This is a genomic window from Granulicella mallensis MP5ACTX8 (genome assembly GCF_000178955.2).
GTDB classification, from domain to species: domain Bacteria; phylum Acidobacteriota; class Terriglobia; order Terriglobales; family Acidobacteriaceae; genus Granulicella; species Granulicella mallensis.
Map to the genome: position 1 here is coordinate 2,293,541 of NC_016631.1, position 115,343 is coordinate 2,408,883.

Below are 115,343 nucleotides of genomic sequence, written 5' to 3' on the forward strand. Positions count from 1 at the left end.
ATGCCCGGACAATCTCCCGAGGACAAGGCACGGGCCGAGCAGGTCCGCACCCTTACTGTGCAGGCCCTCGAGACGCAGAGCCCGGAAGAGGCGGTACGCATCAACAAGCAGATCCTGACGCTCGATCCGAGTGATATGCCTGCACAGCAACGATTGGATAAAGCCCAGGCCAGACTAGATACGCAGTCGGAGATTCAGGAGCATGTTCTGCAGTTGCGTCTGGATTCCAATTCGAAGCTTGAGCAGAATGTTGAACGTCGCGATGCGCTCATGCAGCAGGTGCAGGATGCGCTCCTCCATGGCAAGACCAACGAGGCGCGTGACCGCCTCAATGATGCCGAGCGATTGGGAGCGAAGGGGCCTGAAGTCGATCATCTGAATGGGATCATTCATCAACGTATCCGCAATCGCATCCTGCTTTGGAGCTGCCTCGGCACAGCCGCCGTGCTCGCCTTGATTGCTGGTGTGATGGCTGCACGCCGCCGCCGCCAGGTTGTCGTCGGTTATTTGCTGGCGCTCGACGGCGTTGAAAAGGGACGCCGCTACCTTCTCAATCAGGAAGTGACGCACGTTGGTGGCGTAGCCATGGATACAGGCAAGAAGAACGAGGTGGTCGTGCGCGACCCGGACCGCCTCGTGTCGCGTTTTCACCTTGAAGTGCATAAGCGGAAAAACCTGTATTACGTCATCGACCTGGACAGCTCGAATGGCACGTACCTGAACGGTCGCAGGCTTCCTGCGGGGGCGGCGACCCGTCTGCGCTCCGGAGATCGGTTGGCGCTCGCCAACGCCGTATCCTTCACGCTGCAGCTCAGTAAAAGCTGAGCCCAGCAATAGAACGGGGCTGTGCGTCGAACGCGACTACGGCCTCTAGACCAACTTAGATTCGTGAGCGGTACTGGCGCGGCGTGTGACCTGTGATCCGGTGAAACACCTTCGAGAAATGCTGATGTGTACAGAAGCCGGAAGCGATAGCAATATCGAGCAGGGAATAGCGGAAATTAGTCATCAGGCTCTTCGCAAGATCGATACGCTGCTCGATCACATACTGATGCGGGGTTTTACCGGAACTTTTTCGGAAGAGCCGCGAGAAATGAGACGTGCTCAGGTCGACTTGCCGCGCCATGTCGCGCAGAATGATCTTTTTATCCAGGTTGGCCTTTACGTAATCATCCACTCGCTTCATCTGGTAAGGCGCCATTGCCGGGACATGTCCGTTTCGTTTAACCCGTCTCCGGCCAGTTATTGTGGAGACGATGCAGGCAATTGACTGTTCGATCCCATCCACAAAAAGCTGTCCATGCGGATAGCCTTGTTGGCGTTCGGCTTCAAGGGCATAAAGCAGGGGCGACAATGTCTGAATGCGATCATCTTCCGCATCCCATTCCGTGTCCTCAGCTTGCATGTCCTCGAGTATCTCGTCATCCAATTCCACGGTCAGGGTGGTGGCTACCGATCTCCAGCAAATGCTCTGTTCATACTCGCGTTTCTCGACTGTGACAGTCCCCTTGTGACGCAGCGCAGTCTTGAAGGTGTCGGAGCTGCATTTGTACTGGATCTCATGTGTGTCGAGCGCGAGACTGACCACCTGCTTCGGAATCAATACGCTCGGCCAAAGAGCCGGCTCAATCCGGTGCCGTTCTATGCGTAGCGAAGGAGACGGGGAGAGGGCACCCTCCATCTTCAAGTTGAACAGGGGCTTCCATTCACCACTGTGTACTGCCATGATCCGCATTGTTGAAGCAAGGGTGGAGTTGAGCGGAGAAGATGAAAAATGCAACTGGGCCCTCCATCGTGACAGAATCCGAATTCAAAAAAATAGAAGTAGAAACTGCCAGGTAAGTCCCCTCAAGACTAATTCCAGATTGCGGAGGTCTGTTTGAACAACAGGTAAAACCATTTTATTTCTGATGGAATTTGAATAGAGGTTGAAATTTATCTTTCGATTGCATCAATGGTTGGCACCTTGTGCGAATCAGAATTTACCAGGACGACACGATACTCAATTGCTTAGAACGGGCAAGAGTCATCGGAGGCTTTTCGTCACTACTAAAGAATGCTCTCAATATTGAAGTTGACCAGCTATTGCTTTTAGGAAAGGCCTCGCTATTGGATGTTGCCTGGAAGCAACGAGAAGCTGATACAAGACACTATCTTTGGACACGGGGACGATGGCAGACATGGAAATTTTCACCCATTTGCCTATGAGAGTATTCGTGCTAACAAATATTGGGCGAAACGGCTCGATAAAGTTCACACAGCTTCGAAGCGAGTCAGGGTCCGCGCGAATTGGCAATGGAAAGAACTCGACTGCTCCAACAGCTCCGATGCACTCCTCATGAACAATTTTTTGTCATCCGGAGGTGATGACATATGTCAGCGTTCGAGCCCTGCTCGGAATTGAAGCGAACACAGTATCGGAGTTTGGCTTTAGCCTCGCACGCCTCTAAAGGGCAATCGACACGACAACGCCGAAATCGATATGAGGGGCGGGGCACAGGTTCACGAATCGATAGCCATCGGAGCAATATCTATCCATGGCAAGCTGCCGCGCGAAGTTTTGATGGAGGCATGGGCTGGGCACAGCGACCGACATCGGCGACGCACAGAAATATACCTAGAGTCGTTACGGGGTTCACCACGCAATTACGACAAACTTCAGGGGAAGAAGCCTATGAAGGCTGGTCTGCTCTGACGGTTCCTCACCACGACCTGCGCCGGTTTGGCGTGCCGAAGCGAGAACGGTCATGCTCACCAGCGTACTTCACGGTCATCGGTTCTTACGTTTTAAGGAACAATCTCTGACGCCGGCCAGTATGACGGCCGCGCATTCTGGTTATCTTGAATTGCTAAGGCACTATTCACAGCTTTAACTGTCACGTTATAGCCGTCAATCTCAATCACTGGAGACTCCTGTTTCAGATCTTTCGTCGCGGCTTGGATAGTCACTTGCCTCGTCTCACCAGGTACGAGCGAGATGTAGTTATCCGAGTAGAAGGCCGGGAGCACTCGTTCGCCTGAAGGTCCTCGATGAAGTTGCAGGTGAGTCATCAACGCAATTGTGTTTGTATTGTTCTTCAGATCGACCTCGAGAATCGTTTTGTCACCCTCAACGTGAGAGGAACCCGAGGCATTGAGACTGACGGGTGTCATCGTCTCAAGCGCGGCAAAGTCATCCTGCGCAACGTTCTGCCAATAGAAGTTGGTGGAGACTACAGAACCGGACGAATTGGTCAGGTCCAGCTTGACGAAGTATATCGATGAAATCCTGGCCGGCACTTCGATCTGCGCGATTTTGACCGTGGTGCTGGCAGGAATGTCATTCACCGGATAGGACTTTCCGAGAGCTTTCTCCCCGTCCAGGCTGAATACCGTAGCGGTTGCTGTGAGGTTGGAGAGCTTGTTCGCGGTATTGTTTACGACCTGAATCGCGCCGTTCGATTCGTTAAGTTGTATATGGATTGGTTCGGAAGCCTTCTCGACAGCAAAGAGTGAGGCGTTTGGCTCCAGGTCGTAATGATAAAGCTGCCAGACAAAGCTCGGCTGAGCCGGGTGACTCATCCAAGTAATGACACCCGTGGTGGTTTTGAACATCTCGGCATTTCGTCCCTCGTATATTGCGCGGAAGGTCTCATAGTTGGCGAGCTGACTCTTGCGTACAAAGTCGGCCAGATTGCGAATCTTTCCATATCGCTTCGCTAATACGAGAGGATACTCATCGCCCCGTTGAGCCCCTTTGGCTAAATCGTGCTGAGCCCAGTCGTCATTGATGCTCTCCCAATCCTCTTTCGGCATCATGCCCTGAATAGACTCGATCGTTGGGATCGAGACCGAGCCTACTTCTGTCTTGAAGCTTTCGTTGAACGCGTAGAAGTATCGTGGTGAGCGCCAGAAGTAAGGCCCGTGGGATGAGACCCCGCGACCATCTGCGGAGTTCGACTGATAGAGACGGCTCGGATCGAGGATCAGCATCTTTGCCTTGATTGCCTCGTCGAGAGCCTTCGGAGGATAGCCTTCGTTGCGGGCACACCAGACAGCAATGGCCGGATGGTTGCGATAGCGCAATACCTTATCTGTGACGTTCGCCATATAGGTGGGAATATCGGTGACATTGGGCCCATCCCCCGGATTTGGCTGAAAGAACTCATCCCAAAGGAGAATGCCATATCGATCCGCCAGGTCGTAGAAGTCGGGGCTCGTACTCTGTCCAACCCAGTTGCGAATCATGTTCATGTGAGCGAGCGCGTGCATGTGGAACTGCGCATCCAGGCGTTCGCGAGGAATTCGCTTCATCGCCTCGTCGAGGCCCCAGTTTCCGCCACGGATCATGATTCGAACACCATTTACTGAGATCGTAAGGTTGTCCGAGTCAGGCACTTGATACTCGACCTTCCGAATTCCGAACTGAGTCGATACGGATTGCGAGACAACTCCTCCTACCTCGAATCGCAGATCCAGGTGATAGAGGCTCTGCGCGCCATAGCCATTCGGCCACCAGAGAGAAGGCTTCATCACGTGCAGTTCTGGAATTGAGGTGCTGTCGAGTTTGATCTGCCGACTCCTGCCGGCATCCAACGAGACCGGTTCATGGAAGGTGATATCGCCCGAAGGACCGGTAATCACACCGGTCAATATGCCCTTTACGGATTTGGAGGTCCCATTCTCAAGAGTGGTAGAGATAGCGAGGTTCGCATAGGTGTGAGCGTTGTCCAGTTCACTGGTAACAAATGGATTCTTCACGAGGACGGGGCCTGTCTCCGAAAGTGTTACGGGGAGCCAGATCCCTGTGTCGCGGTCGCGGACCGCCGCAAGCCAGTCCCATCCGATCGTCGAAAGAAAGGTTGGTCCATCGATAGCCGTTTCACCTCCGTTCTTTCCGACCCCGAGGGCTACGGTATGTTCGTGTGGAATACCCGGATGCGGTTGCGGAGTGACAAAGACAGCCACAATGGAGCTGTGGCCCGGTTGGACTAACCTGGAGACTTCGAAATCGCCCCGAAGAAAGGCACCCCGAATGGTGCCGACCTTCTGCGAATTGACCCAGACTTCGGCAGCATAATTAATCCCTGCGAAGTGGAGCCAGACTTGCCGATGCTTGTATCTCGACGGGATCGTGACTGTTGATCGATACCAGTATCCCGTCTTGTTGAGGCTCTCGGGGATGTGACGCATATTCTCGCCATAGAGGGGCTCGGGATAGACCTTGTTGTCCACCAGGGTGGTAAGCACAGTGCCCGGAACGGTGGCCTGATACCAATCGGAAGGCTTGAAGTGGGAAGATGAGATCTCCTCCGGAGTCGCCGTCACCTTTGACGCATCCTGCATTGTCCAGTCCTTGACGGCCTCTTGGGCATGCGCGAGAGGCAGAGGCAGGACGATACCAATGGCGAGAATCCAGCGGAGCGTTACGAGCATAAGTTCACTTCCTTTAGACGGTGCGAGTTAGAACGTTAATGGCGACGGCCTGATTCGTCAATCTCACCATTCGCCTGACGTAAAAGCATTCCATTCATAACAAGTTCAACGCCGCAGATCTACAACCTGTGTCCATCGAGTAGTGCATCTCTGCACGGATTGTACCGGCGCCCAGGTTTCTGCTGTTCTACTTCTCTGATTCTCCACGGGAACCGTGAACACCCAGGTCTAGAGAGCTGGGTGTTCCGTCACAACATACGATCCATTGCAAGACAGCTTATTGCCATTTGAGAAGCGTAGCGCTGTATGCCGGAACCATAACACTTGCGCGAACACTTGATTTCCGCTCGGCGAGAGTAGTTCCAGAGAGCGCGTTGAGCGAAGGCCCCGTCAATCGCATTTCAGTTTTTACCTTGTGCTGACGGAGTGGATCGGGCAAATCGACTACGATATCTTTCTGATCCTTGTTGATGAGAGCCAGGAGCGACTGCTTGCCACGCTTGCCAAAATAGGTCGCCAGGTTACTGGCCTGATCAATTTTGCAGTCGTACATGTCGAATCCGGAAATTGACTCGCAAATTGCATTCCATAGTACAAGGGACGTATTTCGGTCGAGAGATTCGGTCCAATGGCTACCGGAGTGTAAAAACCATCCCCCTCCATGAAGGTTCACCCTTGCAAAACCTGCATTGGCGCAGGTCAGCAAGTAGTCAGCCCCCCAAAGAGCTGAGACGTAGGCGTTACTCACGTCCGGCTTCCCCCTCCAAAACAGGAGTTTCCTTCTGTCATTCGGTAGGGAAGTTTTTGAGAGACTCCTATCGCTTGATGAACCTGATTAATCTGTTTCGCCAGACGAGCATTGGGGCTGAGAAGAAACAGCGCATTCATGCTGGGATCCTTTGCCGGTCCCATCGCGTAAAAGTGGCTGCTAAGAAAGGTCGCATGATTGTCAGGACTTTCTGCGAATGACCGTACCCACTCCATATTGGTCGCTACATCGGGTCCTCCAAAACGAGCATCCGGGATTGCATGCGTTCCCATCCATGCGATTCTCACGTGGAGTGCCGTCCGTGCCGCGTTGATTTGCGAGCTGACGTGGGAATAGCAAGGAGAAATCTAGACATAATCTTGGAACAATAAGGATTTTCATCCGTTGTTTCCCGCTGAAAATTGCTTTGTTTTATTGTGCTAAGTTGTTGAAAATACGTCCTTCAGCATTTTCGCAACGAGATGGTCAGCGGTTCGATCCCGCTCAGCTCCACCATTAAAATCAAGTAGTAAGCCCGAAAATCTGGGCACAATAAACCCTCATCACTACGCTGCTTTACCTCCCTCCAGCACAAGCGCCGTGCGACTTTCCTGCCAGCATCCCTCTTCCCATTACCCACAGCCTGCGCTGTAGGTGCTCAGTGTCATCTCCGATGTGGAGTGACGCATCAGTTCCATGCTTACGCGAAGGCGAGCGCTTTGCGGACGGTCATCCACCCATAGAAAGGTGAGAGATTAGAGGTAGCCCGATCCACTGTCATCGGGGCTGTTAGTTTGCGTATTTTTGTTAGGTGAGGATTTCAATTGAAGAAGATTTTGCTGTTGATGCTGTTGGCAACTACGCATGGGTTCGCGCAGAAGACGCTGTTTTACATGACTGACCATCCGGATTCGGTGCGCGACTTTATAGAGCACCAGGAGAAGATCGATATCATCGTGCCAACCTGGTATAGCGTCGAGGAGAATGGCCTGGTCTCCGGTGAGCCGGACCCTTCGGTGATGCGTGTGGTGAAGCAGCGGCACATCGAGTTGTTTCCAATCGTGGCGATGTTCAACAAGTCAGGGTCGCATGTGCTGTTGACCAGCGAGAAGGCACAGGACGCAATGATTCGTACGCTGGTCGCAGCGTGCAAGGAGAATGGATACGACGGGTTCCAGCTTGACCTCGAAAATATCGCCTGGACAGACCGGGATGCGCTCTCTGCTACGGTAAAGCGGATTGCAGACGGGATGCACAAAGAGCATCTGCAATTACAGATCGCAGTAGTACCGAATGCACCCGGCTATCCTGGGCACGGCGGCTTCAGCAAGTGGATCTTTTCTGACTGGCGTGGTGTGTTCGACCTTAAGGCGATCAGTGACTCGGTGGATCTTCTCTGCCTTATGACGTATGACCAGCACACCCGATGGACGACGCCAGGACCTGTGGGCGGGTGGATTTGGACAAATGAGAATCTCGAGTATGCCCTGAAGGTGGTACCGCGGGAGAAACTCTCCCTGGGGATCGCGCTGTATGGATACCACTGGTACGCGGGTGACCCGGAGGCAGGCGGCAAGGAGCCGAGGCCGAACGTCACCGCCGATTATATCGGCGGGAAGGATGTGAAGACTCTACAGGAAACCTACAGTGCACAGGTGCAGTGGGACGCGCAGGACCACTCAACCTACTTCTACTTCTATCGCGACCAGATGCGTGAATGGATCTTCTACACGGAAGAGCGTGGGTTCCGCGACCGGTATGATCTGGCGAAGGAGCAGCATTTACAGGGAATCTGTGCCTGGGTGCTGGGGCAGGAAGATCCTTCGATCTGGAATGTGCTGCCTGAACGAAAATAGCAGTGCTGTATCCGCGTTTGCTTCGTTCGTGCTGCACGAACATAAGAGAGGGCAGAACGCTGTAGCCCGCAACCCTGCTCTGTGTGCTCCGATTACTCTGACGAAGGCCCTGAGGAGAAGGCTTCTTCCTACACAGTTGGACTGTCTGGAGCCGCAGGGGAGGAGTATGCCGCCTCCAGCCCTTGTCGATCCCAGTGGGCGGTTGTTGCGGCGGCTTCGTACGTGCTCTGAAGGAACTGGAGCAGGACTTTGTCCGGGGACTCAGACTGTCGCATGTCCTCGTAGGGCAGGATGAATTCCCCAAGGTTCGGGTCGAAGCGAGCCGCCGCCGGTTGGACGGAGCTCTCCGCATATCCCGATGGTTGCGGGTAGGCATAACTGTAGAACAGCGGCTCCATGCCTGGCGCTCCGGGCCAGAAGCCGCAACTGCTGACTTCATGGGAGTACGCATCGCGGGTTACACGATCCGGCAGGCCGGCCATGCTGGAATGCTCCGGTGCGGTTCGCCCGGAAAAGCGCGTGCAGGCAAGGTCCAGCGCACCCCAAAATAGATGGATCGGGCTCGCCTTGCCAATGAAGCGTGCGCGAAAGATGTTGAAGACCCTGGTGGTCTGCAGCAAAATTCGCCAGAACCGCTCAACGTACTCCGGATCGTATGCCTGGTGGGTGGTGTCCTGGTCAAACGGAATAGGCTGTGCCATCTCGACCGGCATGGGCCAGATGGGCACCGGCGTCCCCAGAGCTTCGAGGCTGGCCATTACCTCTCGATAGAAGGTAGCCACGGTCATCGGCTTGAGAGCGATGACCCTGCGATCACCTTCGCTTGTCTGTAGGACAAGGATGTGGTCGATGAAGTCGAAGTCGATCTGCAGGGTGCGCGTTCCCTGCCACATGGGGGATGTGGTGAGGCCCCGAACGGTAGGGAACAGCGTTACGTTCCAGGTGTGGTTGAGAGGCGGTGTCAGGGCAAGCCGAATCTTGCCGACAATCTGAGTCCAGAGCTGTAGCGTTACGCAGGTTTCTCCCCATGCGCTCTGAGGAAGCTCGGGCCAGACTTCGCTTTGTAGTTGTGCCGCATGGCGTTCAGGCGAGAGCATGAGAGTTTCTCCGAAATAAAAAGGCCGCGTAATTCCGTGACGCATCCCGATACTCGAATCTTACGCCGGGCCTGTTGCACCGGGGCATGTGACGCATCCGGCTGGTTCGGTGCACCTTCACCCGGTGGAAGTCGTAGGTTGTTGTTTCACTGGTAGTGGCCGGCGGATCCCCAGAATCAATTGTCTGTGAAGGTGACGAAGTTTGCCTTGTCTCGCGTACCGTTTAGCACTGTTCCGCGATGCACTGCTCCAGAACATCCATTGCGATAGCCGCCTCTTCGCGGGAGATTGTCAGGGGAGGGGACAGTCGAATACTGGTTTCACCGCAACCCAAAAATAACAGCCCATGCTCGAACGCACGATCGACGATCGCATCGCGTACCGCACTATGCGGTTGTTTCGACTTCTTGTCTTTGACGATCTCGATGCCAATCATAAGGCCGCGGCCACGTATGTCGCCGACGATCTCGTATTTCGACAGCCATGTTTCCGCGCGGGCCTTTATCTCTGCACCCACAGCAGCCGCATTGGATATCGCCTCTTCCTCAAGAACATCCATCGTCGCCAAGGCCGCGGCGATGGCGACTGGGTTGCCACCGAAGGTGGAGGCGTGGCTTCCCGGTTTCCAGTCCATGATTTCGGCCCTGGTCATGCACACGCTCAAAGGCATTCCACTGGCGATGCCCTTGGCCATGCATACCATGTCCGGCTCAACACCTGTGTGCTGGACCGCCCACCACTTGCCTGTGCGACCGGCACCGGACTGGACTTCGTCCACGACCAACAGAATTCCATGGCGGTCGCAGATGTTGCGCAGTTCCTGCAGGAAGACGGTAGGCGCTACGACGTACCCCCCTTCCCCCTGGATCGGTTCGACGAAGATGGCGGCCACCTCTTCGGGCGGGAGCATTGTCTTGAAGAGTCTGTCTTCGATGTAGCGCGCACAGGCGAGTGCGTATTCGTCTTCAGACTGTCCTGTGCCCGCACCGCGATACGCATAGGGATAGGGAACATGCGTTACGCCTGGCACGAGAGGCGCGAATCTTCGCTTCTGCTGCGGCTTGGAAGCTGTTAATGAGAGTGCACCCATGGTCCTGCCGTGAAATGAACCGAGGAAGCTGATGATGTTTTGCCGGCCGGTGTGATAGCGGGCAAGCTTCAGCGCGCACTCTACGGCCTCCGCGCCAGAGTTTCCGTAGTAGAACTTGTGTGGCCCTTTCATCGGAGCTACGGCGCTCAGTCGCTGCGCCAGGGCGGGCATTCCTTCGTAGTAAAAATCAGTGCCGCTCATATGGATCAATTCGGCGGCCTGCTCCTGGATGGCTTTTACCACCTTCGGATGACAATGCCCGGTAGAAGTTACGGCAATGCCGGCTGAGAAGTCCAGGAACTCGTTGCCGTCGACGTCTTCCATGCGGGTCCCACGGCCACGCTTCGCGACCAGGGGATAGCCACGCGTATAGCTTGGGCTCATGAAGCGCTCATCTGCTTCGATAACGGCTTTGGCTTTGGGGCCGGGTAGCACGGTCTTCAGCTTTGGCCCAAAGCGCGCCATTTCTTCGTCACACACTGTCTGAAACTGATTTGTCAAACGATCTTCCAATAGGATGCTCATCCTGTCCTCACAATGCTTTACGTTGCGTTTGGGTACGCGCCAACCGTTGTCTCCCTGGAAAAAGAGGCAACACCGCCTCTCGCTGGGAGATCAGCAAGCTGAGACTCGAAGTACAAATTGGATTTGGGAGGGGGTACGAGCTAGTCGCCGAAGAGATTGGGGCGACTCATCGTGGGGAGAAGGCAGAAGAGAATGCTCTCATTGAAGCGTGTCTCGATGTGGCGGTAGCTTCTCATCTGAGATGTCTTCCTTTGTGTTCTCTTTATGCGTTTCGTGCTAGTGCTGGCAGGGCCTGCAAAAGTGAACGAATTATACCTCCCGTCCAGGTGAAGTAGCCACACTTTTATCAACCGATATCGAAGCTGACACCCTGCGCCAGAGGAAGTTCGGTTCCGTAGTTGATGGTGTTGGTGGCGCGACGCATGTACTGCTTCCACGCGTCAGAGCCGGATTCGCGGCCACCCCCTGTTTCCTTCTCTCCACCAAATGCGCCGCCGATCTCCGCGCCTGAAGTGCCGATGTTTACATTCGCGATGCCGCAATCGGAACCGGTTGCAGAGAGGAAGCGCTCTGCCTCGCGCACGTTCAGGGTAAAGATCGAGGAAGACAATCCTTGCGGAACGCTGTTGTGCACCGCGATGGCGTCTTCCAGTTCCCGATACTTGAGCACGTAGAGGATGGGAGCGAAGGTCTCGTGCCGCACGATGTCTGTCTGCGTGGCGATCTCAACCAATGCCGGCCGTACAAAGAAAGCCTGGGGAATTTCGGCGAAGGAGATGCGCTCACCGCCGGTGATCTCTGCTCCGTCGCGTCGCGCCTGCTCCAGCGCCTTCTGCATGGCGTTGAAAGCCCGCTCATCGATCAGCGGGCCGACGAGAGTGCCAGCATCGCGAGGATCTCCCACAACGACCGAGGCATAGATCTTTTTAAGTTGCGGTACGAGCGTATCGTAGACCGATTCATGCACAAGGAGGCGGCGCAGGCTCGTACAGCGTTGCCCAGCCGTTCCCATGGCGGAGAACGCGATGGCTCGAACGGTCAGATGCAGGTCGGCCGTCGGCGTGACGATGGCAGCATTGTTGCCACCGAGTTCAAGAATCGCGCGCGCAAACCGCGCGGCTAAACGTGGAGCAACGGCGCGTCCCATGGCGGTTGATCCGGTCGCCGAGACAAGAGGGACGAGCGGGGAAGTGACGAGCTGCTCGCCGACGCTGACATCTCCAAGAAGAAGTGCAGCGAGTCCCTCGGGAACACCGCCGAATTTTGCTGCTGCGCGTTGAAAGATTGCTTGTGTTGCGAGTGCGGTGAGCGGGGTTTTCTCCGAAGGCTTCCAAATCACGGCGTTGCCGCAGACCAGCGCCAGCGCGGCGTTCCAGGACCATACGGCGACAGGGAAGTTGAATGCGGAGATAACACCGATGGCGCCGAGGGGATGCCATGTCTCCATCATGCGATGCGAGGGACGCTCCGAGGGCAGCGTGAGACCTCCAACTTGTCGTGAGAGGCCTGCCGCGAAACCACAAATGTCGATCATCTCCTGCACTTCGCCTAAGCCTTCGGAGAGAATCTTTCCTGCTTCGATCGTCACCAGTCGCCCCAACTGGGGGAGGGCGGCGCGCAACTCATCCCCGAGGAGGCGAATCAGTTCGCCGCGCTTCGGCGCGGGCACGGTTCTCCATTCGAGATAGGCCTTATGTGCCTGAGCGATCGCTTCTGCGGTGGCCGAAGCCGTCGTTCTCGGCGCCTGTGCAATCTCCTCGCCCGTTATGGGCGTATGCACGATCAGATCGCCGCCCGAATAGGCTTGGGGCGGTACACCGAGTTGGGTCAGCAGTGCGCGGACTTCGTCTTTGATGGGCGTGGTTGCACTTGTCGTCATGGGAGATTGCCGCTTTCTACGTGATCGTTTCCAGAGGTGTTGGAAGTCTGTGCGAGAACTTCGGCAAGGTGCAGGGGCCTGGCACCCGTATTCTGCATCACTTGTTCGCAGCAGCTAAAGCCATCGCTCACGATTCTAGTTTCTTGAGATGCGTTTCGAACAGCGGGCAGCAGGACACGCTCTGCAAGCTTTTGCGAGATGTCGAACTTGTCTTTCTCAAAGCCGAAGGGACCAGCCATACCGCAACAACCGGAGTCCAGGAGTGTTACCTGCGAGCCGGTGGCGCGAAGGAGGGTCATTTCATCGTTCATTCCCATGGTGGCACGGTGATGGCAGTGCCCATGCACAACAATCTTGCCGGTCAAAGAAGGTGGACGATACTCCGGAGCATATTTGACCAGAAATTCGCTCAATAGAAACGTTTGCTCGCGGAGTTTGAGAGCGCGGTCGTCATGCGGCAGCAAATTGGTGAGCTCGTCGCGGAAGACCGTCGCGCAACTTGGTTCGAGAACGACGATGGGAGTACCCTTTGCCAGTTGCGGTGACAGCGCATCGAGAACCTTGAGCAGATATTTCTTTGCCGTATCCAGCATTCCGAAGTCGTAAAGAGGCCGGCCGCAACAGAGATGTTGCGACGGAAGAACGACTTTGAAGCCCGCTTCGGTCAGTACTTGATGTGCCGCTCGCATGGTGGGTGGATGGAAGTAATTATTAAAGGTATCGGCCCAGAGAAATACCTCAGTGCCAGCGCCGCTCTTTGACTGCTTCTCACGGGTGAATGGTTTGGAGAAGCGCGGGAAACTTCGCTTGTGGTGGATGTGGAGCAGGGACTGCATGGTTCTACCGATGACCGGAGCGTTGTTGATCGCGTTCACTATGCCGGGAGCGAAGCTGGCGAGGCGCGCCCAAACATCGATCCTTCCGAAGGCATAGTGCGAAAGAGGCCGCAGGCGTCCTTCATAATGATGCGAAAGGAACTCGGACTTATACGTTGCCATATCGACGCTGACCGGGCACTCGCTCTTGCAGGCCTTGCAGGAAAGGCAAAGATCCAACGACTCTTTGACCTGCTTGTTCTTCCATCCCCCTTCGAGAACTTCGCCCTGCATCAGTTCCCACAGAAGATGTGCGCGGCCTCGCGTGGAGTGCATTTCCTCGCCCGTGGCCATAAAGCTGGGACACATCGATCCAGCGTCTGTCTTTCGGCAAGCGCCGACACCGACGCAGCGAAGATTGGCTGAGGCGAAGGAGCCGTTATCTTCAAGCAGGGCGAAGTGCGTTTTGGGTTTCAGCGGTTTGTAGTCCGCGCCCAGACGGAGGTCTTCATGAGGCTCGTGTGCGTCAATGAGCTTGCCCGGATTCATCTTGTTGGTGGGATCCCAGAGGCGTTTGAAGGCGCGGAATGCTTCCATCAATTCAGGGCCGAACATCTTCGGCAGAAGAGCACCGCGTGCCTGTCCGTCGCCGTGCTCACCCGAGAGCGACCCTCCATGGGCGAGCGTGATCTCCGTCGCGCGATCCAGAAAATGGCGGAAAGACAGAATGCCGGCTTCGGTTTCGAGGTCGAAGTTGTGGCGCATGTGCACACAACCTTCGCCGAAATGACCGTACATCGGGCTGGTGTAGCGGAACTCCTGCATCAGCGCATAGATGGAACGCAGGTAGGAGCCAAGCTGCTTCGGGTCGACAGCAGAGTCGTCCCAACCCTCCCATCCTGTTCCTTTGCCCGGAACGAATACGGTGGCAGCAAGACCAGACTCGCGAATGTGCCAGATGCGTGAAGCCTCGGCCGAGGTATAAATGCGAACCGAAGGAGGCTGCGGGAGCACCGCGACAGCGGCGGCGAGTTCTTGAGCTTTCCTATTCGCTTCTGCCTGGGTTGCGCCTCCGAATTCAACGATCAGAAAGCCCTCACCGGAAGGAAGAAGCGCCAGGTCGTCCGCCGACTTCTGCTTACGGCGCATGGCATCGAGCAAGAGTCCATCCATGCCCTCGAGTCCAATGGGATGGTGTTCCAGCAGTGTGGGTACATTGTCGGCGGCAATGAAGATATCTTCGAAACCGATGCCCATCAGCGTGCGGAACTGCGGGCTATGTACCAGCTGCAGCGTCGCACCGAGGATGATGGCGCATGTTCCTTCGCTGCCCACAAGCGCGCGAGCAACGTTGAAGTTACTCTCCGGTAGTAGTTCGTCGAGGTTATAGCCAGAGACGCGGCGAGCAATCTTAGGGAAGCGAGCGCGAACCTGTTCGGCGTAACTGGTGGCGAGTTGTTTTAGCGTCGTGTAAATCTCGCCCGTGCGCCCGCCCGCAGCGATCTGCTGCTCGAGCTCCGCTGCACTGGTCGGGCCAACCGTCATACGTGTGCCGTCATAGAGCAAGAGATCGAGCGACAGAATGTTATCGACCGTTTTGCCGCCCATCAGTGCGTGTACGCCGCAGGAGTTGTTGCCGATCATGCCGCCGATCGTGCATCGGCTGTGGGTAGCGGGGTCAGGAGCGAAGGTCAGATGAAACTGTTCGGCCGCCTCGCGAACGCGGTCCAGGATGGCGCCCGGCTGAACATGGACGGTGCGTGCCACCGGGTCCACGGCAGAAATGCGGTTCATATACTTCGAGAAATCAAGCACGACGGCGAAGTTGCAGCCCTGACCTGCAAGACTTGTCCCAGCCCCGCGGGACAGTATCGGCGCATCGAAAGCTCGACATACAGCGACAGCCGCGACGACGTCTTCTTCATCAAGCGGGAGGACCAGGCCGATGGGAACCTGGCGGTAGTTCGACGCATCGGTCGCGTACAAAGCCTTCGACGCGGGGTCAAAACGTACTTCGCCGCGTACTTTTTTCCTAAGCTCCTTTTCAAGCTCGTCCGCGCCTGGAAACTGATCGCGGGCGCGGGCATGAGAGCTTGGCAAGAGAACGAGGGACGAGTTGGACATTACAAAACGTTCTCCGGGTTATAGATGAGAGATGCGGCCTAGGTCTTGGTATTAGCGGTCATCTTGAAGATGGCTTGCGCATTGGAGCTGTCAAAGCCAAGATCCAGGACTTTCTTGCCGTCGACCTCATCTGGTAAAGATAACCGAGTAATGAACTCCAGGAATGACCCTGGGACTTCTTTCTCGACAACGCTTCCATCTTCCGCAAGGAACGGTCTCGAGACCTGAGCGGCGTGGAACGCGGTCTGGCGCACTCTGCCCGATTGCGACTTCTCGACGGTAGCCTTCATGGGCTGTCCGAGCGCCTTCTGCTCCTCGGCGAGCGCATCTACATCCTCCACGCGATCTGTAACGTGGTTGAAGACATTGCCTTCTGTCGATATCCATGCGGCTTCAGCGGACTCGTTCAAAAGAACGGTGTAGTCCGCAAGAGAAATGTTGCCATGCTGCCGGCCGAAACAGGAAACCAGTACGGGAAGAAGCGCGGCCGCCTGGTCTACGCTGAGCGAATGCGACGACTCCAACTCATCGAGCAGCGCCTTGGCTTCGTGAGTCAACGGATCGACCGAGCTCGAGACGATTCGGCCGAGCGCTTCCTGAAACTCAGGTGAGAATCGCTCCGGGTGAAGTTCACTGATGAAGAACTGAGCGATTGCTTCCGGATACTCCACCTGCGCGTAGGAGCGGCCTGTCATTTTAAGACGCTCAAGCGGATAAAGCCCCTTGAGGGAGTAGCCCAAAGGCTGGAGGATTCGCGTAATGGAGGCTTGTCCTGCGGGAAGCGCTCCCATGCCTTCCATCGCGATCGTGCGCACCGCTCCGTGATCGTGCATCACGGTCCGGTTGTGAGCGAGGCAGTGCTGCACATATTTCCTGGCCGCGGGAACCCGCTCAATAAGGTCTGCAAACAGCAGCATATTCAGAGCTTGTGCAATCACGGCACGGGAGACCTTTGTGCCTGACTCTTTGCCCAGTTCTTCGTCGACGACGAGAACATTGGAAAGCTGCTTTGCTTTTTCCGGCCCGATAAGTACATCGAGCAATTCTTGCAGGGTGCTGTCAGTCTTGAGTTGCATGAGTGTTCTTCCTCTCAGGAAATCTCTGGTGTCCTCATCGGCAAGGATGTTTCATCCGGCGGTGACAAGGATACGCATTGCCGTGCTTAATAGTCATCCCCCGCTCGGGGGAAAGTAAAATGCTATAGTTTCAACACATTATGAAATTTAGGAATCAATAGCGAGGAGCTGCTGCGGTGACCCTGCTTCCATCACTCACCTGTCTTGAATCATTCGAGTGTGTCGCAAGGCATGGGAGCATCTCTCGCGCCGCCGCCGAACTGAATGTGACGCAGAGCGCGGTAAGCCGTCAAATTCTTCAATTGGAAGAGTTGCTGGATGTCGCCCTCTTTGAGCGAGTGCGGCAGCGTGTTGTGATCACGGACGCGGGGAAGATCTACCTCAAAGACGTCAATCGGATCATGATTGACCTCAAGGACTCAACCAGCAAGATCATGGCATGCGGTGGGAGTCCGAGCATTCTCAACCTCGCGGTGCTGCCAACCTTTGCCACGCAATGGCTGGTGCCGAGACTCTCTATCTTTCTGCGGAAAAATCCCGACGTCACCGTGAATTTCGCGACGCGCACGACACAGTTCGACTTCGAAACCGAGCCGTTCGATGCCGCAATTCACTATGGAATCGCGAGTTGGCCGGGTGCTGTGACGCACCATCTTATGGATGAAGACACGGTTGCTGTCTGCAGTCCGAAGTTCCAGGCGGCGAGCCGAATCAAGAAGCCGGCAGACCTGGTTGGCACAACATTGCTGCATCAATCCACACGCGCTTCCGCCTGGGCCGAGTGGTTTTCCGTGTTGGGAGTCGACAACTCTCACCCCTTACGGGGTCCTCGTTTCGAGCAGTTTTCCATGATAGCGCAGGCCGCCGCCTGTGGATTGGGCGTGGCGCTTTTACCGAAGCTCCTCATCGAAGACGAACTCGCCTCCGGGAAGCTGTCCCTGTTGTTCTCTCATTCGGTGAGGAGTGCAAATGCTTATTATGTTGCAGTGCCGGAGAGCAAAATCTCGTCACCCTTCGTAACCGCATTCACGCACTGGATCGTCCAGGAGTCAAAAAGCGCAGCACCTTCGGTAATTCGAAAATCTCATAACTCATCCAAAAAATATTGATACTGAACGTTATCGTTTCTGCGTCCTATCGCATAGGACGGATGTCTGGCTCACTTCGGTTTATGTAAGACTCCAGCCTCATCTGCAGTTCCGCTGCGCGTTCACCATCGTGACAGACGATCAGTACTGTATCGTCTCCAGCAACCGTTCCCACCACGATCTCCCACTCTTCTCGGTCTACACTCGCAGCCACCGGTTGCGCACCGCCTGTTCTCGTCAGCACGATCAACAGGTTCCCAGCTCGTCTTACGCGAATAGCGAAGTTCTGGATTACGCCTTCGATTTTTGGATGAGTGTCATCTTCTTCCTGACGGTTGGCCTTTGGAAGTTCATATCCACTTGCGCCCTTCAGCAGCTTCAATTCACGAATATCGCGGGATAAAGTTGCCTGTGCCACATGAATCCCGCGCCCGGCTAACTTCCTGCGGAGCATGTCCTGATTCATTACGCCCCGTTCGTTCAACACCTCACGAATCGCGTTTTGGCGCATGGCTTTTAACTTGCCACTATAGATCGGATTGGTCGATATGATGCTCACACCGTGCATAATACCTGTTCGAGCTGGTCGAGTCCCCAGTCAAGGTCTTCTGCAGCGATCATCAGGGGAGGCGCGATGCGCATGACGGTATCGTGCGTTTCCTTCGCCAGTACCCCTCGATCGCGCAGTCTTTCGCAGAAAGCCCGAGCCGGCGAATTGAGCTCAATCGCAAGCCACAGCCCCTTTCCGCGAACGGCCACGACATGCTCGCTGGACATCGCCCTCACCCTCGCCAACGCATGACGGCCCAGCTCGGCAGATCGTTCCGGAAGCCGCTCGTCAACGATCACCTTAAGCGCCGCCCTCGCCACCGCACAGGCCAGTGGATTTCCGCCAAAGGTGCTGCCATGGTCGCCGGGGCCGAACACGCCCAGCACGGACGGAGAAGAGAGCACTGCGGAAACAGGATAGAACCCACCAGACAGAGCCTTGCCTGCTATGACCACGTCGGGACAGACTCCCTCATGCATGTAGGCGAAGAGCTTACCCGTCCTGCCCAGACCTGACTGAATTTCATCGACGATCAACAGCACATTGTTTTCCCTGCAGATGCGTTCCACATCGCGCAGATATCCATCGGGAGGCACGATCACTCCCGCCTCTCCCTGGATCGGTTCGACAAGAAAGGCGCAGGTGTTCGGTGTGATACTTGCGCGCAACGCTTCTGCATCGCCGAACGGAACATGTCGAAATCCGGCGGGGAAAGGTCCAAAACCGTATCGATACTGAGCCTCCGTAGAGAAGCCCACAATCGAAATGGACCGGCCATGAAAGTTATTGGCGCACACCACGATCTCGCTCTGATCCGTGGGAACGCCTTTGACGGTCTCTCCCCACTTGCGCGCGGCTTTCAAAGCCGTCTCTACGGCCTCTGTTCCGGAGTTCATCAATAAGGCCATGCCGTATCCGGTCAACTCGTGCAGATCGCGCAATAGCAACGGAAGCTGATCGTTGCGAAATGCGCGCGATGTCAGCGTCACCTTCTGAGCCTGCTCTACCAGGGCGCGGAAGATCGCTGGATGGCAATGTCCCTGATTTACGGCAGAATAGGCTGACAGAAAGTCGAGGTAACGTTTGCCCTCCACATCTGTGACCCATGCTCCTTCTGCCCGTTCGATGACAACGTCCAGAGGATGATAGTTGTGCGCTCCGAACTCATCCTCCAGCGCAATCAATTCCTGCGCACGGTCCTTCTTTTTCGGAAGGGGGTGAAGCTCCGGCGTCAATTTCATCACAAGACACTTGGCCGCTCCACCGGCTTTCAGGAATTCACTCAGATCTGTTTGAATCACCTCGAAGCCTCTTGCACGAAGCTCTGCCTCCAAGTGGTTGCTTACGCGGTGCAAGACGATCGTTCGTCCGATGTTCACTGCATTGCAGGCAAATTGCAGAGCGTCCATTTCATCGACCGCAATGCGCTGGCCGGGTGAATAGAACTCGTGGATCTTCCGCAGGGATGCAGCATCGAACGCTGCCGGGTAGTAGAGCAGGGAACCATCTTCGAGTGGAGCAAAGCAAGTATCCAGGTGGTAAAAGCGGTCATCGACGAGATGCAGTCCCTCCACTTCGATATCCCATAGATCAGCTAGAACTGAATGGCTCGCTTGCGCGGTACGCCTTCCAAACCCCACCCATAGACGGGTTCCATCACTGGAAAAAAGAGCATCGCCTTCCCCTTCGAACGGCCTGTCACGGGGCAAATCGACGACACGGTACCCAGCGGCGCTAAAGAACTCACGAAAGTATTGCTCTTCGCCTTGCCGCTCCACATGAGAGAAGCTGCTGAGTGCGACTGTTCCTTCATGCGCCAGGCCGGCATTTGCCGTAAACACCATGTCCGGCCAACCTGGTACCGGATCAATCAGTACGAGAGGGGCAAGTTGCGAAAGAATGTCTTGCAACCGGTTCCATTGTTCTGTTGCGAGGACCCGGGAAGAACTCCCCATGTTTCCACTCATCCAGGGATTGATGACGTAATTCACCTCATATTGCAGCGGTCGGCACATGAGGAGTGTCGGGGTTGTAGCACGTTCACGTGTATGGATCTCTTCAGCAGGAAGCAGTTCAACGCTCATGATCATCGCTCTCCAAGGCTGATGGAGAATGGCATGTGCCTCTTTCAAAGGTCAATGAGAATGATTATTCGCTGTAACGTGAATAGATATTCACTCACGAAGAAGAACCGGTCATGCGGGAATGAAACTGCTGCCGGATGTCCTCGCTCTGCTGTGCCGGTGCCTCTTCGAGTTGCACTCTTTGCGAATGAAGATGCTCTCGCAGAGCAGAATCGGAGAGATGGACCAGGTTGATATCGACATTGAGCAAGACGCTGCTTATCGATGCGCGCAACAACAACGCACCCGCGACGACATCGCTTAACACACGGTCGTCCGACAACTTCGTGGCGGTATCGGCGACTGCCATGCAGGTGCACATCTCACGGGCTGCTTCCAGCGGAATGCGTATAGCGTCGAGCAGGGCGGTGTTCATCGCCAGGGCTCGGGCTTGCGTCTCGTCTTCTGTGATGTGGGGCATCGCGCGGGCTCTCAGGTATGTTTGAAAGGTATTCGCGTCCGCGTCCGCAAAGGCTCCCAAGCGTTTCATCGATATCCCAAGGCTGTTCTTCGCTTCCAACAGGATTTGTTGACGAGGAGAATCTGTATCCACATGCCGTAGGGAAATCGCAATGCCTTTTGAGATCAGTGCCAACCCGAAGACAGCGGACACCACCGAGACAGAGCCGCCACCCGGCGTCGGTTTCACTGACGCTATAAGATCTCGCATTTCTGCCAAGTTAAGATCCCAGAACGATGCGCCCGCGCTATTTGTCATATCTGCTTTACCAGCCACAATCGAAAGTTGAGATACTGCAGGCCGTGAACGATCATGCCCCCGTCTTTCCTGTCCTCGGTAGCGTCGAACGGCGCGAACCGGTCGACAATCGGCTCAACAGATGAGCATCTTCCTCTCGCGCTATTGGAGTGGAAAGCACGAGGCTTGTTGTTGGCATTCCGTAGGGTAAGAGTTTTTCAATCAGCGTCTCTAATTCGGAAGTCGATGCCAGGATGACTTTGAGCAGAAATGCATCCGATCCGGTCAGGTGATGACATTCCTGGACCGAATCCAGGCTGTTTAAGAACTTCAAGAACGGTCTGTACCGCTGACCATCGCAGGTCAATCGGATAAACGCCGTGATGGTCAGGCCCAAAGCCTGCAGATTGATCTTGGCCCGATACCCCTGGATAAACCCAAGGCTCTCGAGCTGTTTGACCCTCTCGTTCGCGGCCGATGGCGACAGGCCCACCATCCGGCCCAGCTCCGCGAAGGGAAGCCGGGCGTCTTTTGCCAATTCAAAAAGGATGCTCTTGTCGATTGAATCCAGGCCGTCGATTTTCATCAGGTCACTTTCTGCGATCAAGTGTATATCTTTGGCTATGAAAGTGGATTCAACGGATATTTTCTATTTATAGAGTGGATTCAACGAAAATGTCGCCCGTTTTCCGATCTCTGCTTCTTTGAGGACCGCCGAAGATTGCTTAGTATTCGTTCATGATTCAGTTGGACGGTCGGAGTTTGACAGTTGAAGACGTTGTCGCCGTGGCTTGCGGCCAGGGACGGGTTGAGATTTCACCCGCAGCCATGGCTGCCATGATCGCTTCACGCAGGTCGGTGGAGGTGGCGATGTCCGGGAACCAGCCTGTCTATGCGCTTAATACCGGGGTGGGTCTGTTGGCCAACATTCGCCTCGACGAAGACGAGTTGGAGCAGATGCAGATCAATCTCGTCCGGTCTCACTGCTGCGGGGTCGGTGAGCCGCTGCCCAGGGATGTCGTTCGCGGGATGATGCTGATTCGGGCGAACGTTCTTGCTAAAGGCTTGTCGGGCATTCGTCCCATCGTCGCCGAACGGATCTGCGATCTGCTCAACCATGACATTACTCCGGTCGTTCCATCGCGTGGAAGCGTCGGCGCGAGTGGCGATCTTGCTCCTCTTGCGCATATGGCGCTCGTGCTGATCGGCGAAGGATCCGCCGAATATCGCGGCGAGGTTCTTCCCGCGGTGGAGTGTCTGGAGCGGGCCGGTTTGGATCCGATCAAACTCCTTGCGAAAGAAGGGATATCGCTCCTCAATGGAACCCAGGCCATGTTGTCGATTGGCTGTCTCGAACTGGTCCGTTTGGAAGCTCTCTTCCACTCTGCGCAAACAGCAGCCGCATTCAGCATGGAAGCGTTGGGCGGCACTCCCGCCGCGCTGGATGCGCGGCTGCACAACGCCCGGCCGCACGCAGGCCAGAGGCTAAGCGCGCAGCATCTACTGGCTCTCCTGGAGGATAGCCCGATACGAAGGACTCAGGGAACCGGCGGAGCGCGGATACAGGATGCGTACTGTCTGCGGTGCATCCCGCAAGTGCATGGAGCCGCATGGGACACGTTCGCAGAGGCGCGCCGAGTGTTTACGATCGAGTTGAATGCCGCTACCGACAACCCCCTCGTCTTCGTGAACGAGAGAGACCTGGAACTGCCGAGCCAGATCGTATCGGGCGGGAACTTTCATGGAGCTCCGCTGGCTTTGGCACTCGACTATCTCGCCATTGCGATTTATCAACTGGCGGGGATCTCGGAACGGCGTACGGAGCGATTGCTCAATCCAACGTTGAATGAGGAACTGCCTGCGTTCCTCGCGGATCGTCCGGGGATCGAGTCGGGCCTGATGATGGCCCAGGTGACCGCCGCGGCCCTGGTGGCAGAGATGCGAGTGCTGGCCGGACCGGCCTCTGTCGGGTCGATCCCGACCAGCGGCAATCAGGAGGACTTCGTGAGCATGGGAATGACCTCAGCCCTCAAGTTGCAGCAGAGCGCGCGTCTGGCGGAGATGGTGGTTGCGATCGAGGTCCTCGCCGCGACGCGGGCATTGGACTTTCGACGGCAGAGGACGACGCCGGTCCTCGAAGCCGCGAAGGCCGCGTTTCGGGAGAGTGTTCCAGCCTGGAAGGAAGATCAGGTTCTGTCAGGGCCCATGCAGCGTGCCGCCGACTTCCTTGCGGCAGATGGGTTTCGTACCCGCAGCCATTCCCTCGTGGAGGTTCACTAATGGCTGGCGACCTGGTTCCGGGCTACGTTCCGATTAAGGCGCCGCGCGGCAACACGCGCACGGCCAAGGGCTGGATTCAGGAAGCCGCCAAGCGGATGCTGATGAACAATCTCGACTCAGAGGTTGCCGAGAAGCCCGAAGAGCTGATCGTCTATGGCGGCCGCGGCAAGGCCGCTCGTAATTGGGAGTGTTATCACAAGATCATCGAGACGCTCGACCGGCTGGAGAACAACCAGACGTTGCTGATCCAGTCGGGCAAGCCTGTTGGGGTGGTGGAGACCCATCGGCTCGCTCCGCGCGTCTTGATTGCAAACTCCAACCTTGTACCCAAATGGGCGAACTGGGAAGAGTTCGACCGGCTCGATCGAGCCGGATTGATGATGTACGGGCAGATGACTGCGGGATCGTGGATCTATATCGGGACACAGGGCATTCTGCAGGGTACCTACGAGACCTTCAAGAGCGCGGCCAAGCAACACTTCAACGACACCCTGGCCGGCACCATCACGGTCACAGCCGGCCTCGGCGGCATGGGCGGAGCCCAGCCACTGGCGGTGAAGCTGGCGGGAGGTGTGAGCCTCTGTATTGAAGTGGACGCCAGCCGCATCGAGCGGCGTTTGAAGACCCGCTATCTGGACCGCGCCACGACGTCTCTCCCCGAGGCCATCGCTCTGGCGAGTGACGCGAAGAAGAGCCGCACGGCCCTTTCGATAGGGCTTCAGGGCAACGCTGCGGAGATTTTGCCGAAGATGGTGCAGATGGGATTCACCCCTGACCTGGTTACCGACCAGACCAGTGCTCACGACCCGATGTGGGGCTACCTTCCGCCCACCCGGGCTGACGAGGACGTGAACACGCTGCGGGAACAGAACCCGAAGCTCTATAAGGAGCGGGTGAACATAGCCATCGTCAATCATGTCGGCGCGATTCTCACAATGCAGAAGAGGGGCGCCATCGCCTTTGACTATGGGAATAATCTGCGGGCCCAGGCAAAACTCGCCGGTGTGGACGACGCTTTCTCGTATCCAGGGTTCGTCCCTGCCTTCATCCGGGATTCCTTCTGCGAAGGGCGAGGTCCGTTCCGGTGGGTTGCGCTCTCGGGTGACCCCGCCGACATTGCTAAGACCGACGAAGCACTGCTCAAGCTCTTTCCTGACGATGTGCGGCTCCAGGAGTGGCTGCGATTCGCTTCCGGGCAGGTCGCCTTTCAGGGACTGCCTGCGCGCATCTGCTGGCTGGGTTACCGCGAACGCGATCGAGCCGGGCTGCTCTTCAATAAGATGGTGCGCGAGGGCACTCTCTCCGCGCCGATCGTCATTGGCAGAGATCATCTGGATGCGGGTTCCGTCGCCAGTCCTTATCGAGAGACAGAAGCCATGCTCGACGGGTCGGACGCCGTCTCTGATTGGGCGTTGCTCAACTTCGCAACCGGAATAGCCAGTGGCGCCGCGTGGATGAGCTTTCATCATGGCGGCGGTGTCGGCATGGGCTACAGCCAGCACGCCGGGCTTGTCGCTGTCGCCGACGGAAGCGACGAAGCTGAGGAGCGGTTGCGGCTCTGTCTTACGAACGATCCGGGGTTGGGCGTCATCCGTCATGCCGACGCAGGATATGAGAAGGCCCAGCGCATTGCAGGGGAACGGGGCCTCGATATGCCGAGTATGAAACCCACACCAGGGGCGAGATGAACGTCGAAACCCTCATCACCGGCATCACGCAGGTAGTCTCGGCCCAAGGGCTAGGACCCAGGCGTGGAGTTGCCATGAGCGATATCGTCTGCCTTGAGAACGCGGCGTTGGCGATCGACCAAGCGCGTTTTGTATGGGTAGGACGGGCCGAGGACTGGCATGGCCAGGCGGCTTCGGTCGTCGACTTGGGCGGTCGTGCCGTCGTGCCTGGCCTTGTCGATCCTCATACCCATGCTGTTTGGGCCGGTGACCGGCTTGCGGACTTCGCGCTGCGGACCTCCGGTTCGTCCTACGAGGAGATTCTTGCTGGCGGCGGCGGAATTCGCAGCACGATCGGCGCAACACAAAGTGCAACGCAAGAGGAACTGGTGGCTCTTGCGCTTCCACGCCTGCTCGCCCTGATGGAATCGGGAGCGACAGTCATTGAGGTCAAATCCGGCTACGGCTTCACCCCATCTGCAGAGATCAAAATGCTGGAAGCGATTCGCCAGCTGCAAGCCAAGCTTCCAGCCAGGCTTGTTCCAACGCTGCTCATCCATATTCCGCCGCCGGAGGCTCACAAGCGCCTCTCTTACCTCGACCAGATCACCAGCGAACTCATCCCAGAGGTAGCAAACACGGCCTTAGCGAGCGCTGTAGACATCTTCGTGGACCGCGAGGCGTGGCAGGCTGACGAAGCAGAAAGGGTACTCTCCTGCGCGCTCTTGAATGGCCTCGGCATCAAGATGCACGCTGAGCAATTCCACTCCGTCGGTGGTCTTGAGCTTGCGCTGGAGCTGGGGGCTCTAAGCGTCGATCATCTGGAGGTCTGCCGGCCAGATCAGTATCCGCAGCTGGCTGCGAGCAACACCATAGCAACGCTGCTGCCCGGAGTATCTCTTCATCTCGGGATTCCAAGTGCGCCCGGACGTGGTTTGATCGATGCTGGGGCGTCTGTTGCAGTCGGGACTGATCTAAACCCCGGGTCAAGTCCGCTCTTCTCGATCTCGGCAGCCCTCGCGCTTGCGGTGCGGCTGAACGGTCTCTCGGCCGAGGAGGCTTTGGTTGCAGGAACGGTCAACGCGGCGGCAGCTCTCGGGTTGGAGAATGCAGGACGAATCGAGGCTGGCCTGCCCGCGGACTTCGTTGTGCTGAAAGGACGTGATTGGCGGGAGTTGGTCTATCTTCTTGGCGCGAATCCGGTGGAGGACGTTTGGATCGCAGGATCAAAGGCGAGGACGAACGCTGCACAACGGATGGAGGGACCGAAATGACGACGCGCTACAGTCCGGCTCTTCTGTTCGACTCCGGCACGTTCAAGTCAGGCTTGAGTCTTTGCGTTGGTCCGGATGGAAAGATTGAAATCGCTACGGCCGTCGAGCGCTCCTCTTCAGCCGTCATCGAGCTGAAGAATAAGGCCGTGCTCCCCGGGTTTGTGAATGTTCACTCGCACGCCTTTCAAAGACTGATTCGTGGCAAGTCCGAATCGCGTGTGACAAGCGGCAAAGATTTCTGGTCGTGGCGCGGCACGATGTATCACGCTGCCGCCAGTCTCTCGCCGCAGGATGTCTACGACGTGGCGCGTATGGCCTTTCTGGAGATGGTCAAAGCGGGAACGACAACCGTCGGAGAGTTCCACTATCTCCACACGGCGCCAGACGGAACCCCGTACGAAGACCCGAATCTTCTGGGACGGCAGGTCATCGACGCTGCCCGCTCCGTTGGAATACGCATTGTCCTGTTGCGTTCCGCCTACCTCCGTTCCGGCTTTGAACTGTCACCCGATCCCGGCCAGACACGCTTCTTTGAGACGGCGTCCGACTTCTGCAGGAATGCTGAGGCCTTGATCGGCACATACTCCCACGATCCTCACGGCGTCCGGTTCGGCATCGCGCCGCACAGCGTTCGTGCGGTGCCCCTGGACGCTCTCCATCCAATTGTTGCCTGGGCTCGCTCGAAAGATCTGCCGGTTCATATGCACGTCGCCGAGCAGCTTGCTGAGAATGCAGCCTGCGTGCGCGAGTATGGAAGAACGCCGCTCGCGCTGTTGCACGACGAAAAATTACTCGGGCCGGATTTCACGGCCGTTCACGCGATTCATATCACGGACGAAGAGATCGCTAGGCTGGCGGAGGCTCAGGGCACCATCTGCTCCTGCCCGACGACAGAGAGGAATCTTGGCGACGGCATTCTTGCAGCGGAGAGCGCGATGCGGGCCGGCATCCGCATTGCGCTTGGCTCGGATAGCCAGGCGCAGATAGACCCTTTGGAGGATGCTCGCCAACTCGACTACCACCTGCGCCTGATGCAGCAGCAGCGGGCCATTCTCGATCAGATCGAGGGGCAGTCCCTGTCCGCCAGGCTCTTTGCTTGTGCGACTGTCAACGGGGCACGATCTCTCGGTCTCGACAGCGGGTCATTCACTCAGGATTCTTCCGCAGACTTCATCACGGTGGACCTGAACGATCTATCCATCGCAGGTCACAGCGGCGAGGACCTTCTGCAGATTCTCATGTTTGGCCTCAATCGATCGGCGATCAAGGATGTCTTCGTCAGTGGCAAACAAATCCTGAGAGATGGAAAGCACGCGCTGGAGGAGGAGATCGTCGCTCGCTACCAGGAGGTCCATCGCAGCGTTTGGAAGGACACACCGGGCTTTGGGGTGAAGAGATGACTGCAGCAGACTATCTTCTCGACCTCATCCGAATCCGGTCTGTATCGGCATCGAGCAATCGCGCCGTTGTGGACTACGCCCGGAACGTGCTGCATCAGGCAGGTTGGAGTACACGCGAACTTGCCTACGTTGACGCGAACGCTGTCGAGAAGGTCAATTTGATCGCAGCCCCGCCCCGGCAGGATGTCTCAGCTCAGTCGGTTGACCTTGCCTTCGTATGTCATACCGATACGGTCCCGTTTTCATCCTCCTGGGAGGGGGCGCTCGAGCCCTTCGCCGACGAAGAGCATATCTATGGTTGCGGGGCGTGCGATGTAAAAGGGTTCCTCGCGTGCCTGTTGCAGGCAGCCGCATTGCAGCCTCACGGCGATTGGGCGGAAGGGTTACGAATTGTCCTGACGGCAGATGAAGAGATCGGCTGCGTGGGGGCCAGGCATCTGCTTGCACAGGACACCATCAGGCCCAGGCGCCTGGTCGTCGGGGAGCCGACATCGCTGCATGCCGCCCGCGCCGGAAAGGGATATTGTCTCTCCGAGGTTGTGGTGCAGGGAATCGAAGCCCACAGCGCACACCCCGAGCAGGGAGCCTCCGCGATCTTCGCGGCTAGCCGGATGATTCGATCGATTGAAGAGCTTGCTGTGCAGTTGAGAGAGCAGACGCATGACCTCTTTCACCCCGCCTATACCACCGTGAACGTTGGCACCGTCGAAGGTGGGACAGCGAAGAACATCATCGCCGGCGAGTGCAGGTTTCTGGTCGAATGGCGGCCCGTTCCAGGACTTGACCCCGAATTCATCCCCGCAGCCTTGCAAAGCTACGCGGAGGCTCTTCAGCAAAGAGATTCCCGAATCCGATGCACGATTCACTCACTTCGTCAGCAGGCTGGCTTCGAGACGGCTGAAATATCCACGTTGGTGCAAACGCTTGTTGAGAAGACGGGACAGGCGCCGGCTTCCATCCCTTTTGGCTCTGAGGCAAGCGTGTTCGCGCCCATTGCGGAAGAGACAGTCGTCTTTGGACCGGGGGATATGCAAACGGCTCATAGTGACAGGGAGCGCGTTCCTGTGGCTGAATTGGAGAAGGCCGCCGCCGTATTGAAGAGCCTGATGTTCCCTAAGAATCGTGTCTAAAACTGGGAGCAGCCTGATCCTCCCATCATGCTATCGAACGGCAGTTCTGCGGGTATTTCGCATCACCAGCCATACGAAAGCTACCCCTCCAGGGTTCCTGCGGTATGGATACGACTTTCAGTCAAGTCCAGTTCGTACTGAAGTGCTCGCAACGCTTCTTCGCTGATCTGTCCATCGTCACGCAAACGAATAAGAGCGTTCCGCTCAACCTGAAGCACATCCATCATGGCCGCTTTCCGATCGGAGTAGTCGACATTGCCAACCGATGCCCCTTCACTTTCTGGCGGAAGGGAATCAAGTCTTTTTTGATACATAGCGATGATTTCGCTGAACATGGCCGACTGATCCTTTTTCTTGACGCGTCTGCGGCTTAGGTGCGCCACTGCCTCTCTCAGGAGCACTCGCCGAGCTTCCTGCTCTTCCTTGTGGGAAGATGGCGCACCGCACAGTCCCAGCAGCCGGATTAACGAGGGCATCGTCAACCCTTGAATCACAAGAGTGGCGAAGATCAGACAGAACGCCAAATAGATAATCATGCTCCGCTGTGGCAGCGTATAGGGCAACGAGACTGCTGCGGCCAGAGAGAGCACTCCCCGCATCCCTCCCCAACCAATGATGAAGGTAGCTCCAGGAGACGGAGGTTCAACCTTAATTTTCTGTGCCCACCGCTGCAATGCATATGAAACGTAGGTTTCTCCGAAGACCCAGAGCATTCGGATAGCGATCATGGCTAAGCTAAAACCGATGCCATATCGAAGCAGTACGGAATGACTCATTCCGTGGATCTGCCCCATGACATAGGGCAACTGAAGACCGATCAAAACAAAGACGATGCCGTTCAAGATGAAAGTTAACGCATCCCAGACTGCTGCTGCCTGCAGCCTCACGCCAGGAGACATATAGGTAACGCTTTTCCGGCTCATGTACATGCTGCATGCAATCACCGCGATGACACCGGACACCCTCATCCGTGCTCCCAATAGGTAAGTTGCATACGGAACCAGGAGGCTGATGATGATCTCAATGCCGCCGTCATCGACCCACGTCTCAAACCACGCTACGATTGCACCGACTGCCAGGCCAATGAGTACTCCTCCTCCAATCAGGAAAACTAACCGTCCCACTGTCTCGATGGGGGACGGAGTTCTTCCCGTCGCAAGAAGGAGCAGGCCAAATTGCAGGGCGACAAGGCCTGTGCCATCGTTTACAAGACTCTCCGCTTCCAGAATCTCGACGATCGATTGGGGGATGCCGAGGCGACGAGCGATCGATGTAGCCGCGATAGCGTCGGTTGCAGCCACTACCGCCCCGAGAAGCACGGCCGATCGCCAATCGAATCCCGGCAGGATTTTTCCCGCCGTCATTGCCAGCCCCAGGATTGTGAAAAAGACCAGACCCACGGCTAGCTTCGCAATACTCGAAAAATTCCTTTGGAATTCGCGCCAGGAAAGCGTCCAGGCTGCAGCGTGAAGCAGGGGCGGAAGAAAAACCAGGAACACAATGTCCGGATCTAGATCGATGCGCGGCATTCCAGGCACAAACCCAAGCAATAATCCGGCAGTGACCAACAAAATTGGATACGGGATCTTTAGCCTGCGCGCCAGGGCGGCAAACATGGCGACAAAGACCAGGAGCAGAAGAACTACGGTCTCAACAGACTGTACTCCACCGCCGGGCGTCACGAGTGCTCTCCGGGAAGCGCCACGAAGGCGCATTTTTCGAGATCGTAGGGCAGACGGGACATTCCCTATTATCTCGCGCAAGCGCAACACCGCCGCGGGCTACCCCCTCACGTTCAACGAGGTCAACGCGGCGGCCGCCAACGTTGGCGAGAGCTTCGTCGTGCAAGAGCCTTCCACCCAGGACATACAGGTATGCGCGGGTACGATGGCAACCGGCATCTCTGGCAATAGCCTTCAATAACGTCTTCGGTTCAAATTGACTCCCCACGAAAGCGAATCCACGGCCCAATTCCAGAAATAGATCACGGAGGTGGAGGAGCAAACCTCGTTCCAACTCGCGCTCCTGGGTACTAGAGGTAGCGTCAGGAAATCGAAGTTGTATGGATCTTTGAGCGTCCGGTTGAGAGCGATCTATTGCTGGAGAAGCAGCAGCCATTCTCCGGCGTCAGGCTTTTCGATTACGGTGCCTGCCTGGCCTGAGATGGTGGCAGCTTCTTTCGATGTTCCCGTCCTGGGGTTGAACCAGAGGCCGTGATAGGCGGGGTGTGGAAGAGCCTTCGCTAAGGTGAGGTTGCTTCCAGAACGTGTATCGATCAGCACCGGATCGTTCGCCGCTCCGGCAAGAACCCAGTTGTGGGTTGCATCGGACACTATGCCATCGACTGGGCTCAGCTTCATCAATGCAGTTGCCAGATGGTCATGGATGAATTGATCGATCATGGCATCTGAGGGATTGTCTTTGTAGAGGGATGTGCGGCCACGAAGAGACGACTGTGAAGCCGCGCCGCCCATGAGGATTGGCAGAGGTCCGGCACCGCTTTCCATGGGGACAAATGCTATGTTGGGATAGCGATCGCGGTACTCGCGAACCTGCTTGTAGACCAACTCCGGCGTTGTCGGCGGAGGCGTATCAGTGTAGCCTGGGAACTGCTTGCTGATGAGCTCACGGAAGGCGTGATTCTCGCCGGCCTTTGGAGCGAACAGCGTGCCGTCCGGCTCGTAGATCCAATAGCGCATGTCGACGGCTGCGATCTGCTTTGAGCGTACCGGGTCGGCGAGGATCGCGTCTGTTGTCTGTTTGCTCGTGGTCAATGCGAGGCGCACATGGCGGTGGTGCTGCTTCTCCCATTCGGCCACGGTGTCCTGAAAGAACTGCTCGAACTCCAGAGGTCCCGCATACTGATACGCCGCGCCGAAGATCACATTCGGCATGTCGCCCAGCTCGTCGAGCACGTGGAGGATGTAGTCGTGGTGCAGCTTCCGCAGCGGGGCATAGCTGACGCTGAAGAACTCGTTGCCGACGTCGAGTCTCGTCCCTCCCGGATGGTAGGGCGGCGGCTCGGGCAGGCCTGTGTCGTTGATGTTGTTCGCGGGGCGCCAGGGGAAGTCAGCCCAGTGGGGGCCGATCTCAAGTACGTTGTGATCGTTGTAGAGGTCGAAGTAGACGATGAGGCCCTGTTGGGCGGCGAGCTTCGCGAACTCGCGGTGCCGTTCGAAGTACCAGGGGTTGTAGTGGGAGACATCGAAGAGGCTTAGGCCATCCCACCCTGTGCCTTTGCCGCTGCGGGCCCACGGCATCTCGAAGAACGGTGCCCAGACGTTGCCGTCTGGCTCATGGTCGATCATGTGCGCGTCGCGACGGTGTTCATACCAGAGCCCCGGCCCCACCTGCAGGAAGATCACACCTTTGGCTTTCAAGCGTGTAGCAAACTCAGGAAGGTCTTCGGTCAGGCCTGGGCCGACCTGTCCCGGCATGAAGCGAGTGATGCTCGAGCCTGTGGTCAGGACCGCGGTGGCTGGTGAGGTATCGCCTTTCCACCAGGCTTCGCCTTGCGACTCTCCCCAGGCTACCTGGCCGTCCATCACAAAACGTCCGTTGACGATAGAGAAGGGATGTTCGGCGGGTTCCGGAGTGGAAGTCGGCCGTTCAGCTTTGAAGAGAGGCGGCGTGCTCTTGTCCTGAGGAATGGTGTCGGCGGAGGTCGTTATGCCGCGTGCTGCTAGCTCGACCTGATAGAGCGGCTGCTCGGAATGTATCGCAAAGTTTGGCGCTTCAGGCGGTCCTTTGGCTTCTACGGATTTTGCCGTCACGTTCCAAAGCACGGAGTTAGCTGCGGTCCAGCCAGCACCTTGCGCGCGGGTCTGGTCGAGGATCAGTTGAACACTGGCATCGGGGACATGCACGTTCTCGTAGAGTACGCCCGAGGCCCAACCTTCGAACGCGCCGCTGGCACCCAGCGATCCTGAGGCGTCGCAGTCGAGAAAGACATTGGGGCCTGCGGCCAGTAGGCCGGTAGCAAAGTCATTCATGCCTGCCTCGCTGTGGCAGCGCTCGACCAGCACCTGCTGTCCGTAGACCACGAAGGCCTGGCGGCGATACCCGCCGACCTCGGAGATGGGCGCTTCAAAGCGGCAGTCCGCGATGGTGATACGTCGAGCCCGTAGTCCCGTTCGCACAGCAGAGGCGACGAAGTGCCGTGCTGTAACCTGTCTTACCCAGCCATCTTCGACATGATCGAGTGCGATCGCGATCCAGGAGTGTTCTTCGTCTTTTGGAAAGTGCGTGTCATAGGCCGATTCGAGCGTGAGAGCTTCGATGCCGATGTGCTGCGGCGTCTCGTTCGTGCGCACTGCTGCGACGGTACCGCCGCCGTATCGCTTTTCGAGGGCTGTCGTGATCGGTGCGTCGATCTCGATCCTGCCGCTTGCGGCATCGACGGCTGTGACGGTTCTGTCCCAGACCAGATCATGCGATCTGGGATGCCAGTCGAGACGCGCATTGGCGAAGGTTCCAGGCAGGCCCGTCATGCCCAGCGATTTGATCCACTCGATGGTGCTTGGCCGACGCACGACGATGTGCGTTCCGACGGGAAAGGCCGCGGTGTCGGCGACTTTGAAGGAGCGGGCTCCGGTTGGAACGGTTTCGTCGGTGATCGCGACGGGATCGCCGATCTCTGAGTCAGTATGGCTACCGACTTCAATCAGTGTTCGGCGATTGTTGCCTGTAGCGAGGAGGGTCGTCTTCGATCCTCGGCCCCGGAGTACGACGCCGCTGGCGCGCAGGTGCAGTTGTCCTCCGACGAGATACTGTCCCGCTTCGAGAAGGATGGCGCCGCGAAAGCCATTGGCTTGTACCGGCATTGCGGATATGTGATCGATCGCCGATTGCAGCAGTGCTGTGTCGTCCTTGCCGCTGGGCTTTACTGCAAGCACCGCCGCGACTGAGGGAATGGGCTTGCCGGCTTCGAATCCCGCGAAGGAGAAGTCGATGGAGACAGGGTTCTTTGCCGCCTGGGCTGCAGCGATACAGCATCCACTTGCTAGAAGCGCGCCGACGAGTACTTGTCTAAGGCTCACAACCATTCCAATCTGTGAATCAAGGCGATTCACTGTTGAGGGAAGGGAACAAACTTGTCCGTGCAGGAGGCTGCGGAGCCTTGCCCGGGCTTGCCGTCAATTGTTGAGTCCGTACCGTTCGCTAGCTGGAGATTCACCGGGCCCGGGCCGAGGTGCAGGTCAGCGTGGCTGATGACGTACTGATACGGCAGAGCATCGGTCAGCAGTACATCGTCGAGGTTGGCTCCGATGCGGTAGTCCGTGGCGTAGCCGTTGAACGAGATCTTGCCGCCGCCCGACACACGAACACGGTGCAGCGTAACGTCGCGCATGCTCGGGGGTGAGTTGCCTTTCAGCGTTCCGGCGGCGGAATAGGCGGTGTCGAGCGTAATGGGATTGCGGGAGTTGCGCACGCAGACGTCGTCATACACGACGTCATGCACCAAGCCGCCGCGCGATCCGTTCGACTTGATGCGAATGCCGTTGTCGGGGCCGTCCAGCGAGAGATCGAAGACGCGAATCTGGCTGACGCCGCCATTGGTCTCGCTGCCGATCGATATCCCATGTCCCCAATAGAAGTGATTGTGGCTGACAGTCATGTTGGTCAATCCGCCGGTTCCGCCTTTGATTGCGATGTTGTCGTCGCCAGCGCGGATGTAGCTATGGGTAATGGTGATGTTCTTCGCTCCATCGCCTGGGTCGACGCCGTCGGTATTGGGAGCGTTGCGCTGTGGCGTGTCGATCTTCAAGGCCCACACGGTAAAGCCGTCGCCGTGGTTGTAGACGACATGGAAGTTGGGCGAGTTCTTCAGCGTGATCCGATAGAGCGTGAAGTTGTCGGCGGTGTCGGTGACGATCAGGCGAAAGCACTGCTGGTGGCCTGTCTTTCCAGCCTGCGCTGCGAGGCCCCACCAGGTAAGGTCCTTGCCCAGAATCTGCTCTTCGCCTCGGCCATCGATGGTTCCATCGCCCATCACGCCCGCTCCCGATACGTGCTTTGCAGAGATCAGTGGCTTGCATCCGCCACGGGTTTCGCTCAGGATTCCGCAACTACCTGGGGAGGTTTCAAAGACCGCGGCGTCACGTGATGCGAAGAGGGTTACTCCCTTATCGACGATCAGAGTTACGCCTTCGCGTAGTTCGAGAGGGCCGCTGAGGAAGGCGTTCGCTTTGTCGTGTGTGTGCAGGACGACTCCATGGCCTTTTGTGCAGGTATCGAGGGCCTTCTGGATTCTTGCGGTATCGAGTTTGTTTTCGTCTTCTGCGGCTAGTGAGTGGCCGCTTGTGTTGAGCTGCGCGTCGAGTGAGGCACAGGCTGGAGGCAGCGTTGGCTCTGTGACGGTGCGGGTATCCTGCGCGATGAGAAGGCTTGAGGATGAGAGGGCCAGCACGCTGAGAGCGAGACAGAGCCGATTTGGGAGCGTTCTGGGGAATTTAGGGGGATTTTGGCTTTTGCGGTTGCGGAGGACCTGCGACAGGCTCTTATCGACCGTGCCTGTCTGACAGGCAAGATTTGTTTGCCCGAGGCTCTTTTTCGAGTTGAAATGCGTTGCCGCAAGGAGAATATTGAATAATCTCATCGCAAGCTTTGTTACATAGACGCACCAAGGCCGTCAACTGATTGGTATGACCAATCGGCTGGGGTGCCTTACAGGGGAGGGTGAGCTGTGACGTTTGTGGTGGTGCTGGCGAAGAACGGGAGGAAGCAGGTTCGCTCCCCTTCGACTACGCTCAGGGTCGGAATGACAAAACCAGAAAGGCAAAAGCAACCGCAAAAGCAGATTCCCTACGGGAATGACAAGCCAGAAAAGCAAGAGCAAAGATAACAGCAAGAGCTAAGGCAACGACGTTTAGCTATCCTTGCGATAGAGAAGATTACGCATGGCTTGCCTGCGGGCTTCGTTGGCTTCGCTGATGGACTTGCGTTCGTCGGCATCCATGCGGCGCTTGCCGCCGGTCTCCATGGCTTCTGGGGTGCTGCACTGCGGGCAGCGATTGGCGAAGCCGGGTTTGTCCGGTTTCAATTCGAACTCTTCGGAGCAGACGATACAGGTTTTGATCGGGAAAGGCATTGCGCTGTTCCCATGATACGTCTGTGGCGGGCTTCCCTCAAGGTGTTGTGCCAGGGCTGAGGGTTGTAGTTTTACTTTTATGTGTGGGTACAGAAGGCTATTGAAGCAATGACGATCTCGAATCTTTTGCCGTTTGGCGTAGTCTTCGTGCAGCAGGAAGAGAGTTTCAGCGGCTCTCTTTCGCTGGAGGAAGAAAAGGCCCTCGGCGGTGCCGTGCTTAAACGGCGCATGGAGTTTACCGCTGGAAGAACCTGCGCTCGCAGCGCGTTGGAGCGACTGGGGACTCCGGTCTCTTCGCTGTTGCGGGGACCGGCGAGGGAGCCGCTCTGGCCCTCCGGGGTCGTTGGCAGCATTACGCACTGCGAAGGGTATTGCGCTGCCGCAGTCGCCTATCAGGAGAGGTTCGCAGGGATCGGCATCGATGCCGAAGTGAATGAGCCGCTGCCCGAGGGCACCCTGGAGCTGGTGGCTCGTCCGGAGGAGCTGGAGCGTTTGGGGAGACTTCCCGCAGGCTCTCTTTGCTGGGATCGACTGCTCTTCAGCATCAAGGAGAGTGTCTACAAGACCTGGTACCCGCTCACGAAGTCCTGGCTTGGTTTTGAAGAGGCCTCGGTCACGATCGATTCCAATCAACAGACCTTCCAGGTTGATTTGCTCATAAGAGACTATCCCGAAATTCTCTCCCACCTTCGTGGCCGGTATCTAGTGGAGGGAAGGCATATTTTGACGGCCATCGTCCTTGCAGGCGGAGCGTCTTCGGGGAATCTTCAGGAGCCTGTGTTCCGAGGTTGATGCACGCCATAGATTCTTTCCATGGTGCGCTACACTGATTACCAGACTATAAAACTCGGCAAAAGCGTGTCACTTGAGAAGCTGCGATGGAGCTGGAATTCATGGGCCGATATCGAAGCTTTATGCCCTATGTCCTATCCTGATAGGGAATCCTGTGTGCGTCGATGCAAAAAGCTTGTTCCCGTGATCCGGGCGCAGGGAATCGCTGCGGACCAATACCGGTTGCCGGCGATATTATCGCTTCTTAATTGTGGCTAGCGCATCACTTAGTCATCAGCGTGAATCAGTTATAGAACTTCTTCTTCTTTTCCTCCCGGGCCCCGCATTTTTATGTCGCACTCGTGCTGTGTAAATAGCAGATATTCTTGTTGCCTTTCAACTAAAGCTTTTCTGTTTCGCTATAGCGTCATCGATCACCACTCAGAGGGTTTCCTGTTGGTGAAGATTGAAACCCATAGTTAGCTACTAGTTCAAAGATTTTCCATAGATCTCCAGGGCGTGTCATCAGATTGTTATTTTGGGTTGAAAATTGAGCCGTGCAAATCGCATCATGAGGCAAGACTCGGAAGGACATGGCTTCAGCTGGGCCGTAGAAGCTGGCTGCGAGCTTTTTCCACTCTGCCGAAGGCTGAAGCTAAGGCGTAGCCGAGCGACTGAATTGCTTTTTGGGGTGCTGCCAAGACTGTGCAGGGCTCGCCAGGGATGTATTCGTGGCGAGGGCGAGCGGTTTCGCCACGGCCGAAGAAGGCAATTCAGTCGTTGCGCCCTGCGGGCTTCACTCCAGCCTTCGGCAGAGAGGTACGGGCCTTTGGCCTGCCATTTACGGCATGGCTGAAGCCATGCCCTTCCGCTCCGTGCCCTTCATGAAGAGATTGAGGCTTATGACTGCGCGCCGAGTGGGGAGCTAATCACAGAAGCACAGAGTTAGAAGGATGGGCAGTATGGGCGACGCGAATCCAGGCAAGGAAGTACCGGTATCCGTTTCACAGTCAGGCATATGGTTCGCGCAGAAGTTAGACCCATCCGTTCCAGCTTTCAATCTTGGCCAGTACTGCGAGATCGACGGTGATCTCGATCTGCAAATCTTTGAGCAGGCGTTGCGCCAGGTCCTTGGAGAGGCGGAGTGCCTGAGGGCACGGTTTTACGAAGAGGACGGCAAGCCCCGGCAGGTGATCGCCGCATCGGTCGAGTGGTCGCTCCCGGTGACTGATCTTTCCCATGAGCCGGACCCCTTTGCGTCGGCGCTGGCCTGGATGGATGTCCATCTGGCAACGCCCGTCGAGATGGATGGCGGAGAGCTCTTTTATTTTTCTATCTTCCGGTTAGCATCCAGGCGGTTTCTTTGGTATCAACGCCATCATCACGTCATAGTCGATGGATTTGGCGGTTGGACGATCTCAACTCGAGTTGCCGAGATCTACTCTGCTTTGGTTGCCGGTAGAGATGCTGGAGAGAGTCCCTTTGGCCCCCTTGAGATCCTGGAAGAAGAGGAGCGCAAGTATCGCTCCTCCGAACGCTTTGCGCGGGATAAGCAGTATTGGCTGGAGAAGCTCGAAGAGCGTGCGCCTCTCGCCCTGCTGAATGCGCAGTCTGACAGTACTCCCAGTGGGCAAGGTCTTTTTCTGAGTGGGGTGAGTTATCTCTCCGCAGAAGATAAGCAGAAGTTACAGGACCTTCTAGCTTCTACCGATCTCACATGGCCTCAGATCCTGATGGCAGCCACGGCCATTTACACCTACAGCGTGACGGGCAGCGACGACCTGGTGCTGGCTCTTCCTGTAGCTCTCAGGTCGGGTACGGTCCGCAATATTCCGGGTGTGGTGTCGAACGTTCTTCCGGTGCGGTTGCGGGTGCGTCCGGATATGAGTCTGCTGGAGCTGACCAGGCAGATCGCTCGAGAGCTCCGGCAACACCTGAGACACCAGCGCTATCGCACGGAGGATATGCACCGCGACCTCGGAATGCTGGGGCAGGCTCAGAAGCTCTACGGCACCATCGTCAATGTCATGTCCTTCGACTATGACCTGAAGTTTGGCGAGAGCACGAGCAGGACCTTCACGCTGGCTGTGGGGCCTGTCGAGGACATGTCCATCCTGGGCTACGATCCGTCCGACCGGGATGGCCTGCGGATTATCTTTCATGCCAAGTCTTCTCTCTACAGCGCGGAGGATCTGGCGCGGCATCAAGAGCGTTTTATTGCGGTGCTCCGGAAGACGATCACGAATCCGAATGAGCTCGTTGCCAGGATCGACTTGCTCGAAGCTTCAGAGAAGCAGTTGGTTCTGCAGGAGTGGAACGATACGGCACGGCCTGTTCCCGCGGAGACGGTAGTCGATCTGTTCGAACGGCAGGTCGAGAAGACTTCGAACGCTGTCGCTGTTGTCTGTGAAGACGAGCAGCTGACCTATGAGGAGTTGAATCAGCGGGCCAATCGTCTAGCCCGGCTGTTGGTTGCTGAGGGCGTTAAGCCGGAGGCGATGGTTGGCCTGTGCGTGGAGCGGTCGCTGGAGATGGTTGTCGGTTTATTCGGCATTCTGAAGGCGGGGGCTGCTTACCTGCCGCTGGATGCGGACTATCCCCACGACCGGCTCGAATTTATGGTGCAGGACACGAAGCCGGTGTGTGTGCTGACCACGGAGACTACGAAAGAGGTTGTGTCGCCCGGGGTTCCGCAGATTCAATTGGATTCCAGGAAGATCGTCACCAGGCTTAGCCGGTTGTCGAGGACAAATCCGAACCGCGTCAGTGTTGGGTTGAATCCGGAGCATCCTGCGTATGTGATCTATACCTCGGGTTCTACGGGCAGGCCTAAGGGCGTTGTCGTCGAGCACCGGGGCTTGCGCAATCTGCTCTCCTGGATTCAGGATTCGTGTGAGCTCAACGCGCAGGACGCGCTTCTGCAAAAGACTCCGTTTGGCTTCGATGCTTCTGTCACGGAGCTCTTCTGGCCGCTGTGCTTCGGGAGTCAGTTGGTGATGGCTCGACCGGAAGGGCATAGAGATCCTGCGTATCTGGCGGAGGCGATCCGGCGCTATTCGATTACGACGATCCAGTTTGTTCCCACGATGCTGGAGCAGTTCCTCGAGTTTGCGGATGCGAAGCGTTGCCCAAGTCTGCTGCGTGTGCAGTGCGGCGGCGGCATTTTATCGGAGGCGCTTAGGAAACGTTTCAGGGAGCGTCTGCCTGGTGTCTTGCTCTTCAATCTTTATGGGCCGACTGAAACTACGGTTGACGTGACTTCGTGGGAGTCGGCAGAAGACGGGTCTGAGGCGGGTCTTCCGCCAATCGGCAAGCCTGTCTGGAACACGCAGCTTTACGTGCTGGACAGCAGTCTGCGTCCGATGCCGGTGGGGTCTGCTGGTGAGCTGTACATCGCGGGCAGTGGGTTGGCGCGCGGGTATCTGGGACGAGCTGGGATGACGGCGGAGCGGTTCGTGGCGAACCCGTACGGGGAGCCTGGTAGCCGGATGTACCGCACGGGCGATCTGGCGCGGTGGCGCAAAGACGGGGTTTTGGAGTATCTGGGACGCACGGATCACCAGGTGAAGATTCGTGGATTCCGTATTGAGGTAGGGGAGATCGAGGCGGCACTGCTGCGTCATCCGTCGGTAGGCCAGGCCGTGGTGATGGCGCGTGAGGACCGTCCGGGCGAGAAGCGGCTGGCGGGTTACGTGGTGGCTGCGGCAGAAAAGACCGTGGATACGGATGAGTTGCGGAAGGTTCTGGGTCAGCAGTTGCCGGAGTACATGGTTCCGGCAGCGCTGGTGGTGCTGGAGGCCTTCCCGCTGACGCCGAACGGGAAGCTGGACCGGAAGGCATTGCCTGTGCCGGAGTTCAGGAGCACGCAGGAGTGGGTGGCACCGCGTACGCCGGAGGAGGAGATCCTGTGCGGACTGTTCGCGGAGGTCCTGGGACTGGAACGGGTGGGTGTACACGATAACTTCTTTGCGCTGGGCGGGGATAGCATCTCGTCGATCCAGTTGGTGAGCCGGGCAAGGAACGTAGGTCTGGTACTGACGCCAAGGGATATCTTCCAGCGGCAGACGGCGGAGGCCCTGGCAGCGGTGGCGCGGATTGTGTGCGATGAGAGCCTGCTGCTGAAGGAGGCTCCGGAGCAGTGGACGGCAGCGATAACGCTGACGCCGATCATGGAGTGGCTACTGGAGAAAGGTGGGCCGATCGGCCGGTTCAACCAGTCGATGCTGCTGCGGGTACCGCAGGGGTTGAAGGAACAGGCGTTGTTGCAAGCGCTGCAGGCGCTGTTGGACCAGCACTCGGTGCTGCGGCTGAAGCTGCAGGGAAGCCGGATGGTGATTCAGGCTTCGGGCAGCGTGGAGGCTGGTTCGTGCTTCCGGCGAGTGACGTCTGGGGATATCGCAGCGGTCGCTCTGGAGGCGGAGCAGCGGCTGTCGCCTGAGGCGGGCCGTGTGTTGCAAGCGGTGTGGTTCGAGGGCGTTGCAGGTGAAGCTGGCCGGTTGCTGTTGGTGATCCATCATCTTGCGGTAGATGGAGTGTCGTGGCGGATTCTGGTGGAGGATCTGGTTACGGCGTACCAGGCTGCGGCGAAGGGCGAGAAGCCTGTGCTGGCAGCGGTAGGGACGTCGTTCCGGGTGTGGTCGGAGCGGCTGGCAGCGGCGGCGCGTGAGGAGAAGAGAGTCGCGGAGCTGGAGATGTGGAGCACGATCCTGCGGGCGCAGGATGCGCCGCTGTTCTCGCAGGCGTTCGATCCGAAGCGGGATACCACGGAGACAGCGCAGCACTTGAGCCTGACGCTGCCGTCGAGCCTGACGGTGCCGCTGCTGAGCAAGGTACCTGCGGCGTTCCGTGCGCGGATCAACGAGGTTCTGCTGAGTGCGCTGGCGCTGGCGGTCGCGGGATGGAAGGGCAGGAATACGTCTGGATTGCTCGTTGATGTGGAAGGCCATGGACGCGAGGAACTGTTTGAGGGCGTGGACCTGTCGCGGACGGTGGGCTGGTTCACGAGTATGTTCCCGGTGCGGTTGGACGCGGTTGATCCACGGGAGGCACTGGGTGGCGGAGCTGCGTTAGAGCGAGCGTTCAAGGGGATCAAGGAACAATTGCGACAGATCCCCGATAGCGGAATCGGATATGGGCTGCTGCGATATCTGAACCCGGAGACGGGCAAGGTTCTGAAGGGCTTGGCGAAGCCGCAGATCGGGTTCAACTACCTGGGACGGTTCGCGGCGCCGGAGGAGCGGGACTGGACGATCGCGGCGGAGGCCGGATCGTTGCAGGGTGGGTCTGATCCCGGGATGCCCTTGGCGCATGGTTTGGAGCTGAATGCATTCACGCTGGACCGGAACGAAGGCTCGGAACTGGTGGTGAAGTGGAGTTGGGCTACGGCGCTGTTGACCGAGCAGGAGGTGCGAGAGCTGGCTGTAGGCTGGTTCCGGGCGCTGGAGGTCTTCGTCCAGGTTGCACTGGAGCGCAGAGCTATCGGACGGACGCCCTCGGATCTGGAACTGGTGCGGCTGACGCAGAGGCAGATCGAGGGGCTGGAGAAGAAGTATCCGGGGCTGGCGGAGGGCTGGTTCTGGGCGCTGGAGGTCTTCGTCAAAGAAGCACTTGAACCCAAGGCTATTGGGCGTACGCCCTCGGATCTGGAGTTGGTGCGGTTGACGCAAGGGCAGATCGAAGGCCTGGAGAAGAAGTATCCGGAACTGGCGGAGGTGCTGCCGGCATCTCCCCTGCAGGAGGGTCTGCTGTTCCATGCCTTGTACGACAAGCAGGCGCTGGATATCTACACGGTGCAGTTGGTGCTGGAGCTGGAGAGCGAGGTCGAGGAAGCTGCTATGCGGGAAGCAGCAAAGCGGCTGGTGCGTCGCCATGCGAACCTGCGGGCGAGCTTCGAGTACGAGGGCCTGGACCAGCCGGTGCAGGTGATCTCGGAGGACACCGTGCTGCCCTGGTGGACGGTCGATCTCGCACGGTTGCCCTCAACAGAACAGGAGAGTGCCTGGCGGCAGTTACTGGCGGAGGACCGGGCTCAGCGCTTCGACCCATCCGTGGCTCCGCTGCTTCGCTTCACCCTGGTCAAGCTGGCCAGCGGCAGATACAAGCTGGTCTTCACACACCACCATCTCCTCCTGGATGGATGGTCCATGCCCATTCTCATCAGGGAACTGCTGTTGCTCTATGCGGACAAGGGAGATGTGAAGAGACTCCCGAGGGTCACGCCGTATCAGGAGTATCTGGGCTGGCTCTCGAAGCAGGATAAGAACACCGCGGAAGCGGCCTGGAAGACGTACCTTGCCGGACTGGAGCAGCCGACGCATCTGGCTCCGGTGACGACGGAGAGTATTTCTACCGTTCCGGAGAGCACGACGCACTGTTTATCCGTGGCGCTGACGGAAGATCTGCGGCACGCTGGACGTACCTATGGACTGACGCTGAACACCTTCCTGCAGGGCGCGTGGGCGATCCTGCTGAGCTGCCTGACGGGCCAGAACGATGTTGTGTTTGGCGTCACGGTATCGGGACGGTCGGCGGACATCGGTGGCTTCGAGAGCATGGTGGGGCTCTTCGTGAATACGTTGCCGTTGCGACTGCAGCTGCAGGGCGAGGACTCCATTCTGGAGACCCTGACGCGGCTGCAGGAGCAGCAGTCGTATGTGATGCTGCACCAGCATGTGTCGCTGGTGGACCTGCAGAGGCTGGCGGGGATTGGCGAGCTCTTTGACACGCTGTTTGTCTTCGAGAACTATCCGCTGGACCGGGACGTGCTGGGCGCGACGATTCCCGATCTGAAGCTGGCCGGAATTGAATGCAATGACATGACGCACTATCCGCTCTCGCTGGTGGTGATTCCGGGAGAGGCTCTACAGCTTCGTGTGCAATATAACGCCGGACTGTTCGAGCGCAACGCGATTATCACGCTGATCGGGCGTCTGACGCGGCTGCTGGAGTTGATCGTCTCGAATCCGGATGAGCTGATCGGCCGTGTGGATGTGCTGGGCGCGACGGAGCGGCACCGTGTGTTGAAGGAGCTGAACTCCACGGCTCATGAGGTGACCGAGAAGACGATGACCGACCTGCTGCAGGAGCAGGCGGAGCGCACGCCGACGGCGGAGGCGCTGATCTTTGGGGAGGTTAGCCTCAGCTATCAGGAGTTGCACGCGCGCGCGAATCAATTGGCCCATTGGCTGATGACGCAGGGTGTCGGGCCGGAGAGCCTGGTGGCGGTGGCGATTCCGCGTTCGGTGGAGATGGTGGTGTCGCTGCTGGCGATTATGAAGGCCGGTGGGGCTTATATGCCGCTGGATACGGACTATCCGCCGGAGCGTCTGGCGTACATGCTGGAGGACGCGCAGCCGGTGCTGGTGCTGACCAGCGTGGAGATCTCCGCGCAGCTTCCGGAGCTGACCGCCAAGCTGCTGCTGGACGACGCGGCGACGCAGGAGATGCTGGCGGGTTATTCAACGAAGCCTCCGACGGACAAGCAGCGGGAGCAGCCTTTGCAGCCGGGGCATCCGGCGTATGTGATCTACACCTCGGGTTCGACGGGCAAGCCGAAGGGCGCGATGATTGCGCACCACGCGATTGTGAACCGCCTGAAGTGGATGCAGGCCGAGTACCAGTTGCAGGCGGACGATCGCATTCTGCAGAAGACGCCGTTCGGCTTCGACGTGTCGGTGTGGGAGTTCTTCTGGCCGCTGCTGGAGGGCGCGACGCTGGTGATGGCCAAGCCGGGCGGGCATAAGGACCCTGTCTACCTGGTGGACTTGATCCAGACCAGCAGGATTACGACGCTGCACTTTGTGCCTTCGATGCTGCAGGCCTTCCTGCTGGAGCCGACGGCGGTGAAGTGCCAGGGACTGCGCCGGGTGATCTGCAGCGGCGAGGCGTTGCCGGTGGAGCTGCAGGAGCAGTTTCATGGACTGCTGCCGTCCGCGCTGCACAACCTGTATGGCCCGACGGAAGCCGCGGTGGATGTGAGCTACTGGGCCTGCGAGCCGGGCGACAGGTCGCTGTCGGTGCCTATCGGAAGACCGATCTGGAACATCCAGCTCTATGTGCTGGACCGGAGTCTGCGGCCTGTTCTGGTGGGGGCCTCGGGAGAGCTGTATATCGCGGGGCGTGGATTGGCGCGCGGGTATCTGGGACGGCCCGGCCTGACGTCGGAGCGCTTTGTGGCGAATCCGTACGGAGAGCCGGGAAGCCGGATGTATCGCACGGGCGATCTGGCGAAGTGGCGCAAAGATGGCGCGCTGGAGTACCTGGGCCGTACCGACCACCAGGTAAAGATTCGCGGCTTCCGCATTGAGATGGGCGAGATCGAGGCGGCGCTGTTGCGTCATCCTTCGGTGGCGCAGGCGACGGTGATCGCGCGCGAGGATCGTCCGGGTGAGAAGCGGCTGGCGGGCTACGTGGTAGCTGCCGCGGACCAGCAGGTGGATACGGAAGCGTTGAGCCAGATGCTGGGTAAGGAGCTGCCGGAGTACATGGTTCCTTCGGCGCTGATCGTGATGGAGGCCTTCCCTCTGTCTCCGAACGGAAAGCTGGATCGCAAGGCGTTGCCTGCGCCGGACTACGCCAGCACGGCCGAGTGGGTCGCCCCGCGTACGCCGCAGGAGGAGATTCTGTGCTCGCTGTTTGCCGAGGTGCTGGGGCTTACGCGGGTCGGCGTGAACGACAACTTCTTCGCGCTGGGCGGACACTCGCTGCTGGCCACGCGCTTGATGAGCCGGGTGCGGAGTGCGTTGAATGTGGAGCTTTCGATTCGCGTGCTCTTTGAGGAGCCCACGGTGGCGAGGCTGGCGCAGCGGTTGAAGGGGGCTCAGTCGTCGGGGGCTCCGCTGCGGCCTATGCCGAGGCCGGAGGAGATTACGCTCTCGTCGGCGCAGCACAGGCTGTGGTTCCTGAATTGCATGGATGGCGGAAGCTCGACGTATCTGATCTCGGGAGCACTGCGTCTGCGTGGGGAGTTGAACGTTGCGGCGCTGGAGGCGGCTTTCGCCGATCTGCTGGAACGGCACGAGAGTCTGCGTACGATCTTCCCGGAGATGGAGGGGATTCCGCATCAACACGTGCTGGAGGCGGAGGGGCTTTCGATTCCGCTGGCGGCGGTTACGGCCACGGAAGAGACGCTCGCCGCGGTGTTGGCACAGGCTAGGGAGAAGGGGTTCGATCTCTCAAGGGAGATACCGCTGCGGGCACATCTGGTTGAGATCAGCTCTACGGAGCATGTTCTCCTGATCCTGCTGCACCACATTGCAGGCGATGGCTGGTCGCTGACGCCGCTGTTCGAGGATCTGGCGACGGCGTATGCCGCGCGTAGTGAGGGGCGCAGGCCGGAGTTTGAGCCGCTGCCGGTGCAGTATGTCGACTACACGTTGTGGCTGAAGGAGAGCCTGGGCACGGAGTCCGATGCGGAGAGCGTGGTGTCGCGCCAGTTGCAGTACTGGACGGAGACGCTGGCGGAGCTGCCGGACCATCTCGATATCCCTACGGATCGTCCGCGGCCTGTGGAGACGACGCATGGCGGCGCGCTGCTGCCGTTCAAGTTCTCGGCGAGCCTGCACCAGCGGCTGCAGGACCTGACGCGCGAGAGCCGGGTGAGCCTGTTCATGATGTTGCAGGCAGGGTTGGTGCTGCTGCTGAGCCGGTTGTCGAACTCCAACGATATTCCGCTGGGCACTCCGATTGCAGGGCGTACGGATAGTGCGCTCGACGACCTGGTGGGTGTGTTTGTGAACACGCTGGTGTTGCGTGTCGATACGTCGGGGCGGTTGAGTTTCCGCGATTTGCTGGAGCGAGTGCGCACGACGGACCTGAATGCCTATGCGCACCAGGAGATGCCGTTTGAGCGGTTGGTGGAGGCGCTGCAACCGGCGCGTTCGTTGTCACGTCATCCGCTGTTCCAGATCATGCTGACGCTGCAGAATGCTCCTGAGCCGACGCTGGAGTTGTCGGGAGTGACGGCGACGCTGGAGCCGGTGCATACGGACGTGGCGAAGTTCGATCTCTCGTTCACGTTTACGGAGCAGAGAGACGGCAAGGGCGCGCCGAAGGGGATCGACGGCTATATCGAGTACAGCACCGATCTGTTCGACCGCGATACGGTTGAGGTCTTCGCGAGAAGATTGGAGCTGATTCTGGAGGCCGCGGTTGCGAACCCGGACCAGATGATCGAAGAGATCGACATTCTGGGGGCGGAGGAGCGTCGGCTGGTTCTGGAGGAGTGGAACCAGACGGCGACCGACCTGAAGACGCAGACGTTCGCGGAGATCTTCGAAGAGCAGGTGGCGTATGCGCCGGAGGCGTTGGCGCTGGTCTTCGGAAAGCAGCAACTGAGCTATGGCGAGTTGAATGCGCGAGCGAACCGGTTGGCGCACTGGCTGGTGGCGCAGGGGATCGGGCCGGAGAGCCTGGTGGCGATTGGGGTGCCGCGTTCGGTGGAGATGGTGGTTGCGATCCTGGCGACGCTGAAGAGCGGAGCGGCGTATCTGCCGCTGGATACGGACTATCCGGAAGAGCGGCTGGCGTACATGCTGAATGACGCGTGGCCGGTGCGGGTGTTGACGACGAAGGAAGCTTCGGGGCGTCTGCCTGGTGCGGCAGAGATTTGCGTGCTGCTGGATGATGCTGCGTTTGTTGCGAGGCTTGAGATACAGCCGGGGACGAATCCGGTTCGGGCGCAGGGGGTGGACCATGCGGCGTATGTGATCTACACGTCGGGTTCGACGGGCAAGCCGAAGGGCACGGTGATGACGCATCGCGGGCTTTCGAGCCTGGCGGCGGCGCAGATCGAGCGGTTCGAGATTACGCGGGAGGCTCGCGTGTTGCAGTTGGCGTCGTTGAGCTTTGACGCGGCGGTGATGGAGCTGCTGATGGCCTATGCCGCAGGAGCGACGCTGGTGGTGCGCGATCCGGGGCCGATTGCGGGCGAGCCGCTGGCAGAACTGCTGCGGGACCAGAGGATCAGCCTGACGCTGATTCCGCCGGTAGCGCTGGCCAGCATGCCGCAGTGGGATCTGCCGGATTTGAAGACGCTGATCGTGGGCGGTGATGCGTGCTCGCCGGAGCTGGTGTCGAAGTGGTCGGTGGGACGCAGGATGATCAATGCGTATGGGCCTACGGAGTCGACTATTGCCTGTACGTTGAGCGAAGAGCTGGTGGGGGGAGAGGTGCCTCCGCTGGGCAGGCCGATTTTGAATACTCGGGTTTATGTTTTGGACGGGAGCCTGCGGCCGATGCCTGTGGGGTCTGCGGGCGAGTTGTACATCGCGGGCATTGGGTTGGCGCGCGGTTATCTGGGACGTCCTGGGATGACGGCGGAGCGGTTTGTAGCGAACCCGTATGGGGAGCCTGGAAGCCGGATGTATCGCACGGGCGATCTTGCACGGTGGCGTAAGGATGGGGTGCTGGAGTACCTGGGTCGTACCGATCACCAGGTGAAGATCCGCGGGTTCCGTATCGAGGTTGGTGAGATTGAGGCGGCACTGCTGCGTCATCCGTCGGTAGGCCAGGCCGTGGTGATGGCGCGGGAAGATCGTCCGGGTGACAAGCGGCTGGCGGGGTATGTGGTGGCTGCGGCAGGGCAGACGGTGGATACGGATGAGTTGCGGAAGATGCTGGGTCAGCAGCTGCCGGAGTACATGGTTCCGGCAGCGCTGGTGGTGCTGGAGGCCTTCCCGCAGACACCGAGCGGGAAGCTGGACCGGAAGGCGCTGCCAGTGCCGGAGTTCACGAGCACGCAGGAGTGGGTGGCACCGCGTACGCCGGAGGAAGAGATCCTGTGCGGTCTGTTCGCGGAGGTGCTGGGGCTGGAGCGAGTGGGTGTGCACGATAACTTCTTCGCGCTGGGCGGAGACAGTATCTCGTCGATCCAGCTGGTCAGCAGGGCGCGGAAGGCAGGATTGGTGCTGACGCCACGGGATATCTTCCAGCGGCAGACGGCAGAGGCGTTGGCTGCGGTGGCACGGATCGTGTGGGACGAGAGTCTGCTGTTGAAGGAGGCACCTGAGCAGTGGGGTGAGGCCGTAGCGCTGACACCGATCATGGAGTGGCTGCTGGAGAAGGGCGGGCCGATCGGCCGGTTCAACCAGTCGATGTTGCTGCGTGTGCCGCAGGGGCTGAAGGAACAGGCGTTGTTGCAAGCGCTGCAGGCGTTGCTGGATCAGCACTCAATGCTGCGGCTAAAGCTACAGGGAAGCCGGCTGGAGATTCAGGCTCCGGGCAGCGTAGAGGCATCGTCGTGCTTGCGGATGGTGACGTCGGGAGAGTTTGCCGAGGTCGCGCTGGAGGCGGAGCAGCGGCTGTCGCCGGAGGCTGGGCGGGTGCTGGAGGCGGTGTGGTTCGAGGACGCAGGCCGGTTGTTGCTGGTGATCCATCACCTTGCTGTGGATGGAGTGTCGTGGCGGATTCTGGTGGAGGATCTGGTCAGCGCGTACCAGGCTGCAGCGAAGGGCGAGAAGCCTGTGTTGGCGGCGGTAGGGACGTCGTTCCGGGTGTGGTCGGAGCGGTTGGCCGCGGCGGCGCGTGAGGAGAAGAGAGTTCGTGAGCTCCCGCTGTGGAGCGGGATTCTGCGGGAACAGGGTGCGCTGCTGTTTGCGCAGGCGTTCGATCCGAAGCGAGATGTCACGGGGACTGCGCAGCATCTGAGCGTGACGTTGCCCTCGAACCTGACATTGCCGCTGTTGAGCAAGGTGCCTGCGGCGTTCCGTGCGCGGATCAACGAGGTGCTGCTGAGCGCGCTGGCGTTGGCAGTAGCGGGATGGAAGGGGTGGAACACTTCGTCGTTGCTGGTGGATGTGGAAGGTCATGGCCGCGAGGAGTTATTCGAGGGCGTAGACCTGTCGCGGACGGTGGGGTGGTTTACGAGTATGTTCCCCGTACGGCTGGATGCGGTTGATCCGAGAGAGGCGCTGGGCGGCGGAGTTGCGCTGGAGCGAGTGTTCAAGGGGATCAAGGAACAGTTGCGGCAGATTCCGGATAGCGGGATCGGGTATGGGTTGCTGCGGTATCTGAACCCGGAAACGGGCAAGGTATTGGCAGGGCTGGCGAAGCCGCAGATCGGGTTCAACTACCTGGGACGGTTCGCAGCGCCGGAGGAGAAGGACTGGACGATCGCGACAGAGGCCGGGTCTCTGCAGGGTGGGTCTGACCCGGGGATGCCGCTGGCGCATGGGCTGGAGTTGAACGCGTTCACGCTGGATCGGAACGAAGGCTCGGAGCTGGTGGTGAAGTGGAGCTGGGCGTCAGCTCTGTTGAGCGAGCAGGATGTGCGAGAGCTGGCGGAGGGTTGGTTCCAGGCGCTGGAGGTGTTCGTTCAGGCTGCGGAAGATCCGCGCAGGATCGGACGTACGCCTTCGGATCTGGAGCTGGTGCGGCTGACGCAGGCGCAGATCGAAGGGCTGGAGAAGAAGTATCCGGCTCTGGCGGAGGTTCTGCCAGTGTCTCCATTGCAGGAGGGGCTGCTGTTCCATGCGCTGTACGACAAGCAGGCGCTGGATATCTACACGGTGCAGTTGGTGCTGGAGCTCGAGGGCGAAGTAGACGGGCAGGCGATGTGGGAGGCAGCGGAGCGTCTGTTGCGCCGCCATGCGAACCTGCGGGCGAGTTTCGAGTACGAAGGGCTGGACCAGCCGGTGCAGGTGATCGTCGAGGATACCGTGCTGCCGTGGCAGGCGGTCGATCTCTCGAGACTGTCCGCGGCCGAGCAGGAGAGAGCGTGGCGGCAGTTGCTGGCGGAGGATCGGGCTGAGCGCTTCGATCCGTCTGTGGCTCCGCTGCTGCGGTTTACGCTGATCAAGCTGGCGGGCAGCAAGTACAGACTGCTCTTTACGCATCATCATCTGCTTCTCGATGGATGGTCGATGCCGATCCTCATCCGGGAGCTGTTGCTGCTCTATGCGGATAAGAGCAAGACTCTGCGGCTGCCGCACGTTACGCCGTACAGGGAGTATCTGGGCTGGCTGGCGGGGCAGGATCGCGTTGTCGCGAGAGAGGTTTGGAAGGCTCAGCTCGAGGGCGTTACGCAGCCGACACACATTGTGGGCGAAGGCTGCGGGAAGGGCGAGAAGCTTTCGGAGAAGATTACGTATGCTTTGCCGGAGGCTCTGACGCAGTCGCTGACGCGTCTGGCTCGTAGTCAGGGGATGACGTTGAATACGCTGCTGCAGGCGGCTTGGGCGATTCTGCTGGGACGTTTGACCGATCACGGCGATGTGATCTTCGGCATGACCGTTGCCGGGCGGCCTGCGGAGATTGCAGGCGTTGAGAGCATGGTGGGGCTGTTCATCAATACTCTGCCGCTGCGGGTGCAGCTTCGTTCGGCGGATACGGTTCGCGATGTTCTTGCGCGGTTGCAGGAGCAGCAGTCGCAGACCATGCCGTATCAGCATGTGTCTCTCTCTGAGATACAGCGGCTGGTGGGTGTCGGCGGGCTCTTCGATACGCTGCTGGTCTTTGAGAACTATCCGGTGGACGAGACCGTGAAGGATATCGTTCCGGGACTTCGGATCGGGGCTGTCGAAGGCCGCGATGTGACGCACTACCCGCTGACGGTGGTGGTTATTCCGGGCGCGAGTTTGCAGTTGCGGTTGCAGTATCGCCCCGATCTGTTCGACCAGGATGAGGCAGAGATCCTGGCCAAGCGGTTGGAGTGGATTCTGGAGGCGGCTGTTGCGGACCCGGATCGCAGAGTGGAAGAGATCAACATCCTGAGCTCCGAGGAGCGTCGCCTGGTTCTGGAGGAGTGGAACAAGACGACGGAGGATCTCGGCGCACATACGTTTGCCGGGATCTTCGAAGAGCAGGTGGAGCATGCGCCCGAGGCGACGGCGCTGGTCTTCGGCAAGCAGCAGTTGAGCTATGGCGAGTTGAACCAGCGGGCGAACCAGTTGGCCCATTGGCTGAGGTCTGAGGGGATTGGGCTGGAGAGCATTATCGCTATCGGCATGCCGCGTTCGGTGGAGATGGTGGTTGCGATCCTGGCGACGCTGAAGAGCGGAGCGGCGTATCTGCCGCTCGATCCTGACTATCCGGAAGAGCGGTTGGCGTACATGCTGAACGATGCGCGGCCAGCGCGTGTCCTAACGACCGAAAAGGCGGCGTCTCGTCTTTCCGCTGCGGGGAACACGGTTCTTCTCGATGCTCCAGAGGTGCTTCTGGCGCTGCGGTCGCAGTCTAGCAGCAATCCGGTTCGCCAACAGAGAGCGGATCATGCGGCGTATGTGATCTATACGTCGGGTTCTACAGGCAGGCCGAAGGGCACGGTGATGACGCATCGTGGTCTTTCCAGTCTGGCGGCGGCGCAGATTGAGCGGTTCGCTATCACACGCAATGATCGTGTGCTGCAGCTTGCTTCGTTGAGCTTTGACGCAGCGGTGATGGAGCTTCTGATGGCCTATGCCGCGGGAGCGACGCTGGTGGTTCGAGAGCCGGGACCGATTGCGGGTGAGCCTCTCGCGGAGTTGCTGCAGCAGCAGCGGATCAGCCATACGCTGATTCCTCCGGTGGCACTGGCCAGCATGCCGCAGTGGGAGCTGCCGGACCTGAAGACGCTGATTGTCGGCGGAGACGCCTGCTCGCCGGAGCTGGTATCGCGCTGGTCCGTAGGACGCCGGATGATCAATGCCTATGGGCCTACGGAGTCGACCGTAGCCTGCACCCTGAGCGAAGCGCTGTCGGGCGGAGCGATTCCTCCGCTGGGCAAGCCGATCGTGAATACCCGGGTCTACGTGCTGGACGGAAGTCTGCGTCCGATGCCGGTGGGCTCGGCGGGTGAACTGTACATCGCCGGCGATGGCCTGGCACGCGGGTATCTGGGACAGCCCGGCCTCACGTCGGAGCGGTTCGTGGCGAACCCCTATGGGGAAGCCGGAAGCCGCATGTATCGCACGGGCGACCTCGCAAAGTGGCGGAAGGATGGTGTGCTGGAGTACCTGGGACGCACCGATCACCAGGTGAAGATTCGCGGCTTCCGTATCGAGGTCGGAGAGATTGAAGCAGCGCTGTTGAAGCAGCCTTCGGTGGCGCAGGCGACGGTGGTCGCGCGCGAAGACCGGCCCGGTGAGAAGCGTCTGGCGGGCTATATCATCGCGGCCGAAGGTTACGAGATAGACACCGGGCTGTTGCGGCAGATGCTGGGGCAGCAGTTGCCGGAGTACATGGTTCCGGCGGCGCTGGTAGTGATGGAGGCCTTCCCGCAGACGCCGAGCGGCAAGCTGGATCGCAAAGCCCTGCCTGCGCCGGACTACAGCAGCACGGCCGAGTGGGTGGCTCCGCGTACGGAACAGGAGGAGATTCTCTGCAAGCACTTCGCCGAGGTGCTGGGACTGGATCGAGTTGGAATACACGATAACTTCTTCTCTCTGGGAGGAGACAGCATCCTGTCTGTCCAGCTCGTCAGCCGCGTCCGAAACGCCCTGAACATCGACCTTTCGATCCGCACGCTCTTCGACGCGCCTTCTGTTGCCGAGTTTGCCCGGCACGTTGGCGGGTCGAACCTGGCGACCAATCCGTTGGAGCCGGTACTGGCTCTACGGCGGCAGGGAAGCAGGCCCGCGGTCTTCTGCGTGCATCCCCTGGGAGGCCTGAGCTGGTGCTATGCGGGACTCCTGCAGCGTTTACCCATGGAAATTCCTCTCTATGGGATGCAGGGACGCGGTATAACAGAACCACACAGAATTCCCAAGAGCATGGACGAGATGGTCACCGACTATGTCGCCCTGATCCAGGAGATCCAGCCTCAGGGGCCTTACCACGTGCTGGGTTGGTCGTTTGGCGGATTGGCGGCGTACGCTATTGCCACCCGTTTGCAGGAACTTGGAGAGGAGGTCGGTATCGTATCGATCCTAGACGCTTATCCGTGGGAGCCGGAGCGCGTGAAGAAGCTGCCTCCGATGGATGAGATGATTGGAATACTGTTGCGTGAACTGGGATTCGATGCCGAAAGCAAGTCTGCCAACATGGAGATTGCTGTGGTCAGCGCCCTTCTCCAGTTGGACCAGGGGGCTCTCGCGGCATTGGATGGGAAATACATCACCGCGTTGGTAGAGGTCTTCAAGAGCAATCACATGATTGCCCGCGATTTCGTGCCCAGACCCTTCCGCGGAGACCTGCTGTTCTTCATGGCAACGCTAGAGCGCCCGGAGGGAAGTCTTGAACCTGCAATATGGCAACAATATGTCGATGGCAATATGGAGATATGTCCCATCGTTTGTAAACATCAGCTCATGACGGAAGCGGCCCCCATGGCTGAGATCGGCTCTATACTCGCTACAAAATTAAAGAACAAACTGCAATGAATTTTCTGAACAACTTTTTATTGCTAAGGGAGAAAGACCAATGACCAACCCATTTGAAGATGCAGAAGCTACTTATAACGTGCTCATCAATAAAGAGGGTTTCTATTCTTTGTGGCCGGCGTTTGCGGCAGTTCCGGCCGGATGGACGATCTGCCTGATCGATAAGCGGCAGGCCTGCCTGGATTACATCAATACGACCTGGACGGACATGCGTCCCCTGAGCCTGGTCTGTGCTCCAGCCCTGAACTAGCAAGGTAGAGCCGTTTTTCTGGTTTCAGTGCCGGTGGTATTCCGATGCAGCCGGCACGAGTTGCCTTCCTTGACGCCGCTAAGACTGTGCAGGCTCCCCAAAGATGTATTCGTGGCTGGGATGGCTGGTTTCGCCACGGCCAAAGAAGGCAATTCAGTCGTTGCGGCTGCGCCTTCACTCCGGCCTGCGGCAGCGAGGCGTGGGCCTTTGGCCCGGTGTTTGCGGCATGGCTGAAGCCATGCCCTTCCGATCTTGCCGTGGCAATCTGTTTGCACGCAATTCGACTTCACGGCACGAGTCGTTTGATGACAATGTAGAGGGGATTTCGTCTCTACAGCAGGCTATTGCGGAAGACGCTTTGGTCACTTCTATTTAATCAGTGACGGTGCCCCTCATGATCCGACAGACTGTAATCGTAGCCCTGATTCTTTCAGCTTCTGGAATCGTTGCGCAGGCTCCTGCGCCGCGTCCCAAGTTCGATACGTTTGAGGTGGCGACCATCAAGCTGGTGGACTCCGATGCCAAGACCGGCCGATTTATTAAGATGGAGGGGCTCCATCGGTTTATCGGAAAGGATTACACCCTGAAGCTGCTGATCGCGGCGGCTTACAGTCTCAATCCCCGAACGATCTCGGGTGGGCCTGGGTGGACCGAATCAGAACACTACGACATCCTTGCCGAGACGCCCGGTGAGGTCCGGCCGACGCATGACGAACAGATGGCGATGCTGCGGAAGCTGCTGGCGGAACGATTTAAACTCACCTTTCATCGCGAGCAGAAAGAGTTCTCGATCTATGCGCTGGAAGTTGCCAAGGGCGGACCGAAGCTCAAGGCAAGTACGGCTTCTCCAGATGAGCCTGCGGCGCTCATCAGCACGGTCTATCCGCAGCACATCCTGTTACCGGCAAGAAATACGACGATGGGTGAGTTTACTTCCATGATGCAACGGGCCATCCTCGACCGCCCGGTCGTGGATCGGACCGGACTCACGGGGAAGTATGACTTCGACCTGGAGTGGGCGCCGGACGAGACACAGTTGAACGGAGACGTGACCGGGGCTCCTGCGGAGTCTCCCGCGGCGCCTTTGTTTTCTGCTATTCAGCAACAGATCGGTTTGAGGCTGGAGGCGATGAGGGGGCCGGTGGATGCGTTCGTTGTCGATAAGGCGGAGCGGCCGACGGAGAACTGATTTTTCAGCGCGTAGTTCGCTGATCGATGTTTCAGCACAGGAGGCGGAGGGAACGCGTCCGTGGCGAAATTCGCCGACCATATTGCCCCCTATTTCAATCGGTCACTACCGATAAGCCGGACATATCGGTACTGATCCGAACCTCGTTGAATCAATGTGAGATGCCTGTCTGCCCAATCCCACACTGTATTGCTGCTTTGAGAACATCCACTTTTATATCTGCCAAGGTCTTGAACTTGATGCAATACCCAGTCACGCTTGCTTTGCCGAGATCCTGCCCGAATGTCTGCGCCAGGTACTTCTTGTCGTCGATTCCAAGGATGTAGACGGAAATGCCTGTTGTGTTGGCACTCATGCCTATTTGGTAGAACTCCCTGGTTTTTCCGTTGGCATATTGAATGCTTCGGGATCCATATCCAACGTTTGGGTTGGAGACGATTTTTCCTTTCTCGTCTTTTCCATCTAAGAACCACAACTGACAAGCTGGCATCAATGCCGACATCATGTCATGTAGCTCTCGCATTTCGCTTTGCTTTGGTTCCGGTTGAGTGGCAATGTACTGCTCGATCTGTTCCTGCACCGTCATGTTGATCTCCTTGGCGTAGCGGTAAGCCAGTGTTCCAGGAAAACCAGATTGTTTGGGCCTTAGGACCGGTGTCAATCGATGAAAATGATAGCCGAGCATTGTGACCAATACCAAATCTTGCCTGAACTTTCAGGCCGAACACACTTTGACCTGCCGTTGGCTGCGACGCGGTTGATTTCCGATAAACGCCATTCTCATCATCAAGCGTCCCTGATGATAAGCCGACTCATGAGGATCGGGTGTGATCCCCTTGTCTACGCGATCCAGCTCGAAGGAATCAGAACCGCATGCCTCCCTCGAAACCTTCGACGTTCCACATAGGCTAGACTGTTTGCATTTCTCAGTGAGGTGCCTTGCGCCGTGCGTTTTCGCTATCTGTTCATCCTTTGCCTCTTCCTTGCGCTTTCTCCGTACCTCGCAGCGCAGCAGCTTTCGCCCAATTGGGAAGAACTTACCGGCCCTGACTTTGTTAAAGCCATTCATCAGGCGCAGGGTACCTGCATTCTGCCCATCGGCATTATCGAGAAGCATGGTCCGCAGCTTCCCCTGGGCACCGACCTGCTCAATGTGCGCTTTGCCTCGCTCAATGCCGCAAAGCTGGAGTATGCCGTTGTCTCCCCGGAGTACTATTTTGGGCAGATCTTTGAGGCACGCCATGAGCCTGGCACTATTGCCTACAGCCTCAGCACGCAGCTTGTTCTGCTTCAGGAAACAGTCAACGAGCTTGGGCGCAACGGCTGCCACAAGATCCTCATTGTGAACGGTCACGGCGGCAACAACAGTCTGCTACCGCTCTTCGCTCAGTCTCAGCTCGCGTCGCCACATGACTACGTTGTGTATGTCATGGGCAGCATTCCTCGCGATGGTGCGGGCCGCCCTTCACAGAAGTCGGCCGCCGACCTGCATGCGGGCGAAGCAGAAACCTCGGCAATGCTCGCCAACCGTCCCGACCTGGTTCATATGGAGCGTGCGAAGAGCGAGTCCGGCGCGGACCAGCATCGTCTCACTCTCCCCTCCAGCATCTACACCGGGATCTGGTGGTACGCGCGCTTTCCCAATCACTATGCCGGCGACGGCTCTACCGCCACCGAGGCTCTGGGTGAGTTTGACCAGAAGAACTGGTCGCACGAGATTGCGGAAGCGGTGAAGGCCATCAAGGCCGACGAAGAAAGCGCCCGCCTCCAGAAGGAATTCTTCGAACAGTCCCAGCACCCGATTGATACGCCGCAGTGAACACGCGCTTGAGCGCAAACAGCCAGCTTGCGCCGTCACTGACGATAAGCCGACTAATGAGATGGTCCGCCGCTTGATTCCTCAGCCTCAGTAGAGGGATCGTGGTGGCAGCTTCTATCAAGGAGGATCATCGCTATGCAGATACATTCGGTAGGCATCGACCTGGGCAAGACGACGTTTCACCTCGTGGCGCTGGGAGCGTCGGGCAAGGTGCTGGTGAAGAAGAAGTTCACGCAGCGCCAGCTGCTGACGTACACCGCGAACATGCAGACATCGCTGATCGGGCTGGAAGCTTGCTCAGGCGCCCACTTCCTCGGCCGGGCGCTACGCAAGCAAGGCCACGACGTCCGGCTGATTGCCGCTCAGTTTGTGAAGCCCTTCGTGAAGTCCAACAAGAACGACTTCGTTGATGCGGAGGCGATCGCCGAGGCTGTCGAGCGCAAGAACATGCGCTTTGTCCCGATCAAGACGGACGACCAGCTGGACCTTCAGGCCATCCATCGAGTTCGTGATCGGTTGGTTTCACGTCGAACAGCGGTGATTAACCAACTGCGGGCGTTTTTGCTGGAACGAGGCATGGTGTTCGCGCAGAAGCCGGCGAAGCTCAAGGCCGCGATGGCAGACATCCTGGAGAACGCAGAGGCCGACCTTACACCACTGATGCGCAACCTGATCGACACGTTATGGGGTGAGTGGAAGACCGTCGAGCAACAGATCGAAGAACTGAACGACGAACTGGAGCGCATCTCTGCCAGCGATGCAGGATGTACCCGCATCCGCAAGATTCCTGGGATCGGGCCTGTGGTGGCGACGGCGATCGTAGCTGCCATCGGTAATGGCGCCGCCTTTCGCAAGGGTCGAGACTTTGCAGCATGGCTAGGCATCGTTCCACGTCAGTATTCGACCGGAGGTAAGGCGAAGCTGTTCGGCATCAGTAAGCGCGGCAACGTCTACCTTCGCAAGATCCTGATCCATGGTGCACGAGCTGCGGTCCTGCGGATCAAGCGCGACCGAGCACCGATTGGAACCTGGCTCGATGCACTCGACGCCAGAGCTCCCAAGAACGTCGTCGTGGTCGCCATGGCGAACAAGCTCGCACGCATCGCGTGGGCCGTACTATCAAGCGGCAACGAGTACAGACCTGTCGCCGCGTAGCGCTGCGGAAAAGACGCCTGCGGCTTGGAAGCGCTGACGCGCTCCCACTTTACCGCACCACGACCACGGACTAAAGTTTTTCCCACCGAAGTCTGCACAGGAGCAGCAAGGACGAAAGAACAGTCACAACGGCGTGTCCGCAGCCTGGTACCGAGAATGGTCTCGAAAGAGCAACCGACCGACTTAGAAGGACAGACACGCGCGCAACTCATCGTGGCCAGGAGAACTGATCTCCACCCAAAGGCCGAATACATTTGCGCAGACTTGTCTTCTCGACCAAACTTCCCCTTGCAGTCGCGCGGCGGACCATACATTATCGGTACCGATTAGCCGCGTGCAGGAAGGAATCCGGCGGAAGTGATAGTGCGGCGGCTGGCATGCCATGCTGCACCGTCGGACACCGCCGTATTCTACGAGGAACTTCGGGTGACGCTAGCTACCGCCCGCACCGTTCCGTCCCTCGCACAAAACAGGTAAGCGTCTCTTTGAACCTCAGCATGGAAGGCGGCAGCTTGGTCGCCGGCAGCGCGTGAGGATTTTCGAAGACGGCAACGCGATATTCGAGCCCGTCCCGTGAACCGGTCGAGACTGCATAACTGCATAGAAGACGCCTAAGCCACCGATATTCTCGAACTGACTGTTTTACTTTAGACCGGGCTGGAGTCGTCCAGGATCTATTCTCAAAATGTGTAGAGTCGATAGATGGACAGTCCTGTTGTTTGGTTTCCCCAGATATTTGAGGCTACCCGTGAGATGCCTCGCCTCGCCGCCCTGGACGTTCTTGATTTTCTGAGTGACAAGGCGTTTTCGAATGAGTATGCAGCGCGCTCCATGCCTTTTCTATTGCGGCTGGGTCCGTTAAAGTTCTCTGAAGCAGAGATCTTAGGTCTGCTGCAAGGGGCCTACGGCGATCAAACCGTGAACGTCCGTTTCGGCAATATGGCAGATCCGGGTAGCTACCTGAATCGCCGCGAAGAAGAGATGCCCCTAAGAAATTTCATTGGGGAACACTTCATGCAGATAAACGGTGCCGGGACGGCCTATGCCGCCGGCACCGTGATACCCGTCGAGATGGCGCGCGATCTCGGGGTCCCTTTTCCAATGTTTTACCCTGAGTATTTTTTCAATGAGCCACGGATGTGGATGGGTAAGAAGGGAACGGTGACTGCCCTGCACAAGGACATCCCGGACAACTTCTCGTTCGCATACTTCGGTGCCAAAGAATGGCTCCTCTATCCGCCAGCCGATTTTCCTTATCTATACATGATTCATCCGAACCCGAATGCACTTCCAGACTTCGGGGTCAGCATGGTTAACGCAAAGTCTCCGGATGCGACGCGCTTCCCGGAGTTCTCGAAGGCTACACCGATCTCCATCACGCAGCGTGCGGGCGATCTGCTCTATGTGCCTGCGGGGTGGAGTCATTTCGTGGAGAACCACGAAGACTCTTTGATGATCAATTTCTGGCTAAGACGCGGAAGATCCCCTGCGGTGTTAGGCAGGGACCGATGACAGGGGTTCACTCCAGTATCCTGTCCCTGTTTCTTCGCATGTGCCAGGGTTAAATCTTATTTCTCGAAAAATCCACTTTCTTCATTTGGCGGTCGCTGGCGATAAGCCGACTTATCGGGAATAACCATCTGAGGAACCAGGTTGGTGTAGCTTGGTCTTCATGGGACAGTTTGACTCGCCGGCCGAAGCTGCACTTACTCGACTCAAATCGGAAGACCTTGGGGAATCCCCCGTGATAGGTTCGGTGGGAAATGTCACAGGTATAGGCGCCAAGATACTGGAGCTCCTTGTACCGATGCCCGGATTTTCCGGGCTGAATGACATCGTTACAGGTCTAATGGGCCTTGCCGCTCGCAAAGACTTGGAAAACCTCACGTATTTTGGTGAAGCGATCATTGACGACATTCGACGACTTTACCGCCTCGGCGAGGAACAACGGAAGAGAACGGAATCAGTTCTAGCGTCAACTGAGTTTCAAGTTGCGGTGGAAAATGCCACTCTCTACATTGTTCGTACGAACTTAAAGACGCGGCTGAAGCGTCTGGCTAATGTAATTACAAATGCTATGAGGGAAGACGATCTTGATCCTGAAGCATTGGACGACATGATGCGCTTGGCCGTTACGCTGACGGAAGCCGATGTCGTCGTTCTTGGCATCGTCTACGAGATGCAAAAGGATATGCTGAGTCCTGAAAATCTCAGCAAACAACCCGGCCAGCGAACGAGTGAACTGACGAGTACCTGGCAACGATGGTGGACTAGGCACGGAAACAACTATCACGGATTGACGGCGCTGGGATTCAAGAATTCATGCGCGAGACTGCTTGCTGCGGGGCTGGTCGGCCCTTTGCCACGCTCCTATGTCGGTAGCCCAAACGCAAACGATCTTGAATTGCTAATGGACGGTCTTCGGTTCTATGAGCGACTTCAAGAGTTGAATTAAGGTGCTCTTGCCTCCGAAGGGGCACCTGCCGCACGTCCGCAATCCGAAATCAGTATCTATAAACGCTCTTCCCGGAGACAACGCGATCCTTCATGTCGCGATGAAGCCGTGTCATGAGTGGTGCCCGTTTCCTATCTCTCACAGTGGCCGTCATCCGTTGTCATCGGAAGAAACCTGCTGGATTTTGCGGTGGAATAATACGGAATGCGTAAAGGCTCTACCAGAAGACCGCAAGATGACTCGCCGGCGTTGCACGTCAAGAACTACATCACACCCGGTGGACTTGAGCGCCTGAAAGAAGAGCACCAGTTTCTGCTCAACAAAGACCGCCCGGCTGTGGCGGTAGTCGTAGCGTGGGCTGCCAGCAATGGCGATCGCAGTGAAAACGCCGACTATCAGTACGCCAAGCGCCGGCTGCGGCAGATCGATGGGCGGATTCGCCATCTCTCCAAGCGGATGGAAGCTGCCGAAGTGGTGGATCCGGAAGCTCCGAGATCGGGCCTGCGGGCGACGAAGGTGTATTTCGGTGCAACGGTGCTCTATGCCAATGCCGCGGGAGTGGAGCGAGAGGTGAGCATCGTTGGCGCCGACGAGGTCGACCTCGACCGCAACCATGTCAGTTGGGTGTCGCCTCTGGGCCGCGCATTAATGCGGTCGGCTGAGGGGGACAGCGTCGTTCTCGAAGCACCGGGCGGCAAAGAAAGCCTGACAGTGCTGGAGGTGCGTTACGAGCGCATCGCCGTAGAACCGTTCCGTGAACCTCCGGGATCGTATGCTGCTGCGAAACAGTCGTAGAGCGGAATCGATGCCTGGCGTGTTGCACGAAAGGAAATGAGTCCTCATAAACGCCGATAGCGGAAGTTGGGCCGGGACACCTCAGCCGGGAGCTGTCCTGGGCCGGATTATTTCCGACATACCGACTGATTGGTATCAACTCACTTAGCCGCTTCCACTGTGCATCCGGTTAACTTGTAATGCCAGACTTCGTGGTGACTCTCACGAGTGATCGAAACCTGTTCAGGTAGTTGAAACCCGCCGACGTTCTGATAGGCGTAGGTAAGAATTATCCGATTGCCAGGCCTGAAATCTCCATCCTCACCCAGCCTGTAAGAGGTCATGAGAAAACCCTGTGGCCCAGGCCGGAATTCTGTTTCCCGACGATCAGCGGCCGAACCCTTTGCCGCTTCGCTCTGTAGGCTCATGTCGTGCGCGAACATCATTTCAACATCAAATGTCTTGACTCTGAATTCGAGCTTGTAGCCTGATGCAGACGGCTCGACGTGAACGGGCGTGTTTTCCGGTGGGAGCAGCGCGTTATTGCTGGCACCCAACCAATTGTTCAAGCTGAACTGTACTGCATGTTCGAGTAGACCTTCCGCCATGCCACCATGTGGTAGCTTATGTTCTTCATCTTCCATCATGCCGGATGACACCACAGCGTTCTGTCGGGCGACAGTGACGCGTGTGTTGATGGGTTGAATGAGTTTAGCGATCTCCTCATCCGTTCCTTCGTCGCCTACGCGGACAGCCTCAGTAAAGTGCTGCTTCCAGTTAAATTCCACGGCACAACTGAAGGATTGGAGGTTTCTTTCAAAGGGCGCGTCATACTTAGCGCGAGTCTGTTTTAGGACTGTTGCATCATTGATGGCTGATTGTGCCTGGCAAAAGACGGTGCACAGGCTAAACGTCAACGTCAAGTAGAAGAATCGCATGACGCATCGTAATTCATTACTCCCGATAAACGCTCTTCTCGTCTCCTACGTGCCGCGGACTGTAAGGGAAAGTTGCAGGAACGCAAGTTCCGAAGATACGAAGTGAGTGGGGTTCTAGATATTTTTCGTGCACAAACGGCCGAGGCTCGAACGTTTGAGGTGGAAAAATACCGAAGGTGTCGGTGAGATCAAAGGTCTCGGGGTCCTTCGGCTGCGCAGCTCGCAAAGTGCGTGAGCTGCTGCGCTCAGGATGACGATTTTGGGGAATGTAGAAAGGGGAGAGTCATCTTCTCGAAGAAGAGATGCCCCGCAAGACGATAGGCCGCTTAAGCGGCACATGCTATGAGCAGGAGCGGGGCCCGTCATCGTCTCGAAGCGGGCTTTGAACATGGGTAGAAGTCTCCGAATTCATGAGAGTCTATGTCTTTCTGGGTGGTATGAACGAAGAACGGGAGGAAGCAGATTCGCTCGCTACGCTCGGAATGACAAGCAGAAAAGCAAAAGCAAAGGCGACTGCGCAAAGTGAGGGCTTTAAACATATTTACGTGCACGAATGAGGTGGCTCCGGCATTCGAGGTGAAAAAGGTACAGAAGATATCGGTGAGATCAAAGGTTTCGGGGTCCTTCGGCTGCGCAGCTCGCAAAGTGCGCGAGCCGCTGCGCTCAGGATGACGTTTTGGGGGAAGTGGGAAAGAAGAGCGGCATTCCCTGCAGGAGCAGGAGATGCCCTGTGAGGGTAGGCGGTGAAAGAGGCCGACCAGGAAAAGATAGGTAACGCGAAACACACTAACCCCTGAGGCTGGCTGCGCTCAGGGGTTAGTGTGTTTCGCGTTCAGTGTCGTGATCCGTGCCGTTCGAGAGACGAAGCGCTATCTACCAGGAATAGGTGCCGTCTTTGTGGAAGAAGCCGCCGGTGGGGCTGTCGTCGGGCTGTTGCGCGAAGCGGACGATGGCGACAGCGCCCTCTTCGATGGTCTGGGTGCCGGTGTTGTTGTTGAGGTCAGTTGCGGTATAGCCCGGGCAAATGGAGTTGACTTTGACCTTCGTGTCGCGCAGCTCCCAGGCGAGGTTCACGGTGAACATGTTCAGCGCGGCTTTGGACGCGTTATAGCCGAGGGGCTTGACGGCGTAGAAGGGCGAGGCGGAATCGTTGTTGAGCCCTACGGAGCCGAGACCGCTGGAGACATTGAGGATGCGGGCACTTTCGGCGGCGCGAAGCAGAGGCAGGAGGGGCTGCGTGAACTCGACGGTGCCGAAGAAGTTGGTGTCGAAGGTTCGCTTCATCGCATCGATGGAGACGGTGCTTGCCGGTCCGTCGCCGCCGGTGAGATCGAAGGCTCCCGCGTTGTTGATGAGAACGTCGAGGTGACCGAACTCCTTTTGTATCTGCCCGGCTAACGCCGTGGCTGTCTCGTGGGCGCGATCGAGATCTGCAATGACAGGGCGAACGTCAGAGCCCTCAGCGCGAAGCTTTGCTGCGGCTGCCTCGCCTCGGGAGGCGTCGCGTGCGCCGAGCAGGATGGTAAATCCGGCGCGTCCGAGTTGACGAGCTACTTCGAAGCCGATGCCCTTGTTTGCGCCGGTGATCAGAACAACCTTAGCCATGTGTGTCTCCCGATGTTGGTTTTCAAAATTTAGACGCTGGCCGGAGGGGGAGGATTCAAAAAGCGAGCCGCATACGAGATCACCTCAGTCGACGTGGGAAAGGTTCCGAAGGTATTGGTGGAATTGAAGGTCTCGGGGTCCTTCGACTGCGCAGCTCGCAAAGTGCGCGAGCTGCTTCGCTCAGGATGACGATTTCGGGGGAGTGTAGAGAGAAGCTCTCGGCTACACTGGCGACATGCGAAAGCTACTTCTCCTGGTCTTATTCGGACCGGCCGTATTGTCCGCCCAATCCAGTTCGCCTGCTCCTGAAAGAGCGGCTCATGCCGTGATGGATCACGATCTCACGGACGTCAGCGTGGATCGTCTGCATGAGCTCTATCGTGAACATCGCTACACGGTCACGGAGGTGGTTCAATGGCACCTCGACCGCATTGCGCGCTATAACGGCGTCTATCGGGCGGTCCAAACCGTTACCGCAAAGGCGGCGCTGACAGAAGCGGGCCGCGAAGACGTTGAGGCGAAGCAGGCGGGTTTTCGCCCAGGGCCTCTATGGGGTGTCCCGATTGTGATCAAGGCCAACACCAGCATCGCGGGCCTGACTACGACGGCCGGCTGGATTGGCTACATGCTTCCCGGTCACGAGTTGGTTGCACCGCGTGATGCGCCCATCGTCGCCAAGCTGCGCAAGGCCGGAGCGATTCTGGTTGGGGTGACCAACATGCCTGACTTCGCCGCCAGCGATACTACGCGTTCTACTGCTTTCGGCCGCACAGGCAACGCCTACGATGTACGTTTTTCGCCGGGTGGATCGTCGGGTGGCACCGTCACTGCTGTTACCTCTAACCTCGCCGTCCTCGGCAACGGCACGGACACGGGCAACTCCATCCGCATGCCCGTGGCGACGAGTAACCTGGTCGGCATCTTTCCGACTCGCGGCCTCGTCAGCATTGCGGGCATCGCTCCGCTCGACTGGCAACTGGATAACACGGGGCCCATCGCACGTACTGTAGCCGATGCTGCCGTGGCTCTTACTGTTCTAGCCGGCGAAGATCCCCTTGATCCGGCTACGATCGGCTCGCAAAGCAAAGCGCAGCCGGGGCCCTACACGCAATATCTGAAGCCCGGCGCACTCAAAGGCAAACGCTTTGCGGTGCCAGCTTTCATCCTCGACGGAGAGACGCCTGTCTTTCAGGGCGTTTGCCCGAACGCCACACCGGAACAGTTCGCAAAGGCGAGGAAGAATGCGTTCACTCCCTTGAAGCCGGAGACACGTGCTGCCTTCCTAAAGGCGGTCGACGAACTCCGCGCTGCGGGGGCAACGGTCCTGATCGATTCGCAGATTCTGCCCGACAGCTTCGCCATCACCGCCTCGCACATCTGCACGCTCCCGTATCTTCGCGAGGGCACGGATAAGTTTCTTGCAGACTTTGGACCTGCACAGTACCATTCTGCGGCGGAGTATGAGCATGCCGTCGGCAAGCGGCTGCCATCTGTCATCATCGGCGGAGAAAAATCAGGACTATTCGAATCCACGAACGTGCAGCAGGCCACTCTTGAGACCGATCCCCATGCGGGTGAAAATTTCTTCAACCCGCGCGACAAAGTATTCGCGCTCTACGAGGCGGAGCTCGACCGTCTACACCTGGATGGCTTCGTCTATCCTGCGATCCAGATGCCACCGGTCGACGAGACCATGCCGCAGGACGGCCGCGTAAGCGAAGGGCCGCACAGCGATACGAACTGGGTCAACATGCTGGGTGTACCGGCGATTAGTTTTCCCGCCGGATTTTATGAAGACGGTTTGCCGTTCGGCATCGAGATCAGCACACGCAAGTGGCACGACGGAGATCTGATCGGCTGGGCCTATGACTACGAACAACACACACACCATCGCAGACCGCCTGTCCTGGTCGACCGCGGTCTGCTACCGACTGCAGCCAAGCCACTTGAGCCGTAGGCATAGGCATCATGAGGTCGTTTTGCCAAGGAAGCGGCGACTAAGCCATGCCCGAACAGGCTCATCGTAGAGCTTCAAGCAGGCGTAGGCGATCGTGACACTCGCGATAAACAACAGCACGCCTGCTACTGCTCCAGGTGCTGCAGGAACTTTGTCCCGGACGACCCAGGCCGTGTAGATGTAGATCAGCGGATAGTGCGTGATGTACAGCGGATACGAGATATCCCCCAACAGCTTGGAGATCTTGTTCTGGAAGCTTCCGCTGGTGCGGTCGCCGGCACCGATCGCGACGATGAGAGGGAACAGGACGATGATGCAGAACGACTCGTAGAGTCCATTCATCCAGAGCTGGTGTGTACCGCCAATCCTGGGCATGCAGAGAGAGACGATCACGAGGAGGCTACAGATTGCAAAGCCTCCTGGAAGGTGAATCCGCTTGCCGATACGCATCAGCAACATGCCTGCGAAGAACGGATAGAGCAGGCGTGCGAAACCAATGTGGAGCTGCTCTTTGTCGATGCTCCAACCGCCGATGACATCACCGTTTGGACTTGATACGGCAAGATGGACCAGCAAAACCGCGGAGAGAAATACAAAGATGCCGAGTGCCTTGTTCGAGAGCTTGCGGATGCCGACAGCGTAGAGGATGTTCGCGATGTACTCGAAGAAGAGGGACCAGGCGGGGCCATCGAGCGGGTGCATCTCGTTCCATCCCCGGATGTCCATGGACGGAAGCAGCGGCACAAGGGTGAAGCCGACCAGCATCACAAGCAGCATCTTCCAGACGGGCGTCCCAGCGATCAGCGGAAACGCAGGCCCGGTCTGGAAATAAAAGAAGGCCGCCCCAATGACACTTCCCATGATCACCATGGGTTGCAGGCGAATCAGCCGGCGCTTATAGAAGTCCCATTGGCTCATCTTCCCCCAGCGGTCGTCGTAGGCATAGGCGACCACGAATCCGGAAAGAAGAAAAAAGAAATCGACGGCCAGATAGCCGTGGTTCAGAATCTGTTTCGAGTGATCGCCTTTGGAGTAGGGCTCGAAGGTGTGGAACATCACGACGATCAAGGCGGCGACGCCACGCAAACCGTCAAGGATTTGGTAGTGGCTCTTCGTTGGGAGGGCGGCAGGGGTCCGGTTCATGAAGTGCCAACCATCATATAGAACGCGGCGTCAGCCTAGCCAGAGGATTGCTAAAGTGACAGTCCCGTAACACCCTCGGAACCGGGCTGAGGCTCGAGCGTTCGAGGTGGAAAAGGTACCGGAGGTATCGGTGAGATCAAAGGTCTCGGGGTCCTTCGACTGCGCAGCTCGCAAAGTGCGCGAGCTGCTGCGCTCAGGATGACGATTCCTGGGAAGGGTTGAAAGACACTACTGGACGGGCTGGTTGCTGGTGAAGAAGTCCAGCAGGCTTTGAGGTGCGTTGGGGCCGAGGCACATCTGGAGGACCTTTTCCGCCTCTGCTGCCTCGGACGCGCTGCGGGGAAAGAGGTCTTTCTCATACGCGAGGAGCGCGGCTTCGACGTCGCCGGGGTTGGCGGCGATGGCCTGTCCGAGTTCGGCGCCGTCGAACATGGCGAGATTGGCTCCTTCGCCGGAGGGGATCATCAGGTGTGCTGCATCGCCGAGCAGCGTCACTCCGGGTACGCGGTCCCATCTGTGCTGGATCGGAAGCGCATGGAGAGGGCGAGGCACAGGGGAGGCTTCAGCGTTGGTGAGGAGCGCTGTCAGCTCCGGAGCCCAGCCGTCGAATTCCTCGGCGACACGGGCCACTGCAGTCACCGGATCGGAGAAGTCGAGGCTGTCGATCCAGTCCTGTGGCTTGTTCAACGCCACGTACGTGTGCAGTACGCCGTGGGGCTCACGGTGCGCGAGGATGCCTCTTCCCGGAGCCACCGCAAACAGCGCGCCACCGCCAACCGCTTTCGCGCTGGCCTCGTGACGGGTGTCCGCGTCGTATAGATACGTCTCGATGAAGGACATGCCGACGTAGGCTGGTATTGCCTCGGATAGAAGCGGACGAACTCTCGACCACGCGCCGTCGGCACCTACGAGGAGATCGGTCGTCGCTGTTGAGCCGTCAGCAAAGGTCAGGGCATGCCGACCGCCGCCGAGGGGAGCCGCTGATGAGAGTTTGTGTCCCCAGCGGACCGTGCCGGCAGGAAGGGCGTTGAGCAGGATGCGGCGAAGCTCTCCTCGGGGGACTTCAGGCCGGCCGCCTGTGCCGTCATCGGGCTCATCGAGCAGGACGTTGCCGTGCTTGTCGAGTACCCGCGTTGCCTGACCGCCAGGGTGGATGATCTCGAGAAATTGTTCGAAGAGGCCCGCTGCCTTGAGCGCGAGCTGCCCGTTGTTTTCGTGGATGTCGAGCATGCCGCCCTGTGCTCGTGCGTCCGGCGAGGCTTCCGCTTCGTAGATGGTCGCGGCGATACCGTGAACGTGGAGGACGCGCGCAAGCATCAGGCCTCCAAGCCCGGCACCGATGATTGTGACTGGAGTCCTCATCTTGTCTCCTTCATGAGCCAGAGAGCGGCAGCGTTTTGAATATCGTTGTCATCGGGGTCGTTGTCAGATGCCCAGGCGATGATTCCATCAGGGCGTATCAGTGCAGCGCTCAAGCCGAATTGTTCTTTCGCTCGGCCAGAGACATACTTGATTCGGTCGTCATATTCACTCGCCAGAATTTTACGGGAAGCCTTGCTCTCAAAATCGAGGAGTATCGCGTGGCCATCGTGCATGAACTCGCTGATGGTTGTACCGTCTTCAAACTCAAAGTTGGGAACGCTATGGCCGACGAGAGGGTGATCGCCGCCAAGATCGTAGTGGGTGTGAACGCCCCATACTCTTGCTGCCATGTAGGTGGCACCATCACGCGTATCCATCAGGTCGCGGATGATCGCGTTCAGTGCGCGGGCGGGCGGGTCTGGTTTCATGATGGCGACCTGGGCGCGTGACCAATCCAGAACCTGTGCGCCAAGGGGGTGTCGTTCCGATTGATAGCTGTCCAACAAGCCTTCGGGTGCTTTCCCGCGGAGGGTGGCGGCGAGCTTCCAGCCCAGGTTCATGGCGTCGCCCAGTCCGAGGTTGAGCCCCTGGCCTCCCAATGGTGCGTGAATGTGCGCGGCATCGCCGGCTAAGAGTACTCGTCCGTTGCGGTAGGTCGTGGCCTGCCGTGCCCGGTCGGTCCAGGTGGTTGCGGCATGGAGGGAGCTGATCGTAACGCCGGTGTTCGAGACGCGGCGTAGCGCGTCCTGAACGTGTTCCAGCGTTACTGGCTCTGCACGATGAGCGGCTCCGCCATCAAACTCAATCATCACCAGGTAACCGGGCTGCGATTGGAAGTACATGCCTGTGGGTGTCAGGTTGCGGCCTGGACCTAGCTTCTCGGGGTCGGCAATGTCGATCTGGGCAGAGTAGCCGGTAAATTCCGGCTCCGTTCCGGCGAATTCAAAACTGCCCAGCTTGCGAACAACACTGCGGCTTCCGTCGCAACCCACGAGCCATTTAGCTTCAAACGACTGGTCGCCGGACTGGACAGTGACACCCTCTGCGGTTTGCTGAAAGTCAGTGATGGCAAGCCCGCGTTTGATCTCGACACCGAGGGCTTCTGCGCGGCGAGCGAGCACCGATTCAAGCTCCTGCATTTCAGAGATCAAATTGGTCTCGGGCGAGCCGGGCAGGCGATACCTCCACTGTGAGGTGTCAATATTGCCGTCAAGAAAGGGAATGCCGGCGAAGTGTCCTCCCTGGCGCCGTGGCCCTTGTACGGGAGCTGAGGTTTTGTGGGGATTTTTTAAACGTTTGTGTATGTCGAGTTCTTTTAGAAGATCACGACGGTAGAGCGCATCGATCGTAGGCGCCGAGAGTCCTCGTATCCCGAAGGGAAGTTGCTTCAAGGGCGAGTGTGGATCCATCGCCTTTTCCAGGATGAGGACGGAACATTTGGTCAGGGCCAGTTCACAGGCAAGGAAGAGACCTACTGGCCCTGCACCTGCGATGATGACATCGTGTGGGATGGGAGTCTTCATGATGACTCTTTCGTGGTTGGCGGCTGCCATTTAGAGCTTTGAAGATCATTATGGAACATCATTCCATAATCTTGGAACACCGTTCCATTTATGTCAAGATGAATCATGGCCAAAAAAGCGCGCAGCGTTCAGCGACGCGAAGAATCACTCTCGCGGGAGAGCATCATTGAAGCGTCGATCGAGCTTCTGGATAGCAGTGGGGAAGGCGGGCTGACTTTTCGCACGCTGTCCGAGCGGCTCGCGACGGGGCCTGGTGCTCTCTATTGGCACATCGCCAACAAGAGCGATCTGCTCACCGCCGCTTGCGATGCGATCGTTGCCCGCACGATGGAGGCGATACCTCCCTGCGCGAAGCCGAAGGCGAACCTTCGGGCTCTCGCGCTGGGCATGTTCGATGCGATCGACGAGCATCCGTGGGTGGGCTCGGCACTGGCACAGGCCCCGGGGGAGATGCCGATGGTGCGCATTCTCGAACGCCTGGGCCAGCAGGTGCGCGCTCTTGGGGCGGAGGACGACACGCAGTGGGCGGCGGTGGGAGCGTTGCTGAACTACATCCTCGGTGTCGGTGGACGGAATGCGGCCAACGGGCAGCTGGCGCGGGAGAGAGGCCTCGACAGATCGGACTTCCTTGAAGCGGTGGCTGCGGCCTGGTCTCAGCTCGATCCGCGGGAGTACCCGTTCACACGAAGCGTAGCCGGACAGGTGAGGGATCACGACGACCGAATGGAATTTCTTGCGGGAATCGATCTCATCTTGAGAGGGATCGAAAGAGGGATCGAGTCACCGCGGCGTCGCTGACGCGCTCAACATAGACATGCGGCTTGCACTGTGTTCCCCGATGTTCCGAGTGGGGGAGGGAACGAGTCTGTTTCGAAACTCGCCGACCATCTCGCCCCGATCTTAATGGGTCACTTAGGAGAAGACGCCTTTTCATTACCAACATTCAAAAGCTATGCTGTGTCATGGCCTCACCCCAACAGCAAATCAGATTCGAATATTGGGCAAATTCGCAGAGCCTGGAGGCAATCGTGGCAACGTCGCACGATCTGCCCGAAGCTCTTTCGCTCGTTGCGCATATCGTCTCCATCAGCCGCTTCTGGGCGGCGAGGGTTGAGGGTACGGCTGAGAGGCTTGCCCCGTGGCCAACTCTTACAGCTTCCGAACTGGAGGCGGAACTACGACAGCTACGGGACCGCTGGTTGAGTCTTTCCAATGGCACGGCCATGGACGCACAGGTGCGATACGAGAGCAGCGATGGAGAAAACCGCTCCAGCCTTTTCAGTGAAGTTCTCCAGGAGGTATTTCTGCACGGGGCGCACCACAGAGGACAGATTGCCCTTGTGCTACGCATGAAGGGCTTTGAGCCTCCACGTTCAACCGACTTCATTCCTGCTCTTCGCACGAAGGCACTTTAAACGCGAACCTAGTGACGGCGTTTCGATGGAATGAGGCGATCGTGCACTTGCGTCATCTAAGCCAGAGGCGTCTATTTAGGTTTAGGAGAAGCGACCGATGCGTTCAAGGATGTCCCGGTTTGTGCTGACTGGTGTTGCGTTGGGAGTTGCGGTGTTTACTCCCGGAAGCTGGGGTCAGGTTGCAGAGCACCCTGTGTTGCTGGCGCTCTCGAAGACCGATCACACGCTGTCGATCGTCGACCCAGTGACGCTGAAGGTCATTGCGAAGATGCCGGTCGGGCCGGATCCGCACGAGGTGATCGCGTCAGCGGACGGAACGCGCGCGTGGGTTTCCAATATGCTGAACAGCCAGGGACACGAGTTGGATGTGCTGGACCTGGTGAACCACAAGGCGTTGCCGAGCATCGATACAGCGCCTATGGTCGGCTTGCATGGTCTGGACTTCCAGGGCGGTAAGGTCTGGTTTACGGCGCAGGGTGCGAAGTCGATCGGCCGGCTGGACCCGGCGACGGGCAAGACGGAGTGGATCATGGGGACCGGGCAGGACTTTACACATCTGATCCGGGTGATGCCGGACGGTCAAACAATCTTTGTCTCGAACGCACATTCAGCGAGCGTCAGCATCATCGAAAACCGTGAGATGCCGCCTGATCCGACGCATCCTGCTCCGCCCGGACCGGCACGGCGTGACTGGTTCGTGACCACCATTCCGACCTCGTTGGGCACGGAGGGCTTCGATATATCGCCCGATTGGAAGGAGTTGTGGTCAGCTGCAGCGAGCGATGGCAGGCTCTGGATCATCGACACTGCGCAGCGGAAGGTGGCTGCATCGATCGATGCAAAGTTGAACGGCGCCAATCGCCTTAAGTTCACGCCCGACGGCAAACGCGTGTTGATCTCTATCCTTTCGACGGGCGATTTGTTTGTGTACGACGTGGCTTCCCGCAAAGAGATCAAACGGGTGATCCTGGGCAAAGGGTGCGCCGGTATCCTGATGGATCCGGACGGCTCACGCGCGTTCGTGGGCTGCACCGCAGCGAACTACGTTGCAGTGGTGGATCTGAACACACTGACGGTCACGAGCCATTTAGATGTGGGCGGCGGACCGGACGGTCTTACGTGGGCGAAGCGACCATGATGCGTCGCTGACGGCGACGGTCGGCTCAAGTGCATGGAATGTCTGAGAGGGGGGCCGCAGCGAATCGATCCCCACCCTCTCTCCGTTCACTGAGCGTACGCAGCAGATAGGCTTTGATCCATCTTCTGGTTCTCGCGACTTTCGAGGGGAGTGAGAAAGGCGAGCAAGAAGGGATGCACCCAGGATCAAACCAGGAGATCAAAAAAGACTGCCGCTGTTCCCCTTAATAAGTGCATTGGGCTGTTATCACCAACCTAGAATTGAAGTTGCCGATCATCCGACTCTGTGGCCCCTCAACTAAGAGCGAAGGCCACGCGAGGCATGCAGTCATCATTTCGAATCGATGAGATGGACGGCAGTCTCAAGTACCTCGTCGCGCCCTGCTGCGATACCTTGAATGGTTGGCTTAGAGACGATGTCGGGGACAATGCCGACGCGCTGGGTGGGTCGGTGATCGGGATAGAATACGCCGAGGCCGCTGATCATGGTGGTGAGCCTGCCGGGCAGCGAGAAGGACGAAACATTGCCGTCTGCGCCGGACGTGGTGCTTCCAACGACGATGGCATTCGGCATCGCGCGCAGGGCCATGGCGGTGTATTCGGCTTGGCTGACGGAAGTTTCGTCGACGAGGATGACGACCTTGCCGCCGAAATGGATGGGACCGGGCTGGACACGCGGGCCGTCGCCGAAACTGAATGCGCCAGGATTTGCTAGATCAGCGAAGGTGAAGGCAACGAAGGGCGTGGGACTCGTTGCGAGATAAGCTCCCATGGCAAAGGGCATGAAGGCCGAGGGATAGTTGCGAATGTCGACGATGATACCGTTGGTATTTTTCGCCTGATCGAAGTAGGACGGCAGATCGGCGGCCTTGATGGAGGAGAGCTTGAGGTAGGCAACCTGGGGTGAGAGCAGGCGGAAGGTGTCGCCGGGCTGGTCGTGGGTGCCGAGGGATTGTTTGACCGCGATGCGCTTAGCGGGGATGTGCAACAGGTGGCCGCTGCGTATGACGGTGACCGCGATAGGGCCGCAGACGCCACCGGTGAGATGCGACGCGAGATCGCGTTGCCGGGCGGCCTCGTTGGAGGCTGCGTAGTACGGAGCCCATTGCTCTATCAGAGACGCGACAGGGGCGCCGTTCAGGCTATCGAGAATGTCGCCGGGGCGGAAAGCGGTGTCTGCTGAGTCGACTCGAAAGACGACGGGCTTGTTGTCGATGAAGCGAAACGTGGGCGACAGGGAGCACTCGCCCACAGGCGGGCGGGAGTCGAGAGAGTTCCAGAGATTGGCATGCGTGTCGTTGGCTTTGGCAATCAGTTCGAAAAGAGCGAGCTGATAGGCGGTCTTATCTTTGGCGAGGGCGAGCTTAGGGATGAAGTCGGCGAGGACGGCGCTCCAGTCCTGGCCGGCGACGTCGCGGTCAGGCGCCCAGTACTGAAGGATGTTCCACCATCGGAACAACGCTAGGAGCTGGTAGCCGGAGTCCGGAAACGTGATTTGCGGATAGCTCGGCTCGTGCTCGAACCTCGGGTTGCCGGTTTCGGAGACGATCGACACGTAAAACTGCTTGCCGGTTCGGTTGGTGTAGATGGACTCGAGACGGCTACTCAGAGGCGCGCTGAGCAGGTTGCGGTTGTGAATCCAGTCGAGCGAGGGTTTGAGGTTGAACTCGCCCGTGGGGGCAGGAACGCAGGGATTGCAGGGCGGAACGGAGCCGAGCTTGTCGATCCAGGCAAGCAATGCAGCGTTTGCGTGCGCGTGATCGGGAGCGGCCAGAATCACAGGCAGGATGCGAAGCAACTCGTAGTCCCATTGCCGCTGGCCAGAGGTGAGGGTAGGGTGATGATATTTGAGCATTCCCCAAACGCGAGCGAGCGTGGCCAGGTTGGTGATTTGCGTGGGCGTAAGCGTCTTGAGGACGATGTGCGAGCCGACATCGAATTCGTGGTCCGCGGGCATCTCCTGCCGGGGCGGTGCGTCGGGGGCGTCTGCGATGGGCTTGCCATCGACGAGAAGCTCCAAGTCATCCGCCCACAGCGTGCCTGTGCCGGTGACGAGGACGCCGAAGAAGAGCTGCTGAGCCTGCGGTTGGATGGGGACCGCGATGCGGTACTGTGCCCAGTCGCGCGTGCCGGCAATTTGCTGCGATTGCATGTTCTCAAGCGAAAGTATCCCGTCGTCGCCATCCTGGCGGATCCACAGACCGGCGTTGCCGGCGACATCCTGCAGCTTGAGATAGCCGCGAAGCTCTACCGTATGACCTTGGAAAGCAACGGGTATGGTTCTCGTAATCACGGAAAAGTTATCGGCGGATTGCGCGTCGCGCTGAAGGCGAACGGACCAGCGGCCGCTGTGGGCGATCGTATTGTCCGCAGTAACCGTGCCGGGCGGATTGGAATGCCATCCAGTAAGAGCCGTGGTGGTTTGATCTTCGAAACCCAGCGACTGCTGAATGGTGGCTCGGGAACCTGTGGATTGAGCAGTCACTGGCGAGTTGAAGGCAAGGAGGACCGCAAGTAGGAGGACCGTTTTCATCACGAATCAATAGCCCCTGATGGTAACCGACGACAGCACTCTAAATGAGTAGTTTCGCCGTCGAATGATGGTAGCCCTTCCGGAAAGGCGGTGTTATTGGAAACAAAGATTCACGTCGCTCCCTTCCAACTGGTGCCAAATCGCCAAGTCCCTCGTCGGATGAACTGATTACTTTCGCTAAGACGACTTGTCGTTACTGATCTAAGCCTCCAGTCTTTCTCAGCGATTGAGGCTCATTCGTGAACCGGAGGAATCGATCGTGCGTGCTGACGTTGTCCTCCAAGGGGATCACCAGAACCACGGACGCACAGTGCACGCATTCCGTTGTAGGGATAAGGCCATCCGACTGGATTGTCGTTCGATTTACCTTCATTGAAATCGAAGTAGTATTCGTAGCCGCTCGACTTTTCCTTGCCGTCCCCCCTGCTACTCCATTCATCGCCTGTCAGAAATAGATCGCCCTTGACATGCCAGGTAAAACTCCTTGGAACGCCGCCTTTGGTGTCACCCGCCCGCCCAGGAGCGGTGGCACTCGGCTCATAAATTCCTTGCAGTTCGAACATATTTGCAAGCCGCCAATCCGCGTAACCGCCAAGGCGAAGCGTGCGACAAAACTTCAATGCGCCCTTCCAACTCACATCTTTGCCATTGTCTTTAGCTGCCCACGTGAGATTGGTGGATGAGTCCGTCCAAAGATCGTGCGTCTGGATCGCCTTTGGCACAGCTGCTTTTGTCGTCGATTGAGCACGAGCAACGAATGCGCTCATGCTGAGGAGCACCAGATAGAGTGTCCGTCTTTGCAGATGAGGAAGCATAAGTAACGATAAACGAGTTTCCCGGAGACAACGCGATCCTTCATGTCGCGATGAAGCCGTGTCATGAGTGGTGCCCGTTTCCTATCTCTCACAGTGGCCGTCATCCGTTGTCATCGGAAGAAACCTGCTGGATTTTGCGGTGGAATAATACGGAATGCGTAAAGGCTCTACCAGAAGACCGCAAGATGACTCGCCGGCGTTGCACGTCAAGAACTACATCACACCCGGTGGACTTGAGCGCCTGAAAGAAGAGCACCAGTTTCTGCTCAACAAAGACCGCCCGGCTGTGGCGGTAGTCGTAGCGTGGGCTGCCAGCAATGGCGATCGCAGTGAAAACGCCGACTATCAGTACGCCAAGCGCCGGCTGCGGCAGATCGATGGGCGGATTCGCCATCTCTCCAAGCGGATGGAAGCTGCCGAAGTGGTGGATCCGGAAGCTCCGAGATCGGGCCTGCGGGCGACGAAGGTGTATTTCGGTGCAACGGTGCTCTATGCCAATGCCGCGGGAGTGGAGCGAGAGGTGAGCATCGTCGGCGCCGACGAAGTCGACCTCGACCGCAACCATGTCAGTTGGGTGTCGCCTCTGGGCCGCGCATTAATGCGGTCGGCTGAGGGGGACAGTGTCGTTCTCGAAGCACCGGGCGGTAAAGAAAGCCTGACAGTGCTGGAGGTGCGTTACGAGCGCATCGCCGTAGAACCATTCCGTGAACCTCCGGGATCGTATGCTGCTGCGAAACAGTCGTAGAGCGGAATCGATGCCTGGCGTGTTGCACGAAAGGAAATGAGTCCTCATAAACGCCGTTAGCTAGCGTCAGTGATCAAGCCGGTAAAGACATTGCGGCGAGTTTCACCTTTATGTAACCTCGCTTCAGAGGTGTTCTGACATCTGGCTTGGAGGTCAGTAGCTTGGCAAAACTTGTCTATGCCTTGAACCAGTCGCTGGACGGCTATGTCGACCACGACCACGAGAAATTTGTACCTCGCCCCGCGCTCTTTCGTCACTTCATCGAGGATGTGCGCGGACTTTCGGGCATGGTGTACGGTCGCCGCATGTACCAGATCATGCGTTATTGGGATGAAGACCATGCGAACTGGGGCGCGGAAGAACATGAATACGCGGCTGCATGGCGCAGTCAACCAAAGTGGGTTGTGTCGCGCTCGTTGAAGTCGGCCGGGCCCAATGCAACTCTTGTCGCCGATGACATCGACGCGCTGATACGAGGACTGAAGGCACAGCTCGTTGGGGAAATTGAAGCCGGAGGCCCGGACCTGGCTGGAGCCCTCACCGACCTTGGTCTCATTGATGAATATCGACTCTACCTGCACCCTGTCGTGCTTGGTAGTGGCAAGCCGTTCTTCTCGGGCCCTCTGCCGTCGCTCCGATTAGTTGCGAACGAACTAATCGCCGAAGACGTGATTCGCTTGACCTACGCTCCTGCTGCGCAAGTGCCGACGGACTACAACACGCTAAACAGGTAACGAGAAACGTGCTTCTCGTCCGTTGACTATCAATGATATGAAGCCGACTGTCGGATCTCGATGAGTACATTGGCGATCATGCACTCACCGAGATCCGCTGATATCAGATCGCCGAGAAGCCGCCGTCGACAGCCAACTCCACCCCGTTCACGAAGCTCGAATCATCTGAAGCAAGAAACAGCGCGACCGTCGCGATTTCCTCAGGTTGACCCATCGTTCCCCGCGGGATCAGGGATTCGAACATCTCCTTCGCCTCCTTGGTGAGAACTTCTTCCTGCATTGGTGTGGCGATCGGCCCCGGGCTCAGCACGTTCACCCGAATCTTCCTGCCCTTCAGTTCGTTGAGCCACGTGCGTGCGAAGGAGCGCAGTGCCGCCTTGCTCGCCGCATACACGCCGAAACCAGGAAAACCCTTCACCGACGCAACTGATCCGGTCATGATGATCGATCCGCCATCGTTGAACAGCGGCAACGCCTTCTGGACTGTAAACAGCGTTCCGCGTGTATTCAGGCCGAAGGCCGCATCGAAGTGCTGTTCGGTAATCTCGCCCAGTGGTAAGGCTTCGCCCGTGCCAGCGCTTGCGTACAGGACGTCGATCTTGCCCTTTGCCTGCTTGACTGTATCGAACAGGCGGTCGAGATCGTCGAGATTTGCCGCGTCACCGCGCACGCCGGTCACGTTCCGGCCAATCAACTTGACGGCCTCATCGAGCTGCTCTTGCCTCCGACCCGTGATGAAAACGTAGGCACCCTCTTCAACGAACCGCTTGGCGCTGGCCAGTGCCAGGCCGCTCGATCCACCCGTGACGACTGCGACCTTACCTTCAAGCTTTCCCATCATTACTCCCTTTGATAGATCTGTAGAATTCAGTACTGAAGAGTAGAGTTCTTTGGCAGTGGACGAGCACTGCTCGCAAGTCCTAATTTTTTGTCCATTCGTCCAAAACTGGGAGGCTGAGTTGGATCCGATAACAGACATCTTCAGAACGATGCACGTAACCGCTTTCGGTCTGCACAGGCTCGAAGCCACAGCCCCGTGGGGCGTGAAACAGGAAAATCAGGCCGAAGAAAAAGTCACGTCTTCCGGCAAAAAGACTTCCCCAACAGATTTGGCGCACTTCGCCATGCTCTCGCGCGGCAACTGCTGGCTGAGTGTTGAAGGGATTGCGGAGCCGATTCCTCTTACCGGTGGCGATTGCTTTTTGCTGGCTAAGGGGACTTCGATTGTTTTGCGCGACAGCCCGCGGACACGTCCGAAGTGGAGTTTCAGCGAGATCGGGGCCAGGGCCAACGGCAATGTCGCTCTTTGTGGCGGCGGTGGCGCACCGACGACAATCGTCTGTGGTTCCTTGAGTTTCGATCGCGCCAGCTTGAAGCCGATCACTCAGTTATTGCCGAGCTTCATTTTGATGAAGGCCGATGAGGCACGCACGCTTGCTCTTCACAACACAGTGCAGGCGCTTGCGTTAGAGATGGCAGAACAGGCGCCGGGATCTGAAGTCGTCGCGACTCGACTGGCCGAGGTTCTGTTTATCCAAGTGCTCCGGGCGCATATTGCGTCGGGACCAGAACGTAACAAAGGATGGCTTCGTGCTGTCTTCGATCCTCAGGTGGGCACTGCCCTGAGTGCCATTCACGACAGAGTGAATTCACCCTGGACGGTCGAATCCCTGGCCGAAGCGGCGGGCATGTCTCGCTCCGCATTCGCAGCCCGTTTTAAAGAGCTACTCGGACAAACACCACTGGAATATGTAACCGAGTGGCGGATGCAGAAGGCGATGCAGCTACTACAACAGCGTGACAAAAAGCTCATAGACGTCGCTCGGTTAGTCGGTTACGAGTCCGACGCTGCGTTCAGTAAGGCGTTCAAGCGAGTTGTTGGGGCTAACCCTGGAGAATATCTCAAACGTGGTTATCAAAACCGAGGCCATGTCTGAATGGCAGAGGTATTTGAAGTGGAGGATTCTGATTTTGGCGGCGGGGCCTAGGGAGTGTCACTAAATTGGTGTTTTCGGGTTGAAGATTGAGCCGTGCAAATCGCATGATGAGGCAAGACCCGGAAGGGCTCGGCGTCAGCCGGGCCGAACAAGTTGGTGAGCAGATCTCTTCCTCTCTGCCGAAGGCTGAAGCCGGAGCGACTGAATTGGCTTCCTCAGTGCTGCCAAGACTGTGTAGGGCTCGCCAGAGATGGATTTGTGGCTCGAGTGGGCGGTTTCGCCACAACCAAAGAAAGCAATTCAGTCGTTGCGGCTATGCCTTCACTCCAGCGTTACCACCCTGTGAGCAAAAGCGGCTCACAGGGGCCCGGTTCTTCGGCAGAGAGGTACAGGCCTTTGGCCGGGGCTATTTACGGCATGGCTGAAGCTGTTCAGTCTCATGACATCCTTTACACTTTGCGATCGAAAGTCCTGTGGGCTCAACGGCGGCCAGGAAAGGGCGGTTGCTGCGCAACCTTGGAAAAAGAAAGGCCTTTTCCCACCTTTCCTAGCCTCGACGGCCGCTATTTATAGGTAATTTCGAAGAAACAAAGTGTAAAGGATGTCTAGGGACAGAACAGCTGAAGCCATGCCCTTCCGATCCGTGCCTCAAAAAACTGACTGCACAGTTCGACCACACTCCAAGTGCAATTTGCTGACACACCCTAGGTCCATTCGGGAAACTGACTTTTATTCTCGTCAAGGGCTGAGATCTTATGCATGTCCTCAGAGCTCAACGAGAAATCGAAGATGGCCAGGTTTTCGCGGCGATGGTCTGGGTTAGACGAACGCGGGATGGCGATGACTCCGCGCTGGTGGTGCCAGCGCAGAACCGTCTGAGCAACGGTTTTGCCATGTTTCTTGCCGATCTGCTCCAGCACCGGGTTCGTAAACAGCCCGTTGCGCCCTTCTGCGAAGGGAGACCACGCCTCCATCTGCACACCAGCGGCATGCAACGAGTCAAATTGACCGGCCTGCTGCAGGAAGGGGTGTGTTTCCAACTGATTGATGACAGGCTTCGTGGTCGCTCCTGCGGTCAGGCTGGCGAGTTGTGCCTGGTCGAAGTTGCTTAGGCCAATGGCCTTGATCTTTCCGGCGGCGTTGAGCTCTTCCATGGCTTGCCACGAGCCCTTTACATCTCCACGGGGCCGATGAATGAGATAGAGATCGAGGTACTCGAGTTGAAGCTTGTCGAGGGTCGTTTGAAAGGCGCGCTTCGCTGGTTCGTAGCCGGAGTCTTCCACCCAGATCTTGGATGTCACAAAGAGAGACTTGCGGTCGATTCCGCTCTTCTTGATCCCCGCGCCTACGGCTTCTTCATTGCGATAGACCTTGGCGGTGTCGATCAGACGATAGCCAGCGGTAATGGCGTCTGCGACACTCTCCGCGCACACATCGCCGGTTAGACCGTAGGTTCCAAAGCCAAGGGCCGGCATCATCACACCGTTGTTGAGCCGTACCTGGGGTATAGAAATCTGTCCCTTGGCGGAGGCCCATCCCACGCGGCCGAAGGCGGCCGATGCTGCAAGGAGGGCTCCCCCCTTCAGCACAGCTCGGCGGCTAATCGCGCCTGTTTTTTGGTCGCTGTTGATGTTCATCATGCTCTGCTTTCCACCTTCCAGTTGAGTCGATCCGCCGGACTGGCTGATAGAGGCGATGGTACAGAGAAAAGCGTTTTTCGTCACATGAGAGGGGCTGGGGCGGAGTACGTGTTTTCAGATGGAAGTTTCTGAATCAGTGGGAGCCTATGTTTTCTGAGTGATACGAACGAAGAACGGGAGGAAGCAGCTTGGATTCAAGCCCCAAGTGCAACATTTGTGAACATACCAGGATTTTGCCAGAACTCTACGAAGTTGAAGGCTCCTTCTGGGAGGAAGAGTTCTGCTGGGGCGCGTTTTCCGAGTGATTTTCGGATGCGTGCATTGAAGAGCATGGCGATATCGTCGAGCTGCTGTTGTGAGAAGTGACCGAGGTCTTGTCCCTTGGGCAGGAACTGGCGGAGCAGGCCGTTGGTGTTTTCGTTGATGCCGCGCTCCCATGGCGAGTGGGGATGGGCGAAGTAGACCTCGATGCCAGTCTGCTGTTCCAGCCACTTGTGCTGGGCCATCTCTCGTCCCTGATCGTAGGTCATGGAACGGCGCATCTGGGAGGCGAAGCGGTTGAGGATGCGGGCGAAGCCTTCCGCGCAGGTTTTTGCCGAGCCGTCTTCGAGCTTGACCAGGGCGAGGAACAGCGTGGTGCGCTCCACCAGCACCCCGACACGGGACTGGTTGAGTCTGCCCTTGATCAGGTCTCCTTCCCAGTGTCCCGGGACCAGGCGAAGCCCCACCTCCTCGGGCCGCTGGTCGATGAGCTTGATGGGGTCGATGAAGTGACGGCGGTTGGGGTCCACAGCGGCCTTGGAGCGCGATCTGCGGCTCATCCGGCGGCGGCGCAGCATCGTCATCACGCGGGCGCGGAGTTCTCCCCGTGGCATGGCGTAGAGCGCGGTGTAGATGGTCTCGTGCGACAGACGCACCGGATCGGGCATACGCCTGAGTGTGAACCCAACCTGCTCCGGACTCAAGCCCCGGCCAAGCTCGGCCACGACAAGGTCCCACACGAGGGTGCCTGGAACCAGTTTGCGCGCAACCCGCGGCATGCGCTGCAACCTTCGGGCACGTCGATCTGCCGTCACCGCAGAATAGCCTCCGGCGATAAACCGGCGACCGCCCTTCGGACTAGGCTGCGCAACGTGCCAGCCATTACGACCCATCTCCCGGGTGACCGTGGACCGCGCCCGTTGGAGGCCGGCGGCTATCGCCGCCGGCCTCCAACCCATCGATAACTGCGTCTGCAGAAGACAGCGCTCCTCCATAGAAAACTGCTTGTACGTTCGACCCATGCAACATCTTCCTCCTTAGAAAAGAAAATGTTGCACTTCCAGTTTGAATCCAAGCAGGTTCCTCGGCTGCGCCTCGGAATGACAACCAGAAAAGCAAGAGCAAAGACAACTGCACAAAGTGGGGGAGCAGAAGAGAGCATTCTCCCCAGCTCGAGGGGGGTGTCCACACTTGTGTGGGAACTGCTCTATAATGATCCAGTCGGGCGGGAGTAGCTCAATGGTAGAGTAGCGGCTTCCCAAGCCGTTGGTTGCGGGTTCGATCCCCGTCTCCCGCTCCAATACACAGAGATTAGAAACACAAAGGCCGCGCCATGAGCGCGGCCTTTGTATTGTGAACCAGGCGTTATTTGCTGGCGGTCTGTGTCTTCTGCTGTGCCGGTAGCGTGTGGTTTTCGAGGGCCAGTGCCTCCGGCATAAACGTCAGGGCCTTGCTGATCTGCGGGTCCCATTCAGCCCGGATGCGCATGCCTTCCGCCTGTCCGAACTGCGTGGTGAAGAGCTCGGCCTTGATGGTCGACTTTACCCAGTCCAGATTGTCGGCGATGTCCTTGTCGGTGTACTCAATCTTTTCCGACTTCAGGAAGTCCTTGAACTGCTGGATCAGCGCGTCATCGACGACCAGCTCCTTGGTGACCGTGTGGTCGGAGAGATAGTGCTTGGTGAAGTTGAAGAAGGCATAGTGCTGCAGAAGAATGTCCTGCAGGTGGTCCGACTTCAGCTCGGCAATCTTCTCGTCAGGAGTGATGCCGCCACCGCCGTAGACCGTACGTCCGGAGTCCGTGAGCTTGACCTCGGTGTTGGTGTTGTTCGCAGGCAGCGCACCCTGGCGGGCGTAGTAGTAGTCGTAGAGCGAGACGCCGTCATAGTTGCGCTGGATGAGCCGGCCCGACGGGGTGTAGTAGTGGAACGTCGTCAGGGCAAGTCCTGTGTTTTCAGCAATAGGGAAGACCGTCTGGACGAGGCCCTTGCCGAAGGTCGTTTCACCGACGATCAGCGCGCGGTCATGGTCCTGCAGCGCGCCTGAGACGATCTCTGCAGCGGAGGCCGTATTCCGGTTGACCAGCACGACGATCGGGTACTTCACATTGGAACCGCTGGGGGCGCGATAGACCTGGTCGGGGAAGGCGCGTCCGCGCTGCGAGACGACGATGTCGCCCTTCTGCAGGAACTTGTCGGAGACGTTGACGGCTTCGTTCAGCAGGCCGCCGGGGTTGCCGCGCAGGTCGATCAGGAGTCCGTTGATGGGTCCGAACTTGTCGAGCGCCGCCTGAACCTCATGGGAGGTGGTCTCCATGAAGTTGGTGACGTGGATGTAGCCGATGCCGGGCTTGATCTGGAAGGCGATATCGACGGAATACCGTGGAATTTCATCGCGGATGAGGTCGAAGACCAGGGGTTTCGCGGTGCCTTCACGGCCCATGGTGACGGAGACGTGGGTTCCTCGGGGGCCCTTCAGCATGCTGGCCACCGCAGTCGAATCCATGTGTTCCGTTGTCTTTCCGTCGACGGCGAGGATCACATCGCCGGGCCGGATACCCGCTTTATAAGAGGGAGTTCCTTCAAACGGCGCTACGACGACGATCTTTTCGCCCTGGGGCTGAATCTGCATGCCCACGCCGTAGTACTTGCCGTGCTGGTCTTCGCGCATCTGGGCGAAGTCCTTGGGATCGTGGAAGCTGGAGTGCGGATCGAGCACGCGCAGCATGCCGGGGATCGCGCCATCGTAGATCGCCTTATCGATCTTGTCGTTGTCCAGCTTGTCGGCATAGTTCTGCTCCACGACCGCATAGACGTTCGTGAACGACTTCATCGAGTCGCGCAGGGCTGACTCATCGGTTGCGGACTGAGCGGAGACGCCGCCGAACACCGAACCCGCGACGCCGCACGCCGCGAGAAAAATAGTTGCCGAAAAAAGTGCACGTCGTGTGCGGTTGACCATAGGGACCGAAGAGACCTCAATACGGAAGGGCTGTCAGCAAAAGTCGCACAAAAGGTGCGCTGTTGCAGCCGTTCTGGGTTGGACGGAGTATAGCATCTGCAGGTTAGCCCTGAGGCCGCCGGCCCTTCTTCCGGGCGGGCAGAAGGGAGCGTGCAAGGCGGTTTTCCGGGGGAAAACCAGCGCAACCGTCGTTATATGGTGAGATGCACCATTTGAGGGACCGCCCTGCCCCCGCAATTGTGTTTCCTACGGTTAGAATGAGAATGCCAGATGACCTCTGTCTCGCCCTGCGGTCAAACCAATCGAAACTCTCCGGTACGAAGGATGGGGGATCGCATGGGGACCGAAGGACAGACCAATCGCTGACCGTATGGGCAGGGCCGTAAAGGAACGGATGATCGAGAAGCACACACGTAAGAACGCCATGAGCCGGCTGGTAGCCGGTGCCCCGTTTGCCGGTATTCTGCTCTTCGCTGTAGCCGGCGCTGGTTCAACCCTCTACGCGCAGACCAAGGCTCAGCAGCCGAACTACCCCATGCCGAGCGGATTTGGCACGGGTATCCCGCTACAGCTTCCGTCCCTGCCGGTGCCGACGCCGATTACGCCCAACGGCACAGTGGTTGAGGACGTGATCGCTCGCGTGAACGACCAGATCATCACACGCAGCGAGTATCTGCGCTCCGAGCAACAGTTGCTGCAGGAAGCCCAGCAGCAAAGTGCCTCGCCGGCCGACTTTGAGAGCCGCCGTCGGGACCTTCTGCGCGACATGATCGACGAGCAGTTGCTGCTCTCCAAGGGCAAGGAACTCGGCATTACGGGCGACGCCGAGACGATCCGGGAGCTTGACGAGATCCGTAAGAGAAACCACCTGGACTCGATGGAGGCGCTGGAAAAGGCCGCCTCCCAGCAGGGGGTATCGTTTGAGGACTTCAAACAGGGTATCCGTAACAATGCGATCAGGCAGCAGGTGGTGCAGGAAGAAGTAAGCCGCCACCTCAACATGACGCATGCCCAGGAAGACGCCTACTATGCTGCGCACGGCAAGGACTTCGAGGTTCCTGAGCAGATTCACCTCAGTGAGATCCTCGTAACAACGCCGGACAACGCCACGGATGCCCAGGTGGCAGCGGCCCAGGCCAAGGCTGACGATCTGGAAGCCAAGTTGAAGGCTGGAACCAGCTTCGCCGATCTTGCCAAGAGCTCTTCGGGCGGCCCAACGGCTGCTGCCGGTGGCGATCTTGGCGACTTCAAGCGTGGATCGCTGGGCGATGTGCTTGAAAATGCAACGTTCCCCTTGCCCGAGGGCGGCTTTACAGCTCCGATCCGTACACGGCAGGGCTTTGTCATCCTTCGGGTGGATAAGCATCAGGCTGCGGGTATTCCTCCGCTGGCCGATATCGAGCCGCAGGTGCAGCAGGCGATTTATCTTGATGCTCTGCAGCCTGCTCTGCGCGCTTATCTGACCAAGGCGCGCCAAGATGCATACATGGATATCGATGCCAAGGATGGCTTCATCGATACAGGTTCGAGCCATCCTGGTGCTCGGCCCGGCGACATCGGTTATACCGTCTATACGCCGCCGCCGCTCAAGAAGAAGACCATCAAGCACCAGCGCAACGAGCAGAAGAAGGCAGTTGCCGCACAGGCAGAACTGGCTGCTGCCCGTGCCAAGGTGGCGCAAAAGAATGCTGAGCGGGCTGCTGTCCAGGCTGCGAAGAGCGGCGGGGGCAATGTGAAGAACGCCTCGAAGTCCTCGAAACCGCCAAAGATCCATCGTGAGAAGGTTCGTTTTGGCCAGGCGCCGCGCAATGCGCTGCCGACCGGAACGGCTGAGACCACGACCGAGAACGCTCCGTTGGCTGGTCAGGCACCAGGCGTTGCCATGGCCCAGACGAATTCGACGTCGATTTCGACGGGGACGGGTGTCGATCCGAATGATAATCCGTTGACTCCGCAGGAGGCTCCGACGCACAAGACGCGTCTCTCCCAGCGGCAGGTTCAGGAAAACGACGCACACCTTCAGTCCAAGCTGAACAAGGCAGACGCGAAGGCTGCGGTTCGTCCTGTGAAGGCGGATGTCCAAACGGATGCTTCGGAGACTCACCAGGCAGCCGCACTCGGCCTCAATGGCGATACGGCTAAGAAGGTGAAGAAGAAGCGCAAGAAGGGTGACCCGAAGGAACGTCTGCAGGAGAAGGCCAAGCCGGTAGACACATCGCAACCGATTGCGCCGACGGTCAATCCCGCCCTGGGTGGCAGTGCTCCAGCGTTGCCGCCAGTCGCTCCCTCAACGCCGAACTAACAGGACAGAGTGTAGAGAATAGAGGGTAGAGTGTAGAGATTCGGTCTACACTTCTACCCTCTGCCTTTTTAGGATTATGAAAGAATTTTTTATTGCCGACGCGGCACAGTTTGATACCCAGAACATCACCAGCTTCTTTTGCATCGCCACGATTGGCGTTCGTGAGCGCAAGGCCGGGAGCGGACAGTACCTTGCGCTGACGCTTGCGGACAAGACGGGACAGTTCGAAGCGCGCATGTGGGAAGACTTTGCCGAGGCCGTGCAGCAATGCACAGAAGGCTCTTACGTCAAGGTGCAGGGTCAGGTCTCGAAGTATCAGGGCAAGTTTCAGATCACGCTGAACAAGATGCGGCTGGCTGCCGACAGCGAGATCGATACCGCTGATTTTGTCCCGACGACACAGTTCGACGTGGCTGAGATGAATGCCGAACTACGGGGCTATGTGGATGCTTTTTCCAATCCTCAGCTGCGCGCCCTGGTGTTGGCTTTTCTCGACGACCCGGCGATCGGCCCGGCGTTTCTCGTGGCCCCTGCGGCCAAGCGTCTGCACCATGCGTGGATCGGCGGGCTATTGGAGCATGTGCTGATGCTCGTGCGTGTGTGCCTGGCTACCGTGCCGTTCTATCCCGAGGTCGATCCCGACCTGCTGCTTACCGGCGCGATCCTGCATGATGTCGGCAAGGTGCGTGAGCTGTCGTGGCGGTCGAGCTTCAACTACACGCTTGAAGGTCAGTTGATTGGCCATATCTCGATTGCGCAGGGGTTGCTGCACGAGAAGATTGCGGTGCTCAATGCCCAGGCCATGAAAGCGGGCGAAGAAGCAGGGACGGCGCCGGAGCTATTTCCTGACCGCCTGCGCATGCTGGTCGAGCATATGATTCTGGCGCACCACGGCAAGCTGGAGTTCGGCTCGCCAAAGCTGCCTATGACTCCCGAGGCCATGCTCCTGAGCGCGCTCGACGATCTCGAAGCGAAGTTCCAGACGTTGCGGATGGAGTTTGCCGCGTCGAAATCAGCGGGTAAGTCTGCCGAGGAGACCACGGATTGGGTGCGGTCGATGGATCGCAATCTATTCAACTCGCGTGAGTATCTCGCGGGTGATAAGTGATATGTGGCAAGTGGTAAGCAAAAAGAACGCCTTTTACTTACCAGTTGTCACTTGCCACTGTTCTAGAGCTATTCGATATTCGTGGTTGGAATGCGAATAGAGGCGCGATAGCGATCGCCACGGTAACGCGAACAGGCTACTTCAATGGGTGTCTCTTCCGTTGTCATGATGATGCGGGAGATGGATAACACGCTGGCCTTCTTCGGGATGGTGAGTAACTCCGACTCTTCGCGCGTGGCTGGGAGAGCTTCAATCACCTCATCGGCCCAGGCAGCGTGCACTCCAAACTTTTCGCGCAGCACGGAATATAGAGACTTATTCGCGAAGCTGATTTTTTCCAGTCCAGGAAATTGCTTGAGTGGGATGTGAGTTACTTCGAGCGCCATGGGAATGCCATCTGCAAGGCGCAACCGCCGCAAGCGCAGGACTGTTTCTTCCTGATGAACTTTTAGCTGCGCTGAAAGTTCTACCGTGGTCTTCACGACGGTCTGTTCCAGAAGCCGGGAACTGGGGACCATGCCGCGTTGCTTCATGTCCTCCGTAAAGCCTCTCAGGTGCATGATGCTTTTTTCCAGCTTTGGACGAGTAACGAAAGTGCCTCGTCCCTTCTGGCTAAAAGCGTAGCCACTGTTCTTGAGGCCCTGCAGAGCCTGGCGTGCTGTCATTCGGCTTACCTGGTAGATCCGAGCCAGCTCCTCTTCCGACGCGAGAGGATCGCCTTCTCCCAGTTTGCCGGAACGAATCCGTTCCATCAGTGTCTGCTGAATCTGGAAGTAAAGAGGGATGAATCCTGTTTTGTCCAGGGGCTGGATGGGAGGGAGCGTTTGGATAGGTGCTTTCGACAATCTCTCTCCTCACCCTGTCTTGCCTGGGAATTGATTGACTTCAGTGATGCTGATGGAGTGCTGTGGAACGGCGGTAAAAAGACGGCGAAAGATATCTTTCGCCGTCTTCTGGTTGAGTGATCCGGTTGAGTTAGAAGACGAACTTCAAAGCCAGCTGGATGTTGCGCGGTTCGTTGACGGTGTTGGAGATCTGACCGAATCCACCCGCGGATGAGGCACTATTGCTGGGCGGAGCAAGGCTGACCATATTGAAGGCGTTCAGGAAATCGCTGCGGAACTCGAAGTGGCTTCCTTCGGTGACTCGGAAGTCCTTCGAGAATGCGAGGTCGATCTGCTGATAACCAGGATCGCGTTCAGAGCCGACAGCTGCATTGCCAAAGCTCGATGCGCTTTGTTCGCTGTAGGCGCAGACGCCATTGTCGGTGTCAGAGGGGCAGGGGAGAGCCGAAGGATCGGTTCCGAACCACTTTGTCTCCGTACGGCCTACGATCTTCAACGCGCGAAGGTGGTTGCCGCGTGCAGCGTTGGCGTTGACGGTGTTCGAGTAGAAGGCATCGGAGTTGACGGTAATGGGGAAGCCGGTGTGGAAGCTCATGATGGTACTGACCTTCCAGCCGCCAACCACCTCATCCTCGATGCGATTCATACTGCCGCCGAACTGACGGCCGCGACCGAAGGGAAGCTGGTAGATGCCGGAGATAGAGACATTATGTTTGGCATCAAAGTAGGTGGGACCATAGTCGGCACCGCCGTTGTAGGAGTCCTGCCAATAAGCGCTTTGTGAATCACCCGCACCGCCACTGGCACCGTAATAACCAAGGTTGTTGCTCAGGCCCTTGCTATAAGTCCAGTTGGCCAGGAACTCGAGTCCATGAGTAGCACGTCTGCGTGCGGTCACTTGCAGCGAGTTATAGTTCATCATCGCTTCGGATTCCGTGTAGCTGATGCTGGTGATCTGGCTCAAGGCTGGATTGACCTTGGAGAGTGTAGCGATGGGAAGAGCGCAGGTAAGGCACGCTGCCTGGTTGGCCTGGCGTGGATCCACCAGATGCGTTCCATCTTGTCCGATGTAAGCGACCGTGAGGGATGTTGCGTCGTCGAGTTGATATTCCGTTGTGAGGTTGAACTGTTGGATCAGTGCAGGCTTCAGGGTCGGCTGCCAGGCGCGCACGTTACCCGCAAAGACATTCGGATCAGAAGGACGATAGAAGCCATTGGTGACGCTGAGGAAGGGGGCTCCATTGGCGCAGGGCTGAATGTTTGTGCAGGATGCGTCGACAAAGAAGGGTGGATTGAGGGTAAGGCGAAGGTTTGCGCCAGTGCCTTCGAGGAAGTTTGTCATGCCATATCCGCCGCGGACTACGAACTTGCTCTGGAGAAAATTCGGAGACCAGGCAAATCCTAGTCTGGGCATGAACCCGGCATAGAAGGCGTTATAGAGAGCCCGAGGTGCGCCGTTTACGCCGGCATCGGTAATTACGCCCGTGGTGATGTTGATGTTTGCCTGCTTGTTGTTGACTTCGGTGTAGGGCTGGTCATACTCCCAGCGAAGGCCGAAGTTCAGTGTAAGGTTCGAGGTGAACTTATAGTCGTCCTGCACGAAGAAGGCATCACGCCATTGCCGCTGTCCCCAGCGGCCTGTCAAAGCACCTTGGGCCTCTGAGGTAACCTGGTCGGACAGGAACTGGTTCACATTGCCGTTGAAGCCAAACCAGCCAAGAGTGCCGTCGTTGCCGGAGTAGTAACGATTCTCCTGATAGCGCAGTGCCTGGCCGCCAAACTTCAAGGTCTGCTTGCCGAGCTGCCAGGTGAGGTTATCGCCATAGGTAAAGGCGTTGACGATGCTATCGCTGTCGATGCCGCCATAGCTGCCGTTGCCGTCCTGTCCCTGTGGTGCGCCGATGTCATCGACGAATCCAGAGTTGGCGGTATTGCCGATCACCAGGGTGCTGAAGCCCGGGACGAGTTGAGTTCCGGGGATGCCGAGTTTCGCATTGCCGGTGAGGCCCCACTGACCGGAGACATCGGTCGGCGTTTGGATGTAACGGGTACGACCGATTCCGCCTCGCGCCTCGTTGACGATGCTGGGTGAGAAGACGTGGGTCCAGTTCAGAATGAAACCGGTATAGGGATCGTTATTGTTGGTTGGAATATCCGTAGGCAGTGCGACCTTGGAATAACCATCATGCTCACGGCCAATCGAAAGACGGCCAGAGATCGTGTCACTCTTTCTTACGTTCCAATCGATCTTCACATCGCCCTGGTCATTCACTGTCGCCTGACCGGAGGAGCCGACGTAGTTGGCCGTGACTGTTCCATTGATTCCAGGAGAATTCGGCTCGGGATAGAGCTCGGGGTGAGCGAAGAGATAGAGTGCAGCGGGGTTCGTTACATTGGGTCCGGAGCGAAGCGCAGTGGGCACAACCGCACGGAGTTCTACGGTTGAGAAGTGTTGCCGGGCTCCCTGGTAGTCCATAAAGAAAAAGAGTTTATCGTGCAGAATGGGACCACCGAGTGTGCCACCGAACATGGCCCGATTGAAGGGGGCACGTGCAGCGCCTGCATGTTTCGCTGCCCATGTATTGGCATTCAGGTTTTGATTTTCACCGAAGAAGAAGAGGTTGCCGTGGAACTTATTGGTGCCGCTCTTGGTGACCATGACTACCTGGCCGCCGTTGGCGTTGCCATACTCTGCGGTGGAGTTACCGGTGATGATGCGTACTTCGCCGAGGGCGTCGACGTTGGGGCTATAGCCGATATAGTTGTCGATAGCTTCGTTGATGTCGGCGCCGTCGAGTGTGTAGTTGTTGCTCTGCTCGCGGTTTCCGTTGACGTCGAATCCTCCGTTATAAGCGCCGCGGCCCACATTATCCAGGGCCTGGGGATTAGGAGAGATCGCTCCGGCAACCAGCAGCGTGAGCGAAGAGAAGTTACGGGATTGAACTGGAAGCTCGGTGGCCGCTTCCGCCGTGATGGTATCGCCGGTTGTTGCATTTTCGGTATTCAGGATGGGTGCGGTATCGGTAACAACGACAGTACTGGAGGCCTCGCCGATCTTGAGCCCTATATTGATTCGGGCTTCCTGGTCGACTTCGAGGGTGAAGACGCTGGTGGTCTGACTTGCGAAGTTGGGTGACGCAACCGTGACCTTGTATTGTCCGATCTGCAAAAAGCGCAGCGAATAGATGCCGTTTGGATTGGTCGTCGTGGGGGTGGCTACGCCTGTCAGCACATTGGTTGCGACCACCTTGGCGCCTGGCACAACGGCTCCGCTCGGATCCGTCACGGTTCCTGTGATGGAGCCGGTAATGGTTTGAGCGAAAGAGGGGATACAAGCCAGCAAGGCCAGTACCAACACCAAAGTACAGTTTCTTAGGTTTCGCTGAAGATGCATGTGGAGCCTCCGAAAGTAAATCTGTTGCGGCAATAGGGGTGGATGTAGGCTTTTGGATTTGTGATGTCCTCCAAAAGCTGTCTGCCTGCGAACATCTGCGTGCCTGCGAATACGTGGAACGGAAAGATCAACGCCACCTGTTCCCGCCGTTAGAGGGAAGGGCTTTGGACATCGTGCCAGGCGTCTGACGTGAACTCTCTTGGTTCCTTCTGTTACGGGTAGCAACAACCGCAGCAAAAAAATCACTGGTTCAACGCCCGCGAAGGGCCGAGGTGAAACTTTATGAAACAAGTTGTTAAAGTTGTCTGATCATATATACAACTAGACTGAACGCGCAAGATTAAAATTGCGATTTCTTTTTAGATCTTGATGGGATTCGCAGGTGAAATAGAACCCATGTGGGAATAAAGGGTGCGAGGGGCTGTTGCCTTTGCTTTTCTGGCTGTCATTCCGACCCTGAGTGAATCTGTTTTCTCCCGCTTTTTGCTGGTGCCACGACAAAGGGTTTGCGTTAGGGCTAGCCTGGCTCCTGTTCTTGCTCACATATTTTCCGGTGCTACGAACGAAGAACGGGAGGAAGCAGGTTCCTCACTACGCTCGGAATGGCAGCCAGAAAAGCAAAAGCAAAAGCAAAAAAACAGAAGAAAAACAGCCGGAAATGCCATGTCGATTGGCATTTCCGGCTGTTTGTTGTGAAGCATTTCAGACTGGTTTGGAGTGCGGTTACTCTAGAACTCGTATCGCAGGCTAAACTGCAGCTCGCGGTCCGAGGCGTAGGTCGTTCCCTTCGATGTCACCTCGCCGAAGGTGGAACTCGTTGGATTGCTGTCCGGCGCATCCCAGTTCGGATGGTTGGTGAGGTTGAAAGCCTCCGCCTTGAACGTCAGTACATGATTGTCGTGGTTCGGGATGAGATGAATGTTCTTGATCAGCGCCATATTCCAGCTCTGGAAGCCCGGACCATATACGAGGTTGCGAGTGCCGCGCGGCGCCAGTGTGCCGGGCGCAGGTTTGACGAATGCTGTCGGATCGAACCAGTGACCGGTGCTGCCGTTTCCACTGAATCGCTTCTGCAGGTACGGAGTATGGGTTACATCCCATAGCTGCGTTCCTGCTCCCGGACCAACTCCGGCAAAGTCGTCCCCGGTGCCGATTTGCACTGGGATACCCGTCTGCGCTTGAGTTACACCGGAAATCTGCCAGTTTCCGAGCGTGCTGCGAATCAGCCTGCTGGTCGAGTGCGATGCATAGGGGAGATCCCAGACATAGTTCAATACGAAGATGTTGCGGATGTCGAAATCACTAGGACCATAGTTAGAGGCAGTGTTGTAGTAGTTCGGGAGTTCGTAGCCCGCACTCGATCCGAAGTCCATGCTCTTCGACCAGGTATAAGCGACTCCGAAGAGTACGTTCTTCGTCATGCGGCGTTTAAGATTGAGCTGCATCGAGTGATAGATGGAGCTTCCTGCATTTGTATCCTGCAGAATCGTTGAGAATCCCTTGTAGGGTCGCAGTGCGTCCGGTGCGATAACGGTCGGATTGGCTTGCACCGTGCCCGGTTGAAGCTGGTTGATGTTCTCCAACTGGGAAAGATGAAGACCGCGACGTCCTACATACGAGAGGGTCAGAGTGGCGAACTTTGGAAAATCCTGTTCTACAGCAACATTCCAGCTCCATGCCTCGGGGTTAGGGAAGTTGTAGGCCTGAGAGGACAGGGCCAGCGGCAGGGAATTTGTTCCTACTCCGCCCGGATTATCTACCGATCCGGCGGTGACAGTCTCGCTGTTCTGGAAGGGAGCGTTGCCGCCTAGTTGTACCGAGTCGCTAATACCCACGCGCTGAACGAAACGTCCACCGCCGGCGCGCAAGACAGTTGTCGGGTTGAATTGGTAGGTGATGCCGACGCGCGGCTGAATATCCGAATAAACAGTTTTGGAGTAACCGGGGCCGTAACCGCGGAAGAGACCCTGAAACTGTCCATTCAGAATATTTGCGGGAAGGTGAGCGTTGGCCGAGCTGGGGAAGCCGCTGCCGGGGATCACTACACCATCATAGGGATCTCCCCCTGTTGTAAACCCGGTAATAGGGTCGACCGTCGGTGCGGTTGCAGGATTATAGGACTTCGGATCAAAGACGGACTGATTTCTCCAGAGTGCGGAGTAAGGCTGCATGACGCTGTAACGGATGCCGTACTCCAGCACCATCTTCGGCGTAGCTCGCCATTGATCCTGTGCAAAGCCCTCGTACATGTGTCCACGGAATAGTGTGTAGGTCTTCTGGCCAATCTCACCATAGGTGTCGAAGAGGCCCAGTGCGGTGTTTGCCACTGCGGCGTTGGTGGTGGGATGACCGGTCCGGCTGTCAGTAAAGATGAACTGGCCGTTCTGGTTGTTCGTTGCGCCAGGGGTAGTACTACTCACACTAATCTGGTCGTTGTTATTTTCTCCTGAGTACTGCCATACTCCACCGAACACCAGAGTGTGTCTTCCTATGACCTTGGTCAGGTTATCGGCGAAAGTAAAGATAGGGCCGCCTGAGTGCGAGGGATACGGACCTCCATTGACTGTCGTGAAGTTGGCAATTTCAACCGTCGGAATTTTATTAGGAGTTTCTTTTTGATCGGCAGGGAAGAGGTACGGATAATTAATTCCATACATATTGCGGTTATACAGGCCACTCGATAGATCGTTGGTGATCGTTACATGATCTGCCGAGGCTGAAAAGGTCGCATCATTCACGGTCGTCGGATTGATCGTCCAGGTGTAATGGACGATACCGACCTGATTAGGCCAGTTCCACACTTGAGGCAAGTGGGTGAAGTTACTGGAAAAGGGACTTACCTGATTGTAGTTATAGTTCAACACGCTGAAGCGAATGTGGTGCGCTTCAAACGGGATGTAGTCCAGAACGAGCGTGTCTTTTCTCTGGTTCTGGGGGTACGGTTCGGAGGCCTCCCAGTTGAAGCCGGAGTTACCTGTTTCATTCGGCAGCGGGTAGGAATTCAATAGCCCAATACCGCTAGGGCTAAGGCCGCTCGTAATCACGTTGTTCGGATAAGGCAACTTTGTTACGGGATTCACCAGTTGGACGGGTTGCTGGTAGAAGATATTCGGCCCGAGCAATTCGCTGAAGTTTCCCTCGCGCATCAATGCTGTAGGGACAGTGCCCGTCTGTGTCGCGTTCTGCCGGTACCGGAGAAACTCCTGACCCGCCTCGAAGAAGAGCTTCTGTTTGCTCTGATTGAATACGTGGGGGATATAGGCTGGGCCACCCAGGTTCCAGCCGAACTGGTTGTAGCGAAAGGGTGGTGGATGACCACTGTTCGCAACCTGATCTGACTGGTTCCTGGTCCAGGTGTTGGCGTTGAAAAATGAGTTGCGCAGATACTCATAGGCCGTGCCATGAAAAGTACTCGTGCCGCTCTTCGGGACCTGGATGATGACGCCACCTGACGTGCCGCCATACTGCGCAGGATAACTAGTGGTAAGAATCTGAACCTGAGAGATCGAATCGACGTCGCCTACGCCAGTGGATGTACCGTTTGCGCGTGTGCGGATCATGGGCGCTCCATCCAGCGTGAGCATGCTCTCATTGCTGCGCGCGCCGTTGATGGTAGGTCCCGAGAAATCCGGTGAGAAATTGAAAGAAGACAAGGGAGCATTGCGGGTAACACCCGGTTCCAGTTGGGAGAGATAGATGGGGTTACGGCCGTTCAACTGAATGGATTTCACCTGCTCGCTGGTCACCAACTGTCCTACCGCAGCAGACTCGGTTTGCAGTGTATTCGCGTCCGCTTCTACCTCTATCGTTGTGTTCGATGAGCCTACGGTCAGCGCAACATCGTATCGGCTGCCGATATTTGGATCGAGATGGGTGCCCTTCTGCTCCCTGGTCCCGAATCCTTTTGCCTCCACCTTCACCGTGTAATTGCCGGGAGGCAGATTCGTGATGGTGTAAGAACCAGAGGCCGTAGTCTGCACGACGCGGTCCTGCCCATTGGCTTCGTTATGAGCTGTTACTTTGGCATTCGCTACAACGGCTCCACTGGGGTCCGTTACGGTGCCTGAGAGAGAAGATGAGTCTGACTGGGCCTTGGTCATCGATGGCAGGCATACGAGGGTGGCCAAAAGTAGAAGTTGAGCCACGCAGACACTCTGCCGACGCAGGGTGGTGAGAGAGGAGAATCTCAGGATTCTGATTATCCGAGACAGGTTTACGGACAAGATGGAATTTCTCTTCGCTTGATCCTGCATATGATCTCCACGTAGATATGCTTGCCTGCAAGGTTGTCCGGGCGTGCAGGGCATCCTTTAGCCGACAGATTTTGGAAACGTTTCCAAATTGGCGACGATAGTAAGAAAGCAGACAGTGAACTGTCAACACCTGAAAGTGGATTTCATAGGGAAAACTTTGGCGGGTGCCAAAAGAAAACCAGCATTGGGGCCTATATCGCCGTGAAGTGACAAAAGGAAACGAGTTTATAAAATATTCAGTTCGGAGTAAGATTTCGCAGATGGACTTCGACCGGCCTCAATGAGAAAGAGCAATCCGCAACCAACACTTTCAGAGGTGGCTCGACTGGCTGGTGTTGGTGTTGGTACGGCATCGCGTGTCGTCAATGGCGGCGTCAACGTCAGCGCAGGGACGATGCGGAAGGTCAAGTCCGCCATTCAAGAGCTCGGTTATATGCCGAATCATGCGGCACGCGTACTCAAAGGCGGACGCACTAAAACCGTAGGCCTGCTGGTTCCCAGCATCGCCGATCACTTCTTCGCAAGCTGCGCGGAAGCAGCAGACAAGATAGCCAGAGCTCACGACACTCTGCTGATCGTTGCTGTTACCAGGAACCAGTGTGGCGATGAGATGAGCAGCTTAGAGGTGCTGATGCGGCATCGGCCGGACGGGTTGCTGATTGTGCCTTCCGATCCTGAAAACAAGGAGCTTGCGAGATTTGTCCGGAACAGCGGTATCCCGGTAGTGACCTTCGATCGACCGCTGTTTGGCAGCGGCTGTTCGAGTGTCCTCTCCGATAATTTCGAAGCCGCTCGCAAGGCCACACTTCATCTGATCGAGCATGGTTATAAGCGCATTCTCTGTTTGGTCAGTGAACCAGAGCTCTATACGATTCGTGAACGGGTGCGTGGTTATCTTCAGGCGATGGAGGAAGCAGGACTGCAGCCACTGGTGGACACTGGCCCGGAGGATATGGCCCTGGCGTCTCGCTCGCTCGCCGCACATTTGAAGAGCCGCCGGCCACCTGATGCCGTGTTCACTCTGAAGAACAGCTCGACCTCTGCCGTCGTGCAGATACTACGTCAGCTTAGGATTCCGATTCCTTCACGTCTTGCCTTGCTTGGATTCGATGACTTTGAACTGGCTGGGACATTGCATCCGTCCATCAGCGTCGTTCAACAGCCCATAGAAGATCTGGGTAGAACGGCTGCGGAGCTTCTCTTCGCCGAACTTGAGGGGCATCCCAGTAAGAAGACGAGGAGGGAACCGATCGTGCTGGCCAATCGATTGGTGCTTCGACGCTCGTGTGGCTGCAAAGAAGTACCCGCGCGTAAAGATTTATGAGTGCTGTAGTTCTAATTCAGATCTTGATGAAGATGCGCCTGCGAAATAGAATCCATATCGGCACAAAGCATACGAGGACGAAGAAGAGGGAAAACAGAAGAGAGTCCATCCCCGGGCCGAAGGGTGCGAAAAGGTGGGTGAATAGATACTTCTTCAGCGTGAGCTTATCGTCTCCACCGGGAATGTGGATAGCGGAGATGGCGATGGCTATCACTTCCGATAGAACGTAGGCGGCGATGGCGTTGGTGCCAAAGACGAGCCAGGGATAACTCCACCAGCTATCTTTACGGTCATCTTTCATCAGGTAGGTGAAGAGGCCCAGACCGACCAGGGCGCAGCCGGCTGCAAAGAGAACGTAGGAGCTGGTCCACAGTTTCTTGTTGAGAGGGAACCAGAGGCTCCATAACAAGCCGCTGCCGAGCAGGGCCGCGCCTGCAATCAGCATGCCTGCGCTCTTCTCTTTGATCGTTCTCTGCGACTGCAGCCAGAGGCCGGTCAGAACTCCTAAGAGAGTGGTGGCGATTGCCGGTGGCGTGCTCAAAAGTCCCTCAGGGTCGCGGGTTATCTCGTACAGCCGTCCCAGGTGCAGCCAGCGATCGCAGATCGCCACCCAGTTGCGAACGGGATCGAGCAGGGGAACGTCCCGGCCTGGGATCAGGCCGCCCGGCAACGGAATCCAGCGCATGAGAATCCAGTAGCCCAACAGCAGCAGAGCCGCTACGGACAAGAGGAATGCCGGTCTGCGGTTCCATAGATAGAGCACGCTCACGCAGAGATAGCACAAGGCAATGCGCTGCAATACGCCGTAGATGCGCAAGGTTCCAATATGGAAGTAGGGAAGCGCGTTCAGGAGTACGCCGATGAAAAAAAGAATGACGGATCGCTTCAGAGTGTGCAGGAACAGCTCCCGCTTTCCGACGCCGCGTGCCAGCCGGGAGCGGAAAGAGAAGACCAGCGATGTGCCTGTAAGAAAAAGGAAGGTCGGAAAGACCAGGTCGGTCGGCGTACAGCCATTCCACTGGGCGTGCTTCAGCGGCCAGTAGGCATGAGGCCATTCGCCCGCGGCATTGACCAAGATCATGGCGGCTAACGTGAAACCACGCAGAACGTCGACTGAGGGGATGCGCTTGCTTGTAAGCTCAGCGGTCGCCGCCGGCAGCGTAGTTGTCGTCATGGGACTGGACCTCGAAATACGATTTAAGTCTGTGGGGCTGTGCTTTTTCTTTGCAGAAAGGAAAGCGGGGAGATACGTTATCCAACAACTGCTAGTCCATCTTCGGATGGGTAGATTTGTATAGGAGTGCAGACAGGTTTGCAACTAAATAAATGAAGTATAAAAAGAAGCGCTCCGTTCTTTCGCCCTATCCTCGCATGCATGATGTGGGCTGCAGCAGCCGACATCCCTGGCCTATCATGATTTCGATAGGTGATATCTTCCAATTGAAACCTGGAGAGCTCAACCCCCATGCTAAAGCTCGTTCTATCTCTTTTCATCCTGGTAACGTGTGTCAAAGCCGAGCCGATTCATCTTCGCACCAACGCACTCGAAGACCCGCTTGGCATCGATACGCCGAAGCCCACGTTCTCCTGGCAGAGCGATGCGAAGACGACGAACTGGACACAGTCGGCGTACGAGATCCTGGTTAGTACAGAGGCGAAGAATCTTCGCCCGGGCAAAGCAGACGCCTGGGATTCTGGACGGATCAAATCTTCAGAATCGGTGAATATTGCCTATGCTGGCTCTGTGCTCAAGCCGCAGCAGCGGTATGTGTGGACGGTCCGCACCTGGGATAACAAGGGCAAAGAGACGACGTCCGCACCGGCGTGGTTTGAGACGGGTCTTATGAGTGCTGACGACTGGAAGGGGCAGTGGATTATGTGTAGAGACCCTGCCGATGAGCAGGAGCTTGGCTCGATCCGCTGGATCTGGCTGGCGAATGCAGATGCGATGCATGTGCTCTCCGCTACACCGGCGCACTTCGTCTATCACCTGCATCTCACGGACAAGCCAAACGCAGCGAGCCTTCACGTGCTCGCACGCGGGCAGTTCGTTGCTCGCGTCAATGGTCATGTCACAGGGCATCATGATGAGTGGGGCGCCTTTGACCGTGAAGAGATCGCCTTCCTGCTTCACCGTGGCAACAATGAGATTGAGGTCGACGTGATCTCGCATCAGGCGGGTGCACCGCCCAGGACGGCACCATCGGCCTTTGCCGCATCGATTCATCTCACGCATGAGGACGGCAAAGAGGAGCGCATCGTAACCAATGATCAGTGGCAGGCGCGTGCGACCCCTGATGGTGCCTGGCAAAGCGCACAGACTGTGGGGCCTCTTTCTCAGGCGTTCGGCCTGGGCACAGACCGGCAGCGGGCTGTGCCTGGACCAGACCGTGTTGCAACGGATGCTTCACTCCTGCGTAAGAGCTTCAGCGTTGATTCTTCCATTCGCACGGCTCGCCTGAGTATTACGGCGTTGGGTGCTTATCAGGCCTTCATCAACGGCAAAGCTGTGGCTCCCAACTCTCTGCTCGCGCCGGGCTGGACGGACTTCCATAAACGCGTGCTCTACCAGACTTACGATGTGACGTCGTTGCTTAGTCATGGCGCAAATGCAATCGGAGTTGTCCTTGGCGGCGGATGGTACAGCTCGCCGATGACATGGAGTGGCTTCCGCTACACGCCGGGGCCTAATCTTCTGCGCGCGCAGCTTGATCTGACACTCGCGAATGGCACGCATCAGACGATCGCTACGGACCCGAGCTGGCTCACCTCTTCCGCACCGATTACCTTCTCCGAGATCTATGGCGGCGAGTCCTACGATGCGCGACTCGCGCAGCAGGGCTGGAGCGCGCCGAGCTTCGACGCTACGCGCTGGACGGCAGCTGTTACCGCAGCCCCGCCGGATAGCGGCATGGCTCTCACGGCGCAGCCGGACCTGTTGGTTAACACCACGATCACGCTGCATCCCAGTAAGCTCGATCCCGCAAACGACGCTCATCCGACCATCTATGACATGGGTCAAAATATGGTCGGAAATATTCGCATTCATGTTCGTGGCCCACGTGGTGCGGTGGTGCGTTTGCGCTATGCCGAGCGGCTCAATCCGGATGGGAGCATCTATACCGAGAATCTTCGCAACGCCGATGCTACGGACACGTATGTTCTCTCCGGTAATGGTGACGAAACCTGGACGCCCGCTTTCACGTTCCACGGCTTTCGTTATGTTGAGTTCTCGTACGTTGGGACCGCCCCATCAACGCCGCCTACTCTCGCTACCATCGACGGCCTTGTCTTCAATAGTCTTCCGGCGAAGCCCTCCGTGCGGCTCACCAGTTCCAGCGAGACTCTCAATAAGATGAATGAACTTGGGGCGTGGGGGCAGAGAGGTAACTTTGTTTCGATCCCCACCGACTGCCCGCAACGGGATGAACGGCTCGGCTGGATGGGCGATGCCGGAGTCTTCTGGCGCACCGGCACTTACAACTTCGACATCGACGCGTTCACGCACAAGTTTATGCTCGACGTGACGGATGCGCAGACGGCTGCAGGAGCATTTACCGATGTTTCGCCCAATGTTCTGGGGCCGAATCCTGGAGCGCCTGGCTGGGGCGATGCGGGTGTCTTCATTCCGTATGCGGCATGGCTGCAGTACGGCGACACTACTGTCGTGGAGCGCTCCTGGCCGGCGATGGAGCGCTGGATGGATTTCATTCTGAGCAACAATCCCGACTACATCCGTCGTAAGGCCCTCGGAAATAACTATGCGGATTGGCTTGCGCCGGACCAGAACACTCCCAAGACTCTTATCGGCACCGCCTACTGGGCACTGATCGCGCGCGAGATGGCGGAGATGGCTACAGCACTCCACCGCACGGCAGATGCCGAGAAGTACCAACAGCAGTATGACCGCATCGCTGCTGCCTACCGTACGGCTTTCGTGAAGGAAGATGGCAGTGTCGAAGGGAATACGCAGACCGCGTACCTGGCCACGATCTTCACCGGGATTGCGCCGCCAACGCTGCGTGCGAGGATGATCGATCGGCTTACGAAGGATATCGAGGCGCACGGAAACCATCTCACAACGGGTTTCCTCGGCACTCCGTTTCTACTGTTTGTGCTGGATGAGAATGACCGCTCCGATCTCGCCTTCAAACTTCTTCTGTCGGACACGTATCCTTCATGGGGCTACATGGTGAAGAAGGGCGCTACTACGTGGTGGGAGCGCTGGAATGGCGACACAGGCGACCCTGGGATGAACTCCTATAACCACTATGCTTTTGGGTCCGTGATGGCCTGGGTTTATCGTCGCGCTGCCGGCATCGATACCGACGCCACGGGACCTGGCTATCATCACCTGACCATTCACCCTCATTTCGATGCTGCGCTTCCGCAGCTCCACACCGAGTACGACTCTGCTTATGGAACCATCGTCTCGGACTGGCAGGAGAGCGGGCATCGCTTCACCATCACGATTCCGGCGAATACCAGCGCTACAGTTACGTTGCCGAAGGGTAAGACCGAAGAGATCGGCAGCGGTACGCATGTGTATCACGTTGAATAGCGCTTCAGCCTCGGGCTTTTTGTTCGCAGCCGAAAGAAGGCCCGGGCCTAAAGGCCACATTTTTACCAGTCCCCTATTCCGTAGCCTAAAGGCTACGGCTCCCTCCGTCTCCCTGATGCTGAAGCATCAGGGAACGCGTTTCGCGCTGCGTAGTGTTGGCGAGGAGTGCCTCAAGGCTTGTGGCTACCAACTCAGGCGCAAGAGTGAGAGGGCTTGCCGGGGCAGCGTGAGGGGGATCATGACGCTGCCGCTGGTAACGTCGAGCCACTCGGGCGAGGTCAAGGACTGAAGCTGGCCTGCTGCTTTGAGCTGCGCATACTGTGCGGGTGTGGGCTGCTGGGGAGAGCCCATCGCTTTCCACGTGGTATAGGCGTTGCTGTGGGTCGCGTCGATGCGGTCGTGCTGGAGCAGGACGCGGTGGACATCGGCGGGGATGCCGTGCACCGTGACGGAGGTGGGGGCGTCGGCGGCGGGGAGATCGTCGTCCTGATAGTTCCAGAGCAGGATGGCGGCGCTGCGGTCCGCGTGCGTGGCGAGGGCATCAATGTCCGGCGCGTGCTGCACGCCGGAGCTGAGGATCTGATCGAGTGGAATCTGGCCGGTGCTGGTGGTGGCGACGCGCTGACCGCTCATGAGGCCGGCCATGCGGAAGACGTTCATGATGGGCTTGTCGATGCCGTTGGTGGCGAGGGTGCGGAAGCCCTGGAAGTAGTCTTTGCCTTCGAACTCGAAGGACCAGCTGAGCATGGCCAGCAGATTGACCTGGTGGCGGTCCTGCAGGTCGAAGAGCCCTTTAAGAGCGGCGGCGGTGTAGGCCGGGTAGAGCGTTCCGTTGCGGTAGTTGTTTGCGGGATTCTCTTTGGCGGAGCAGGCCGCGCAGCCTTCGGGATCGGCTTCGCTGAGGATGATGGGGAGGTTGCGGAACTGTGGGTAGTCGGCAATGGCGGCGAAGCCCTTGTCGGCGTCGCGCAGCTCTTTGTCGAGGCCCATGCGGACGTGGCCGTCGATGATCTTCGGCTCGCCTTTGGCGTGGAAGGAGATGAAGTCAAGTGGGATGGGCTGGCCGTTGGCGGCGCTCTTGTCGTGCGCGACGTGTTGCAGGAAGGCGTTGAGGAAGGCCACGGCCTTGGGATCGCGCGGGCTGGTGGTTGCAGGACCGCCTACGCGGGCTTCGGGCAGAGCCGCGCGGACACCGGCGACGGCGAAGTCGTAGAGCTTGTCGTACTCCTGCTGGGTGCCGTGCCAGTAGGGGATGTTGGGTTCGTTCCAGACCTCCCAGTACCATTGCGCGGCCTGGTCATGGCCGTAGCGTGCGACGAGGTGCGCGGCGAGGGTGCGGCAGAGTTCGCCCCAGGCGGCGTAGTCCTTTGGCGGGCTCTGGACGCTGCCGTCGAGCGTGCGGGGATAGCTGACCTTGTAGGGCGCGGGGCCGCTGGCGAGGGCTTCGGGCATGAAGCCTAGTTCGACCATGGGACGGACGCCGGCCTGCTGGTAGGCGTCGAAGATGCCGTCGATGATCTTGAAGTCGTAGACCGGGTGGCCCTTGGCGTCCAGGGTGTAGACGTTGGTGGAGCTCCACTTGAGCTCGGGGACGCCGTCGCCGGAGGTGAGGAGATGGTGCGCCCTGATATAGACGGGGACCGGGCTGGTGTCATGCAGCTCGCGCAACAGCTCCCGGCCATGCGTCATGGTGGTGTAGTTCGATTCGTCGTAGCCGAACCAGCTGGTGATGGGCTTATCTGCTCCGAGAGGCTTATCGAGGTCTACCTGAATCTGGATGGTCTGGGCTGAGGCGGCGACGGTGGAGAGCGTGCAGAGCAGAAGAGCGAGCTTGCGAAACATTGAGCTACCTTTCAGGCGGGAAGGTGCGGATGGAAGCCATGATATCTGGTTGCGATGACGGTGCCGCAGATGCTCGCAAGGAGCCAAAAACAGAAGGCTGCCAGGCAGACCGGGGATCAGGCCTTTCTGCTCGTTATAATTAACTCTCCATGCTTCGATTCTCAACAGCCGGCGAAAGCCACGGCGAATCCCTCGTAGCCCTCATCAGCGGACTTCCGGCGGGTGTTCCCGTCGATCAGGAGTTTCTCGACCACGAACTCTGGCGCCGCCAGCAGGGCTATGGTCGAGGTGGCCGCATGCGTATCGAGCGTGACACCGCTCACATCCTCTCTGGCGTACGCCATGGCAAGACCATCGGCTCGCCTATCGCGATGACGCTTGCGAATCGCGACTGGAAGAACTGGGAAGAGATTCTGCCGGTAGGCGAGGGAGACGCGGAGAAGCACAAGGCCGTCGCCAGTCCCCGGCCTGGTCACGCGGATCTTGCCGGTGCTTTGAAGTATGACTTCAAAGACGCCCGCTATATTCTGGAACGCGCTTCGGCACGTGAGTCGGCGGCGCGAGTGGCGTGCGGTGCGATTGCGAAGCTGCTGCTGCGCGCTCTTGGGGTTGAGGTGGCGAGCCACGTTGTTCGCGTCGGCTCGGCGGAGCTCTCGCGCGAGGCCAGCTTTGCCGAGATTGCGGCGATCGCCCAGCGGGAAGATGTCCTGCTGGCCTGCGTCGACCCCGAGTCCGAGGCCCGCATGAAGGCCGAGGTCGATCAGGCCCTGCGTACGGGAGATACAATCGGCGGTGTCTTTGAGGTGGTCGTTCATGGTCTGCCTCCGGGTGTGGGCACGCACGTCAACTGGGATGAGCGTCTCGACGGACTGCTGGCCCAGGCCGTGATGAGTCTCCAAGCGGTCAAGGCCGTGGAGCTTGGCAGGGGCGTGACCGCGGCGCAGTCGCCTGGTTCCAAGGTGCATGACGCGATCGCGTACGAGGCTGAGCCCGTATCGGAAGATGCCGGAAAGTTTACCCGCTTCAGCCGCGAGCACAACAATGCCGGCGGCATCGAGGGTGGCATCTCCAACGGCGAGGATCTGGTCGTCCGCGGGTACCTCAAGCCGATCTCGACGCTGCGCCGTCCTCTTGCTTCCGTCTCCTTTGAGACGCGTGAGACCACCAAGGCCGCCTATGAGCGCTCTGATGTCTGTGTGGTTCCGGCGGCCGGAGTCGCAGCCGAGGCCATGGTTGCGCTTGCGGTGGCGCGGCTGGTCATTGAAAAGTTTGGGGGCGATAGCCTCCGTGAGCTTCACCGAAATTTCAGCAGCTACTGCGAGCAGATAAGAGCCTTTTGATCGATGAGTAAAAACGAAGCCAAGCCGAGTCCTAAAGACTCCAAGCCGCACAAGATCCACGAGGTTGTGAAGTATCCCGACCCTGTCCTCTCCAAACCAGGAGAGAAGGTCACCGAGTTCACACCGGAGTTGGCGCAACTTGTCGATGAGATGTTTGAGAGCATGTATGCTGCGCAGGGGATTGGTCTGGCAGCGCCGCAGATCGGTATCTCCAAGCAGATCACAGTGATAGACGTAAGTTTCAAAGAGCGACCTGAAGATAAATTGGCGCTCATTAACCCTGAGATCATCGAGCGCGAGGGCAAGCAGGTTGAAGAAGAGGGCTGCCTGAGCCTTCCGGAGATTCGCGAGAAGGTGAGTCGAGCAGCCAGGGTTAAGGTGCGCGCTCAGAATGTAAAGGGCGAGTTCTTTGAAGTAGAAGGTGAAGAGTTGCTGGCTCGGGCTCTACAACACGAGATTGATCATCTTCACGGGATACTCTTTATTGAGCACCTCAGTCGTCTGAAACGGGACCTTGTCCACAGGCGCATTCGCAAGCTACAGAAGAACGGTGAGTGGTAGACGCAATGAAACTGGTTTTCTGCGGTACCCCGGAGTTTGCTGTCCCGACGCTCCGTGCCGTTCTGGATGCGGGCCACGAGGTTGCGTTGGTCCTTACTCAGCCGGATCGTCCTGCCGGGCGCAAGATGGAGTTACAGGTGCCGCCGGTGAAGCGGCTGGCGCTCCAACGCGGTCTGCGTGTGTTGCAGCCGGAGCGGATCAAGTCTGACCAGGAACTTCGTGGAACACTCGAAGGAATTCAGCCAGATGCCATTCTAGTCGTTGCTTATGGCCGCATTATTCCAGGCTGGATGCTGGAGCTGCCGCGCTTTGGCAACATCAATTTGCATGGATCTCTGCTGCCCAAATATCGGGGCGCGGCTCCGATCCAATGGGCTGTTGCGAAGGGCGAGACCGAGACAGGGGTGACGACGATGCGTCTTGACGCAGGACTCGATACCGGGGATATGTTGTTGGAAGAGCGAATCCCTATCGGACCAGACACGACGGCTACCGAGCTTTTTGCACAGCTTTCGCACGTTGGGGTTGAAGTCGTGCTCCAGACGCTCGACGGACTGGCGAAGGGGACACTTACAGGCAGACCTCAGAATCACGACGAGGCGACGCTTGCGCCTTTGCTGACGCGGGAGGATGGGAAGCTCGACCTGGCTCATCGCACGGCGCAGGAGGCTTACAACCGCTGGCGCGGGTTCTATCCGTGGCCGGGAGCCCATGCAACATTGCATGGCAAGCGCTTCCTGGTTCATCGCATGCATCCTTCCTCTGCGGATTTGAAATTGGTTCCCGGGGAGCTCGATTGGTCCACGGGTGAACTGCTTGTTGGTGCGGCGGAGGAAACGCTATTGGTGCTCGACGAGGTGCAGCTTGAGGGGAAACCGCGACTTGCGGGGATAAACTTCGTGCGAGACTTTCAGCTTCATGCGGGTGAGCATCTTGACTGACCCGCGCAGACCAGGCCCGGGCGGAAGACCTGAGGGGAGACCTCCCCAACGACCAGCCGCAAAATCTACCCAGAAGCCGCTTGCCAGCATTACTCCGGCGCGCCTGGCGGCGTTCGAGATTCTTGAACGCGTGGCGACCAGTAGCGCCCACAGCGATGATCTTTTGTATGGCTCGGGTCTGGCGTTGCTTTCGCAGGCGGACAAGAATCTGACCACTGCTTTGGTGCTGGGCACGCTGCGCTGGCAGATCGCGCTGGATGCCCGCATCAAGCCCTTGTTGCAGCGGCCTGAACTGACGCTGGCGCAGCCTGTCCAGACGGCTCTGCGGCTGGGTGCTTTCCAGCTGCTGCACATGGATCGCATCCCGGCCCATGCGGCATTGAGCGAGAGTGTAGAGCTTGCCCGTGCGGCGGGACATCCTTACGCCGTGGGGATGGTGAACGCTGTGCTTCGGAAGCTGGCTGCGGCGAAGCCTCCGGGGCAGCGGCTGCATGAGTCTACGGCTGCGTTTGCCGAGCGTCTGGGACATCCTTCGTGGCTTGCTGAGCGGTGGGTGACGAACTACGGCCGGGCCACAGCGCTGGCCATCTGCGAGTACGACCAACAGGAGCCAAGGGCTGGAGACCTTTTTTCTCAGGAAGATACCGAAGAAGGTGGAAGCCAGCCGAGGCTCGACGACGGCTCGCGCCTAGTGGGTGAGCTTGCGGCTGCCAGTGTTTCCGGGGCGCAACGCATCTGGGATTGCTGCGCGGCTCCAGGCGGCAAGACCCTGCTGCTGGCGCAACGGCATCCGCAGGCGGATCTGCTGGCGACGGATGTTAGTTCATACCGGCTGCGCGCGATGGCGCAGCGGCTTCAGCGAGATGTTCACGGCAAAAAGGTTCGCACGATTGAGGCTGACGCTTCGACGCTCTCTGAAGATGAGGGGCTCTTCGACCTGATCCTCTGCGATGTGCCGTGCAGCGGTACTGGAACACTGGCGCGGAACCCTGAGATCCGGCACCACTTACGGCCGAGTGATCTGGCTCGGCAGGCGGAGCGGCAGAGAGCGATTCTCTCCGCGGCGTTGCTGCGGCTTGCGCCGGGGGGACGGCTTATCTACTCCACCTGCTCGCTGGAGCCGGAGGAGAATGAGCAGGTGGTGAAAGTGGTCTTTGAAGGAGCTAAGGAGAAGACCGGCATCTCTCTCGTCTCGGCAGAGCCGGTGGTTGCCAGGTTGCAGGAGCAGGGAGTTCTGGCTGCCGAGGCGAACGTGGCGAAGCTTACGCGCGATGGTTTTCTGCGGACGTTGCCGGGAGCCGGGTTTGAGGGCGATGGTTTCTTCGCGGCGGTCTTTGTGCGGGGTTAGAGGGGCGGAGGAAGATTCGGTGGGTGGAGCGCGCTGAATCATTCCTCCTCCATCAGGTTGCCGCAGGCGCCGTGCTAATCCAAACTGCAAACGCCAAGTGCGCGAAGGACGCTAAGTTTGCGCAGAGTTTCCTTTGCGTCAACTTGGCGTCCTTTGCGCACTCTGCGTTTGCAGTTTGAGGTATGGATTCCGGCCGCTGCGAAAGCTTCAGAAGCTGAAGAGCGCCTGCAGAAAAACGACGCGATTTCCTGGTGAGGGCATTCCGAAGGGGCCGCTTGCGAGGGTGACGGATTGACCGAAGAGGGGAGACTTGAGGGTCCCGTTCGGGGTTCCGCGATTATCGATGTTGAATACGTTGAGTGCGCCGGCGATGAAGGTCAGGTTGTAACGCCGTGGGACGCTCGCGTCGAGCTTGATCTGCTGCTGATTGCCGCTCAGTGCTCCTCCGCCCGCCTGCATGTTGGGGCCTCCGGTCTGTGTCTTGATGTGGGGACCAATGCCGATGCTCTTGCTGATACGCATGTGAAAGGCGACGTTTACCGGACCCGTGCCAACGTTGTAGGGGATCATCCTTTCATTTTTCCCGGCGGGGTTCTCATCCAGGCAGCCGAAGGGTGTCGAGACGACATCCGGTGTGCCGCAGGTTCCATAGGTGGGACGGGCGTTGTATTGGTTGTTGCCGGTCAGGTCGTCGCCGATGGTGATGTTGTAGGGAGTGCCGGACTGCGCTGCGAGTAGCGGCGCAATGGTGATGCCATGCGGTGCGGTGTAGGTGGCAAGCAGGAAAAGCCGGTTGTGAATGCTGAAGCTAGCGCGGCCATAGTCAAGCCCTGGATTTTGAGCAACCGAAGGAACGTACGTGACGCCGGAGGTATTGCTCTTCGCATCGCTGAAGGCGTAGTTGGCGTTGATGCCGAGCTTTTTGTAATGCGTACCGAACGTAGCGGTGATCTGGCTTTCGTTGAAGATACCGCCTGATTGAAACTGATTGTTGTAGACCGTGGGCGGCGGGCCGGTGATCGTGTAGGTGTCCACGTCGAACGCAGGCGCGGTTACGACATTCGTAAAATACTGGTGGACGCCTCGTGTGAAGAGATACGTGACGTTGGCGGTGGTGTTTTTCCAGAGTGTGCGGTCGATGCCGACGCCGCCCTGCATATTAAGGGCAGCATGAAAGTGCGGGTCGATCGTATCGATTGCGGGCGTAGAACCGGGATAGCTCTGTAGCGTACTCGCTGGAAGAGAAGCATCCAGGTCGTAGCCCCCGGGCTGTGGCTGTAGATCGTTGATGACGTAGGACTGTTGATTGACTCCGTTCTGGTGAATGGTCTGAATGACATAGGGCGTACCCGTACCTGAACCTAACTGGCCCGGCATCGTGAAGCGGCTGTAAAACCAGCCGTAACCTGCACGCAGGACCGTCTTGGGCGGCTTCTTGCTGTCGAAGTGCGGAGCCCAGGCTACAGCGAGGCGCGGTGCAAAGTCTGCGTGATCGCGGATGCGATTCTGGCCTTCATACCGCACACCATAGCTGAAGGTGAGACCGGGTTTGACGCGCCAGTCGTCCTGATAGAAAAGGGCCGCGTCAAAGAGCAGGGCGCGTGCGAGCGAATTCCTGATGACGACCGCCTGGTACTGATCCGGGGCACAGCCTGGGTTGGGCGATGGAAGGCAGGCCTCGTATTGCGAGGTGTTCTGGAAGTTGTACTGACCGTTCTCACCGGAGGTTGTCACATTGGCGTCGCGGTAAGAGCGAAGCCGAGCGCCGAAGCGGATCGTGTGTTTCCCCGCGGTGGCCGTGGAGTAATTCTGCAGTTCCATGACGTCCTGGTGATCCGTATTGGTGCCGGCGTAGTTGCCGCCGGTGGTAAATGCGCCTTGCACGGTTTGCGTCGGTGTCGTGACGACGGCGTACTGACTGTTTCGTATGCGCCGCCACTGAAAATGTGTCTCGTTGATAAGGTGCGGATTGACGACGATCGTGTCGCTGATCTGCAGGGCGTTCTCATAGTTGATTGCATTGAGCGCCTGGCTCGCCAGGTTCAGGTTGCCCACGCCGTTGCCGGAGGCCACGTTGCGATGGAACGCATCGCGGATGGAAAAGGTATTGTTCGCTCCTATCTGGAAATCAATGCGCGGGTTGATGTCCAGGATGGACGACGGATTGGGATTGGTCGCGAGAAGCTGTGTCGCTACGTTCGATGGGTCGGTCGCGTCGATGATGTTTTGCACCTGCCGCCGCATACCGAAGATGCTGATGAAGTAGGAAGAATGCTTTGTGAGTGGGCCTGTGACGTCGCTCTGAAGAAAGTAGAGGTGATATTCGGGGGTGTTGGGAACCAGGGCGTTGTTCGTGTTGAGTGCGGAATCAACTCCAAGCGACGCGATGTGGCCGCTGAATTTGTCCGAGCCGGGTTTGGTAAGGATTTCAACCCGTCCGTAGCCGATGCTGTCGAACTCCGCAGAGAAGGGGTTCTGGTTGACCCGAATCTCCCGGATCGACGATTTGGGCGGAAGTTGGCCCCCGGTGAAGCCATCGATGTAGATCTGTCCACCATTCGGACCAGCAGCCGGCCCGGCGAGCGCCTGCAGCTCATTTTGCAGCTCATCCGGGTCGTCCGAGAGCGCGTCGAGATCATCGCCTTTGAGGATGATGGCTCCGGAGTTTTCATCGGGAGAGAGGCTGACTCCGGAGGATTGCCCGCTGACCTGCACGTTCTCCTGTTCGACGGCGATGGAGAGGGTGAGGTTGAGTTGCCTGGTATGGCCCGATGCGATCGCGACCATTGCGTTGGGTGGGAGAACAAATCCGGGAGCCGTAACCGCGATCCGGTAGCTGCCAGGCTCCAGATCGCGAAGAGTGTAGACGCCATCCGAGCCGGAGGTGGTCTTACGGACTTCGCCACCCTTTGTCAGAGTGATCGTGGCTCCGGGAATGACAGCGCTGCTTGGATCGAGGACCGAACCGCGGAGCCCGCCTGTCGCCTGCGCGGAGATCGTGCAGGGCACAAGAGCCATGAAAAACAGCATAAGGATTCCGATAGCTGAACGAAGGGAGGGCAACCGTTGCATCCGACGCATGAAGATTCCTCAGGCAGGGTATGGGTTGGCTCGAATCCGATGTTTCGGAGGTTCGAGGAACAAGAGCGGGCATGGAGGTCTTACGTAAGGAGACCGGAATATCCTGCTGCACACTATGTAGCATTCGTCATAGTATGCAGTCAAATGTTTTTTGCATAGGCGGTTGGCCCAGATCTCGTCTCGTCCCTGGGCGTGTCATCAAATTGTTATTTCTGGTTGAAGATTGAGCCGTGCAAATCACATCATGAGGCAAGCTCGGAGGCCTCGGCTTCAGCCGGGCCAACAACTAAGTGGGCAGATCTCTGTCGCTCTGCCGAAGGCTGAATCGAAGACGTAGCCGGAGCGATTGAATGGCTTTCCTCGGTGCCGCCAAGACTGTGCAGGGCTCGCCAGGGATGCATCCGTGGTTGGGGTGGGCGGTTTCGCCACAGCCAAAGAAGGCAATTCAGTCGTTGCGCCCTGCGGGCTTCACTCCAGCCTTCGGCAGAGACGTACCGGCCTTTGGCCACGCAATGTGCGGCATGGCTGAACCCATGCCCTTAACGAAACAGTGCCACCGCAAACTGTTTGCACGGTTTGATTTGCAGTTTGGATCAACACTAATTTACGGCTCTAATTTCCTGCCTGATTCGTGCTCTGACTTACCGTATGCCCGAAGATGAGGCGAACGGCATCGCCTCGATTGACGCGGTAGCCTGATTCGGGCTTTTGCCCAGTGACAGGTCCTACTGGGGCTGCAGGCGCTGCGGGTGCTGCCGGTGTTGCAGAGATGGCGATGGCCTGCCCGTTGGCGTCGAGCTTTATGCCTCCGGGGCCGGTGGCTACGGCCTGGGGTGGTTTGGGTGTGACGGGAGCCGCTGGAGGTGTGTCCGCGATGTACCAGACGCGCAGCCCGAGAGCGGCGGCGGCGTGATTCGCGGCTGCGTAGCTGAGGCCGACGAACGAGGGCAGCACGAAGGCGCTGGAGGCACTGTTCGCCGTGGAGCTGAGCAGCAGACTGACGCGCGGCTGGTCAACACCCGCATTCGGTGGAGGTGTCTGCGCGAGGACGACGTCGGGGGCTCCCGGAGCGTCGATGTGCGCCATCGTGCCGAGATCCAAGGACATGCGGCGAATGTCCATTGAGGCCTGCCGTAGAGGCTCGCCTGCCACGTCGGGGATGGTGACCTGTTGTGGTCCCAGGCTCTCGGTCACGCGCACCTGCCAGCCTCGGCGCACACGCGAGCCGGCAGCCGGGGCCTGCGACAGCATGCGGCCGGCGGGCACGGTCGTGGAGTAAAACTTGTTTTCGATGGTGAGGTCGAGTCCGCTGCGCAGGGCCGCGTCACTGGCTTCGGGGACCGTCATGCCGGAGAAGTTCGGTACGGACAACTCGTGCCCATGCAGTGCAATCCGCAGCGTGAGCGCGGCGGAGATGAGGATCACCGCGATCATCGACAGCGCAGTAAGGGCCAGTTGGAAGTATTGCTTCATGGCATTTCCAGCATACAGAACAGATAGATGCAGAACCTCTTGTCTTGTACTGCCTCGATGCCTGGGGTGGTGAGTTGTTCCTTTGTTGAAGGTCAGAAGAGAGCGAGGCGCAAACCGTGAAGCTTTAGCGTCACGGGGCGGATTGTGCTGGGACTGGCGAAGAACGGGAGGAAGCAGGTTCGCTCGGCTACGCCTCGGAATGACAACCAGAAAAGCAACAGCCAAAGCCAAAACGACTATCGGCGGTTGTCGGTTGCCGGTTCCGGATGGATGAGCACGCGGGAGACCTGGGGATGGTGGAGGCGGAACTCGCTCTCGAACTCGGTGATGACCTCATGCACGCGGGACATCGGGAGATCGTCGGGGAGGGTGCAGTGGCAGTTGACTTGCACGCTGCTCGCAGAGCCTCCGTGGCCGCGCGTGACCGTGATCTCGTGGATGTCGATAATCTCAGGAAAGATCAGGGCTGTCGCCAGCAACTGTTTGGTGAGATTTTCCGTGGCTCCGATCTGGGCGGGGTGTGCGATCGTGGCGGGTTCGCTCTCGATGTGAGTCAACACCGTGGCGATACCAGGAACCTCGCGGCGCATCTCGGCCTCGAGATGGGTTGCAATGTCGTGGGCCTCGCGGAGAGACATTGTCTCAGGCACCTCGAGGTGCTGCTCGACGTGCAGAGCGCCGTCGTACTGCTGCACGCTGACGTCGTGGATGGCGAGGTTCGATCGTGCGGCCACGGCGCGGACACGGTCAAAGACGCTCTCGCGTAGCGCCGCGACCGGCACCGTGTGGATGACTACATCGGCTCCCGGCAGCAGCTTCTGCACGGTCGCGGTTGCGGCAAAACCGATCTGTTCGGCTCTCTGGAAGGTCAGGTTGCGCGGTAGACCCAGCGTGAGGTCGACGAAGTAATCCGATCCGCCGCGGCGCACTCGAACGCGTTTGACGTAGAGGATTCCGTCCGTGGCTTCGAGGTTCTGGATAAGGTCATGGCGAATCTGTTCGCGGGCTTCGGGCGGAGTCGCGTCCAGCAGGGAATCGAGGGTCCGGCGCGCCAGCTTCCAGGTGACGCACAGAATAATGACGGCCACGGCGAGAGCCGCGATGGGATCGGCGTATTCCAGTCCGGGCAGATGCAGCTGCTCTCCGATGAACGTAGCGAGCAGGCCCAGGAAGACAGCTCCCGCCGACCAGAGATCGGTGCCGAAGTGGAGCGCGTCGGCCTCCAGGGCTTCGCTGCGCTGTTCTTCGGCGATGCGGTGCAGGGTGCGGGAGCGCGTGAAGTCCACGGCCATGGAGAGCATTAGAACGAGGAAGGGCCAGACGGACCAGCGCAGGTCGAGATGCTTGTGATGCAGAATGCGCTGCACGGCCTCGATGGTGATCCACACGCAGGAGGCGACCATGATGATGGTCTCGAGCGCGGCGGAGAGATTTTCCAGTTTGCCGTGGCCGTAGTTGTGCTGCTCGTCGGCAGGTCGATCTGAGACGCGTACCGTCATCAGCGTGATGGCGGAGGCGATGAGGTCGATAGCCGAGTGTGCGGCCTCGCTCAACATGCCGAGCGAACCGGTTAAAACGCCGGTAATGAGCTTCAACAGCGTGATGGCGAGCGCAGCCATCAGGGACGACAAGGCCGCCGCACCTTTGGCTGCGCTACGTTGTTCCAGTTCTGCCGTCGATTCGCCTTGCATTGCCCTGAGGATACACGTACCGCTATCGTTTTGTGCCGCGATAGAGCCCTGCAGCGCGCAGCAGGTAGCCATCCCACGCCGAATCTACGAAGCCTGCGGAGGCCATCAGAGCCAGCATCTGTGGGGGACGGGGAAAGCGGGCGACCGAAGCTGGAAGATAGCGATAGGCCGCGCGGTCGCCGGAGATCATGCCGCCGACGATGGGCAGGACGTGCTTGAAGTAAAGGTTATAGCCCGCACCGCTGAGGCCGTCCGGCTGGTTGCACTCCAGGATGCCGATTCGGCCTCCGGGGCGGAGGACACGATGGATCTCGGCGAGGCCTTCGGCGTAGTTCGTCAGATTGCGAAAGCCGAAGGCGGAGGTGACGAGGTCGAAGCTGTTGTCCGGGTAGGGCAGATGCATCGCGTCGCCTTCTACCCAGTGCACGTTGGCGGAGGCGTACTTGGTACGTGCGCGGCTGAGCATCTCGGCGGAGAAGTCGAGACCGGTTACCGGTTCTCCGCTGGCAGGGCGCTGGGTCAGCAGCGCGGCGGTCATGTCTCCGGTGCCGCAGCAGAGGTCGAGCACGCGGGATTTCGGGTTGGAGAGAACGTCGCGGAAGCTGCGCGCGGCACGCAGCCACCAGCGGCGGTCGAGGCCCATGGAGAGCAGATGGTTCAACAGGTCATAGCTTGGCGCGATGGAGTTGAAGAGATCGCGGACGTGCTCGGCGGCTGCGGTTTCGGTGGCTTCGCCGGAGGGGCGAGCGCCGAGCGCCTGTTCGTGCTCGACGGGGCTCAAGCTGTCACCTGCAGGCTGTTGACTTCGGACATCATGGCTTCGGCGGCTTCAAGCAGCTCGGCTTCGCTGACGTCGCGTACGACGGTTGCATCGCCGATGCCAAGGGGCAGAACGAAGGAGCGCGCTCCGCTGCGGTTCTTCTTGTCCTTCGCTGTCAGTGC

The 115,343-nt window shown here is 58.1% G+C and carries 71 protein-coding genes and 1 tRNA gene (2 of these 72 running past the window's edge); 33 read left to right on the plus strand and 39 right to left on the minus strand.

Features of this window, described 5'->3' with window-relative positions:
• Window positions 1-825, plus strand: the 3' end of a protein-coding gene (locus tag ACIX8_RS24530) for a family 16 glycoside hydrolase (protein WP_014265164.1). 1,281 nt of this gene lie to the left of the window's left edge; the window shows 825 of its 2,106 coding nt (coding positions 1,282-2,106); its start codon lies beyond the left edge, outside the window; it ends in the stop codon at window positions 823-825.
• A gap of 55 nt (window positions 826-880) precedes the next feature.
• Here the strand turns inward: ACIX8_RS24530 and ACIX8_RS24535 are convergent, their stop codons facing one another.
• The 3 genes from ACIX8_RS24535 to ACIX8_RS25610 all read right to left on the minus strand — a co-directional run bounded on the left by ACIX8_RS24535 (window position 881) and on the right by ACIX8_RS25610 (window position 6,163).
• Window positions 881-1,780 carry a helix-turn-helix domain-containing protein gene (locus tag ACIX8_RS24535; protein ID WP_150110556.1) on the minus strand — a complete coding sequence of 300 codons (900 nt, stop codon included), beginning with the start codon at window positions 1,778-1,780 and terminating at the stop codon, window positions 881-883.
• Window positions 1,781-2,787: 1,007 nt separating this feature from the next.
• Window positions 2,788-5,415: a glycoside hydrolase family 2 protein gene (locus ACIX8_RS09725; RefSeq protein WP_014265166.1), complete on the minus strand. Its 2,628-nt coding sequence runs from the start codon at window positions 5,413-5,415 to the stop codon at window positions 2,788-2,790.
• Window positions 5,416-5,692: 277 nt separating this feature from the next.
• Window positions 5,693-6,163, minus strand: a complete 471-nt coding sequence (locus ACIX8_RS25610) for a hypothetical protein (protein WP_150110557.1) — start codon at window positions 6,161-6,163, stop codon at window positions 5,693-5,695.
• Between the two features lie 824 nt (window positions 6,164-6,987).
• On the opposite strand from ACIX8_RS25610, the gene ACIX8_RS09740 reads away from it, so the two are divergent.
• Window positions 6,988-8,019 (plus strand): glycosyl hydrolase family 18 protein, encoded by a 1,032-nt coding sequence (locus tag ACIX8_RS09740; RefSeq protein ID WP_014265167.1) that lies wholly within the window; start codon window positions 6,988-6,990, stop codon window positions 8,017-8,019.
• A gap of 128 nt (window positions 8,020-8,147) precedes the next feature.
• On the opposite strand, the gene ACIX8_RS09745 is transcribed toward ACIX8_RS09740, so the two are convergent.
• The 5 genes from ACIX8_RS09745 to ACIX8_RS09765 all read right to left on the minus strand — a co-directional run bounded on the left by ACIX8_RS09745 (window position 8,148) and on the right by ACIX8_RS09765 (window position 16,625).
• Window positions 8,148-9,116, minus strand: a complete 969-nt coding sequence (locus tag ACIX8_RS09745) for a DUF5996 family protein (protein ID WP_014265168.1) — start codon at window positions 9,114-9,116, stop codon at window positions 8,148-8,150.
• A 223-nt stretch (window positions 9,117-9,339) separates the two neighbouring features.
• Complete coding sequence (locus ACIX8_RS09750) at window positions 9,340-10,671, minus strand: acetyl ornithine aminotransferase family protein (RefSeq protein ID WP_044178275.1); 1,332 nt, start codon at window positions 10,669-10,671, stop codon at window positions 9,340-9,342.
• 406 nt (window positions 10,672-11,077) lie between these two features.
• Entirely contained in the window at window positions 11,078-12,610 is a 1,533-nt protein-coding gene (amaB, locus tag ACIX8_RS09755; RefSeq protein ID WP_014265171.1) for an L-piperidine-6-carboxylate dehydrogenase, read from the minus strand.
• Window positions 12,607-15,549 carry an FAD-binding and (Fe-S)-binding domain-containing protein gene (locus tag ACIX8_RS09760; RefSeq protein ID WP_014265172.1) on the minus strand — a complete coding sequence of 981 codons (2,943 nt, stop codon included), beginning with the start codon at window positions 15,547-15,549 and terminating at the stop codon, window positions 12,607-12,609. The genes amaB and ACIX8_RS09760 overlap by 4 nt, the downstream gene beginning before the upstream one ends.
• Before the next feature lie 38 nt (window positions 15,550-15,587).
• Window positions 15,588-16,625, minus strand: coding sequence for a DUF1338 domain-containing protein (locus ACIX8_RS09765; protein WP_014265173.1), 1,038 nt, complete (start codon window positions 16,623-16,625; stop codon window positions 15,588-15,590).
• A gap of 176 nt (window positions 16,626-16,801) precedes the next feature.
• Between ACIX8_RS09765 and ACIX8_RS09770 the strand changes: the two genes are divergently transcribed.
• Window positions 16,802-17,734 (plus strand): LysR family transcriptional regulator, encoded by a 933-nt coding sequence (locus ACIX8_RS09770; RefSeq protein WP_014265174.1) that lies wholly within the window; start codon window positions 16,802-16,804, stop codon window positions 17,732-17,734.
• A 25-nt stretch (window positions 17,735-17,759) separates the two neighbouring features.
• Here the strand turns inward: ACIX8_RS09770 and ACIX8_RS09775 are convergent, their stop codons facing one another.
• The 4 genes from ACIX8_RS09775 to ACIX8_RS09790 form a co-directional block, all read right to left on the minus strand.
• Window positions 17,760-18,281: an arginine repressor gene (locus ACIX8_RS09775; RefSeq protein WP_014265175.1), complete on the minus strand. Its 522-nt coding sequence runs from the start codon at window positions 18,279-18,281 to the stop codon at window positions 17,760-17,762.
• Window positions 18,269-20,347, minus strand: a complete 2,079-nt coding sequence (gene rocD, locus ACIX8_RS26395; protein ID WP_014265176.1) for an ornithine--oxo-acid transaminase — start codon at window positions 20,345-20,347, stop codon at window positions 18,269-18,271. Before rocD ends, ACIX8_RS09775 begins: the two co-directional genes overlap by 13 nt.
• 94 nt (window positions 20,348-20,441) lie before the next feature.
• A complete protein-coding gene (locus ACIX8_RS24540; RefSeq protein WP_150110558.1) occupies window positions 20,442-21,122 on the minus strand; it encodes a cyclodeaminase/cyclohydrolase family protein in 681 nt (226 codons plus the stop codon).
• Between the two features lie 34 nt (window positions 21,123-21,156).
• Entirely contained in the window at window positions 21,157-21,690 is a 534-nt protein-coding gene (locus ACIX8_RS09790) for an Lrp/AsnC family transcriptional regulator (RefSeq protein ID WP_223295502.1), read from the minus strand.
• A gap of 131 nt (window positions 21,691-21,821) precedes the next feature.
• On the opposite strand from ACIX8_RS09790, the gene hutH reads away from it, so the two are divergent.
• From hutH to argE, 5 genes are read left to right on the plus strand one after another with little or no spacing between them, the layout of a single operon-like run.
• Window positions 21,822-23,363: a histidine ammonia-lyase gene (gene hutH, locus ACIX8_RS09795; protein WP_014265179.1), complete on the plus strand. Its 1,542-nt coding sequence runs from the start codon at window positions 21,822-21,824 to the stop codon at window positions 23,361-23,363.
• The gene (gene hutU / locus ACIX8_RS09800) at window positions 23,363-25,051 is read left to right on the plus strand and encodes a urocanate hydratase (RefSeq protein ID WP_014265180.1); all 1,689 of its coding nucleotides are present in this window, start codon (window positions 23,363-23,365) and stop codon (window positions 25,049-25,051) included. Before hutH ends, hutU begins: the two co-directional genes overlap by 1 nt.
• A complete protein-coding gene (gene hutI, locus ACIX8_RS09805) occupies window positions 25,048-26,304 on the plus strand; it encodes an imidazolonepropionase (protein WP_014265181.1) in 1,257 nt (418 codons plus the stop codon). Before hutU ends, hutI begins: the two co-directional genes overlap by 4 nt.
• Window positions 26,301-27,704 (plus strand): formimidoylglutamate deiminase, encoded by a 1,404-nt coding sequence (locus ACIX8_RS09810; RefSeq protein ID WP_014265182.1) that lies wholly within the window; start codon window positions 26,301-26,303, stop codon window positions 27,702-27,704. Before hutI ends, ACIX8_RS09810 begins: the two co-directional genes overlap by 4 nt.
• Window positions 27,701-28,834: an acetylornithine deacetylase gene (gene argE / locus ACIX8_RS09815; RefSeq protein ID WP_014265183.1), complete on the plus strand. Its 1,134-nt coding sequence runs from the start codon at window positions 27,701-27,703 to the stop codon at window positions 28,832-28,834. Before ACIX8_RS09810 ends, argE begins: the two co-directional genes overlap by 4 nt.
• Window positions 28,835-28,914: 80 nt before the next feature.
• Here argE and ACIX8_RS09820 read toward each other — a convergent pair whose 3' ends face one another.
• From ACIX8_RS09820 to ACIX8_RS09835, 5 genes are all read right to left on the minus strand, one after another.
• A complete protein-coding gene (locus ACIX8_RS09820; protein WP_014265184.1) occupies window positions 28,915-30,516 on the minus strand; it encodes a Na+/H+ antiporter in 1,602 nt (533 codons plus the stop codon).
• A complete protein-coding gene (locus ACIX8_RS26520; RefSeq protein ID WP_223295503.1) occupies window positions 30,485-30,952 on the minus strand; it encodes a PDDEXK nuclease domain-containing protein in 468 nt (155 codons plus the stop codon). The genes ACIX8_RS09820 and ACIX8_RS26520 overlap by 32 nt, the downstream gene beginning before the upstream one ends.
• On the minus strand, window positions 30,928-33,879 hold the full coding sequence (locus ACIX8_RS09825) for a DUF6298 domain-containing protein (RefSeq protein ID WP_014265185.1): 2,952 nt from the start codon (window positions 33,877-33,879) through the stop codon (window positions 30,928-30,930). Before ACIX8_RS09825 ends, ACIX8_RS26520 begins: the two co-directional genes overlap by 25 nt.
• A 23-nt stretch (window positions 33,880-33,902) precedes the next feature.
• A complete protein-coding gene (locus ACIX8_RS09830) occupies window positions 33,903-35,432 on the minus strand; it encodes a glycoside hydrolase family 28 protein (protein WP_014265186.1) in 1,530 nt (509 codons plus the stop codon).
• Window positions 35,433-35,702: 270 nt separating this feature from the next.
• On the minus strand, window positions 35,703-35,924 hold the full coding sequence (locus ACIX8_RS09835) for a hypothetical protein (protein WP_014265187.1): 222 nt from the start codon (window positions 35,922-35,924) through the stop codon (window positions 35,703-35,705).
• A 108-nt stretch (window positions 35,925-36,032) separates the two neighbouring features.
• On the opposite strand from ACIX8_RS09835, the gene ACIX8_RS09840 reads away from it, so the two are divergent.
• From ACIX8_RS09840 to ACIX8_RS09855, 4 genes are all read left to right on the plus strand, one after another.
• Window positions 36,033-36,716, plus strand: a complete 684-nt coding sequence (locus ACIX8_RS09840; protein ID WP_014265188.1) for a 4'-phosphopantetheinyl transferase family protein — start codon at window positions 36,033-36,035, stop codon at window positions 36,714-36,716.
• A gap of 941 nt (window positions 36,717-37,657) precedes the next feature.
• Window positions 37,658-53,989: a non-ribosomal peptide synthase/polyketide synthase gene (locus ACIX8_RS09845; RefSeq protein ID WP_014265189.1), complete on the plus strand. Its 16,332-nt coding sequence runs from the start codon at window positions 37,658-37,660 to the stop codon at window positions 53,987-53,989.
• Between the two features lie 40 nt (window positions 53,990-54,029).
• Window positions 54,030-54,239 (plus strand): MbtH family protein, encoded by a 210-nt coding sequence (locus ACIX8_RS09850; protein WP_014265190.1) that lies wholly within the window; start codon window positions 54,030-54,032, stop codon window positions 54,237-54,239.
• A 394-nt stretch (window positions 54,240-54,633) separates the two neighbouring features.
• Window positions 54,634-55,428 carry a TIGR03435 family protein gene (locus ACIX8_RS09855; RefSeq protein ID WP_014265191.1) on the plus strand — a complete coding sequence of 265 codons (795 nt, stop codon included), beginning with the start codon at window positions 54,634-54,636 and terminating at the stop codon, window positions 55,426-55,428.
• Between the two features lie 151 nt (window positions 55,429-55,579).
• On the opposite strand, the gene ACIX8_RS09860 is transcribed toward ACIX8_RS09855, so the two are convergent.
• Complete coding sequence (locus ACIX8_RS09860; protein WP_014265192.1) at window positions 55,580-56,014, minus strand: DUF1801 domain-containing protein; 435 nt, start codon at window positions 56,012-56,014, stop codon at window positions 55,580-55,582.
• Between the two features lie 360 nt (window positions 56,015-56,374).
• Between ACIX8_RS09860 and ACIX8_RS09865 the strand changes: the two genes are divergently transcribed.
• From ACIX8_RS09865 to greB (ACIX8_RS09885), 5 genes are all read left to right on the plus strand, one after another.
• Window positions 56,375-57,247, plus strand: a complete 873-nt coding sequence (locus ACIX8_RS09865) for a creatininase family protein (RefSeq protein ID WP_014265193.1) — start codon at window positions 56,375-56,377, stop codon at window positions 57,245-57,247.
• Window positions 57,248-57,382: 135 nt separating this feature from the next.
• A complete protein-coding gene (locus ACIX8_RS09870; RefSeq protein WP_014265194.1) occupies window positions 57,383-58,402 on the plus strand; it encodes an IS110 family RNA-guided transposase in 1,020 nt (339 codons plus the stop codon).
• A gap of 831 nt (window positions 58,403-59,233) precedes the next feature.
• Window positions 59,234-59,914 (plus strand): cupin-like domain-containing protein, encoded by a 681-nt coding sequence (locus ACIX8_RS09875; protein ID WP_223295504.1) that lies wholly within the window; start codon window positions 59,234-59,236, stop codon window positions 59,912-59,914.
• 160 nt (window positions 59,915-60,074) lie between these two features.
• A complete protein-coding gene (locus ACIX8_RS09880; protein ID WP_014265196.1) occupies window positions 60,075-60,857 on the plus strand; it encodes a hypothetical protein in 783 nt (260 codons plus the stop codon).
• Between the two features lie 204 nt (window positions 60,858-61,061).
• On the plus strand, window positions 61,062-61,652 hold the full coding sequence (gene greB / locus ACIX8_RS09885) for a transcription elongation factor GreB (RefSeq protein ID WP_014265197.1): 591 nt from the start codon (window positions 61,062-61,064) through the stop codon (window positions 61,650-61,652).
• A gap of 140 nt (window positions 61,653-61,792) precedes the next feature.
• Here greB (ACIX8_RS09885) and ACIX8_RS09890 read toward each other — a convergent pair whose 3' ends face one another.
• Together ACIX8_RS09890 and ACIX8_RS09895 are read right to left on the minus strand one after the other, a co-directional pair.
• A complete protein-coding gene (locus tag ACIX8_RS09890; RefSeq protein WP_014265198.1) occupies window positions 61,793-62,569 on the minus strand; it encodes a hypothetical protein in 777 nt (258 codons plus the stop codon).
• Window positions 62,570-63,442: 873 nt separating this feature from the next.
• Complete coding sequence (locus ACIX8_RS09895; RefSeq protein ID WP_014265199.1) at window positions 63,443-64,174, minus strand: SDR family oxidoreductase; 732 nt, start codon at window positions 64,172-64,174, stop codon at window positions 63,443-63,445.
• Between the two features lie 235 nt (window positions 64,175-64,409).
• Here ACIX8_RS09895 and ACIX8_RS09900 point away from each other — a divergent pair, with 235 nt between their 5' ends.
• Window positions 64,410-66,131, plus strand: a complete 1,722-nt coding sequence (locus ACIX8_RS09900; protein ID WP_044176510.1) for an amidase — start codon at window positions 64,410-64,412, stop codon at window positions 66,129-66,131.
• Between the two features lie 9 nt (window positions 66,132-66,140).
• Here ACIX8_RS09900 and ACIX8_RS09905 read toward each other — a convergent pair whose 3' ends face one another.
• The 3 genes from ACIX8_RS09905 to ACIX8_RS09915 form a co-directional block, all read right to left on the minus strand.
• Window positions 66,141-67,274 carry an acyltransferase family protein gene (locus tag ACIX8_RS09905; RefSeq protein ID WP_014265201.1) on the minus strand — a complete coding sequence of 378 codons (1,134 nt, stop codon included), beginning with the start codon at window positions 67,272-67,274 and terminating at the stop codon, window positions 66,141-66,143.
• A gap of 228 nt (window positions 67,275-67,502) precedes the next feature.
• Entirely contained in the window at window positions 67,503-68,636 is a 1,134-nt protein-coding gene (locus ACIX8_RS09910; RefSeq protein WP_014265202.1) for an FAD-dependent oxidoreductase, read from the minus strand.
• The gene (locus ACIX8_RS09915; protein WP_044178289.1) at window positions 68,633-70,159 is read right to left on the minus strand and encodes an FAD-dependent monooxygenase; all 1,527 of its coding nucleotides are present in this window, start codon (window positions 70,157-70,159) and stop codon (window positions 68,633-68,635) included. The genes ACIX8_RS09910 and ACIX8_RS09915 overlap by 4 nt, the downstream gene beginning before the upstream one ends.
• Before the next feature lie 105 nt (window positions 70,160-70,264).
• Here ACIX8_RS09915 and ACIX8_RS09920 point away from each other — a divergent pair, with 105 nt between their 5' ends.
• From ACIX8_RS09920 to ACIX8_RS09930, 3 genes are all read left to right on the plus strand, one after another.
• A complete protein-coding gene (locus ACIX8_RS09920) occupies window positions 70,265-70,957 on the plus strand; it encodes a TetR/AcrR family transcriptional regulator (RefSeq protein WP_014265204.1) in 693 nt (230 codons plus the stop codon).
• 230 nt (window positions 70,958-71,187) lie between these two features.
• On the plus strand, window positions 71,188-71,574 hold the full coding sequence (locus tag ACIX8_RS09925) for a DinB family protein (protein ID WP_190273761.1): 387 nt from the start codon (window positions 71,188-71,190) through the stop codon (window positions 71,572-71,574).
• A gap of 97 nt (window positions 71,575-71,671) precedes the next feature.
• Window positions 71,672-72,712: a beta-propeller fold lactonase family protein gene (locus ACIX8_RS09930; protein ID WP_014265206.1), complete on the plus strand. Its 1,041-nt coding sequence runs from the start codon at window positions 71,672-71,674 to the stop codon at window positions 72,710-72,712.
• A gap of 330 nt (window positions 72,713-73,042) precedes the next feature.
• Here the strand turns inward: ACIX8_RS09930 and ACIX8_RS09935 are convergent, their stop codons facing one another.
• Together ACIX8_RS09935 and ACIX8_RS09940 are read right to left on the minus strand one after the other, a co-directional pair.
• Window positions 73,043-75,244: a S41 family peptidase gene (locus ACIX8_RS09935; protein ID WP_014265207.1), complete on the minus strand. Its 2,202-nt coding sequence runs from the start codon at window positions 75,242-75,244 to the stop codon at window positions 73,043-73,045.
• Window positions 75,245-75,477: 233 nt separating this feature from the next.
• Window positions 75,478-76,011, minus strand: a complete 534-nt coding sequence (locus ACIX8_RS09940; protein ID WP_190273762.1) for an Lcl domain-containing protein — start codon at window positions 76,009-76,011, stop codon at window positions 75,478-75,480.
• Window positions 76,012-76,213: 202 nt separating this feature from the next.
• On the opposite strand from ACIX8_RS09940, the gene greB (ACIX8_RS09945) reads away from it, so the two are divergent.
• On the plus strand, window positions 76,214-76,804 hold the full coding sequence (gene greB / locus ACIX8_RS09945) for a transcription elongation factor GreB (protein ID WP_014265197.1): 591 nt from the start codon (window positions 76,214-76,216) through the stop codon (window positions 76,802-76,804).
• Between the two features lie 161 nt (window positions 76,805-76,965).
• A complete protein-coding gene (locus ACIX8_RS09950) occupies window positions 76,966-77,538 on the plus strand; it encodes a dihydrofolate reductase family protein (RefSeq protein ID WP_014265209.1) in 573 nt (190 codons plus the stop codon).
• Between the two features lie 103 nt (window positions 77,539-77,641).
• Here ACIX8_RS09950 and ACIX8_RS09955 read toward each other — a convergent pair whose 3' ends face one another.
• Entirely contained in the window at window positions 77,642-78,376 is a 735-nt protein-coding gene (locus tag ACIX8_RS09955) for an SDR family NAD(P)-dependent oxidoreductase (protein ID WP_014265210.1), read from the minus strand.
• 121 nt (window positions 78,377-78,497) lie between these two features.
• Here ACIX8_RS09955 and ACIX8_RS09960 point away from each other — a divergent pair, with 121 nt between their 5' ends.
• Window positions 78,498-79,475 carry an AraC family transcriptional regulator gene (locus ACIX8_RS09960; protein WP_014265211.1) on the plus strand — a complete coding sequence of 326 codons (978 nt, stop codon included), beginning with the start codon at window positions 78,498-78,500 and terminating at the stop codon, window positions 79,473-79,475.
• Between the two features lie 704 nt (window positions 79,476-80,179).
• On the opposite strand, the gene ACIX8_RS09965 is transcribed toward ACIX8_RS09960, so the two are convergent.
• Both ACIX8_RS09965 and ACIX8_RS09970 read right to left on the minus strand, forming a co-directional pair.
• The gene (locus tag ACIX8_RS09965) at window positions 80,180-81,115 is read right to left on the minus strand and encodes an aldo/keto reductase (protein ID WP_014265212.1); all 936 of its coding nucleotides are present in this window, start codon (window positions 81,113-81,115) and stop codon (window positions 80,180-80,182) included.
• Between the two features lie 194 nt (window positions 81,116-81,309).
• On the minus strand, window positions 81,310-82,398 hold the full coding sequence (locus tag ACIX8_RS09970; RefSeq protein ID WP_014265213.1) for an IS30 family transposase: 1,089 nt from the start codon (window positions 82,396-82,398) through the stop codon (window positions 81,310-81,312).
• Window positions 82,399-82,601: 203 nt separating this feature from the next.
• On the opposite strand from ACIX8_RS09970, the gene ACIX8_RS09975 reads away from it, so the two are divergent.
• A tRNA-Gly gene (locus tag ACIX8_RS09975) sits at window positions 82,602-82,676 on the plus strand.
• 65 nt (window positions 82,677-82,741) lie between these two features.
• On the opposite strand, the gene ACIX8_RS09980 is transcribed toward ACIX8_RS09975, so the two are convergent.
• Window positions 82,742-84,337, minus strand: coding sequence for a S41 family peptidase (locus ACIX8_RS09980; protein ID WP_014265214.1), 1,596 nt, complete (start codon window positions 84,335-84,337; stop codon window positions 82,742-82,744).
• Between the two features lie 394 nt (window positions 84,338-84,731).
• On the opposite strand from ACIX8_RS09980, the gene ACIX8_RS09985 reads away from it, so the two are divergent.
• Complete coding sequence (locus ACIX8_RS09985; protein ID WP_014265215.1) at window positions 84,732-86,639, plus strand: peptidylprolyl isomerase; 1,908 nt, start codon at window positions 84,732-84,734, stop codon at window positions 86,637-86,639.
• Window positions 86,640-86,715: 76 nt separating this feature from the next.
• Entirely contained in the window at window positions 86,716-87,747 is a 1,032-nt protein-coding gene (locus ACIX8_RS09990; protein WP_014265216.1) for a 3'-5' exoribonuclease YhaM family protein, read from the plus strand.
• Between the two features lie 68 nt (window positions 87,748-87,815).
• On the opposite strand, the gene ACIX8_RS09995 is transcribed toward ACIX8_RS09990, so the two are convergent.
• From ACIX8_RS09995 to ACIX8_RS10005, 3 genes are all read right to left on the minus strand, one after another.
• On the minus strand, window positions 87,816-88,592 hold the full coding sequence (locus tag ACIX8_RS09995; RefSeq protein WP_014265217.1) for a GntR family transcriptional regulator: 777 nt from the start codon (window positions 88,590-88,592) through the stop codon (window positions 87,816-87,818).
• Between the two features lie 130 nt (window positions 88,593-88,722).
• Window positions 88,723-91,986 carry a TonB-dependent receptor gene (locus tag ACIX8_RS10000; RefSeq protein WP_014265218.1) on the minus strand — a complete coding sequence of 1,088 codons (3,264 nt, stop codon included), beginning with the start codon at window positions 91,984-91,986 and terminating at the stop codon, window positions 88,723-88,725.
• A gap of 728 nt (window positions 91,987-92,714) precedes the next feature.
• Window positions 92,715-96,131, minus strand: coding sequence for a TonB-dependent receptor (locus ACIX8_RS10005; protein ID WP_044178306.1), 3,417 nt, complete (start codon window positions 96,129-96,131; stop codon window positions 92,715-92,717).
• Window positions 96,132-96,519: 388 nt separating this feature from the next.
• On the opposite strand from ACIX8_RS10005, the gene ACIX8_RS10010 reads away from it, so the two are divergent.
• Complete coding sequence (locus ACIX8_RS10010) at window positions 96,520-97,563, plus strand: LacI family DNA-binding transcriptional regulator (protein ID WP_014265220.1); 1,044 nt, start codon at window positions 96,520-96,522, stop codon at window positions 97,561-97,563.
• A 16-nt stretch (window positions 97,564-97,579) separates the two neighbouring features.
• On the opposite strand, the gene ACIX8_RS10015 is transcribed toward ACIX8_RS10010, so the two are convergent.
• Window positions 97,580-98,737 (minus strand): acyltransferase family protein, encoded by a 1,158-nt coding sequence (locus ACIX8_RS10015; RefSeq protein WP_014265221.1) that lies wholly within the window; start codon window positions 98,735-98,737, stop codon window positions 97,580-97,582.
• A 291-nt stretch (window positions 98,738-99,028) separates the two neighbouring features.
• Here ACIX8_RS10015 and ACIX8_RS10020 point away from each other — a divergent pair, with 291 nt between their 5' ends.
• Entirely contained in the window at window positions 99,029-102,124 is a 3,096-nt protein-coding gene (locus tag ACIX8_RS10020; RefSeq protein ID WP_014265222.1) for an alpha-L-rhamnosidase, read from the plus strand.
• 183 nt (window positions 102,125-102,307) lie between these two features.
• Here the strand turns inward: ACIX8_RS10020 and ACIX8_RS10025 are convergent, their stop codons facing one another.
• The gene (locus ACIX8_RS10025; protein ID WP_014265223.1) at window positions 102,308-103,966 is read right to left on the minus strand and encodes a GH39 family glycosyl hydrolase; all 1,659 of its coding nucleotides are present in this window, start codon (window positions 103,964-103,966) and stop codon (window positions 102,308-102,310) included.
• Window positions 103,967-104,115: 149 nt separating this feature from the next.
• Between ACIX8_RS10025 and aroC the strand changes: the two genes are divergently transcribed.
• From aroC to ACIX8_RS10045, 4 genes are read left to right on the plus strand one after another with little or no spacing between them, the layout of a single operon-like run.
• Window positions 104,116-105,306, plus strand: coding sequence for a chorismate synthase (gene aroC, locus ACIX8_RS10030; RefSeq protein ID WP_014265224.1), 1,191 nt, complete (start codon window positions 104,116-104,118; stop codon window positions 105,304-105,306).
• A gap of 3 nt (window positions 105,307-105,309) precedes the next feature.
• Window positions 105,310-105,867, plus strand: coding sequence for a peptide deformylase (gene def, locus ACIX8_RS10035; protein ID WP_014265225.1), 558 nt, complete (start codon window positions 105,310-105,312; stop codon window positions 105,865-105,867).
• Window positions 105,868-105,872: 5 nt separating this feature from the next.
• Entirely contained in the window at window positions 105,873-106,808 is a 936-nt protein-coding gene (fmt, locus tag ACIX8_RS10040) for a methionyl-tRNA formyltransferase (protein WP_014265226.1), read from the plus strand.
• Window positions 106,792-108,156 carry a transcription antitermination factor NusB gene (locus ACIX8_RS10045; protein WP_396248602.1) on the plus strand — a complete coding sequence of 455 codons (1,365 nt, stop codon included), beginning with the start codon at window positions 106,792-106,794 and terminating at the stop codon, window positions 108,154-108,156. The genes fmt and ACIX8_RS10045 overlap by 17 nt, the downstream gene beginning before the upstream one ends.
• 207 nt (window positions 108,157-108,363) lie before the next feature.
• Here the strand turns inward: ACIX8_RS10045 and ACIX8_RS10050 are convergent, their stop codons facing one another.
• The 5 genes from ACIX8_RS10050 to aroB all read right to left on the minus strand — a co-directional run.
• The gene (locus ACIX8_RS10050; protein ID WP_044176513.1) at window positions 108,364-111,186 is read right to left on the minus strand and encodes a TonB-dependent receptor; all 2,823 of its coding nucleotides are present in this window, start codon (window positions 111,184-111,186) and stop codon (window positions 108,364-108,366) included.
• Between the two features lie 663 nt (window positions 111,187-111,849).
• Window positions 111,850-112,710: a PASTA domain-containing protein gene (locus ACIX8_RS10055; RefSeq protein WP_014265230.1), complete on the minus strand. Its 861-nt coding sequence runs from the start codon at window positions 112,708-112,710 to the stop codon at window positions 111,850-111,852.
• Between the two features lie 236 nt (window positions 112,711-112,946).
• Entirely contained in the window at window positions 112,947-114,401 is a 1,455-nt protein-coding gene (locus ACIX8_RS10060; RefSeq protein WP_014265231.1) for a cation diffusion facilitator family transporter, read from the minus strand.
• Window positions 114,402-114,423: 22 nt separating this feature from the next.
• A complete protein-coding gene (gene ubiE / locus ACIX8_RS10065; RefSeq protein ID WP_014265232.1) occupies window positions 114,424-115,182 on the minus strand; it encodes a bifunctional demethylmenaquinone methyltransferase/2-methoxy-6-polyprenyl-1,4-benzoquinol methylase UbiE in 759 nt (252 codons plus the stop codon).
• Window positions 115,179-115,343: the 3' portion of a 3-dehydroquinate synthase gene (gene aroB / locus ACIX8_RS10070; RefSeq protein WP_014265233.1), read on the minus strand. 963 nt of this gene lie beyond the right edge of the window; the window shows 165 of its 1,128 coding nt (coding positions 964-1,128); its start codon lies off the right edge, out of view; its stop codon occupies window positions 115,179-115,181. The genes ubiE and aroB overlap by 4 nt, the downstream gene beginning before the upstream one ends.

Excerpts from the sequence above, each read along its gene's own strand:
- ACIX8_RS09725 (WP_014265166.1), bottom strand. The coding sequence starts at position 5,415 with ATGCTCGTAACGCTCCGCTGGATTCTCGCCATTGGTATCGTCCTGCCT.
- ACIX8_RS09745 (WP_014265168.1), bottom strand. The coding sequence starts at position 9,116 with ATGCTCTCGCCTGAACGCCATGCGGCACAACTACAAAGCGAAGTCTGG.
- ACIX8_RS09750 (WP_044178275.1), bottom strand. The coding sequence starts at position 10,671 with ATGGCGCGCTTTGGGCCAAAGCTGAAGACCGTGCTACCCGGCCCCAAA.
- amaB (WP_014265171.1), bottom strand. The coding sequence starts at position 12,610 with ATGACGACAAGTGCAACCACGCCCATCAAAGACGAAGTCCGCGCACTG.
- ACIX8_RS09760 (WP_014265172.1), bottom strand. The coding sequence starts at position 15,549 with ATGTCCAACTCGTCCCTCGTTCTCTTGCCAAGCTCTCATGCCCGCGCC.
- ACIX8_RS09765 (WP_014265173.1), bottom strand. The coding sequence starts at position 16,625 with ATGCAACTCAAGACTGACAGCACCCTGCAAGAATTGCTCGATGTACTT.
- ACIX8_RS09775 (WP_014265175.1), bottom strand. The coding sequence starts at position 18,281 with ATGCACGGTGTGAGCATCATATCGACCAATCCGATCTATAGTGGCAAG.
- rocD (WP_014265176.1), bottom strand. The coding sequence starts at position 20,347 with ATGAGCGTTGAACTGCTTCCTGCTGAAGAGATCCATACACGTGAACGT.
- hutH (WP_014265179.1), top strand. The coding sequence starts at position 21,822 with ATGATTCAGTTGGACGGTCGGAGTTTGACAGTTGAAGACGTTGTCGCC.
- hutU (WP_014265180.1), top strand. The coding sequence starts at position 23,363 with ATGGCTGGCGACCTGGTTCCGGGCTACGTTCCGATTAAGGCGCCGCGC.
- hutI (WP_014265181.1), top strand. The coding sequence starts at position 25,048 with ATGAACGTCGAAACCCTCATCACCGGCATCACGCAGGTAGTCTCGGCC.
- ACIX8_RS09810 (WP_014265182.1), top strand. The coding sequence starts at position 26,301 with ATGACGACGCGCTACAGTCCGGCTCTTCTGTTCGACTCCGGCACGTTC.
- argE (WP_014265183.1), top strand. The coding sequence starts at position 27,701 with ATGACTGCAGCAGACTATCTTCTCGACCTCATCCGAATCCGGTCTGTA.
- ACIX8_RS26520 (WP_223295503.1), bottom strand. The coding sequence starts at position 30,952 with ATGGCTGCTGCTTCTCCAGCAATAGATCGCTCTCAACCGGACGCTCAA.
- ACIX8_RS09825 (WP_014265185.1), bottom strand. The coding sequence starts at position 33,879 with ATGGTTGTGAGCCTTAGACAAGTACTCGTCGGCGCGCTTCTAGCAAGT.
- ACIX8_RS09830 (WP_014265186.1), bottom strand. The coding sequence starts at position 35,432 with ATGAGATTATTCAATATTCTCCTTGCGGCAACGCATTTCAACTCGAAA.
- ACIX8_RS09835 (WP_014265187.1), bottom strand. The coding sequence starts at position 35,924 with ATGCCTTTCCCGATCAAAACCTGTATCGTCTGCTCCGAAGAGTTCGAA.
- ACIX8_RS09840 (WP_014265188.1), top strand. The coding sequence starts at position 36,033 with ATGACGATCTCGAATCTTTTGCCGTTTGGCGTAGTCTTCGTGCAGCAG.
- ACIX8_RS09845 (WP_014265189.1), top strand. The coding sequence starts at position 37,658 with ATGGGCGACGCGAATCCAGGCAAGGAAGTACCGGTATCCGTTTCACAG.
- ACIX8_RS09850 (WP_014265190.1), top strand. The coding sequence starts at position 54,030 with ATGACCAACCCATTTGAAGATGCAGAAGCTACTTATAACGTGCTCATC.
- ACIX8_RS09855 (WP_014265191.1), top strand. The coding sequence starts at position 54,634 with ATGATCCGACAGACTGTAATCGTAGCCCTGATTCTTTCAGCTTCTGGA.
- ACIX8_RS09860 (WP_014265192.1), bottom strand. The coding sequence starts at position 56,014 with ATGACGGTGCAGGAACAGATCGAGCAGTACATTGCCACTCAACCGGAA.
- ACIX8_RS09870 (WP_014265194.1), top strand. The coding sequence starts at position 57,383 with ATGCAGATACATTCGGTAGGCATCGACCTGGGCAAGACGACGTTTCAC.
- ACIX8_RS09875 (WP_223295504.1), top strand. The coding sequence starts at position 59,234 with ATGCCTTTTCTATTGCGGCTGGGTCCGTTAAAGTTCTCTGAAGCAGAG.
- ACIX8_RS09880 (WP_014265196.1), top strand. The coding sequence starts at position 60,075 with ATGGGACAGTTTGACTCGCCGGCCGAAGCTGCACTTACTCGACTCAAA.
- greB (WP_014265197.1), top strand. The coding sequence starts at position 61,062 with ATGCGTAAAGGCTCTACCAGAAGACCGCAAGATGACTCGCCGGCGTTG.
- ACIX8_RS09890 (WP_014265198.1), bottom strand. The coding sequence starts at position 62,569 with ATGCGATTCTTCTACTTGACGTTGACGTTTAGCCTGTGCACCGTCTTT.
- ACIX8_RS09895 (WP_014265199.1), bottom strand. The coding sequence starts at position 64,174 with ATGGCTAAGGTTGTTCTGATCACCGGCGCAAACAAGGGCATCGGCTTC.
- ACIX8_RS09900 (WP_044176510.1), top strand. The coding sequence starts at position 64,410 with ATGCGAAAGCTACTTCTCCTGGTCTTATTCGGACCGGCCGTATTGTCC.
- ACIX8_RS09905 (WP_014265201.1), bottom strand. The coding sequence starts at position 67,274 with ATGAACCGGACCCCTGCCGCCCTCCCAACGAAGAGCCACTACCAAATC.
- ACIX8_RS09910 (WP_014265202.1), bottom strand. The coding sequence starts at position 68,636 with ATGAGGACTCCAGTCACAATCATCGGTGCCGGGCTTGGAGGCCTGATG.
- ACIX8_RS09915 (WP_044178289.1), bottom strand. The coding sequence starts at position 70,159 with ATGAAGACTCCCATCCCACACGATGTCATCATCGCAGGTGCAGGGCCA.
- ACIX8_RS09920 (WP_014265204.1), top strand. The coding sequence starts at position 70,265 with ATGGCCAAAAAAGCGCGCAGCGTTCAGCGACGCGAAGAATCACTCTCG.
- ACIX8_RS09930 (WP_014265206.1), top strand. The coding sequence starts at position 71,672 with ATGCGTTCAAGGATGTCCCGGTTTGTGCTGACTGGTGTTGCGTTGGGA.
- ACIX8_RS09935 (WP_014265207.1), bottom strand. The coding sequence starts at position 75,244 with ATGAAAACGGTCCTCCTACTTGCGGTCCTCCTTGCCTTCAACTCGCCA.
- ACIX8_RS09940 (WP_190273762.1), bottom strand. The coding sequence starts at position 76,011 with ATGAGCGCATTCGTTGCTCGTGCTCAATCGACGACAAAAGCAGCTGTG.
- greB (WP_014265197.1), top strand. The coding sequence starts at position 76,214 with ATGCGTAAAGGCTCTACCAGAAGACCGCAAGATGACTCGCCGGCGTTG.
- ACIX8_RS09955 (WP_014265210.1), bottom strand. The coding sequence starts at position 78,376 with ATGGGAAAGCTTGAAGGTAAGGTCGCAGTCGTCACGGGTGGATCGAGC.
- ACIX8_RS09965 (WP_014265212.1), bottom strand. The coding sequence starts at position 81,115 with ATGATGAACATCAACAGCGACCAAAAAACAGGCGCGATTAGCCGCCGA.
- ACIX8_RS09970 (WP_014265213.1), bottom strand. The coding sequence starts at position 82,398 with ATGGGTCGAACGTACAAGCAGTTTTCTATGGAGGAGCGCTGTCTTCTG.
- ACIX8_RS09980 (WP_014265214.1), bottom strand. The coding sequence starts at position 84,337 with ATGGTCAACCGCACACGACGTGCACTTTTTTCGGCAACTATTTTTCTC.
- ACIX8_RS09985 (WP_014265215.1), top strand. The coding sequence starts at position 84,732 with ATGATCGAGAAGCACACACGTAAGAACGCCATGAGCCGGCTGGTAGCC.
- ACIX8_RS09990 (WP_014265216.1), top strand. The coding sequence starts at position 86,716 with ATGAAAGAATTTTTTATTGCCGACGCGGCACAGTTTGATACCCAGAAC.
- ACIX8_RS10000 (WP_014265218.1), bottom strand. The coding sequence starts at position 91,986 with ATGCATCTTCAGCGAAACCTAAGAAACTGTACTTTGGTGTTGGTACTG.
- ACIX8_RS10010 (WP_014265220.1), top strand. The coding sequence starts at position 96,520 with ATGAGAAAGAGCAATCCGCAACCAACACTTTCAGAGGTGGCTCGACTG.
- ACIX8_RS10015 (WP_014265221.1), bottom strand. The coding sequence starts at position 98,737 with ATGACGACAACTACGCTGCCGGCGGCGACCGCTGAGCTTACAAGCAAG.
- ACIX8_RS10020 (WP_014265222.1), top strand. The coding sequence starts at position 99,029 with ATGCTAAAGCTCGTTCTATCTCTTTTCATCCTGGTAACGTGTGTCAAA.
- ACIX8_RS10025 (WP_014265223.1), bottom strand. The coding sequence starts at position 103,966 with ATGTTTCGCAAGCTCGCTCTTCTGCTCTGCACGCTCTCCACCGTCGCC.
- aroC (WP_014265224.1), top strand. The coding sequence starts at position 104,116 with ATGCTTCGATTCTCAACAGCCGGCGAAAGCCACGGCGAATCCCTCGTA.
- def (WP_014265225.1), top strand. The coding sequence starts at position 105,310 with ATGAGTAAAAACGAAGCCAAGCCGAGTCCTAAAGACTCCAAGCCGCAC.
- fmt (WP_014265226.1), top strand. The coding sequence starts at position 105,873 with ATGAAACTGGTTTTCTGCGGTACCCCGGAGTTTGCTGTCCCGACGCTC.
- ACIX8_RS10050 (WP_044176513.1), bottom strand. The coding sequence starts at position 111,186 with ATGCTGTTTTTCATGGCTCTTGTGCCCTGCACGATCTCCGCGCAGGCG.
- ACIX8_RS10055 (WP_014265230.1), bottom strand. The coding sequence starts at position 112,710 with ATGAAGCAATACTTCCAACTGGCCCTTACTGCGCTGTCGATGATCGCG.
- ACIX8_RS10060 (WP_014265231.1), bottom strand. The coding sequence starts at position 114,401 with ATGCAAGGCGAATCGACGGCAGAACTGGAACAACGTAGCGCAGCCAAA.